This window comes from Micromonospora sp. NPDC049175, assembly GCF_043197345.1.
Taxonomy (GTDB): Bacteria; Actinomycetota; Actinomycetes; order Mycobacteriales; family Micromonosporaceae; genus Micromonospora.
Genome location: NZ_JBICSY010000002.1, coordinates 523,047 through 635,604 on the forward strand (window position 1 = coordinate 523,047; position 112,558 = coordinate 635,604).

A 112,558-nucleotide genomic window follows, 5' to 3' on the forward strand; every position below is an offset into this window, starting at 1 on the left:
GTGGACGCGCGGGGCGAGATCCTGGAGCTGAAGTCGACTGTCAACACGATGGTGGATCAGCTCTCGTCGTTCGCCGACGAGGTGACCCGGGTGGCGCGCGAGGTGGGCACCGAGGGCAAGCTCGGCGGTCAGGCGCAGGTGCGTGGCGTCGCCGGCACCTGGCGCGACCTGACCGACAACGTCAACTCGATGGCGTCGAACCTGACCGCCCAGGTCCGCAACATCGCCCAGGTCTCCACCGCCGTGGCGAAGGGTGACCTGTCGCAGAAGATCACTGTGGACGCGCGGGGCGAGATCCTGGAGCTGAAGTCGACTGTCAACACGATGGTGGATCAGCTCTCGTCGTTCGCCGACGAGGTGACCCGGGTGGCCCGCGAGGTGGGCACCGAGGGCAAGCTCGGCGGTCAGGCCCAGGTCAAGGGCGTCAGCGGTACGTGGCGGGATCTCACCGACAACGTCAACTCGATGGCGTCGAACCTGACCAGCCAGGTCCGCAACATCGCCTCGGTGACCACCGCCGTGGCGAAGGGCGACCTGAGCCAGAAGATCACCGTGGACGCCCAGGGCGAGATCCTGGAGCTGAAGTCGACTGTCAACACGATGGTGGATCAGCTCTCGTCGTTCGCCGACGAGGTGACCCGGGTGGCCCGCGAGGTCGGCATCGAGGGCAAGCTGGGCGGTCAGGCGCAGGTGAAGGGCGTGTCCGGCACCTGGCGCGACCTGACCGAGAACGTCAACCAGCTCGCCTCGACGCTGACCACGCAGCTACGGGCCATCGCCCAGGTGTCCACCTCGGTGACCCGGGGCGACCTGACCCAGCGGATCGCCGTCAAGGCGCAGGGCGAGGTCGCCGAGCTGAAGGACAACATCAACCAGATGATCGTCACCCTCCGGGAGACGACGAAGAAGAACGCCGAGCAGGGCTGGTTGGACTCCAACCTGGCGCGGATCGGCGGCCTGTTGCAGGGTCAGCGCGATCTCGGCGAGGTCTGCCGCATGATCATGATGGAGGTGACCCCGCTCGTCGACGCCCAGCTCGGCGCCTTCTTCCTGGCCGACGACACCGACGGCAGCATGCGGCTGCGGCTGACCTCCTCGTACGGGTACGTGGCGCGGGGCAACGACGTCACCTTCGGTCCGGGTGAGGGGTTGGTCGGGCAGACCGCGCTGTCCCGCCGCACGATCCGGGTCAGCGCCTCCCCGGACAGCCGGCTCACCCTGCGGTCCGGTCTGGCCGAGACACCTCCGTCGGACCTGGTGGTGCTCCCCGTGCTGTTCGAGGGTGAGCTGCTCGGTGTGATCGAGTTCGCGAGCGTGTCGGCCTTCTCCGAGTTGCACCTCGCGTTCCTGGAGCGGCTGGTGCTCACCATCGGCATCGCGGTCAACACCATCCAGGCCAACCGTCGTACGGAGGAGTTGCTGGCCCAGTCGCAGCGGCTGGCGCACGAGATGCAGGAGCAGTCGGCGGAGTTGCAGCGCACGAACGCCGAGTTGGAGGAGAAGGCGACTCTGCTCTCCGAGCAGAAGGGCAACATCGAGACGAAGAACCGGGAGATCGAGCTGGCTCGGCTGGGCCTGGAGGAGAAGGCGCAGCAGCTGACCCGGGCCTCGGCCTACAAGTCGGAGTTCCTGGCCAACATGAGCCACGAGCTGCGTACGCCGCTGAACTCGTTGCTGCTGCTGGCTCGCCTGCTGGCGGAGAACTCGGAGCAGAACCTCAGCCCGAAGCAGATCGAGTTCGCCAAGACCATCCACGGGTCCGGCTCCGACCTGCTGCGCCTGATCGACGACATCCTCGACCTGTCCAAGATCGAGGCGGGCCGGATGGACGTCGAGCCCACCGAGATCCGCTTCGCCGAGCTGCGCGGCTACGTCGAGCAGGCGTTCGCGCCGCAGGCCGAGGAGAAGAACCTGGACTTCCAGGTACGGGTCAGCAAGGATCTGCCGCCAGCGCTGGTGACCGACGCGCAGCGGTTGCAGCAGATCCTGCGCAACCTGCTCTCCAACGCGGTGAAGTTCACCGACAACGGCGCGGTGACGTTGCGGATCGCCCCGGCGGCGGACAACGCGGTCTTCGACGTGCCGGCGTTGACGAACGCCCAGCAGGTGATCGCGTTCACCGTGATCGACACCGGGATCGGCATCTCCGACGACAAGTTGTCGATCATCTTCGAGGCGTTCCAGCAGGCGGACGGCACGACCAGCCGCCGTTACGGCGGCACCGGCCTGGGCCTGTCGATCAGCCGTGATCTGGCCCGGCTGATCGGCGGCACGATCACCGTGTCGTCCGCTCCCGGTCAGGGCTCGACCTTCACCCTGTTCGTGCCGCAGGTGTTGGCCCCGGATGCCGTGGTCGCGCCCCAGCTTCCGTCTCCGCAGCGCGCCGGCCTGCCGTCGTCGCTGCTAATGCCGCCGCTGGAGCTGTTGCCGGAGCGGCCGGAGGCGCCGGCCACCCGTCAGCTCGATGGCGCCACGGTGCTGATCGTGGACGACGACGTCCGCAACGTCTTCGCCTTGACCAGCGCATTGGAGCTGCACGGGATGACCGTGCTGTACTCGGACAACGGGGCGGACGGTGTCCGCCTGCTGGCCGAGCATCCGGAGGTGGACATCGTGCTGATGGACGCCATGATGCCGGACCAGGACGGCTACGAGACCACCCGCCAGATTCGCCGCAACCATCGGTTCGCTGATCTGCCGGTGGTCTTCCTGACCGCGAAGGCCATGCCGGGCGACCGGGAGTCGGCGCTCGCGGCCGGCGGCAGCGACTACATCACCAAGCCGGTCGACCTGGATGACCTGATCGAGTTGATGTCGTCCTGGATCAACGGCAGCCGGACCGAGGAGACTTCGTGACCCAGATCGCCAAGGCGCTGCTCGTGGACGACCGGCGGCAGAATCTGACGGCCCTGGAGGCGATCCTCCAGGGCCTGCCGGTGCAGTCGGTGGCGGTGGAGAGCGGTGAGGCGGCGCTCAAGCAGCTCCTCGTGGACGACTTCGCGGTGATCCTGCTGGACGCGCAGATGCCGGACATGGACGGGTTCGAGACGGCGAGCCACATCAAGCGCCGGGAGCGGACTCGGCACGTGCCGATCATCTTCCTCACCGCCGCGGACCGGGACGCCCAGCTCGCCCTCCGGGGCTACCAGGTGGGGGCGGTGGACTACCTGACCAAGCCGTTCGACCCATGGGTGCTGCGGGCCAAGGTGTCGGTCTTCGTCGAGCTGTGGGTGAAGACCCGGCAGTTGGCCACCCAGTCGGATCTGGTCCGGGAGCGCGACACGCAGTGGCGGCGGCTCACCGACGCGGTGGACGAGGCGACGACCCTGCTTCGATCCGACGACGTGGAGGCCCACGACCGGGCGGTACGCATGCTCGAGCAGGCCCGCTGGGGCAACACCGCCTGACGCTCAGATCTCGCCGGGCCTGAGGTGGCCGGTGGCGGCCCGCCGGGCGCGCCACCGCTCGCCCAGCGAGTCGATTTCCTCCTGCACGAAGATGAAGAAGTCGCGCATCTCGGCCACGCGCTCGCCGGCCGGCGTCTCCGGGCCGTCGAGGGCGACCACGCCGCCCTCGGCCACGTCGATGAACGTCTTGTAGAGCATGGTCTTGGTGATTGTCGCCTCGTACCAGGGGTTGTCCGGCATCCGGTAGCGATCCCGGCGGGACCGGGGGACCGGCTCGCGGATCAGCATGCCGAACTGGGTGAGGTAGCGGACCGCGCCGCTGACCGCCGCCGCGCTCACCCCGAGCCGCTCGCCGATCTCGGCGGCGGTGAGGGGGTCGTCCGCGGTCATCACCGTGAAGAGCACCCGGGCTGCCATTCGCGGGAAGCCGACCTCGGCGAAGGTCAGGGCCATCCGCTCGACGAAGAGGTGCACCGGGTCGTGGCTGTCGCCGGTTGCCATGGTGGTCCCCTTCCACGTGCTGGTGTGACCCTCGATGCTGCCCAGGTCTCACAGTCTTCACAACTTTATGAAACGAGTGTAGCTTCCGATACATGGAAACTCCCATTGCGGTGTCCGGTCTGGTCAAGACCTTTGGCCGGACGCGGGCACTCGACGGTCTGGATCTGACCGTTCGCACCGGCGAGGTGCACGGCTTCCTCGGCCCGAACGGCGCCGGCAAGTCGACGACCATCCGGGCACTGCTCGGCCTGCTGCGGACGGACGCGGGGGCCGTCCGCCTGCTCGGTGGCGATCCGTGGCGCGACGCGGTGGCCCTGCACCGCCGGCTGGCGTACGTGCCGGGCGACGTGACGCTCTGGCCCAACCTCTCCGGCGGCGAGGTCATCGACCTGCTCGGTCGGATGCGCGGCGGGCTGGACCCGGCCCGCCGGGCCGAGCTGCTGGACTCCTTCGAGCTGGACCCGCGCAAGAAGGGGCGGGCCTACTCCAAGGGCAACCGGCAGAAGGTGGGCCTGGTGGCGGCCCTCGCCTCGGACGCCGAACTGCTCATCCTGGACGAGCCGACCTCCGGGCTGGACCCGCTGATGGAGGAGGTGTTCCAGCAGTGGGTCCGCCGCGCCAAGGCCGACGGTCGCACCGTGCTGCTCTCCAGCCACATCCTGGCCGAGGTGGAGGCGCTCTGCGACCGGGTGACGATCATCCGCAACGGACGGGACGTGGAGACCGGCACCCTGACCGAGCTGCGCCACCTGCGCCGCACCTCGATCGACGCCGAGCTGACCGGTCCGGCGGACGCGCTGGGCCAGCTCGCCGGCGTCCACGACCTGCGGGTGGACGGGGACCGGGTGCGCTTCGACGTGGACAACGCCGCGCTGGCCACCGCGCTGCGCCAGCTCACCGAGATCGGCGTACGGAGTTTGGTCAGCCAGCCACCGACACTTGAGGAACTGTTCCTGCGGCACTACCAGGCCGAGCAGGTGCGGTCATGACGGCCCTCACCGGGACGCGGCACCTGGTGCGCCTCATCCTGCGCCGGGACCGGGTGTTGCTACCGGTCTGGATCCTGCTGCTGGCGGTGCTTCCGGCGAGCTACGCCAGCGCGTACGCCGAGCTGTACCCGACCGCCGCCGAGCGCGCCGCGTACCTCGCCGGCACGGCGAGCAACCCGTCGATCGTCGCCCTGCTCGGCCCGGTCTACGGCGACAGCACCGGCGCGCTCACCGTCCAGCGCGCCGGGCTGCTGGCATTGATCGCCGCGCTGGTCAGCGTGCTCACCGTCGTCCGGCACACCCGGACCGAGGAGGAGGCCGGTCGCCGGGAGCTGCTCGGCGCGACAGTGCTGGGCCGGTACGCGGGGCTGACCGCCGCGCTGCTGGTGACGTACGCCGCGAATGTGCTGCTCGGCCTGCTCGCCGCCGGCGGTCTGGTCGCGGCCGGCCTGCCCGGCGCGGGTTCGGTGCTCTTCGGTGCTGGCGTGGCGCTCACCGGTGTGGCCTTCGCCACGGTCGGCGGGCTGGCCGCGCAGCTCACCGAGGGTGCGGGTGGGGCGCGTGGGATCGGCCTGGGCGCGCTCGGGCTGGCCTTCGTGCTGCGGCTGGCCGGCGACGCCGAAGGGTCCGGCGGCACCGGTGGGGACGCCGAGTGGCTGAGCTGGCTCTCACCGCTGGGCTGGGCGGCTCGGAGTCGCGCCTACGCCGACGAGCGCCCGTGGGTGCTGCTGCTGCCGGTGCTGTTCAGCGTGGTGGTCGCGCTCGTCGCGTACCCCGTCTCGGTCCGCCGTGACCTCGGCGCGGGGGTGTTTCCGTCCCGGCTCGGCCCGGCCGCCGCCGCTGCCGGCCTGGCCGGCCCGTTCGGCCTGGCCTGGCGGCTGCACCGGACCCAACTGCTCGGTTGGACCGTCGGCTTCGGGCTGCTCGGTCTGGTGCTCGGCGGGGCGGCGGACGCCGCGGGCGAGGCGGTGCGGGGCAACCCGCAGGTGGCCGAGATCCTGTCCCGGCTGGGCGGCAGCTCCGCGCTCGCCGAGGCGTACCTCGGTGGGACGTTGAGCCTGACCGCGCCGGCCGCCGCCGGGTACGGCATTCAGGCCGCGCTGCGGGCCCGGGCGGAGGAGACCGCCGGGCGGGCCGAACCGCTGCTGGCGACGGCGGTGAGCCGGACTCGCTGGCTGGCGGCGCATCTGGTCTTCGCGCTGCTCGGCCCGGCGGTCGTGCTGAGCGTCGCCGGGCTCGCCACCGGGCTGGCCTACGGGCTCAGCGTCTCCGACGTGGGCGGCGAACTGCCGCGGCTGCTCGGTGCCGGGCTGGCCCAGGTGCCCGCGGCCTGGGTGCTGTCCGGGCTGGCGGCGCTGCTGGTCGGCTGGCTGCCCCGCTTCTCCGCGGCTGCCTGGGCGGCGCTCGCCGGCTGTCTGCTGCTCGGTCAGCTCGGCGCGGTGCTGGGGTTGGACCAGTGGGCGCTAAATGTCTCCCCGTTCACCCACACCCCCCAGGTCCTCAGCGGGAACTGGCAGGTAGCCCCACTGGCCGCCCTGACGGCGACAGCGGCGGCCCTACTGATCGCATCCGTCGCAACCTTCCGCACCCGCGACATCCCCACCCAGTAACCGGGCCCCCTGACCCACCCCCTGACCCACCCCCTGACCCGCGTTGATCATGAGGTTGACGGGCGATCTGGTGCCCGAATGACCCGTCAACCTCATGATCAACCCGGAGAGGGGGCGGGGCGGGGTGGGGGCCGGGCGGGGCGGGGTTAGCCGGTGGGTTGGTCGTTGCGGATCATCAGGGCGCTGCGGAGGCCGGTGATGTCCAGGACGCGGATCAGGAAGTCGCCCACGTGGGTCAGCATCAACAGGCTCTGCGCGTGGCTGGCCTTGCGGCTGAGCACGACAAGGGTGCCCAGGCCCTGCGAGTCGCAGAAGGTCACTCCACCCAGATCGAGCACGATCCGCGGGGGTGGGTCCGCCAGCACCTCGTTGACCACCGTGGAGAGCTGGGCGGCCGTGAGCATGTCGATCTCACCGGCCAGGCGCAGCACTGCTTCGTCGCCCGTCCGGTGTAGCGTGATGGACAGTTCGGCACGATCCACCCGGTCAGCCTAGCGCGATCCGCCCGGCCCGGCCTGTTGAGCCCGCGAGCCGCCGCCCGCCGAGGTCACGAGCCGTCGCCGCTCACCGGCCCGGCCAGGGGTGAGCCCGGTAACCCTGCCGCGGGGTGGCTGCTGGCAGACCGTGCGGCGCTGACACAATGGCGGCATCGTGACCGACATCTTTCCCGCCGGATCCGGCCGCTACCCAGCCGTCGCGCCGGCCTCCGAGGCCCTGTTCGCCCGCGCCCGCGCCATCGTGCCGGGCGGGGTGAACTCCCCTGTGCGCGCCTTCCAGGCGGTCGGTGGCACCCCGCGTTTCATGGTCCGTGGCGAGGGTCCGTGGCTGTACGACGCCGACGGCCGCCGCTACGTCGACCTGGTCTGCTCGTGGGGTCCGCTGATCCTCGGGCACGCCCACCCGGAGGTGGTGGCCGCCGTGCAGGCCGCCGCCGCCCTGGGCACCAGCTTCGGCACCCCCACCCCTGGTGAGGTGGAGTTGGCCGCCGAGCTTGTCGACCGCACCCCGATGGAGCAGGTCCGGCTGGTCAACTCCGGCACCGAGGCAACCATGTCGGCGATCCGGCTGGCGCGCGGCTTCACCGGCCGGTCCAAGATCATTAAGTTCGCGGGCTGCTACCACGGTCACGTGGACGCGCTGCTCGCCGCCGCCGGGTCCGGCGTGGCCACCCTGGGCCTGCCCGACTCGCCAGGAGTGACAGGGGCGGCGGCCAGCGAGACGATAGTTCTCCCGTACAACGACATCCGGGCCGTCGAGGAGGCCTTCGCCGCCGAGGGCCCGCACATCGCCGCGGTGATCACCGAGGCCGCCGCCGGCAACATGGGCGTGGTCGCCCCCCGCGACGGCTTCAACCAGCAGCTCGCGCGGATCGCGCACGCGCACGGCGCCCTGCTGGTGGTGGACGAGGTGATGACCGGGTTCCGGGTCTCCCGCGCCGGCTGGCACGGCCTCGACCCCTCCGACGCCGACCTGTGGACGTACGGCAAGGTCATGGGTGGTGGCCTGCCCGCCGCGGCGTTCGGCGGGCGGGCGGACATCATGGCGCGGCTCGCGCCGGCCGGCCCGGTCTACCAGGCCGGCACGCTCTCCGGTAACCCGCTGGCCTGCGCCGCCGGCCTGGCCACGCTGCGACTCGCCGACGAGGCGCTGTACCGCCGCCTCGACGAGACGGCCGCCGTCGTGGGCAAGCTGGCGTCCGACGCGCTGGCCGCCGCCGGGGTCCCGCACCGACTGTCGTACGCGGGCAGCATGTTCTCGATCTTCTTCACCGACGCCGACGTGGTCGACTACGACAGCGCCCGCACCCAGCAGGTGCCGGCGTTCAAGGCGTTCTTCCACGCGATGCTCGCCGCCGGCGTCTACCTGCCGCCGAGCGCGTTCGAGTCGTGGTTCGTGTCGGCGGCGATCGACGACGCCGCTCTGGAGCACATCGCCGCAGCGCTGCCGACGGCGGCGAACGCGGCGGCAGCGGCTGGTCACGGGGGGTAGAAAACTTGAGCAAGACGGTGGTCCACGTGCTGCGGCACGGCGAGGTGCACAACCCCGACCAGATCCTCTACGGTCGGCTGCCCGGTTTCCGCCTCTCCGAGCTGGGTGTGCAGATGGCCAAGGCCGCCGCGCAGGGCCTGGCCGAGCGGGAGATCGTGCACGTGGTGGCCAGCCCGCTGGAGCGCGCCCAGCAGACCGCCGAGCCGATCGCCGCCCAGTTCGGGCTGCCGGTCGGCGTGGACGAGCGGCTGATCGAGAGCGCCAACTGGTTCGAGGGCAAGAAGGTGTCCCCGGGTGACGGGTCGTTCCGCGACCCGCGCAACTGGTGGGTGCTGCGCGATCCGGTGACCCCGTCCTGGGGTGAGGCGTACCGGGTGATCGCCGAGCGCATGTTCGCCGCCGTGCAGGCCGCCCGGGTCGCCGCCGAGGGGCGCGAGGCGGTGCTGGTGTCGCACCAACTCCCGATCTGGACGCTGCGTCGCCACGTCGAGCGCAAGCGTCTCTGGCACGACCCGCGCAAGCGGCAGTGTGGGCTGGCGAGCCTCACCTCGTTCCACTTCGAGGGCGCGAAGGTGGCGGGCATCGGCTACAGCGAGCCGGCCGCGCACCTGATCGCTCTCTCCGCGACAGCCCGGACGGCCAAGGGGGCCTGATGAACGCCCGGAGGTGGACCGCCGGCCTGCTCGCCGTCGTCGCCGCGGTGGCGCTCGTCGGCTGCACGTCGTCGAAGGGGCGGGAGAAGACCTGCACGACCACCACCGACGGGATCTTCGAGTGCGCACCGGACCAGCGCTCGGCACCTCCAAAGCTCGCCGGTGAGCTGCTGGACGGCGGCGGTTACGACGTCAGCCAGGCTCGCGGCCAGGTGGTGGTGCTCAACTTCTGGGGCTCCTGGTGCGCGCCGTGTCGTGCCGAGGCCGACGACCTGGAAGCGACCTACCAGGCCACCAAGGGTTCCGGGGTGACCTTCCTCGGCGCCAACGTCTCCGACGAGCGGGACAAGGCCAAGGCGTTCGAGAAGGGTCGGGTCACCTATCCGAGCCTGTTCGACCCGTCCAGCCGGCTGGCGCTCGCCCTGGACATCCCGCCGAACTTCGTCCCGGCGACAGTGGTGCTGGACCGGGAGGGTCGGATCGCCGTGGTGATCCGGGCCGCGGTCAAGCAGGAGGGCCTGCAACCGATCGTCGAGCGGATCGCGGCCGAGAAGCCGGCGTCGGGCTGATGGGCGAGACCTTCAAGGAGTTGGCCCTCAACGGGCCGCTGCTGCTCGCCATCGGCGCGGCGGCGCTCGCCGGCCTGGTCAGCTTCCTCTCCCCGTGTGTGCTCCCACTCGTCCCCGGCTACCTGTCGTACGTCACCGGTCTGGCCGGCGCCGACCTGGAGGGCCGCCGACCGGCGGCCGATCCCGCACCGGTCACCGGCGGTGTCGCCGTGAAGCAGCGGGTCGCGCGGGTGGGCGCGGTCAAGGGGCGGGTGCTCGCGGGCACGCTGCTCTTCATCGCCGGCTTCACGGTCGTCTTCGTCGCCAGCGCGGTCCTCTTCGCCAGCATCGGCCGGGTCTTCTTCGACTACGAGCGGCAGTTGGAGATCGTCGCCGGCGCGCTGATCATCGTGCTCGGCATCGCCTACCTCGGGATGATCCCGGCTCTGCAACGGGAGTTCCGGATCTCCCGGCTGCCCGCCGCCGGCCTGCTCGGCGCACCCGTCTTCGGAGCGGTGTTCGCCCTCAGTTGGGTGCCCTGCACCGGCCCCACCCTCGGCGCGGTGATGATGATGGCCACCGCCAGCGGCCAGACCGACCGCGCCATGGTGCTCGCCGTGGCGTACTGCCTCGGGTTGGGGATACCGTTCGTGGTCTTCGGGCTGGGCTTCGAACGCCTGCTCGGGGTCTTCCGCGCCGTCCGGCGCAACAGCCGCTGGGTCACCCGGGTCGGCGGCGCCCTGCTCATCCTGATCGGCCTGGCGCTCGTCACCGGCGGATGGCAGAGCTTCGTGATCTGGTTGCAGACCACCGTCGGGGTGGGCGAGGTGAGCATCTGATGACGGTCGTCGACGACCGACCGGAGACCGTGGCCCCGGCGCCACGGCGTCGGCCCAACCGGCTGCTGGCCCTGCTGCGCAACTCGTGGCGACAGCTCACCAGCATGCGTACGGCGCTGATCCTGCTCTTCCTGCTCGCGGTCGCCGCGATCCCCGGCTCGGTGCTGCCGCAGCGCGGGATCAGCCCGGAGAAGGTCAACCAGTACTTCGTCGACCACCCGGACTGGGCCCCCCGCCTGGACCGGATCGGCGCGTTCGAGGTCTTCGGCTCGGTCTGGTTCTCCGCGATCTACCTGCTGCTGTTCACCTCCCTGATCGGCTGCATCACGCCCCGGTTGCGCGACCATGTCCGCGCGTTGCGGGCCCGGCCGCCAGCCGCGCCGAAGCGGATGGCGCGGCTGCCGCAGCACACAGTGCTGCCCGCACCGGCCGGTGGCACCGCGGCGATCGCCGAGGTGCTGCGCAAGCGCCGCTGGCGGGTGCAGGTGCGCGGCAACGAGGTCTCCGCCGAGAAGGGTTACCTCAAGGAGACCGGCAACCTGCTGTTCCACATGTCGCTGATCGCGGTGTTGATCGGCGTCGCGCTCGGCTCGTGGTACGGCTGGAGCGGCAACCGGCTGCTGGTGGCCGGCGCGGACAACACGTTCTGCAACACCCGCCAGCAGTTCGCCGAGGCCAAGCTCGGCCCCCGGGTGGACAGCGCGGACCTGCCGCGCTTCTGCCTGCGGCTGGACGACTTCCAGGCCCGCTTCCTGCCCTCCGGCCAGCCGGAGTTCTTCAACGCCACGGTCACCGTCGACGGCCCGGACGAGCCCACCCGCAGCGCGGACTTCTCGGTGAACTCGCCGCTGCGGTTGAAGGACGCCAGCGTCTACCTGCTCGGCCACGGGTACGCCCCGGTGATCCGCTACACCGACCGGTTCGGCAACAGCCAGCTCAGCGACGACCCATTCCTCACTACCGGTGACATGGGTCTGACGAGCGAGGGGCTGGCGGCCTTCCCGGACGCGAACGTCGACCCGGCCACCGGACAGCGCGCACCGGATCAGCAGATGGCGTTCACGGGCATCTACCTGCCCACGGCACCCGGGCAGGGGCCGTTCGTGCGCTCGCAGTATCCGGCCGAGCGCAACCCGGTGCTGAACCTGGTCGCGTACCGGGGCAACCTCGGCCGGGACGCCGGCATCCCCGGCTCGATCTACCAACTCGACCAGCGGCAGGTGCGGACCGGCAAGGTCAAGGAGGTCGGCACCAAACTGCTGCGCAAGGGCGAGACCTGGACGCTCGACGACGGCTCGACCGTCGAGTTCCTGGACACCAAGCGGTACGTCACCCTCTCCGTCCGGCACGATCCCGGCGCGACCCCGCTGCTGATCAGCTGCGGTGTTCTGCTTGTCGGGTTGATGGGATCGCTGTTCGGGCGGCGTCGCCGGGTGTTCTTCCGGGTGGTGCCGGCCGACCCGGGGGAAGGATCTCCGACGAGCGGTAGTAGCTTGATGGAGGTCGGTGGGTTGCCGCGTACCGACTACCCAGGGTTCGCCGACGAGTTCACCCAGCTCGTCGCCGCGGTCAACGGTGCCGAACGGCCCGCAGGTGACTCCACCGACCGGGCCGGCGTGCGAGAAGGAGCCGAGTGATGTCCGCACTCTCCGACAATCTGGTGACCTTCGCGATCCTCGCGTACCTGGTCGCGATGATTGGTCACGCCGTGGAGTACGCGCTGGGCAACGCGCGTACCCGAATCGCCGCGGCGGCTCCGGTCCGTGAGCTGGTGGGCGCCGGTGGCGGCACCCTGCCCCCGCCGCCCGCGCCGGTCCCGCCGTCGGCCGCGGCCGACCGGTCGGCGCGACGTGCCCGCCTCGCGGGTCTCATCGGGGTGGGCGCCACCGCGGTCGCCGCCGTGCTGCACCTGGCGGCGCTCGTCACGCGCGGCCTCGCCGCGGACCGCATGCCGTGGGGCAACATGTACGAGTTCGTGCTCACGGTGACGTTCATCGGTGTCGCCGCCTGGCTGGTGGTGCTCCGGAAGCGGCCGTCGCTGCGCAAACTCGGGCTGTTCCTGACCCTGGTGATGGTGCTGCTGGTCGCCACCGCCGAGCTGGTGCTGTACGTGCCGATCGTGCCGCTGGTGCCGGCCCTGAACTCGTACTGGTTCGTCATCCACGTCTCGACAATCGTCTTTGCGTCCGGCATCTTCCTGCTCGGTGTGGTGCCGGCGGTCGGCTTCCTGATGCGCAACGGATACGAGCAGGGCAAGCGGAGCTTCCCGTACACGCTGGCCAAGCGCCTGCCCGGCGCGGTGGGCCTGGAGCGGCTGACCTTCGCGCTGCACGCGTTCGCGTTCCCGATCTTCACCTTCGCGGTGATCGCCGGCGCGATCTGGGCCGAGGCGGCGTGGGGTCGGCCGTGGGGCTGGGACCCGAAGGAGACCTGGGCCTTCATCTCCTGGGTGGTGTACGCCGGTTACCTGCACGCCCGCGCCACGCCCAGCGTCAAGCGCAACGTGGCCACCTGGCTGGCGGTGCTCGGCTTCCTCACCATGCTGATGAACCTGTTCGGCGTGAACATCTTCTTCACCGGCCTGCACTCGTACGGCGGGCTGGACTGAACCTGGCAACGCGGTGCGGGCCGGTCACGGATTCGTCCGTGACCGGCCCGCGTCGTTCTACGTGCCTCGGTCAGCTCACCGTGACCGGGGCGATGTCGTTGCTCGGGTTGTCGTCCACCCGGGGATAGCGCTGGGACGGCTGGACCTCGCCGGGGACCCCGGTGTGGCTGTCGATCCGCAGGTCGAACCCGACCGTGTGAGTCTTGCCGGCAGGGAAGACCGACCCCGGCCCGTTGCAGTACCAGGTTGCCGGGACAGTCTCGGGCTCCTCCTCATCACCGCTGAGCCAGCAACCCGGCGGCGTGGCCAGCACGGTGACCCCGGTGGGTGGGGTGAACTGGAAGGCCCCGACACCATCGCCGGAGAGGGTGCCATCCGGCACGCCCGGACCCTTGTTGCGCAGACCCACGGTGACTCGCACGGTGTCGCCGACGGCTCCGGTGACGGCCGCGCCCTTGGCGACGATGTCGAAGGCGCCGTGCACCGCACGCAGGTAGGTCTGGCCGTCGGCTCCGGTCGCCTCGACCGGGATCGCGTCGAGCGCTGCGCCCACCGGCCGTAGCCGCAGCGCCTGGTCGGCGTCGCGCCTCTTGAGCTTTACCCCGGTCGGGAGCGGCCCGGCACTGGCCAGCGGCTCTACGACCTGGGTGATCCGCTTGCTGCCGAGCGTCGCCGGGCCGACAGTGGTGCCGAGCCCACCCCGTAGGTCGTGGCGTTGGCCGGGCGCGAACGTGCCCCGTACGGTGCAGACCACCACGGTGGCGAGCGACTGGTTGGTGCCGTACCGACAGTTGCGGTAGCTGGGCGGGACCAGGCCCACCGGGAAGCGGAGCGTGAGTCGCAGGTCCACCGCCGGCTGGTCACCGGCGTTGACCACGGACACCGGCACGGCGAGGTTGTCACCCACCTCGACGCCGGTCAGGTGCTCGTCGACCGTGTCGAGCAGGTCGGGCCCGGACCGCACGGTGACAGTCGCCTGCTGGGTGTACGCCTCGGTCTGCTCGCCGAGCGCCGTGTAGTCGAGGGTGCCGGTCGCGCCGTCGACCGCGCCGGGCGCGGGCCGGAACACCACAGGCACGGTGCCGGTGAGCGTGCCGAACTCGTCGATGGCCGTCGGCGGCATCGGGCAGGTGACCGAGGTGCCCTGGGTGGCGCAGTAGTCGGGGAAGCTGGCAGTCGCCAGGCCGGCCAGGCCGGTCAGGTCGATGGTCACCCGGGGTTGGCTGGCGCCGGTGCTGGTCAGGGTCAGCGGCACCGTGCGGCCGGGAGCGCCGGGGCCGCCAACCGTGACGTCACCCAGCCAGCCGTCGACCCAGCCGGGGTCGTCCTCGGCGGCGGCCGGGCCGGCCGCCACGGCGACCCCTGCGGTGCCCACGACGAGCGCGGTCAGGCCGCGCAAGAGCCTGCCACGCGTAACGTGCACAGATCTCATGGATCTCCTTGGTGGGGGATGAGCCGATCGGAAGAAGCCGGGTTTGCAGCACCCCGACCCGACCGGCGTCCATGATCTTAGAGATCACCTGTGGCAGTTTTCGATCGGTCGATCAGGTCGCGATCTTCGTCGAAACCGGACCCGGTAGGTGTCCGCCGCGCCGGCCGCCAGGCCCGCAACGCCCGCTCGACCTGGACGGTGACCTGGTAGGACACCTCGGGTAGATCGGCCAACTCGATCACCTCGCCGCGCATCGCGAGTTGGGCGTGCAGCTCCCGGGCGACGGCATCACGAAGCTCGACCAGCAGGGGCGACATCCCGTCCGGGTCGCCGACAACGTACGCGTCCGACATGAACTCACTCTGCGCCCGCGTCCCGCCGTTCGGCCATGCACGGTGAGAAATGTCTGCCGGGCTTGACCGGTCCTGGGCGGCAATGTGACCGTGCCCCGTGCCCCGTGCCCCGTGCCCCGTGCCCCGTGCCCCGTGCCCCGTGCCTGGTTGCCGTTGATCCACTCGGCTTTCAGGAACTAGGGCTGTCCTGCGCCCCGGGACGCAGCGCCTTCCTGAAGCCCGAGTGAATCTTGTGGTGGCGGCGGCCGGCCGGTCGGCCTGTCACGCGGACCGGTCGGCCGCCTGGAGGAAGTCGCGCAGCAGGGCGAGCATCTCGTCCGGCCGCTCCTCGTACAGCCAGTGCCCGCAGTCCTCGATCACCTCGCCGCGGACCGTGTCGGCGTACCGGCGAACCTGCTCGGCCACCTGCCCGCCGAGGCTGGCCGCCGCGCCGACCGCCAGCACCGGCATCTCCAGCTTCATCTCCCGGTACGCCGCGTTGTCCGCGCTGTCCTGGTCGAACGCCCGGAAATAGGCGAAGCTGGCCCGCAGATGCGCCGGGTCGCGCAGGTGGTTGGCGAACTCCTCGATGTCGGGCGCGGCGATGCTGCCCTTGCGCACCATCAGCGCGTCGGTGAACCGGTCCACCCAGAGCGACTCGCGCCCGCTGACCAACGCCTCCGGAAGGCCGTTGCCGATCGAGAAGAAGCCGAAGTTCCACACCCCCGGCCCGGCCGGGGTGAGCGCGGGAAACGTGTAGATGCTCTCGTCGGGGATCGGCGCCTCGGTGAGCACCAGCCGGCTCACCCGCTGCGGATGGGCGGCGGCGTACGCGTACGCCACCATCGTCCCCAGGTCGTGCCCGACCACCCGGAGATCGCTTGTCAGGCCGAGTTGATCGAGTAGACCGTGCAGGTCGGCTGCTGCCGTCTTCTTGTCGTAGCCGCCGGCCGGGGCGTCGCTGTCCCCGAAGCCGCGCAGGTCGGGTGCGACGACGTCGAAGGAGCGTCCCAGGTCGGGCAGCAGGTGCCGCCACATGTACCAGCACTGCGGGTACCCGTGCAGCAGCACCAGTGGCGGGCCACTGCCGCCCCGGACGTAGTTCATGGTGATCTGGCCGACCCGCGCCCGCTGCTCGGTGAACCCCGCCGGAACCCGCTCGCCGCTCATTGCCGCCTCCGTCCGCCGGCTGCCCGCCGGCTGCCCGGCTACCCGCTGTGCCGCCCGCCATGCCTTCGGGAGCGGAAGCGGGGCCGGGGGTCATCGCGAGTGTCACAGCACCCGGCTTGGGCCGTGTGGCACCCGGTGCGGGAGACTGGCGACATGGCGGCTCGTGGCTTCCCGTACACCGATCTCAAGGACTTCCTCGCGGCGCTTGAGCGCGCGGGGGAGTTGCGCCGGGTCGACGTCCCGGTCGACCCCACCCTGGAGATCAGCGAGGTGGTCACCCGCACGGTGCGGGCCGGCGGCCCGGCGCTGCTCTTCGAGCGCCCGACCCGGGGCGAGATGCCGTTGGCGATCAACCTGTTCGGCACCGAGAAGCGGATGGCGATGGCGTTCGGCGTCGAGTCACTTGACGAGATCGGCGCCCGGATTGGCGCGCTGATCAAGCCGGAGCTGCCGGTCGGCTGGTCCGGCATCCGGGAGGGCCTCGGCAAGGTCATGCAGCTCAAGTCGGTGCCGCCGCGCAAGGTGAAGACCGCGCCCTGCCAGGAGGTCGTCTACCGGGGCGAGGACGTCGACCTCAACCGGCTGCCGGGGCTACAGGTCTGGCCCGACGACGGTGGGATCTTCCACAACTACGGGCTGACCCACACCAAGCACCCGGAGACCGGCAAGCGCAACCTGGGCCTGTACCGACTCCAGCAGCACGGCCGCAACACCCTGGGCATGCACTGGCAGATCCACAAGGACTCGACGGCCCACCACGCGGTCGCCGAGCGGCTCGGGCAGCGCCTGCCGGTCGCGGTCGCGATCGGTTGCGACCCGGTCGTCTCGTACGCGGCAAGCGCCCCGCTGCCCGGCGACATCGACGAGTACCTGTTCGCCGGGTTCCTGCGCGGCGAACGGGTGGAGATGGTCGACTGCCTCACCGTGCCGTTGCAGGTGCCGGCGCACGCACAGATCGTGCTGGAGGGCTACCTGGAGCCCGGTGAGCGGCTGCCCGAGGGCCCGTTCGGCGACCACACCGGCTTCTACACCCCGGTCGAGCCGTTCCCGGTGCTGCACATCGAGGCGATGACCATGCAGCGCAAGCCGGTCTACCACTCGATCGTCACGTCCAAGCCGCCGCAGGAGGACCACGGCCTCGGCAAGGCCACCGAGCGGATCTTCCAGCCGCTGCTCAAGCTCATGATCCCGGACATCGTCGACTACGACCTGCCGGCGGCCGGTGTCTTCCACAACTGCGCGATCGTCTCGATCCGTAAGCGCTACCCGAAGCACGCGCAGAAGGTGATGAACGCGATCTGGGGCGCCCACCTGATGTCGCTGACCAAGCTGATCGTGATCGTCGACGAGGACTGCGACGTGCACGACTACAACGAGGTCGCCTTCCGGGCCTTCGGCAACGTCGACTACGCACGCGACCTGCTGCTCACCGAGGGTCCGGTGGACCACCTCGACCACTCGTCGTACCAGCAGTTCTGGGGCGGCAAGGCGGGTGTCGACGCGACGCGCAAGCTGCCCACCGAGGGCTACACCCGCGGCTGGCCGGAGGGGATGAGCATGGCCCCGGAGGTCACCGCACTGGTCGACAAGCGCTGGAAGGAATACGGCATCTGATGGCCCCCGCCGACAACACCCGCGATCTTGCACTTTCGGTCCCCGATTCGCCCCCTTCCTCCCCTTCTGCCCCGACAGAAAGTGCAAGATCGCGGGAGCCGGGGCGGGTGCGGGCCTTCCTGGACCTCGTCAAGATCGAGCACTCCGTGTTCGCCCTGCCGTTCGCCTTCCTGTCCGCACTGACCGCCATGCAGGTGAACGGCGGGCACGTGCGCTGGTGGGACCTGCTGCTGATCACGGTGGCCATGGTCGGGGCACGGACGTTCGCGATGGCCGCCAACCGGATCCTCGACCGGCGGATCGACGCGCGGAACCCGCGTACCGCCGGTCGGGAACTGGTGACCGGCGCGGTGAGCGTGCGGACGGCCTGGACCGGCGCGGCCGTCGCGTTGGTGGTCTTCCTCGTCACCGCCGCCCTGCTCAACCCGCTCTGTCTGGTGCTGGCGCCGCTCGCCGTGGTGCCGCTCGTCGTCTACCCCTACGCCAAGCGGTTCACCAACTGGCCGCACGCCATCCTCGGGATCGCCCAGGCGGTCGGCCCGGTCGGCGCGTGGCTGGCGGTCACCGGCACCCTGGACGGCTCGGGGCCGGCCTGGCTGCTCGGCGCGGCGGTGGGGTTGTGGATCGGCGGCTTCGACCTGATCTACGCCTGCCAGGATTCCGAGATCGACCGGGAGATCGGCGTGCACAGCGTGCCCGCGCGCTACGGTCGTCGCTTCGCGTTGCACGCCTCCACGGTCGCGCACGTGGTGACCTTCGCACTGTTCATCTGGTTCGGTGGGCTGATCGGCCTCGGCTGGCTCTGGTGGATCGGGCTCGCCCTGACTGCTGTGGCGTTCGGCTACCAGCACCTGGTGGTGACCCCCACCGACCTCAGCAAGGTCAACCGCGCGTTCTTCACGGCCAACGGGTTCGTCGGCATCGCGCTGTTCGTCTTCGCCCTGCTCGACCTGGTGATCCGGCTCGGCCTACGCCCCTGAGGCGGCCCGGCCGGACGATCTCGGGGGTGCGCACCAGCGCACCAGCCGGACCAGGCAGGCTGGGGGCATGCGGGAACCATGGGTGGTCGGGGTCTCCGGGGCCTCCGGCACGCCGTACGCGGCGGCAGTCATCGGCGGCCTGCTCGACGCGGGTGAGTCGGTGGACCTGATCGTGTCCCGAGCGGCCCGACTCACCGTGCTCGACGAGACCGGCCGACCGTTCCGCGACGGGCACTGGGCCGAGGACCTCGCGGGTTGGCTCGGCCGGGACCTGACCGGAGCGGACGTGCGGTACTGGCCGGCCGGCGACCTGGCCGCCGGGCCGAGCAGCGGCTCCTACCGGGTACGCGGCATGGCCGTGGTCCCGGCCAGCACGGCGGCCTGCGCGGGCATCGCGATCGGGCTGTCCAAGGACCTGTTGCAACGTGCCGCCGAGGTCAACCTCAAGGAACGGCGGCCCGTGGTGGTGGTCCCCCGGGAGACGCCGGTGACCCGCAGCCACCTAGAGCACCTGATCGCGCTGCACGACGCCGGCGCGGTGGTGCTGCCGGCCAGCCCCGGCTTCTACGGGGCCGGCGCCGAGGCCAGCGCCCAGCAGTTGGTCGACTTCGTGGCCGGCAAGGTGCTGGACGTGCTCGGCGTCCCGCACACCCTGTTCCGCAGGTGGTCCGGCCAGCTCGGTGCGGCCCGGGGCTGAGCTGTCGGCTCAGCGCGTGTCGTCGTGCCGTCCGACCGGATTCGGCCGAAGCGGTACGCGGACCGGACTGGTGTCCGGTCCGCGTGGCGTAGTCCGCACCAGTTCAGTACATGCCGGCGTTGGCCGGACCCGGCCCCGTGGATGCGGCCGGTCCCACATTGCGTGGCTTACCGACCTCGTCCACTTCGTCCAGCATGCCCTCCCCCTCAAGCAGGGCTCGCACCTCGGATTCCCGAAACCGGCGATGCCCGCCTGGAGTCCGGATGCTTCCTATCCGGCCGGCCGCCGCCCATCTCGTCACAGTCTTCGGGTCCACCCGAAACAGCGCGGCGACCTCACCCGGTGTCAGCAGGCGATCTCCAGTGTCCACAGCCCCCTCCTCGCGTCGACGAAGCCCCTGGCTGAACACACTGCCCCCGGCTGGTGCGAGCCCAGAGCCGTCATGAGGGACGTATGGCAATTACAGCACCAGGGACCTGGCCTGTCCGCCAAACGCGAAAAATGCACTGAGTGGGAAGTTAGTAAATGGTACTGGTGCAACCCCTGCCTTGACTGACGGTTCGTGAACAGTTACTCACTGTTCGGTCCAACGGATGCTGAAGGCGTCGCGTTACGCGTAACCGGCTAAGGTCACTCTCCGTGGACGCCATCGACCTGAGCCTCGTCGACCTGCTGCGCGGCAACGCCCGCCTGTCGTACGCCGAGCTGGCCCGGCAGGTGGGCCTCTCCGCCCCGGCCGTGCACGAGCGGGTCGGCAAGCTGGAGAGCAGCGGCGTGGTCCGCGGTTACCGCGCCGACGTGGAACCGGAGGCGATCGGGCTGGGAGTCACCGCGCTGATCGGCATCGTCGAAGACTCCGGCGCGGACAGCGACGACATGCTCGAGTCCCTGCGGGTGCTGCCCGAGATCGAGTCCTGCTACTTCATGGCCGGGGTGGAGTCGTTCCTGCTGAAGGCGCGGGTCGGCACGATCGCCGAGTTGGAGCAGTTGATCGTGCGGTTGAACCGGACCCCCGGGGTCGCCTCCACCCGCACCGCCATCGCGCTCTCCACCAAGTGGGAGAACCGCCCCCAGCCGGTCGGCCCGCCCCCGGCCTGACCCTCGCGTACCCCTGGTGTCGCCGGATCGGCCGGCGGTAGCGTGCGCCGATGACCCCGCAGGGACGCCGAGTGGCGGTGGTGACGGGTGCTGCCGGCGGTCTGGGCCGCGCCATCGCCGCCGCGCTACACGCCGACGGCTGGTCGGTGCTGCTCACCGACCTCGACGCCCGGGCGGTCGACGTCGCCGCGGCACCGCTCGGCGGGTGGTCGGCCGTCCTGGACGTCCGGGACGAGGACGCCTGCGCCGGCATCGCCGCGACCGCGGCCGACCAGGGCGACCTCGCCCTCTGGGTGAACAACGCCGGCATCCTGAGCACCGGGCCGTCGTGGGAGCACGACGGCGCGACCCGCCGCCGGATGCTCGAGGTCAACGCCCACGGCGCCATGAACGGCACCCTCGCCGCGCTGGCGATCATGTGCGGGCAGGGCCACGGCCACGTGCTCAACGTCGTCTCCCTGGCCGGGCTGGTCGCCGCGCCGGGCGAGACGGTGTACGCGGCCAGCAAGCACGCGCTGCTGGCGTTCAGCCTCGGCACCCTGGCCGACCTGCGGATGGCCGGCTACCGCCGGGTGCACGTCTCCTGCCTCTGCCCGGACGGCATCTGGACCCCGATGCTGCACGACCGGCTGGACGACCCGGGGGCGGTGGCCTCGTTCACCGGGTCGATGCTGACCGCGCAGCGGGTGGCCGCCCGGGCGGTCCGACTGGCCCGCCGGCCACGCCCGGTGGTCAGCCTGCCCCGCTGGCGGGGAGCACAGGTGCGCCTGCTGGACGCGCTGCCCCGACTGGCCGTCGCGCTCACCCCGCTCGTCCGGGCCGCCGGCCGGGCCGGCCAACGCCGGCAACGCCGCCGGACCGGCGCCGACCACAGCTGACCTGCTTGCTACGTTTCCGAGCGTGACTCATCTCGACCGCTGCGACGAGGCCAGCCGGACCTGGGTGACGGAGGCGATCGCCACCGTCGAGGCGGACGCGAACCGCTCGGCCGACACGCACCTGCTGCCGTTCCCCCTGCCCCGGGCCTGGGGGATCGACCTCTACCTCAAGGACGAGTCGTCCCACCCCACCGGCTCACTGAAGCACCGCCTGGCCCGCTCGCTGTTCCTCTACGGGCTCTGCAACGGCTGGATCGGGCCGAGCACCACGATCGTCGAGGCGTCGTCGGGGTCCACGGCGGTCTCCGAGGCGTACTTCGCCCGGATGCTCGGTCTGCCGTTCATCGCGGTGATGCCCTCCTCCACCTCGCCCGAGAAGATCGCGCAGATCGAGTTCCAGGGCGGCCGGTGCCACCTGGTGGAGGACCCCGCGACAGTGGTGGTCGAGGCGCGCTGGCTCGCCGAGGACTCCGGCGGGCACTTCATGGACCAGTTCACCTACGCCGAGCGGGCGACCGACTGGCGGGGCAACAACAACATCGCCGAGTCGATCTACGCACAGTTGGAGCTGGAGCGACACCCGATCCCGAGCTGGGTGGTGGTGGGCGCCGGCACCGGGGGCACCAGCGCGACGATCGGCAGGTACGCCCGATACCGCCGGCTCGCCACCAAGCTCTGCGTGGTCGACCCGGAGAACTCGGCGTTCTACCCGGCCTGGCTGGCCGCCGACTGGTCGGTGCGGACCGGGAAGGGCTCCCGGATCGAGGGGATCGGCCGCCCCGCCGTGGAGGCGTCCTTCCTGCCCTCGGTGGTGGACCGGATGGTCCAGGTGCCGGACGCGGCGTCCCTGGCCGCGATGCGCGCCGGATCGGCGCTCCTCGGGCGCCGCGTGGGCGGCTCCACCGGCACCAACCTGTGGGGTGCGTTCGGCCTGATCGCCGGGATGCTCGCGGAGGGCCGGACCGGCTCGGTGGTCACCCTGATCTGCGACCCAGGCGACCGGTACGCCGACACCTACTATTCCGACGACTGGGTGGCCGCCCAGGGCCTCGACCTGACGCCGCACCTGGCCTCGATCGACCGCTTCCTGGCCAGCGGCACCTGGCCCGTCTGAGCCTGTCCGCGCCGGTCAGCGTGGGTCGATCCGTTCGGCCAGCCCCGGGTAGCGCACCACGTAGCCGCTGTCGTCCAGATCGATCTCCGCGGTGAAGGTGCCGCTGCCGAAACGCACCCGACCCGGCCCGAGCCCGGTGTAGATCTGCTCGGCCGACACCACCTCCAGACCCGGCAGCAGCACCCACGCGACGGTGATCCGGTGGGCCACGTCCGCCGGCTCGGCGGTCAACCCGAGCCGGTGGACCGGCAGGGTGTTGAACAGCGGCGAGCCGCTCAGGTCGACGTCGAGCGCGTCGGCCAGCCGGTCCGGATCATCAGTGCCCGGCAGGCCAGCCCGAGGATGACCGGCCGCGACCAGCGCCGCGTCCAGGTCGCCCTGCTCGGCGGTGGTCACCCGCCACCGGTCCGAGGCCCGCTCCAGCTTCACCCTGCGCAGCCAGCCCAGCCCCTCGGCCTCGACCTCGACCCGGGTGGTGGTCCAGTCCGGCGCGGTGGTCAGCTGGTAACGGGCGGTCCAGGGGATCGGGTCCACGGCGAGCAGGGTGCCCCGGGCCGTCAACCCGTGACCGTCGTCGAGCAGCACCTGCTCGCTGCCGGCGGTGTCCGTCCGGGACCAGAAGATCGACTTCGGCATGGTCGGCATGAGCCGGACGTTACGCGACCCATCCGACATCGGCAGGGCATGCGCGAACGCCGCCGCGGATGGGATCCGCGACGGCGTTCGAAAAACAGTCAGATCAGTGGGTACGCGCCGGCGGTCGCCCGCCGAAACCGCGCCGGTCGTCACGCGGACGGTCGTCGCGGGGCCGGTCGTCGCGGGGACGGTCGTCCCGGCCACGGCTCTCCGGGCGGAAGCCACCCCGAGTGTCGCGGTCGCCGAAGCGACGCTCACCGGTCGGGCGGTCCCCGTACTGACGGTCACCCTGCGGACGCTCGCCGAAGCGGCGCTCGCCGGTCGGACGGCCGTCCCGGTCGCCGAACTGCGGCCGGTCGCTGGAACCCCGGCTGTCCCGATCGGCGTACCGCCGCTCACCCTGCGGGCGGTCGCCGAAGCCCCGCTCGCCGGTGGGCCGGTCGCCGTACCGCCGCTCGCCGGCCGGGCGGTCGCCGTGCTGCCGGTCGCTGTGCTGCCGGTCGCCGTACCGCCGCTCGCCCTGCGGGCGGTCGCTGTACTGGCGGTCACCCTGCGGGCGGTCGCCGAAGCGCCGCTCACCGGTGGGCCGGTCGCTGTACTGGCGGTCACCCTGCGGGCGGTCGCCGTACCGCCGCTCACCGGTGGGCCGGTCGCTGTACTGGCGGTCACCCTGCGGGCGGTCGCCGAAGCGGCGCTCGCCGGTCGGGCGGTCGCCGTAGCGGCGCTCGCCGCCGGTGCGGTCGCCGAACCGGCGCGGGCCGCCGGAGCGGTCGTCGAAGCGACGCGAGCCGCCGGAACGGTCGCCGTAGCCACGGGGCTCCGCCTCGACCCGAACCGGGACGCCGCTGGGCTCGCGGGCACCGACCAGCTCGGCCAGGGCCTGGTCACCGACCCGCACCCGGGTCTCGGCCGGCGCGACACCGGCCTTCTCCATCATCGCCAGGGTGGTGCGGCGCTGCTTGGGCAGCACCAGGGTGGCGACCGCGCCCGACTCGCCCGCCCGGGCCGTGCGCCCCGCGCGGTGCAGGTAGTCCTTGGGGTCCTTCGGCGGGTCGACGTGCAGCACCAGGGTGACGCCGTCGACGTGGATGCCCCGAGCCGCCACATCCGTGGCGACAAGCACGTTCATCCGGCCCTCACGGAACTCGGCCAACGTCTTGGTACGCATCCGCTGGGTCTTGCCACCGTGCAGCCCACCGGCGCGTACGCCGACGGCCGCGAGTTGCTCGACCAGCCGGTCCACCCCGAGCTGGGTGCGGGCGAAGACCATCGTCCGGCCGTCGCGGGCGGCGATCGAGGCCGCCACCGGGAACTTCTCGTGCGGCGGGATCAACAGCATGTGGTGATCCATGGTGGACACCGACGCGGTGGAAGGCGCCGTCGAGTGCGTCACCGGATCGGTCATGAACCGCTTGACCAACGCGTCGACGTCACCGTCGAGAGTGGCCGAGAAGAGCAGCCGCTGACTGTTCGCGGGGGTCTTCGACAGCAGGTCGGTCACCTCGGGCAGGAAGCCCATGTCGGCCATCTGGTCGGCCTCGTCGAGCACCGTGACCTCGACGTCGTCGAGCTGGCAGATGCCCCGCTCGATCAGGTCGCCGAGCCGGCCCGGGGTGGCCACGATGATCTCCACGCCGCGCCGCAGCGCGTCGATCTGACGGTCGTACGGGACACCGCCGACGGCGGTCTTGAGGAAGATGCCGACGGACTTGCCCAGCGGCACCAGCGCGTCGTTGACCTGCATGGCCAACTCACGGGTGGGAACCAGGACCAGGGCGCGCGGGCGCATCGGCCGGGCCCGGTTACGGCTGGCCAGCCGGGCGATCATCGGCAGACCGAAGGCCAGCGTCTTGCCCGAACCGGTCTGCCCGCGGCCCAGCACGTCACGGCCGGCCAGCGCGTCCGGAACGGTGGCCCGCTGGATCTCGAACGGGCTGGTGATGCCCTGCTGGGCCAGCGCGCGGACCAGCGGCTCGGGCAGGCCGAGGGAGGCGAAGGTGATCGGATCGGCGGTCGCGGCCGGGGCGGGCTCGGCCGCCGGGGCGGCGGTCGCGGTGCCGGTCTCGCTCGGGGAGGCGTCGAGCAGCTCCCGGGCGGTGTCGGTCGTCGCAGCGAGGTTGGAAACGGACGTAACAGTGCTGGGGTCAGCAGAGGTGGTCAACAAAAGCCTTTCGAGCGGGGCGCATCTTCGCGATGGCCTGCCGCGGCTGTGCCGCCGGATCGCCCGCAAGATCGCCCAGGGGCGCACACCACGCGCGCCGGGTCAGTGATCTCAGCCAGTGTACGGCGATCCGGCGAAGCCGCCAGCCGGTTGCCGGACGGTAGTGGGCGGACTCACCATCGTTCCGCTCGGTGACTCACCCATTGAGCACGCCGCCCACGAGACCGTCAAGCGCGTCACCAGCGAGGAGTACGACCATGACGCTGATCGCCACCAGCAGCCCGAGAGCCGCGGCCAGGACGATCATCACGCGGGTGTTCCGGGATCGTTCGGTCGGCGTGTCCGCCCAGCCCTGGGCCAGGATGTGCCCGGTCAGCGAGCCGGAATTCTCCACCGCGTTGGCGGGTATCGCGATCGTGGCGAAGCCCGGCCCCTCGCCGCTGCCGTAGACGGTGCCGGCCAGGTCAGAGCCGCCGTCGTGCCGACCCCCGCCGCCGACCGCGCTCTGGACGGCGGGGCCACCCGAAGGCTTCCCGGTCGACGCGGCCACCCGTGAGTTTCCGCTGTCAGCGCCGGCCGACCGGGAGGCGCTGGCGGCCCCGCGTGGGTTTCCGCTGTCGGCGCCGGCCGCTCGGGAGGCGCTGGCGGCCCCGCGTGGGCTTCCGCCGTCAGTCCCCGCCGCTCGGGAAGCGCTGGCGGCGGACGGCGGCCAACTCGGCAGGGCGGGCGCGGGCACCACCGGCGGCGCGGAGGCGGGTGCGTCGGCCCATCCGTCGCCGGATGCCGGGCGTGTCGTCCCGGCGGTGGACGGCCATCCGGCCGGCGGTGCGGAACCCGCCGCGCTGGCCCGTACGCCGGGCGTGTCGATCATGGCCGGCGGCGGCGGGAACGGTGGGGCGGGCATCGGACCGGGCGGGCCGGGTGGCGCGGGCACCGGCGGACCGGGTGGCGGCATGGGCGGGCTCGGGATGGGCGGTGCCGGCGGGCCCGGGATGGGCGGCATCGGCGAGGGTGGCGGGACGGGTGGACCCGGAACCGGCGGAACCGGGCCGGGTGACGGCGTGGGGCGAGGCCCGGGCGTCGGCATCGGGCCGGGCGGGTACGGCCCCGGGGTGGGCGCCGGCTCCGGTTCGGCTGGCGACGGCTGGGTCGGTCCGGGACCGGGCGGCGTGGGTGTCGGCTCCGGTGCCGGCGGCGGGCCGGGCTCGGGTGCCTGCCCCGGGTCGGCCGGCTCGGGGCGCACCGGTCCGGCGCGATAGACGGCCGGCGTGCTGCCCCGGGCGTCCGGAGTGCCCAGGTCACCGGGCGTGGCCCGACTGCTGCCGGGGACCGTGGCGCTGGCCCGCGCCGGTGCCGCGGAGTCCTTCCGCTGCGCCGGCAACGAGACATCGCTGGGGCTGGGCGAGCCGGCGGGGCTGGGCGAACCGGCGGGGCTGGGCGAGCCGACGGTGCCGGGCGAGCCGACGGTGCCGGGCGAGCCGACGGTGCCGGGCGAGCCGGCTGAGCCGGTGGTGCGGTAGGTGGTCGGGGTGACCGGGGCGCTGACCGGCAGGTCACTGCGGAGAGCCCCGGCGGTCGCGACGCTGGCTCGGGCTCGTACCGGTGCGGCGGGCTGGTCCGGGTGATCGTCGGCGGCCGCTGGCTGGCCCGCGCCGGTGACTACCGGCTGCCCGGCGTCCGGGCCGGGACCGTCCGCGCCGACGCTGCCGGCGGGAGCAGCGTCGACGGAGGCGTCGTCACCGGCGGCGGCGGAAACGGGGCCGGCGTTCGAGACCGCCGGGTTTGCGGCGGCAAGCGGGTCGGCGTTCGGGGCCGCTGGGTCGGCGGCACTGCTGGCCGGGCTGGCGTTCGAGGCCCCCGGGTCCGCGTCGGCGCTGGCCGGGCCCGTGTCGGAGGCCTCCGGGTCGGCGTCGGCGCTGGCCGGGCCGGTGGCCGGGACCGCCGCGGAGGCGTCGGTGGACACCGGGTCGACGGTGCCCGACCCGGACGGGTCGGCTTGGTCGACCACGGGGTCGACAGTCTCCGCCGGATCACTCTGCTCGGCCATCTCCGCCCTCCGCGCCATGCTCGCACCCGTACCCGAGACGTCGGGTCGGATGTGCCTGGTTGTCACCGTGCCACAGATCTTCCCGAGCGGACAGCCGGAGCCGGTCGTGGCGGATCAACCAGTGGCGCTGGGGCTGCCCGCCGAACTGCCGCTGCCCGTCACGCTCGTGCTGGCCTTCGGTGTGGTCGTCGGGGCGGTGCTGCCCGGTGCGCTGGTGGGCGCCGAGGGCAGCGTCGTCGGCGTGTTGTCCGGGGTGGGTGGCGGGGTTGTCGGCGAGGCGCTCTCGGTAGGTGTGGGCGTCGGTGTGGGCGTCGCGGTGTCGGTGGGCGTCGGGGTGGCCGGCCCGGTCGGCGTCGGGGACGGCGTCGGCTTCGTGGTCTGCGTGGGCTTCGGCGTGAGCGTCGGCTTCGGGGTGGGCTTGACGGGGGGCGGCGCGACCGGCGGGGTCGGAATGGTCACGATCGGCGCCGGCACCGCGCCGATCACCCGGGTCGCGGCGTACAACCGGGACCAACCGACCACCGAGATCTTGACGACGTCGCCGGTGGTGGGCGCCTGCACCATCTTGCCGTTGCCGATGTACATGGCGACGTGGTGGATCGTCGTCCAGCTGCTGCCGGAGGCGAAGAAGAGCAGGTCGCCGGGGAGCAGCGCGCTCTGCGGCACGGTCCGGCTACGGGTGGCGGCGTACTGGTCGCGGGAAACCCGTGGCAGGTCGAAGTAGTCGGCGCCCGGGGACCGGTACGCCGCCCACATCAGACCGGAGCAGTCGAACCGGTCCGGCCCCTCCTCGGACCACTTGTACGGGTCGCCGAGCTGGGCCAGCGCGTAACGGACCGCGGCCATTGCCCGGGGGTGCGCGGCCATCCCGCTGACGTTCTGGTTGGTGACGTAGCCGGCGCCGAACTGCTGCTCGGCGGCTTCCTGCTGACGCTCGATCTCGATCAGCTGGGTGGCGTTGTTCCGGCGCAGCGTGAGCAGGCTCGCCTCGGCCGCGCGGAGCGCCGTCTCGCCCCTCGTGTACTCCGTCTGGGCGGAGGTGAGCAGAGTCTTGGCTTCGGTGTGCTTCTGGTAGGCGGCCTGCTCATCAGCGTGGGCCCGGGCCAACGCCCCGGCCACTCCGGTGGTGCCGCCGTCGACCTTCTCACCGCGGGTGATCTGTTGCAGGCGGCTCAGCCCACGCAGGTCCTGGGCGAACTCGCCGGGCGGCAGCGCGGCGTCCGCCTTGACGGCTTCCGCGGCGGCCGCGTCGGCGTCCTGCTGGGCCCGGAGCAGGGCGTCCTGCGCGGTCGCGAGCACCTTGCCGGCGGCGTCGAGCTGGGCCTGGGCGTCGGTGCGTTTCTGCCGACTCTTCAGGAGATCCTCGCCGAGCGTGCCGACCTGGGTCTCGGCGGTGTAGATCTGCGCGGCGAGCGGGCCGGTGCCGATGGTGCCCACCGGAGACGACGGGACACCGCCGAAGGGCGGAACGCCGGGCGGTTGGAGCGCGCCGACCGCGGGCGGGCGGGCGCCGGTGTCCGGCACCGTCGTGGGCACTGCCGGATCCGCGTACGCGGGAGTGGCCAGCACGGCGGCGGCGATCGCGCCGAGCAGGGCGGCCCAGAGCTTCGGACGCAGAACCGGCGAGATCACCGGGCTCCGTCGTCGCTGCTGTCGCCCGCGCCCGCTGTAGACCATTCCGCTCCCCGTTCGACAACTCGTCGCCGCGCTCGGTGGGCGCGACCGCCGGGACGGTACCAGTGTGTGTGTTCCGCCCCACCTTGTTACTACCGCACCTCGCCACTCATGTCGATGCGTTGCAGGGTTACGGGAGGCTGAGAGTCTGGTGAAGTGGGTCGCTGTCGCCGACCGTGCCGCCGGGGTGTTCGGCTGCTCGACGTACGCTCGATCGGACCGCAGGTGGAAGGGACGTGCCATGGACGCCGGACTCAAGCGTGAGCTCGAAGCGAAGGTGTACGCCGGTGAGCGGCTGACCCGCGAGGACGGGATCGCGCTCTACGAGAGCGACGACCTGACCTGGCTGGGGCGGCTGGCGCACCACAAGCGCACCGAGCTGAACGGCGAGCGGGTGATGTTCAACGTCAACCGGCACCTCAACCTGACGAACGTCTGCTCGGCGTCCTGCGCGTACTGCTCGTTCCAGCGCAAGCCGGGCGAGAAGGACGCGTACACGATGCGCATCGACGAGGCGGTCCGCAAGGCCAAGGAGATGGAGGACGAGCAGCTCACCGAGCTGCACATCGTCAACGGCCTGCACCCCACGCTGCCCTGGCGTTACTACCCGAAGGTGCTGCGCGAGCTGAAGGCGGCGCTGCCGAACGTCAAGCTCAAGTGCTTCACGGCGACCGAGGTGCAGTGGTTCGAGAAGATCAGCGGCCTGAGCGCCGACGAGATCCTCGACGAGCTGATGGATGCCGGCCTGGAGTCGCTGACCGGCGGCGGCGCGGAGATCTTCGACTGGGAGGTCCGCCAGCACATCGTGGACCACGCCTGCCACTGGGAAGACTGGTCGCGCATCCACGCCCTGGCGCACCGCAAGGGCATGAAGACCCCGGCCACCATGCTGTACGGCCACATCGAGGAGCCCCGGCACCGGGTCGACCACGTGCTGCGGCTGCGGGAGTTGCAGGACGAGACGGGCGGCTTCGCGGTCTTCATCCCGCTGCGTTACCAGCACGACTTCGTGGACTCGGCGGACGGCAAGATCCGTAACCGGATCCAGGCGCGCACCACGATGGCCTCGCCGGCCGAGTCGCTGAAGACGTTCGCCGTCTCCCGACTGCTCTTCGACAACGTGCCGCATCTGAAGAACTTCTGGGTGATGCACGGGCTGTCGGTGGCCCAGCTCTCGCTGAACTTCGGCGTGGACGACCTGGACGGCTCGGTGGTCGAATACAAGATCACGCACGACGCCGACTCGTACGGCACCCCGAACACCATGCACCGCGACGACCTGCTGCACCTGATCTGGGACGCCGGTTTCCAGCCGGTCGAGCGGGACACCCGCTACAACGTGGTACGCGAGTACGACAAGGCTCCGTCGCTGGCCGAGCGCCGCGCCGAGCCGCAGCAGGTCTGGGCCTGAGCCGCCACGTACCCTCGCAGTCGATGACCGAGCAGAGTGGTTCCGAGCAGCAGGGCGGGTTCCCCCGGCGGGACGCACAGGGGCGCGTTCGTACCCTTGGCGATCTGCTCGGGGTCTGCCTGGCCGGTCTGGTGATCGGTGCGCTGGCGTTGGTGCTGTTCGACTGGGCGTTCGCCTCGATCGGCGCCGGCGATTTCGGGCACACGAACGGCTGGTTGGCCGTGATCCTGCCGGCCTGGCTGTTCTGGGACGACTTTCGGGCCTGGGAGTTCGGGGCGGCCCGGGTGATGGCGGCGGTGGCCGCCGCCGCCATCGGGGTGTTCGTCGGGCTGCTGGTCGCCGGTCTGGCCGCCGCCGGCCTGCCGACGCTGTTCTCCGGGACGTTGGCGGCGGGGGCGTTCACTGTGGTGTACGCGATGATCTGGTTCCCGGGCGTCCGCTGGCTGTCCCGCCGGACCGGCTGACCGGACCGCCCGCGGGGCGGATCGACAGTCCCGTCGGCACCGGCGGGCGACGAAGAGAACGGAGTGGTGCGGGTGAGCGCCGCGCTCAAGTACACCCTGGGCCGGATCGGGCTGTTCGTCGCCGTGCTGGCGCCCCTCTGGCTGGTCGACATGAACGTGTTCCTGAAGCTGATGTTGGCGCTGGCCTTCTCCGCCGCGCTCTCCTTCTTCCTGCTCCGCGGTTGGCGTGACGAGATGGCCGGAGAGGTCGCCGAAGCCACCGAGCGCCGCCGTGCCGAAAAGGAACGCCTCCGCTCCGCCCTGGCCGGCGAAGACCAAACCCCAACCCCAACCCCCGACCCCCCCACCCAGGCCCCCGACTCCCAGCGTTGATCATGAGGTTATCGCCACGACACGCCGAGTGATCGGGCTATAACCTCATGATCAACGGTGCTTAGCCTGGGTGGGGGCTGGGTGGGTGGGCTGCGGGGTTACCAGTTGGTGGAACTGGGGACCTTGGGCCAGGGCTTTGCGGTGGGCTTGATCAGGTACGCGATGCCGCCGGAGCCACCGGAGACCCCACCGCTGGCGTTTGTGCGCTTGGTCCGCAGCCAGATCTGCTCGAACTGCGCGCGCTTGTAGACGTTGCGCACCACGTCGTTGCTCGACGACGCGGGGTCGTTGACGATCACGTCACCCTCGGCGGTGAAGCCGACCACCACGAAGAGGTGCCCGGAGGTGCCGTAGTTCGCCCCGTCCAGCTCGCTGGCGAGGAAGGACTGGCTGGTCACCACGGGTATGCCGGCGGCGATGAAGCGCTCCAGCTCGTCCAGTGAGTGCAGTCGGGTCACCCGCCCCTCCAGGCCGGGGAAGCTGGCCGCGTACGCGGTGTTGAACGGCCAGTTGCCGGCCCCGTCGTACGCGTAGTCGAAGGTCATCCGGGCCGCGTGGTTGACGGTGGGGTCCGGGTAGGTCGGGTCCACCCAGGAGGTGTCGGCCGCCGACGGCTTGCGACCCCAGTACTCGACCACCATCTCCGTGGAGGTGGGTGAGCACCACGCCTCGCCGCCGCCGTCGTACTCGGGGTAGTGCCCGGCGTGCACGTTCTGCGAGTAGCGCGGCACCGGCAGCTCGACGCCCCAGGCGATGTGCCCGGCGCTCGGCGGCACGGTGAAGCGGTCCGGCACTGTCGAACTCATCGCGCCGAGCATCCGGACCACCGGCGCGGCGGTCTGCCCGGGTGCCCGGTAGAGGGTCAACCGCAGTTGGTACGACCGCAGCAGCACCCCGGCGTCGGCGTCGTCGATGCTGAAGGTGTCGGTCCAGATCGTCGACCAGGGATCGCCCTGCGGCTCGACGCTTGTCCGCCTGATGTCGGTGTCGCCGGACGCCCAGCGACCCATGACGTACCACGGGGTCTGGTCGCCGCTCGTGTAGCTGCCCTGCATCTCCACCTGGATCCAGGTGCCGGCGGGGGTCTCGGCGTTCCACGAGGCGATCAGTTCGGTGGCGTCGAACCCGATCCGGGTCACCGGTGAGGTCCAGGTGCCGTACTCCCAGGTGCGGGTGGTGCCGGTGTGCGGGTCGGCGTACTCGGTGGTGCCGGCTGGGCGGGCCAGGGTGAGGCCCGCGCGGGCGCCGGGCACGACGCGCGTGCCGGCCCGGTTGCCCCGGTGCCAGTCGGCGGGTCCGGACCAGTCCTGGAAGGTGATCTGCTCGTCGTGGCCGGCGGTGGGTGGGCGGCCTGCCATCGCGGGCGCGGTGGTGGCGAGCAGGGTGAGCGCGGTGACGCCGGCGAGGGCGCCCGCGCGCATGCGGGATCTGGCCATGAGTGCTCCGCGGGTGTCGAGAGGGGCATCGTCGCTGGTCAGTTTTCCGCTCGGAGGGAAGTTTCGCCAGATGTTGGCGCATGGAAAATCATTGCCGCCGCGATGATCCGCCTGGGATGGACCAGGCAACGATCAATATTGATATGACCATGTGACAGGTGGTGAAGTGTCCTTCACCGAGCGGGATCTCCCGCCCATCGAGGAGGTAGTCCATGGCCCTCCGCACGCCCATCCCTCTCCGCCGCGTCCTGGTGCTCGCCGTCGTCACCGGGCTGGGCATCGTCACCGTCGCCGCCGGTCCGGTCGCCGCCCGACCGGCACCGGACCGCGGCACCGAGCCGGCCGCCGCCAGCTACCGGGTGCTCGGGCCCCGGACCCTCGCCGACCGCAACGCGGTGGCCCGCACCGGAGCCGCCATCGACTACTCCGAACACGGGGTCCTGCACATCTCGGCCACCGCCGGTGAGGCCGCCGCGATCGGCAAGCTCGGCTTCCGGCTGGAACCGCTGGCCCCGCCGCCGAACGCCGAGCGGGGCGCCGGCGAGATCGGCACCTTGGCCTTCCCGCCCGCCGACTCCAACTACCACGACTACGCCGAACTGACCGCCGTCGTGAACCAGGTCGTCGCCGACCATCCGGCGATCGCCCGCAAGATCAGCATCGGTTCGTCGTACGAGGGCCGCGACCTGATGGCGGTGAAGATCTCCGACAACGTCGGCACCGACGAGAACGAGCCGGAGATCCTGTTCAACTCCCAGCAGCACGCCCGCGAGCACCTGACCGTCGAGATGGCGATCTACCTGCTCAACCTCTTCACCGACAGCTACGGCAACGACTCCCGGATCACCAACATCGTCAACGGCCGTGAGATCTGGATCGTGCCGACGGTCAACCCGGACGGCAGCGAGTACGACATCGCCACCGGGTCGTACCGGTCCTGGCGCAAGAACCGGCAACCCAACAGCGGCTCGTCGAACGTCGGCACCGACCTGAACCGCAACTGGGGCTACAACTGGGGCTGCTGCGGCGGCTCGTCCGGCACCACCTCGTCGGAGACCTACCGCGGGCCGTCGGCGTTCTCCGCCCCCGAGACGCAGGCGCTGCGCAACTTCGTCAACGGCCGGGTGGTCGGCGGCGTGCAGCAGATCAAGGCGAACATCGACTTCCACACGTACTCGCAGTTGGTGCTCTGGCCGTACGGCTACACCACCGCGAACACCGCGACCGGGATGAGCGCGGACCAGTACAACACCTTCGCCACCATCGGTCAGCAGATGGCCGCCACCAACAGCTACACCCCGGAGCAGTCCAGCGACCTCTACATCACCGACGGGGACAGCCTCGACTGGATGTGGGCCACCCACAACATCTGGGCGTACACCTTCGAGATGTACCCCGGCTCGTCCGGCGGTGGCGGCTTCTACCCGCCCGACGAGGTGATCACCGCGCAGACCACCCGCAACCGCGAGGCCGTGCTGCTGCTCAGCGAGTACGCCGACTGCCCGTACCGGGCCATCGGCAAGCAGGCGCAGTACTGCGGCGGTGGTGGCGGCACCACGGTCTGGTCGGACACCTTCGAGACCGCCACCGGGTGGACCATCAACCCGGCCGGCACCGACACCGCCACCCTCGGCGCCTGGGAACGGGGCGCCGCCCAGGCGACCACGTCCTCCGGCGCCAAGCAGCTCACCCCGTACGCCGGGTCCAACGACCTGGTGACCGGCCGGCTCGCCGGCTCGGCCGCCGGTGACTACGACGTCGACGGCGGCGTGACGAGCGCCAGGTCCCCGGCGGTGACCCTGCCGTCGTCCGGCACGCTGACCCTCTCGCTGGCCTGGTACCTGGCGCACGGGTCGAACGCCTCGTCCGCGGACTACCTGCGGGTGAGCGTGGTGCACAACGGCGGCACGACCGCGCTGCTCACCCAGGCCGGCGCGGCCAGCAACCGCAACGGGAGCTGGGCGGTGGCCAACCTCAACCTCACCCCGTACGCCGGTCAGTCGGTCCGCATCCTCGTCGAGGCGGCGGACACTTCCGGAGCCAGCCTCGTGGAGGCCGCTGTGGACAACGTCACCATCACGTCCTCCTGATCGGGTGGGGCCCCGTCCCGCCCCCGACGGGGCCCCACCACCCGTTCCCGAGCCCTCAGATCCGGGACATATGCCTCCCCACGCCTGCCGGGCCGATCAACGAGCGACGATCGGTCCTTGATCGATCCGGCACGTCCCGGCGGTGCGCTACCGTCTTAGCGACCAGTCCGCAGCGAAGCCGGTCCGAAACCCGGCGCTGTCCCGCAACTGTGAAGCCCCACCGGCCGGTGGGGACGAGCCAGGTCGCCTACGGATCGGTCGCGATACGCGCTCTCGAGGAAGGGCGCCTCGTGGGCGGGCGTACGAAAGTCCCTGTCGGCGAAGCACCACACTCCTCGACCGACAGGAGGCCCCCATGAACAGACGTACCCCCCGGCTCTTCGCCGCGACCCTCGCGGTCGCCGCGCTCGCCCTCGGCGCCTGCGCCGAGAAGACCGACGACAAGCCCAGTGCCGGCACCGCGGCCGCCGCGTACCCGGTGACGGTCGGCGCGCTCACTCTCGACAAGCGCCCCGAGAAGATCGTCGCGCTGTCGCCCACCGCCACCGAGATGCTCTTCGCGATCGGTGCCGGCCCGCAGGTGACCGCCGTCGACGACCAGTCGAACTACCCGGCCGACGTGCCGAAGACCGACCTCTCCGCGTTCCAGCCCAACGCCGAGGCGATCGCCGGCAAGAACCCCGACCTCGTGGTGCTCTCCGACGACCGCAACAAGATCGTCGAGCAGCTCGGCAAACTGAAGATCCCGGTCTACCTGACGCCGGCGGCGACCACGCTCGACGACTCGTACCGGCAGATCACCGAGCTGGGCACGCTGACCGGGCACGCCGACCAGGCCGCCGACGTCGCCACCCGGATGAAGGACGACATCGCCAAGCTGGTCAAGGACCTGCCGCAGCGCGCCGAGAAGCTCACCTACTTCCACGAGCTGGGCCCGGAGCTGTACAGCGCGACGAGCAAGACCTTCATCGGCTCGCTCTACAGCCAGGCCGGTCTGACGAACATCGCCGACCCGGCCGACGCGGACGGCAAGAGCGCCGGCTACCCGCAGCTGTCCCAGGAGTTCATCGTCAAGGCCGACCCGGACTTCGTCTTCCTGGCCGACGCCAAGTGCTGCCAGCAGAGCGCCGACACGGTCAAGGCTCGCAGCGGCTGGGCCGGCCTCACCGCGGTGAAGAGCAACCAGGTGGTCGCACTTGACGACGACATCGCCTCCCGCTGGGGGCCGCGCGTCGTGGACCTGCTCCGGGTGATCATCGACGCGGTCGCCAAGGTGCCCGCGTGACCGTCGTGAGTCAGTGACCGGGTCGCGACAGGTGTCCGAACCGGTACCCACCCGGCCGGCCGAGACCCCGCCGGCGAGCGCGCCCGCCGGGCAGCCGTCGGGGGGCTCGCCCGCCGGGGCGTCGTCCGCGGCCCGGCCCGCCGGGCAGCCGTCGGGGGGCTCGCTCGCTGGGGCGTCGTCCGCGGCCCGGCCCGGCGGGCGGGAGTCCGCGGCCCGGCCGGCCGGGCTGCGGGTGCGCTGGCTGGTCGCCGGGGTGTTCGCGGTGCTCGTCGCGCTCGTCGTCGGGGTGTCGCTCGGCCCGGTGAGCCTGCCTCCGGGCAGCGTCGCCGCCGAACTGCTCAACCTGATCCCGGGGGTGCACCTCGACAGCGGGCTGACCGAGCGGGAGATCGCGATCGTCACCGAGCTGCGGCTGCCCCGGGTGGTGCTGGGCCTGCTCGTCGGCGGCCTGCTCGCCATGGCCGGCGGGTGCTATCAGGGTGTGTTCCGCAACCCGCTGGCCGACCCGTACCTGCTGGGTGTGGCCGCGGGCGCCGGCCTCGCGGTCACCGCGGCGATCGCCCTCGGCGGCGCCGGCCGGGAGGGTGCGATCTCCGGGCTGCCGATGACCATTCCGCTGGCCGCGTTCGCCGGATCGCTGCTGGCCGTCACGATGACCTACGTGCTCGGGGCGGCCGGCGGGCGACGCGGCTCGCCCGCGATGCTGATCCTGGCCGGGGTGGCGGTCTCCGCGTTCCTCTCCGCCGGGCAGACGTACCTGCTGCAACGACACTCCGACAGCATCCAGCCGGTCTACTCCTGGCTGCTCGGTCGGCTGGCCACCGCCGGGTGGCACGACGTGCTGCTGGTGTTGCCGTACGCCGCCCTGACCACTGTGGTGGTGCTGCTGCACCGCCGAGAGCTGGACGTCCTCGCGGTCGGTGACGACGAGGCGAGGAGTCTGGGCCTGCACCCGCAACGCACCCGGTACCTGCTGATCGCCGCCGCCTCCCTGGGCACCGCGGCGGCGGTCTCCGCGACCGGGCTGATCGGCTTCGTCGGCATCATCGTGCCGCACACCGTGCGGCTGCTCGCCGGGTCGAGCTACCGGGTGATCCTGCCGATGTCGCTGCTGTTCGGCGGCGCGTTCCTGGCGCTTACCGACGTGGTGGCCCGCACCGCCGCCGCTCCCTCCGAGGTGCCGATCGGAGTGGTGACCGCACTGCTGGGCGGCCCGTTCTTCGTGCTGGTGCTGCGAACCGCCCGCCGGGTGCTCACATGAGGCCCGAAGCCACCGCCGGCCCGCCCGTTGGCGCTCGGTCGGTCGACGGCGGCGTGCCGGCCGTCGAGGTGCGCGGGCTGCACGTGAGCCTGGACGGCACGCCGATCCTGACCGGCGTCGACCTCACCGTCGCCGTCGGCGAGTGGGTCACCGTGATCGGCCCGAACGGCGCCGGCAAGTCGACCCTGTTGCGCGCCGTCGGCGGCCTGCTGCCCGCGCCGGGGTCGATCACCCTGTTCGGTACGGCGAGCGCCGCGCTGCGCCGCCGGGACCGCGCCCGGGTGGTGGCCACGGTGGCGCAGTCCCCGGTGGTACCGCCCGGCATGTCGGTGCTGGACTACGTGCTGCTCGGACGTACCCCGTACATCCCGGCGTTGGGCCGGGAGTCGACAGCCGACGTCGACGCCGCGTACGACGTGCTGGGGCGGTTGAACCTCACCGGCTTCCAGCGCCGCGAACTGGCCACCCTCTCCGGGGGCGAACGGCAACGGGTGTTCCTCGCCCGGGCGCTCGCCCAGGGCGCGACCCTGCTGCTGCTCGACGAGCCGACGAGCGCGCTCGACATCGGTCACCAGCAGGAGGTGCTGGAGCTTGTCGACCAGCTACGCCGCGAGCACGGCCTGACCGTCCTCGCCACGATGCACGACCTCTCCCTGGCCGGCGAGTACGCCGACCGGATGGTCATGCTCGACGGCGGTGAGGTGGTGGCCGCCGGAACTCCGGCCGAGGTGCTCACCGAGCACCTGCTCGCCACCCACTATCGGGCCAGTGTGCGGGTCGTCCCCGGCGCCCACGGCCCCCTGGTGGTCCCGGTCCGCCCCACCCGCCCCTGAGCCCCACCCGCCCGCGCCGGGCCCCGACTCCCGCCCGCGCCGGGCAAGATCGGGACGCGCGAGGGGCGCGGGGTCGGTCAGGGGCCCAGGTCGATGACGGAGAAGAGGGCGCCCTGGGGGTCGCGGAGAGCGGCGAACCGGCCCGCCGGGATGTCGCGGGGTGGGACGAGGATCGTTCCGCCCAGCTCGGCGGCGCGGGCCGCGGCGGCGTCCGCGTCGGTCACCGCGAAGTACACGGTCCAGTACGCCGGCAGGTCGGCCGGGAAGTCGTCGGCCAGCGGGGGCATCATCCCGGCGACGATCTGCGTCCCGAGCCGCCACCCGGTGTACGTCATCGGGCCCACCGCCTGGTCGTCGGGCTGCCAACCGAACACCAGCTCGTAGAAGACCTTCGCGCCCTCGGGGTCGGGGGTGACAAGCTCGTTCCAGCTCATCGCGCCCGGCACGTTGAACACCTCGGCGCCGGCCATCGCCAGTGGCTGCCAGACGCTGAACGTGGCGCCCGCCGGGTCGGCGAAGACCGCCATCCAGCCTCGGTCGAAGACCTCGAACGGCGGCACCACCACCTGCCCGCCGGCCCGTTCGACTCGACCGGCGACCAGTTCGGCGTCGTCGGTGGCGAGGTACGTCGACCAGATGGGCACCTGGTCCGGGATCGCCGGCGGCCCGGCCCCGGCCACCGGTCTGCCGTCGAGCAGGAAGACCGTGTAGCCGCCCGCCTCGGGTTCCGGGGTGACCCGACCGGTCCAACCGAACAGCTCGGGGTAGAAGCGCCGCGCGTCGGTCAGGTCCGGGGTGGCCAGGTCGGCCCAGCAGGGCGTGCCCGGCGGGACGGTGCTCACGGTCAAAGACCCCTCTCGGCCCGGGCGGCCACGGCGACCCCCTGCCGGAATCCTGGCACCGTCCCGCCGCGGCGCGGGGCGGAAACGGACGAATCGTCAGCTGAACCGGCGACCCTCGTCCCGTCGGTAGGCCCACGTGGCGAGCGCCGCGAGCAGCACCACCCAGACGCCCAGCATGATCAGTGCCAGCGGCTCGACGGGGTAGTCACCGACCGCCGACCACATCAGTTCGGCCACCCCCCGGGTGGGCAGGAACGGCGCGATCGTCTCGATGAAGCCGGGCGCCTCTCCCGGCGCGGAGAGCAGCCCGCCGCCGAACGCGAGCGGCAGGAAGACCACCTGGGCCACCACGATCGCGGCCTTGCTCGGCAGCGAGTAGCCGATGGCGAGGCCCATCAGCGTGAACGGCACCGAGATGACGGCCACCGTGACGGCGGTCAGCAGGAACGCCGCCGGGGTGACCCGGGCCGGGGTGAGCGTCGCGCCGATGACCACGACCGGGATCAGGGACAGGTACGTCAGCGCCAGGCCGGCCAGCACCCGGCCCGCGAAGCGGGGCGCCGACCCGGCCGGCAGGGTCCGGGTGTACGGGTTCCACGGCTGGTCGCGGTCCTCCGCGACGCCGACGCCGTACTGGAAGATGTTGGCGCTCATCACCGAGAAGGTGACCATCGACGCGGTGGCGAAGGTGGCGCCGACCGCGTCGTCGCGGGCGAACGGCACCACGAAGAAGATCATGGCGGCGGCTGGGAAGAAGGCGCTGCCGACGACGGCCACCGGGATTCGGATGATCTCCAGGAGCTGGTAGCGGGCGTGGACCAGGGCGAGCTGCACGGTGGCCTCCTCAGGCGGTGGTGGACCGACCGCCGGCAGCGGTGGTGGCGGGCCGGTCTCCGCTGGCGCGCTGACCCCCGACGGGCACGTCCCCGCTGGTGATGGCGAGGAACGCCTCCTCCAGCGAGGTCGGCCGTACCTCCAGGTCGCTGAAGGGGGTCCGGGCCGTGACCAACGCGCGGACCAGTTCGTCGGCGTCGGTGGTGAGCAGGTGCAGCCGCCCGTCGATCCGTTCACTGCGAACAACCCCGGGCAGGTCGGGGAGGTCGTCGGCGACCAGGCTGACCCGGCGTACGCCGACGATGCCGCGCACCGCGTCCACCGTGTCGTCGGCGAGCACCCGCCCCTGCCCGATGACGACCACCCGCTGTGCCAGCGCCTCCACCTCCTCCAGGTAGTGGCTGCTCAACAGCACGGTGCCGCCGTCGGCGTGGAACGCGCGGATCGCCTCCCACAGGCTGTGCCGGGCGGTCACGTCCAGGCCGGTGGTCGGTTCGTCGAGCAGCACCAGGCGGGGCCGGCCGACGAACGCCAGCGCCACCGCCAACCGGCGGCGCTGCCCACCGGAGAGCCCGCCACACTGCCGTCGGACGAGATCGCCCAGACCGAAGCGGTCGAGCAATTCTCCGCGGGGCACCGGGTCCGGATAGTGCGCCGAGACGAAGTCGACGACCTCACCGACGCGCAGCGTGCCCGGCAGGCCGGTCTCCTGCGGAGTGACCCCGATCTGCCGGCGGCTCGCCGGGTCGCGGGGGTCGCCGCCGTTCAGCTCGACCCGCCCGGACGTGGGGCGGCGCAGGCCCACCAGCAGGTTCATCAGGGTGCTCTTGCCGGCGCCGTTCGGCCCGAGCAGGCCGACCAGCTCACCGGCCCGGACTTCCAGGTCGACGCGGTCGAGGGCGAGGACGTCGCCGTACCGGCGGCTGGCCTGGTCGGCGCGGACGAGGGTCATGTCAGCTCCTCGGGCATTCACACTGCCCCCGCGGCGGCGTCGTGGGGAAGCAGGTCGTGGCGGGTTACCCCAGCACGAACCCTAGGACGCGGAGTCAAAGTGCGGTGCCCCCGACGTCGCGGGCGGGGTCACCCGGTCGCGGGGGCAGTGCCTATGGTGGCAGCGGCGGCGGCTGACCCGTCGCACAGGACACTGAGGAGGGTCCGTGTCGAGCCCGCACAGCGAGCTGAACGCCCAGCCGGGGCGCCGATGATCGTCGACGAGAGTCACGCACGGTACGTCGAAGGGCTCACCCGACTGCTCCCCACCGGCGAACGGGTGCGTGCCGTGGCCCGCGTCCACGTGGGCGGTGGTCTGACCCCGGCGGCACCCCCGCAGCCGGCGACGCCACCTGCCTCCGGCGGGGCGGGCCTACTGGGCGCCCTGTTCATTGTGCTCTCGCCGAACATCACCTTCGGCCGGGCCGACGACGCCGTCGACTGGCTCTTCTTCGGTGTCGGAGGTCGAGGCGAACCGGGTTCGCAGGCCTCTCTGCTGCACCATGCCCTGACCGTGGCGACGAAGGGCCCCGGCCTCCGCGACGTCGTGCTGGGGGTCACCGACGAGCGGTTGCTGCTCGGCGCGACAGCGCCGGTCGGGCTGTTCTCCAGTTCGGGAGCGGGCGAACGGGCGCAGGCCGACGTCGAACTGCTCGGGTCGGCGCCGCGCACGACGGTGGCCGCCCGGGTCGGCTGGTACCGGTTGAACTGGAAGCGGTTGCGGCTCGACTTCGCCGACGGTTCGTGGCTGTCGTTCCACGTGCCGCTGGCTGACTCCGGCCGCCCCCTGCGCGAGATAGCGACGGCCGTGTCAGCCGGCTGAGCCGCCCCCGAGCGGGGTGGGTAGCGGCTCGCGGTGCAGCACCGCCAACCGGGACACCGCTCGGGTGAGCACCACGTACAGCCGGTGCAGCCCGCGCGGCTCGGCCGCGACAATCGCGGCCGGCTCGACCACCACCACATGGTCGTACTCCAGGCCCTTGACAAGCGTCGCGGGGACCACGGTGACCCGCTCCGCGGTCGCCACGTCGTCGGCGGTCGCGGTCGCGACACCGGCGGCTGCCAGCGCCGCGCGCAGTTCGTCGATCGCGTCGTCGGCCGCGATCACACCCACCGAGCCGTCGTGCGCGAGCGCCGCGCGCACCTCGGCCACCGTCTCCGCGACCAGATCGGTCACGGTACGCACGTCCAGGCCGCCGTCGTGGCGCAGCGACTCGGCCGGCGGTACGTCCACCGCGAGTGCCGGGAGCAGCAGGTTCGCGAATGCGACAACCGCGGCGGGCACCCGGAAACCGACTGTCAACGGGACCACCACGGCGTCCGGCTTGCCCAGGTGGGCGAGGGACTCCCGCCAGTCCGTCGCCGCCCACGGCGCGGTGCCCTGGGCGAGGTCACCGAGAAGGGTGACCGAGCCGTGCTCGCTGCGCCGGGCAATGGCCCGACATTGCATCGGGGAAAGGTCCTGCGCCTCGTCCACCACCACGTGCCCGAACCCGGAGGGCCGTTCCAGCAGCCCGGCCGCCTCGTCGAGCAACACCACGTCGGCGGCCGTCCAGCGGGTCGCCTTCGCGGTGCGGGCCGGCTTCACCCAGCTGAGCAGCGCCTGCTCGGTGTCGGTGAGCAGGCCGTCCGACGCGGCGGCGAGCCGTACCGGGTCGGAGAGCAGGCCGAACAGAAGCCCTTCCGGGGTGAGCGCCGGCCAGACCGCGTCCAGGAAGTCGAGCACCGGACGGCAGCGGCCCATCCGACGTAACCAGGCATCGCTCGGCGACTCCGCCCGCCGCGCCTCGGCCTGTCGTTGCAGCAGGCTCACCACCCGCGCGCGGACCCGCTCCCGGCCCGTGCCGTACGGCAGCCCTTCCCGGCGGGTCTCCTCCACGATCCGGTGCAACGGCTCCAGCCCGATCCGCCACCGGAACGAACCGTCCGACACGGTGATCGGTTCGGTGGCCGAGCCGATCTGTGCCTGCACCGCGCGGTGCAACACACGCGCCATGCGTACGTCGTGCTTGAGTACGGCGACCTCCGGCGCCTCGACCGCCCGAACCGGCACCCGGGCAATCAACTCCTCCACCGTGGCCTGCTCGACCTCGACCTCACCCAGCGCCGGCAACACCGCCGCGATGTAGGACAGGAACGCCCTGTTCGGCCCGACGATCAGCACACCCGCCCGCCGCAGCCGCTCCCGGTGTAGATAGAGCAGGTACGCGGCCCGGTGCAGGCCGACAGCCGTCTTTCCCGTGCCCGGCGCCCCCTGCACACAGATCGAGTCGGCGAGGTCGGCCCGGACCAGCTCGTCCTGCTCGGGCTGAATCGTGGCGACGATGTCCCGCATCGGCCCGACACGCGGCCGCTCGATCTCGGCGGTGAGGATCCGACTGGTCGTGCCGAGCTCTTCGCCCCGATCGAGACGCTCATCCTCGAAACTGGTCAGCACCCCGTTGCTGAACCCGAACCGTCGCCGGACCGCCACGCCCTGCGGATCCCGCGCGCTGGCCTGGTAGAACGACCGAGAGACCGGCGCCCGCCAGTCCAGCACCAACGGCTCGCCGCGGTCGTCGGCGACATGCCGCCGCCCCACGTGATACCGCCGACCCTCATGATCCGAGCTGCGCACACCCACGCCAGGATCCCCGTCACTGGTCCTGCCCCCGGTGCGGCCGGCGTCGGTGGTGCCGTGCGGGGTGCTGCCGTGCGTGGTGCGGCTGCCGCCGCCGGTGCTGTCGGTGTCGGTGTCCGTGCCGTCGGGGTCGGTGGACTCGGTGAAGTCCAGGCGGCCGAAGAACAGGGGCGTTGTCGGGTCGTCGGCCAGCTCGGCCACCCGGCGGGCCAGGGTGCGGCCGAGTGTCTCCGCCGCGTACGCGTCGCCGGCCACCTGGTCACCGGTGGCGAAGAGGGCTTCGGCCCGGTCCCGCATTCGCCGCAGCGCGTTCCGCGATGCTGCCAGGTGTGCCTGTTCGGCGGACAGATCGGTGTCGAGGTCAAGTGCGGGCATGCTGACGTCCCATCGCTCACATCTGCTGCGCGCTCGCGTGTCCGGGGGCGGATGGCCGGCCGCCCGGCGCGAAGACGTCCGTTCCGGTGCAGCTCACCTCGGCCGTCAAGCGGGCTGCAACCCTACGCTCCCAAGCCCGTCCGTTCCACCGAATTACCCACGCAACCATCCGTAGGAGAGGGCGTGTCGCCGAGCGCGGCGCACGAAGGTGGGCGTGTCGTCGGGCAGTAACGCCGCAGGCGTCGCACCGGGCGCGTTGGTGCGGTGCAGTGGCTGCCCGAGGCGGTGCGCGGCGTGTTACCAGGCGGTCGGCATGCCCGGGCAGGGAGGCTGCTGGCCGTGGAGGCACCTCCGGTATCAGCAGCGCCGGTGGTAGAGGTTGCGGCGTGGTGCGCGCAGGGGGTCGAGCCAGCGAGGCGGAAGGAACTCGGGTCGGCCGTCGGCCCCGATGCGGACCGTCCAGTCGCCGCGATGGACGAACCGGTGGTGGTAGCCGCAGAGCAGCACGGCATTGCCCAGCGCGGTGGCTCCGCCGTCGGCCCAGTGTCGGACGTGGTGACCGTCGCACCATCGCGGCGGCCGATCACAGTCAGGGAAGGCGCAACCGCCGTCGCGCAGCACGAGCGCACGCCTCAGCGGACCGGTGAAGAGCCGGCGCTGGCGGCCGACGTCCAGGACCTGGCTGTCGCCGCCCAGCACCGCGGGCAGCACGCCCGCATCGCAGGCGAGACGGCGGACCGCGCCCGGCGTGAGACGAACTCCGGTCTCCACGGTGCCGGCACGTACGCCGTTGACCAGATCGTCGAGCGACACGATAACCACGAGCTGCGGCCGGTCTCCGCCGTTGTCGGGCAGTTGCCCGGTGCGCAGCGCCAGCCGACAGACGTCGCCCAGCGCGTCGGCTCGGCGCTGGCCTGGACTGCGGTCGTCGTGCTCACTGCCCGGGGCGCAGAGCGGGTCGGTCGCCTCACGTAGCAGGCTCGCGGTTTCGGTGTCGAGGTTTCCGCTGAGGCGTACCTGACCGTTCTGCTGCTCGGAGAGCGTGACGTGCCGGCGGGCCTCGGCCCGCTCGGTGGCCCGTTGGAGAGCCTTCAGCTCAGCCTGGTCGGCGAGATCCGGTGCGACGTGCGTGAGGACGCGCTCTCCGAGCCGGCTCAGGATGGTCGGATCGAACCGGTCGGCCCAGGCGACCAGGAGGTGGGTGGCCTTGTCCGCCACCTCCGGGCCGGCCTCCACCGGGAGCGCGGCGATCGTCTCGGCCACCACTCGACCCTGCTCGACGGTGATGGTGCCGCTGAGCAGCGCGTCGCGCACCGCCGCCGGCGCGGCATCGACGGTGGTGGCGAGCTGGACCAGATGGCGCGCGGAACGACCGGAGAGCCGCAGCCGCTCTCGCAGCCAGACGGCGGTGGACGAGGCGCCCTGGGCGACCGCCAGGCCGCGGCCGTCCACCTCGCGGACCAGGCCGAGCTGAACGGTCGCCAGCCGCTGCGCCAACACGTGGGTCGCGTCGAGAGAGGCGAGCAGCTCGTCGTGGGAAAGCCCTCAGAGCGCGGTGCCGGCGCAGTCGTCGACCGCGCCTCCGGCCTGCGTCAACGCCCCCAACATGAAGACAGAATGGAACAGGTGTACGACACTTTCGGTGCACGTGGACCGCGGCGCTGACGCTGAATGTCGCATCGGCCGGCCACGCTCTCGGCCGGCTGTTCGCAGAAGTCGGACGGCCAGTGTCGGACCAGGCCCACCAACATCCCCGGGTGGAGGGCGCGGATGCGGGGTTGGCCACTCCGGGCCGACCCGCCGAGCCGGCCCCGAAGGCCGGGGATACGGTCGGGTCATGGCTGAGCGCATCGCACGACCGCGGGTCGGGCACATCCAGTTCCTGAACTGCCTGCCGATCTACTGGGGTCTGATGCGCTCCGGTGCCCTGCTCGACGTCGACCTGCAGAAGGACTCGCCGGACCGGCTGAGCGCGGCGCTTGTCGCCGGCGACCTCGACATCGGCCCGATCACGCTCTTGGAATACCTGAAGCACGCCGACGAGCTGCTCCTCCTGCCGGACCTGGCGGTGGGCAGCGACGGACCGGTGCTCTCGGTCAACATGGTCTCCACCCGCCCTCTCGCCGAGCTGGACGGCGCGCGGGTGGCGCTCGGCTCGACCTCGCGGACCGGGGTGATGCTGGCCCAGTTGCTGCTCGCCGAGCGGTACAACGTGCGGCCCGAATACTTCCGCTGCCCGCCGGACCTGACCCAGATGCTGCTCGAAGCCGACGCCGGGGTGCTGATCGGGGACGTGGCGCTGCGGGCGTACTACGAGGCGCCGCAGCGGGGGCTGATCGTCACCGACCTCGGGCAGGCGTGGCGGGAGTGGACAGGCCTGCCGATGGTCTTCGCCGTCTGGGCGGTCCGCCGCGACTTCGCCGCCGCCCATCCGGGCCTGGTCAAGGAGGTGCACGAGGCGTTCCTGCGCTCGCGGGACCTCTGCCTGGCCGAGCTGGACCAGGTCGCGGAGGCCGCGGCCCGTTGGGAGACGTTCGACGCGGCGACGCTCGCCACGTACTTCCGTACCCTGGATTTCTCGCTCGGTGACCGGCAGGTCGCCGGGCTGCGCGAGTGGGCCCGGCGGGCCGCCGCGATCGGTGCGGCCCCGGAGCTGCCGGAAGGCGGCCCCGAGTTCTTCGCCGGCTGACCGGCTGGTCGGCCCGTAGCGCCGCGAGGCCGCAGCCCGCAGCGTCGGCGGAGCGGCCCGCAGCGCCGCAGCGCGCGGACCGGCGGATCGGCCCCGCGGCGTGCCGCGGGGCCGCCGCTCAGATGCCGGGGCGCAGGAGCGCCTCGGTGATCTTCTCGCAGTTCTTCATGCCGTAGTCGTAGCCCATGTTGATCGGGTACCTGACCATCACGCCCATCGTCCAGGTGTCAGCGATGGCCATGCAGTTGATGTGCATCTCCTGCACCTCGGTCCGGTCGATCCACCCGTTCTTGATGGCGATCTGCTTCTGCTCGGCGGCGGGGAAGGCCTTGCGGATGCCGAAGTCACCGGCGCCGCGAACCAGCTTCATCTCGTTGAGCAGCCACTTGGTCCACTTCGGGCCGGCGGCGACGCCGGTGGCGATGCAGTTGCCCATGCGGGCGGCGTCCCGGGGGGAGACTGCCGTCTCGCTCCAGCCGCGGTCGGGGGCGACCTTGCTGTCGGTCAGCTTGCACATCGAGATCAGGCGCTTGATCGAGGCGGCCCCGCCGACCTGGTTGTAGAACTGCTGGGCCCGGGCGTTGTCGCTGTCCCGGATGATCAGCGTCGCTTCGGCGAGCTTCGCGCTGCTCGGGGTCTGGCCGTCGTCGGCCGCGCGACGGAGGTAGTCGGCGACGACCCAGGCCTTGATCATCGAAGCGGTCGTGCTGGTCTCGTTCATGTTCTTGGAGCCGATGATCTCCCCGGTGCGGCGGTCCAACACGCTCCAGGCGTACCAGCCCTCGATGTCCAGGTTGAGGTCCTTGGCGACGAACGGCAGCGGCTCCAGCGGCGGGCTGGGGCTCGGTGACGGCGAGGGCCGCTCGCGGGCACTGCGGTTGGCGCCCGCGCCGGTGGGGCGGTCGCTCGTGCCGGAGCCGGCGTCGCCCCACTTGGCGGCCGCCGCCGACTCGAACGGTGACCCGGGCAGGAGCCGCAGCGACACCAGCACCAACCCGAGCAGGATGACGGCGATGGCGACCAGCCGCAGCGGAGACGTCTCACCGCCGCCGCGCCGGTCGGCCCGCCGACTGCCGGCCATCAGAGCTTCCCGACCGGCTGCTGCGGCACCTTGAGCGCCGCGCCGGGCTGGGGGGTGACCAGTTGGGTGGCCACGCTGGCGCAGACCTTCGCGCCGTAGTCGAGACTGCTTTTGGCCGGGTAGCGCAACATCACTGCGAGACTCCACTTGCTGGTGACGGCGAGGCAGTTGACGTGCCAGTTGCGGTCGTAGTAGATCCGCGTCCATCCGTTCTTGATGCTGACCGGGCCCTGCGCGGTGATCGACTTCGGCAGGCCGTCGATGATCCCCCAGCGGCCGCCGCCGGACTTCTCCCTCTGGTCCTTCGCCGCGGTGGTGCCCCGGACCTTGCTCATCTGATCCAGCACCCACGGGGTCCACTTCGGGCCGGCGGCCTTACCGTCGGCGATGCAGTCGCCGAGCCGGACCGCGTCCCGCGGAGACATCTGGGTGAAGCTCCAGTAGCCGGAGAACGGCTTGATCGCGCCGCGCTTGGTGTCGGTCAGCCCGCAGATCGTGATCGCCCGCTGGATCACCGCGTCGGGCGTGCTGCTCGTGGACGGCCGGTACGAACCGCCAGCGGCAGCGTGGACCTTGTCGGCCGCGCCGTCGTTGCTGTCGATGATGGCGAGCTGGGCTGCCGTCTTCAACGCTGCGGGCGGCTCCTTGCCCTTGAGCTGCCGCAGGTAGTCCGAGACGATCCACGCCTTGATCATCGACTCGGTGGAGCTGGTCGCGGCCATGTTCGGCGATCCGGAGATCGTGCCGGTCTGCCGATCGAGCAGTGCCCAGGAGAAGAAGTCGCCCTGGAAGTCCACCGAAACCGGGCCGGCCGCCAGCGTGGGTGGCGGCGGTGGAAGTGGAGCGGGTGCGGGCGCGGCGATCTTCGGGACTGTGCCGGCGGCGACGATGCCTCCTCCGCCTCCGCTGCTGTCGCCACTGGAGAGACGGGCGTACGCGGCGGGGCCCAGGAGGACTCCGCCGAGCAGGACCGCCGCGAGGGCGAGCACCAGGGTCACGCGGGAACGCATGAGTGGGTGAACTCCAGGTGTCAGGGCCGGGGGGACCGGCTTGGTGTCCGGACGGATCGGCCGATCGCCGAGGCCGGGGGAGGTGGCCTCTGTCTGGCGGCGATCTTCTGGAGCCGATCGGTGTGCCGGCGGAAAGTCTACGTCCGGTTTGCGGACCCGCCAGGGTCCGACACCAGGCAACAGGAGATAAAGGCCGGATATGGAGACGGTATGCGGCAGTTGTACCAATTCGTCTTCGCATCGTGGCCCAGGTCACGGTGACATCGCCCGGTCCAGGTAGCGCAAAGCACTCATTCCGTTACGGATCGGATCCACGGATTCCTGTTACACGCTCTGGTTTCTTGGGTCGCAAGCTGTAACACTTGTCCCATGTATGGCAACGACTTCCCGACCCCGACCGACACGTCGGACGCCGCTGCGGGCGACGCGCCCGCTGCCGGCCTGCTGGGCGAGGTCGAGGCCGCCGAGGCGGAGCTCCGCGCGGCGGCGGCACGCGGCCGACGTGGCGGACCCGCGCCCGACGAGGACCTCGCGGCGTACTTCGCCGAGGTGGTCGACGCCGAGCAGAAGATCGAGCCCCGTGACTGGATGCCCGACGCGTACCGCCGGACGTTGATCCGGCAGATCGCCCAGCACGCCCACTCCGAGATCATCGGCATGCAGCCGGAGGGCAACTGGATCAGTCGGGCGCCGTCGCTCAAACGCAAGGCGATCCTGCTGGCCAAGGTGCAGGACGAGGCGGGTCACGGCCTCTACCTCTACGCCGCCGCCGAGACCCTCGGCATCAGCCGCGACGAGCTGGTCCAACTGCTGCTCGACGGCCGCCAGAAGTACAGCTCGATCTTCAACTACCCCACCCTGAGCTGGGCCGACGTGGGCGCCATCGGGTGGCTGGTGGACGGCGCGGCGATCGTCAACCAGGTGCCGCTGTGCCGCTGCTCGTACGGCCCCTACGCCCGGGCGATGATCCGGGTCTGCAAGGAGGAGTCGTTCCACCAGCGGCAGGGCTACGAGATCCTGCACACCCTCGCGCACGGCACACCGGCGCAGCAGGCGATGGCCCAGGACGCGGTGGACCGCTGGTGGTACCCGTCGCTGGCGATGTTCGGCCCGCCGGACGGCGACTCCACGCACTCGGCGCAGTCGATGTCCTGGAAGATCAAGCGTTTCTCCAACGACGATCTGCGGCAGCGTTTCGTCGACATGTGCGTCCAGCAGGCCGAGATCCTCGGCGTCCGCCTCCCCGACCCGGACCTGCGCTGGAACGAGGAGCGGCAGGCGTACGACTACACCCAGCCGGACTACGACGAGCTAATGCAGGTCATCAAGGGCAACGGCCCGTGCAACCGGGAGCGGATGGCCCACCGCCGGGCGGCGCACGCCGAGGGCGCCTGGGTCCGCGACGCCGCCACGGCGTACGCCGCGAAGCGGGCGCAACAGAAGGAGAAGGTGGCCGCGTGACTACCGAACACTCGCCGCTCTGGGAGGTCTTCGTGCGGGCGCGACGTGGGCTGTCGCACACCCACGTCGGCAGCCTGCACGCCCCCGACGCGGAGCTGGCCCTGCGCAACGCCCGGGACCTGTACACCCGCCGTCAGGAGGGGGTGTCGATCTGGGTGGTGCCGGCCGGCGCGATCACCGCGTCCAGCCCGGACGAGAAGGACGCCTTCTTCGACCCGGCCGCCGACAAGGTCTACCGCCACCCCACCTTCTACGAGGTGCCGGACGGGGTGGCCCACCTGTGAGCGCGCGAAGCAACAGGCCCAGCAATGGAGTGGCGGCGTGAACGGGCCGTACGACTTCACACTCGCCCTCGGCGACGACGCGTTGGTCGCGGCGCAACGACTGGCCGAGTGGACGACCCGCGCGCCGGAGATGGAAGAGGACATCGCGCTCGCCAACATCGCCCTCGACCAGCTCGGCGCGGCCCGGCTGCTGCTGTCGTACGCGGGCGAGCTGGAGGGCGCGGGCCGGGACGAGGACGCGTTGGCGTTCCTGCGCGACGACCGCGAGTTCCGCAACGCGCTCCTGGTCGAGCTGCCCAACGGCGACTTCGCGGTGACCATGGCGAAGCTGTTCTTCCTGGCGGCCTACCAGCTACCGCTGTACACGGCGCTTGCCGGTTGCGCCGACCAGCGCCTGGCCGCGATCGGTGCGAAGGCGCGCAAGGAGTCGGCGTACCACCTGGACCACGGCGCGCTGTGGGTGCGGCGGCTCGGCGACGGCACCGACGAGTCGCACGGTCGCATGCAGGCCGCCGTCGACCAGGTGTGGCCGTACACCCACGAGTTGTTCGCCGCGGACCCGGCGGCGCCGGTCGACCCGGCCACCCTGCGGCCCGCTTTCGACGAGACCGTCGGCGCGGTGCTGGCCGAGGCGACGCTCACCCGACCGGAGAGCGGCTGGGCCCCGGCCGGCGGGCGGGACGGCGTGCACACCGAACACCTGGCCTACCTGCTCGCCGAGATGCAGGTGCTGCACCGCGCCCATCCCGGAGCGACCTGGTGAGCGCGGTGGCAGCGGGGCCGAGCCCCGCGGTCGCGAACGGCGGCACGGTGAGCGCGCGGGAGGCGGCCGCCAGCGTCGTGGACCCGGAGATCCGGGTGATCACCATCGACGAGCTGGGCATCCTGCGGGCCGTCGAGCAGGATCCGACGAACGGTCGGGTCACCGTCACCATCACCCCGACCTACACCGGTTGCCCGGCGATGGACGTGATCCGCACCGACATCCGCCGCGCGCTGGCGGTCGCCGGCCACCCCGACGCCGAGGTCCGCACCGTCTACAGCCCACCGTGGAGCACCGACTGGATCTCCGCGGGTGGGCGGGCCAAGCTCGCCGCCGCCGGGATCGCCCCGCCGGCCCCGGTGCCCGCCGCCGGCGTCGTCCCGCTGACCCTCGCGGTCCGCTGCCCGCAGTGCGGCTCACCGGAGACCGAGCAGGTCAGCCGGTTCGGCTCCACCGCGTGCAAGGCGCTGTGGCGGTGCCGATCCTGCTCCGAACCCTTCGACCACCTGAAGGCGCTGTGACTGTCACCATCACCCGCCCGGTCCGCCGCCGGCCGGTCTTCCACCCGCTGTCGGTCGCCGCCGTCGACAGGCTCACCGACGACGCGGTCGCGGTGACCTTCGCCGTACCCGAGGATCTGCGGGAGACCTTCGCGTTCCGCGCGGGCCAGCACCTCACCGTGCGTCTTCCCGGCGGCGCCGGGGGCACCAGCACCGCCGGTGCGGACGGCACGGACGTGCGCCGGTCGTACTCGATCTGCTCGACCCCCGACGACCTGGCCCGGCACGGCCGGTTGCGGATCGGGGTACGGGAGATCCCCGGCGGCGCCTTCTCGGCGTTCGCCTGCGGGGCGTTGCGGGGCGGCGACACGGTCGAGGTGCTGCCGCCGTTGGGCACCTTCACCACGGCGTTCGCGCCGGACCGGGTGCGGCACTACGGCGCGGTCGTCGCCGGCTCCGGCATCACGCCGGTGCTCGCGCTCGTCGCGACCGCGCTGGCCGTCGAGCCGGCCAGCACCTTCACCCTGGTGTACGGCAACCGCACGGCGAACACGGTGATGTTCGCCGAGGAGCTGGCCGATCTGAAGGACCGCTATCCCACCCGGCTGCACCTGGTGCACGTGCTCTCCCGGGAGCAGGGCGAGTCGGCGCTGCTCTCCGGGCGGATCGACACCGAACGGCTGGGCCGGTTGCTGGGCACCATCGTGCCGGGCGACGTGATCGAGGAGTGGTTCCTCTGCGGCCCGTACGCCATGGTGGTCGACGTCCGGGACGTGCTGACCGCACGCGGCCTGCCCGAGTCGGCGGTGCACACCGAGCTGTTCCACGTCGACGCGCCGCCGGAGCCGGTGCGCCGTCCGGCGGACCAGGCGGGCGCCGGCGCGGAGGTCACCATCGTGCTGGACGGCCGGTCGTCGAGCTTCACGATGGGTCGCGAGGAGCGGGTGCTGGACGCCGCGTTGAAGGTGCGCGGCGAACTGCCGTACGCCTGCAAGGGCGGTGTCTGCTCGACCTGTAAGGCGAAGGTCGTCGACGGGTCGGTCTCGATGGCCCGCAACTACGCCCTGGAGCCGGACGAGCTGGCCGCCGGCTACGTCCTCACCTGCCAGTCCAGCCCGACCACCGATCGGCTCACCGTCGACTACGACGCCTGACAACGCCAAACGACAGGTTCGCCCTGCGCAGATCTTGGACACTTTCCGTTAGCGCGAACGGAAACTGTCCAAGATCTCGGCCTGCGGACAGGTGGCAGGCGCTGGGGTGCGCGTCACGGGAGGCGGAGCGGAGTGCCAGGCGCGAAGCGGTCGACGTAGGCTCGGGGCGTGACGGTGAGCCGGGAGATCGACGACATCCTGCAGCGTGGCGCGGACGGCGGGCGGATCACGCCCGAGGAAGCCCTCCTGCTCTACACCGAGGCGCCCTTCCACGGGTTGGGCGAGGCGGCGGACGCGGTGCGTCGGCGGCGCTACCCGGACAACGTCGTCACGTACCTGATCGACCGCAACATCAACTACACGAACGTCTGCGTGACGGCGTGCAAGTTCTGCGCGTTCTACCGCGCGCCGAAGCACTCGGAAGGGTGGACCCACCCGACCGAGGAGATCCTGCGCCGGTGTGGCGAGGCGGTCGAGCTGGGCGCGACCCAGGTGATGCTCCAGGGCGGGCACCACCCGGACTACGGCGTGGAGTACTACGAGGAGCTGTTCTCCTCGGTCAAGCAGGCGTACCCGCAGTTGGTCATCCACTCGATCGGCCCCAGCGAGATCCTGCACATGGCGAAGGTCTCCGGGGTGAGCCTGGACGAGGCCATCGCCCGGATCAAGACCGCCGGTCTGGACTCGATCGCGGGCGCCGGCGCGGAGATGCTGCCGGAGCGTCCGCGTAGGGCGATCGCGCCACTCAAGGAGTCGGGCGAGCGCTGGCTGGAGGTCATGGAGCTGGCGCACCGGCAGGGCATCGAGTCGACCGCCACCATGATGATGGGCACCGGCGAGACGCACGCCGAGCGGATCGAGCACCTGCGCATGATCCGGGACGTGCAGGACCGCACCCGTGGGTTCCGGTCCTTCATCCCGTGGACGTACCAGCCGGAGAACAACCACCTCAAGGGCCGCACCCAGGCGACCACCCTGGAATACCTGCGCCTCGTCGCGGTGGCCCGGCTCTTCTTCGAGACCGTGCCGCACCTGCAGGCGTCCTGGCTGACCACCGGCAAGGACGTCGGGCAGCTCTCGCTGCACATGGGTGTGGACGACCTCGGCTCGATCATGCTGGAGGAGAACGTGATCTCCTCTGCCGGCGCGCGGCACCGTTCCAACCTGCACGAGCTGATCGGCATGATCCGCTCGGCGGACCGGATCCCCGCGCAGCGCGACACCCTCTACAACCGGCTCGCCGTGCACCACACGCCTGCCGACGACCCGACCGACGATCGGGTGGTCTCGCACTTCTCCTCGATCGCGCTCCCCGGCGGTGGCGCGGGCCGATCCCTGCCGCTCGTCGAGGTCAACTGACGCGGCTCGACGCCCGGCCGTTCGGTTGATCGAGGCTCATGCTCCCGCCGGCTCGCCCCGGCGGTACGGGTGGTCCCGGTCGCCGCAGCGTCAGGCTGTCCGCTTCGGGGTGGTGAAGGTGATCGTCGGCGGCTAGCGTCCCGGCTCGTATCCCTCACCACCGTCGACCGGTGAGTCAGCGCGATCGTGCTGGTGGCGGGTGGTCTGATTGGCGTTCGTCGGCTGTCCTCCATCGGCCCGTTGCGGGTCGTTCATATAACGCACGGCGGTACGGGCGGGATGGGTGACCATCCCGCCCGTACCGTCTGCGGACCCCGGGCCGGACGGATGAAAAGGGCCGCGGGCGCTGGCGTGCGTGATCGACCTCCGATAGCGTCCGCTCGTTCCGCAATCAATTCTTCTATCCCTATCCCTCGGGGGACCGATGACAGCGTTCCACCGCACGGCCCTGGCCCGCGCTGGCGTGGTGGCCCTGCTCGCGGCCGGTGGCCTGGCCACCGTGGCCGCCCCGGCACAGGCCGCCGATCAGGCCGATCTGGCACTGGTGCCGCTCAGCACCGAGTTGGCCATGGGCGTCAAGGCGGCCAAGGCGAAGCCGTTCAAGTTCCTGGTGGACAACACCCGGAGCACGGTCGCCGCCAAGGGCGTCAGCTACACCGTGGACACCAGCAACCTGCTGAAGAGCGTGGTCGGGGTCGTCGTGCCCAACGGCTGCCAGGTGAAGGGCAAGACGTTCACCTGCCCGCTCGGCGACGTGCCGGCCGGCACCAGCGAGGACTTCGGCATTCCGCTGTTCTCCACGGGCGCGCGCGGCGAGGCCGGCACGCTCGTGGTCACCATCACCTCGGCCACCGCCGACCCCAAGAAGAAGGACAACCGGGTCGAGCACGACATCACCGTCGGCAAGCGCGGCTACGACCTGACCAGCTGGGTGCAGGACGTCTACGCGAACGTCGTGGTGAACGGCGTCCAGGGCGACGACCCCAACCTCCGGCCGGTCAAGCGCGGCGAGACGGTGCCGCTGGACTGGGCGGTCTACAACGACGGCAGCCGCAAGGCCACCGGCCTGTCCTACGTGCTCACGCTCCCGGCCGGCGTCACCTTCGCCACGCTTCCGGACACCTGCACGTCGCAGACCTTCGGTGGCGTCGCCCAGGCGCTCTGCCAGGACGACGGCGCGGTGATCAAGCCCGGTGAGTACTACACGGCGGACGTCAAGGTGACGGTCGGCGCGAACGTCACCGAGCCGGTGCTGCGGGTCGGCGAGCTGGTCGCGCAGGGTCTCGACGCCGCGACGGGTCAGGCCGAGGAGCAGCCCGAGCCGGCGACCAGCGCCCAGCGGAAGGCCTTCACCGAGGTCGACGAGGGCGACAACCAGGCGGTCTTCGACGTCTTCGTCGACCTGACCGCGCAGCCGACCCCGACGCCGACGCCGAGCGCCACGGCCACCCCGACGCCCACCGCCACGCCCACCCCGGGTGGGACGGCCACCCCGACGCCGGGCGGTACGCCCAGTCCGGGCGCGACGCCGACGCCGGGCACGAGCACGTCGCCGGGCGCCGGCGGTGGCGGTTCCGGTGGTGGTGGCCTGCCGGTCACCGGTGTGCAGGTCGGCCTGATCGGTGGCATCGGCGCCGTCATCCTGCTGGTGGGCGGCGCGCTGCTGGTGCTCTCCCGCCGGCGCAAGGTCGTCCTGGTCGCCCCGAGCGACGAGAAGTCGACCGACTGACGGCGGCGCTGGCAGTCGGCGTTCGGAAGCCGGCATGACGTGCGGGCGGGGTGGGCGACCACCCCGCCCCTTCGCGTACCCGGGGTGCCGCACCACCCCATGGACGCCGGTTGGCGGGCGGCTGGCAGAGTGGAGGGGTGAGCCGTTCCCCGCAGGGCCAGCGCGCCAGTCTGGACAAGCAGCCGCACGAGGTCGCCGCGATGTTCGACGGCGTGGCGGAGCGCTACGACCTGACCAACACGGTGATTTCCTTCGGCCAGGACCGGTCCTGGCGTCGGGCCACCCGGGCGGCGCTCGGGCTGCGACCGGGCGAGCGCGTGCTGGACGTGGGCGCGGGCACCGGCGTCTCGACCCGGGAGCTGGCGCAGTCCGGGGCGTACGCGGTGGGGGCCGACCTGTCGTTGGGCATGCTGTACGCCGGCAAGCGGGTCCGTCCCGAGGTGCCGCTGCTGGCCGGCGACGCGCTGCGGCTGCCGTTCGCCGACGCCAGTTTCGACGCGGTGACCATCTCCTTCGCACTGCGCAACGTCAGCGACACCGACGCGGCCCTGCGAGAGCTGGCCCGGGTCACCCGGCCGGGTGGGCGGTTGGCGATCTGCGAGTTCAGCACCCCGGTCAACCCGGTCTTCCGGACGGTCTACCTGTCGTACCTGATGCGGTCGCTGCCGGTGGTCGCCCGGACGGTGTCGAGCAACCCCGACGCGTACGTCTACCTCGCCGAGTCGGTGCGGGCCTGGCCGGCGCAGGCCGCGCTTGCCGGCCGGGTCGCCGCGGCCGGGTGGGGTCGGGTGGCGTGGCGCAACCTGACCGGTGGCGTGGTGGCCCTGCACCGGGGGATCCGCGAGTAGTCGACGAGACCGACGCGGACATCGCTCAGATTTCGTGAATATCGGTCTTTAGTCCACTTTGCCCCGTACGCTCGTCCGCATGACCGGAGCAGACCCGGCGGACCCGGTGGCCGCCACCGACGACGACGCGGCCGAACTCGTCGCGCAGCTGCGCGCGTTGGCGGGAGCCGATCCGGTGGAGGTCCGGCAGGTGGTCGCCGAGGTGTTGGCGGCGCTGGACCGGGCGGCGGGCGGCGCGCTCCGGGAGCATCTGCCGGAAGCCATCCGGGTCGATGCGGGTCTGGACGCCTCCAGCCCGGCCTGACACCCGACCGCTGTGGACGGTCGGGGCTGTCACATCGGCGAGTTAGGTACCCCTGATCCTGCGCAGGTATGACGCCGGTCATACACTCGTCCCGTCTGGCTTGTGAAGCATTTCACGAGCGTGCGGGAGGAGGCGCGAATGACCCCGGTGGAACACGACGCCGACGTCATTGTCGTGGGCGCCGGTCCCGGTGGATCAGCTACTGCGTACCACCTGGCCCGGCACGGCGTACGGGTGCTGTTGTTGGAGAAGACCGAGTTCCCCCGGGAGAAGGTCTGCGGCGACGGGTTGACCCCACGCGCGGTGCGCCAGCTCATCCGGATGGGTGTGGACACCTCGCCCGAGGCCGGCTGGCTGCACAACCGGGGCCTGCGGGTCATCGGCGGCGGCGTGCGCCTCGAACTGGACTGGCCCGAGTTGGCCAGCTTCCCCAACTACGGCCTGGTGCGCACGAGACTCGACTTCGACGACCTGCTCGCCCAGCGGGCGGTGGCCGCCGGCGCCAAGCTGCGCACGAACGTCAACGTGCTGGGCCCGGTGCTCGACGGCGACGGCCGGGTCACCGGCGTCGAGGCGGAGGTCGGTCCGGGCAAGGAGCCGACCACGTTCCACGCCCCGCTCGTCGTCGCGGCGGACGGCGTCTCCGGCCGCTTCCCGCTCGCGCTCGGGCTGGCCAAGCGGGAGGACCGGCCGATCGGCGTGGCCGTCCGCCGCTACTACCGCTCGCCGGCCAAGCACGAGGACAATTACCTGGAGTCCTGGCTGGAGCTGCGCAGCAAGGACAGCGGCGACAACCTGCTGCCCGGGTACGGCTGGATCTTCGGCCTCGGTGACGGCCGGGTAAACGTCGGCCTCGGCGTGCTCAACTCGTCCTCCGCGTTCGGCAAGACCAACTACCGCCGGCTGCTCACCGACTGGCTCGCCAACACCCCGGAAGACTGGGGGATGACCGACGAGACGAACGCCGACGGTCCGATCCTCGGCGCCGCGCTGCCGATGGGCTTCAACCGCGTGCCCCACTACACCCGAGGGGTGCTGCTGGTCGGCGACTCGGGCGGCATGGTCAACCCGTTCAACGGTGAGGGCATCGCGTACGCGATGGAGTCCGGCGAGCTGGCCGCCGAGGTCATGGTCCAGGCCCTCGCCCGGCCGGCCGGCCCGGAGCGGGAGCGGGCGCTGCTGGCGTACCCGAACGAGCTGAAGGCCCGCCTCGGCGGTTACTACCGGCTGGGCGGCATCTTCGTGAAGCTGATCGGCCGCCCGGAGATCATGCGGATCGCCACCAAACACGGCATGCCGCACCCGACGCTGATGCGTTTCGTCCTCAAGCTGTTGGCCAACCTGACCGACCCGCGCGGCGGGGACGCGATGGACCGGGTCATCAACGCGATGACGAAGGCCGCTCCGGCTGTCTGAGTAGGACGGCATCGGTGCTGGTCACAGCCCCGACGCCGACAAAGATCGACCCCCGCCGACTGCCACCGCGAGGGACGTGAATAGTGTGATTTTCGTCAAGCACCGAGGGCAGGGAAGGACGAGCAGGAGAAAACGATGACGCTCTCGCCTTACGCACCGATCATCGGGCTGTTCGCCCTCGCCGCGGCGTTCTCGCTGTTTTCCGTCGGCGCCGCCCGCTTCGCCGGTCCCCGTCGCTACAACAAGGCCAAACTCGAGGCTTACGAGTGCGGCATCGAGCCCAGCCCGCAGCCGGTCGGCGGCGGCCGGTTCCCGATCAAGTTCTACCTGACGGCGATGCTCTTCATCGTCTTCGACATCGAGATCATCTTCCTCTACCCCTGGGCGGTCTCGTTCGACGCCCTGCCGATCTTCGGCTTCGTGGAGATGGTCCTGTTCATCGTCGCGGTCTTCGTTGCGTACGCCTACGTGTGGCGGCGCGGCGGCCTGGACTGGGACTGAGGAAGGAACGTCAGATGGGCATCGAGGAGAAGCTTCCCGCCGGCGTCCTGCTCACCTCGGTGGAGAAGCTGGTCAACTGGTCCCGGAAGTCGTCCGTGTGGGGCGCCACCTTCGGCCTGGCCTGCTGCGCCATCGAGATGATGGCCGCCGGTGGTCCGCACTACGACATGGGCCGCTGGGGCATGGAGGTCTTCCGGGCGTCCCCCCGGCAGGCCGACCTGATGATCGTGGCCGGCCGGGTGAGTCAGAAGATGGCTCCGGTGCTGCGCCAGATCTACGACCAGATGGCCGAGCCCCGCTGGGTGCTGTCCATGGGCGTCTGCGCCAGCAGCGGCGGCATGTTCAACAACTACGCGATCGTGCAGGGCGTCGACCACGTGGTGCCGGTCGACATGTACCTTCCTGGCTGCCCGCCCCGGCCGGAGATGCTCATCGACGCGATCCTCAAGCTCCGCGAGAAGATCATGTATGAGCCGCTGGGCCCGAACGGCCGCAAGATGCTGGCCGCCCGCCAGGAGCGCGGCGACGTTCCGGTCGTGCCCTACGGCTCCATGCCCTCCTCGTACCGCAGCGACAAGGCCCGCCGGGCCGAGTGGACCCGAGCGGTCCGCGAGGGCCGCGAGGAGCAGTTGCGGATCGAGAACTGGATGAACGCTCAGAACCACCTCCACCCGCAGGCAGGTCCCAAATGACGTCACCCACGGACAAGCCCACCGACGGCGGGGTGCCGGTGCCGGTCACGCCGGCCGGCGCCACAAGTGGTGCCCCCGCCGAGCTTCCGCCGGCCAGCCCGGCCGGTCGCGGCATGTTCGGCAACCAGGGCACCGGCGACGTGTCCGGCTACGGCGGCCTGGTCCGCCAGCGCCAGCCCGTCGAGGAGGCGTCCCGGCCGTACGGGGGCTACTTCGACGAGGTCCGCGACGCGTTGGAGGAGGCGTACCCGGCCTTCGCCGACGCGATCGAGAAGGTCGTGGTCGACCGGGGCGAGCTGACCCTGCACGTCCGCCCGGAGCGGATCGCCGAGGTCTGCCAGGTGCTGCGGGACGACCTGGCGCTGCGGTTCGAGCTGTGCTCCTCGGTGTCCGGCGTGGACTACCTGGGCGCCGACGAACGCCGGTTGCACGTGGTCTACCTGCTCACCTCGATGACGTACCGGCGTCGGGTCCGACTGGAGGCCGCGGTCTCCGTGGCGGCCCCGCACCTGCCCAGCGTGACCGCCATCTACCCGACGGCGGACTGGCAGGAGCGCGAGGCGTACGACATGTTCGGCATCGTCTTCGACGGCCACCCCAACCTGACCCGGATCCTCATGCCGGACGACTGGGAGGGCCACCCGCAGCGCAAGGACTACCCGCTCGGCGGTGTCCCCGTCGAGTACAAGGGCGCGGAGATCCAGCCGCCGAACGAGCGGAGGTCGTACCAGTGACGACGTCGAACTACGCGAGTGAGCGCGAGACCGACGAGGGTCGGGTCTTCACCGTCACCGGTGGGGACTGGGACACCATCGTCTCGGGCACCGACCCGATCAACGACGAGCGGATCGTCGTCAACATGGGTCCACAGCACCCGTCCACGCACGGGGTGCTGCGGCTGGTCCTGGAGCTGGAGGGCGAGACGGTCCGCGAGGCCCGCTCCGTCATCGGCTACCTGCACACCGGCATCGAGAAGAACCTCGAATACCGCAACTGGGTTCAGGGCTCGACGTTCGTGACCCGGATGGACTACCTCGCCCCGATCTTCAACGAGACGGCGTACGCCCTCGCGGTCGAGAAGCTGCTCGGCATCACCGACGACATCACCGAGCGGGCCACCACCATCCGCGTGCTGATGATGGAGCTCAACCGGATCTCGTCGCACCTGGTCTGGCTGGCCACCACCGGCATGGAGCTGGGCGCGATCTCGATCATGCTGTACGGCTTCCGTGAGCGGGAGTACATCCTCGACATCTTCGAGACCATCACCGGCCTGCGGATGAACCACGCGTACGTCCGGCCGGGCGGTGTGGCGCAGGACGTGCCGGACGACGCGATCGTCAAGATCCGCGAGTTCCTCAAGATGATGCCGAAGAAGCTCAAGGAGTACGAGGACCTGCTCTCCGGCCAGCCGATCTGGACCGAGCGGACGAAGAACGTCGCGGTGCTGGACGTGACCGGCTGCGTGGCGCTCGGCATCACCGGCCCGGTGCTGCGCTCCGCCGGCCTCGCCTGGGACCTGCGCAAGACCATGCCCTACTGCGGCTACGAGAACTACGAGTTCGACGTGCCGACCCACCCCGACGGTGACGTGTGGGGTCGCTACCAGGTCCGGCTCGCCGAGATCCGCGAGTCGATGAAGCTTGTCGAGCAGGCCCTGGACCGGCTCCGTCCGGGTCCGGTGATGGTCGCCGACCGCAAGATCGCCTGGCCGGCGCAGCTCGCCATCGGCGTGGACGGCATGGGCAACTCGCTGGAGCACGTCGCGAAGATCATGGGTCAGTCGATGGAGTCGCTGATCCACCACTTCAAGCTGGTGACCGAGGGCTTCCGGGTCCCGCCCGGCCAGGTGTACGTCGCGATCGAGGCGCCCCGCGGCGAGCTGGGCGTGCACGCGGTCTCCGACGGTGGCACCCGGCCGTACCGGGTGCACTACCGGGAGCCGAGCTTCGTCAACCTGCAGGCCCTCCCGGCGATGGCCGAGGGTGGTCTGATCGCCGACGTGATCGCCGGCGGCGCCTCGTTGGACCCGGTGATGGGTGGTTGTGACCGATGAGTGTTTTCACTGAAGAGACCCGGGAGCGGGCGCGCGAGATCATCTCCCGCTACCCGGCGGACCGGTCCCGCTCGGCGTTGCTGCCGCTGCTGCACCTGGTGCAGGCCCAGGAGGGGTACGTCTCCCCGGCCGGTGTCGCGTTCTGCGCCGAGGTGCTGGGGCTGAACAAGGCCCAGGTCGGCGCGGTCGCCACCTTCTACACGATGTACAAGCGCAAGCCGACAGGTGACTTCCTGGTCAGCGTCTGCACCAACACCATGTGCAACGTGCTCGGTGGCCAGGAGGTCTACGACACCCTCTCCGCGCACCTGGGCGTCGGGCACGACGAGACCACCGCCGACGGCACGATCACGCTTGAGCACGCCGAGTGCCTGGCGGCGTGCGACTACGGCCCGGTGATGACCGTCAACTACGACTTCTTCGACGGCGTGGACGCCTCCACCGCGGTCGGTGTCGTCGACGAGCTGCGGGCGGGCGGGCGGCCGATGCCGACCCGGGGCGCCCGGCTGTGCACGCTCAAGGAGATGGCGGTGCAGCTCGCCGGTTTCGCCGACGAGCGCGACGGCGCGGTCGCCGACGGCGGGCCGGGCGAGCCGACCCTGCGGGGGCTGCGGCTGGCCCAGCAGCACGGCGTCTCGGTGCCGGGCTTCGACCCGAACACCCCGATCCGGAGCAAGGCGGAGGCGGACAAGGCCGCCGCCGAGGCGAAGGCGAAGGCCGAGGCCGCCAAGCCGGCTCCGGTCGAGGCCAGCGCGGCCCCGGTCAAGGGCGGGGACGGCGCCTCCGCGCCGACGCCCGGCAACGCCGGTGCCGGCGAGCCGGCTTCCGCCGCCGCCGCGAGCGGCAGCACCGCCCCGGACGTGAAGGCACCGGACGACAAGTCGCCGCAGGTGCGTACCGCCGAGACCCGGCAGCCGGACGCGGGCACCGCGGTGCCGGACGCCCCCGGCACCAAGGTCCCGACGGACAGCACCGCGCCCGAGCCGCGCGACGCGCGGTCGGCCGAGGCCGCCGGAGTGGCGGCCAACCGGCCGGCCGGCGACGGCAAGCCCGCCGGCGACGAGGCCGGGGCGCAGGAGCGCAACCTCACCGAAGCGAAGGCTGGCACGGACGCCGACGGCGCCGGACCGGCGGACGCGAACGAAACGGGGGCCCAGAAGTGACCACTCCCCGCCCGGAGACCGTGGCCAAGCTGACTCCGGTGCTGACCAAGCGCTGGCTGTCGCCGGACGCCTGGCGCATCGGCACGTACGAGCAGCTCGACGGCTACGCCGCACTGCGCAAGGCGCTCAAGGCCCACCCCGACGACCTGATCCAGCTGATCAAGGACTCGGGGCTGCGCGGCCGGGGTGGCGCCGGCTTCCCGACCGGCCTCAAGTGGGGCTTCATCCCGCAGGGCGACGGCAAGCCGCACTACCTGGTGGTCAACGCCGACGAGGGCGAGCCGGGCACCTGCAAGGACCTGCCGCTGATGACCCACGACCCGCACGCGCTGGTCGAGGGCGTGATCATCGCGTCGTACGCGATCCGGGCCAGCCGCGCCTACATCTACATCCGGGGCGAGGCGGTGCACGCCGCGCGCCGGCTGCGCAACGCGGTCCAGGAGGCGTACGACAAGGGCTACCTCGGCCGCAACATCCTGCGCAGCGGCTACGACCTGGAGCTGGTGGTGCACTCCGGCGCCGGGGCGTACATCTGCGGCGAGGAGACGGCGCTGCTGGACTCGCTGGAGGGGTTCCGGGGTCAGCCCCGACTGCGCCCGCCGTTCCCGGCCACCCACGGCCTGTACGCGAGCCCGACGGTGGTCAACAACGTCGGCACCATCGCCAGCGTGCCGCCGATCGTGCTCGGTGGGGCCGACTGGTGGAAGTCCATGGGCACCGAGAAGTCCTCCGGGCCGATGATCTACTCGCTGTCCGGCCGGATCGTCGACCCGGGCCAGTACGAGTGCTCGATGGGCGTCACGCTGCGCGAGCTGCTGGAGTTGGCCGGCGGGATGCAGCCCGGCCACAACCTGCGGTTCTGGACTCCGGGCGGCTCGTCGACCCCGCTGCTCGCCGCCGAGCACCTGGACGTGCCGCTGGACTTCGAGGGCGTGGCCGCGGCCGGCTCGATCCTCGGCACCACCGCCACCCAGATCTTCTCCGACCAGGACTGCCCGGTCTACGCGACGTACCGGTGGCTGGAGTTCTACCACCACGAGTCGTGCGGCAAGTGCACCCCGTGCCGGGAGGGCAACTACTGGATGGTCCGGGTCTACCGGCGGATCCTCGCCGGCCAGGGCACCCACGAGGACCTGGACACCCTGCTGGACACCTGCGACAACATCCTGGGCCGCTCGTTCTGCGGTCTCGGTGACGGCGCGACCAGCTCGGTGACCTCGTCACTGAAGTACTTCAAGCAGGACTACCTCGACTACATCGAGGGACGTACCGCACCCAAGCTGTCGGAGAAGACCCTGGTAGGGGCGCACTGATGACCGACGTAGCCAAGCAGACCGAGACCGTCACGCTCACCATCGACGGCGTCGAGGTCACCGCCCCCAAGGGGACGCTGCTGATCCGGGCCGCCGAGCAGATGGGCACCGAGATCCCCCGGTTCTGCGACCACCCGCTGCTGGCCCCGGCCGGCGCGTGCCGGCAGTGCCTGGTCGAGGTGGAGGGGCAGCGCAAGCCGGTCGCCTCCTGCACCCAGACCGTCGCCGACGGCATGGTGGTCCGCACCCAGCTCACCTCGCCGGTTGCCAAGAAGGCGCAGGAGGGGGTGATGGAGCTGCTGCTGCTCAACCACCCGCTGGACTGCCCGATGTGTGACAAGGGCGGCGAGTGCCCGCTGCAGAACCAGGCGATGTCCACCGGCCGCACCGACTCGCGCTTCCACGAGCACAAGCGGGAGTACGAGAAGCCGATGGCGATCAGCAGCCAGGTGCTGCTGGACCGCGAGCGCTGTGTCCTCTGTCAGCGGTGCACCCGGTTCTCGGAGGAGATCGCCGGCGACAAGTTCATCGACCTGATGGGCCGGTCGTCCGCCGAAGAGATCAACATCTACCGGGACGACGCGTACGGCGAGGACGGCGACGCCGGCGACGTGCCGTTCAACTCCTACTTCTCCGGCAACACCGTGCAGATCTGCCCGGTGGGGGCGCTGACCGGCGCCCAGTACCGGTTCCGGGCCCGCCCGTTCGACCTGGTCTCCAGCCCGAGCGTCTGCGAGCACTGCTCGGCCGGCTGCGGGCAGCGCACCGACTGGCGGCGCGGCAAGGTGCTGCGCCGGCTGGCCGGCGACGAGCCGCAGGTCAACGAGGAGTGGAACTGCGACAAGGGCCGGTGGGGCTTCCAGTACACCCGGGCCACCGACCGGCTGACCACCCCGCTGGTCCGCGACGAGCGCACCGGTGAGCTGCGCGAGGCGTCCTGGAGTGAGGCGCTCACCGTGGCCGCCGAAGGGCTGCACGCCGCCCGGGAGGGCGGGCAGGGCACGGCGGTGCTCACCGGCGGCCGGCTGACCGTCGAGGACGCGTACGCGTACGCGAAGTTCGCCCGCGTCGCGTTGAACACGAACGACATCGACTTCCGGGCCCGGCCGGTCTCCCGCGAGGAGGCCGACTTCCTGGCCAGCTCGGTCGCCGGGGTCACCGACGTCACCTACACCGACGTGGAGAACGCGCCGGCGGTGGTGCTCGTCGGCCTGGAGCCGGAGGAGGAGTGCCCGATCCTCTTCCTGCGGCTGCGCAAGGCGTACCTGAAGAAGACCCTGACGGTGTACGCGCTGGCGCCGTTCGCCACCCGCGGCCTGGAGAAGCTCGGTGCCAAGCTGGCCCGGGTCGTGCCGGGCGAGGAGGCCAGCGTGCTCGCCGAGCACGCCACGGTCGCCGAGGCGCTGAGCGCGCCGGGCGCGATCCTGATCGTCGGCGAGCGGTTGGCGAGTGTGCCGGGCGGGCTCTCCGCGGCGGCGGACGTGGCCCGGCGTACCGGCGCGAAGTTGGCCTGGGTGCCGCGGCGCGCGGGTGACCGCGGCGCGGTCGACGCGGGCTGCCTGCCCAACCTGCTCCCCGGTGGACGTCTGGTCAACGAACCGGCCGCCCGCGCCGAGCTGGGCGAGGCGTGGGACATCCCGGCCGGGGTGATCCCGAGCCAGGCCGGTCGGGACACCGACGGCATCCTCAACGCCGCCGCCAACGGGCAGCTCGGTGCGCTCCTCGTCGGCGGGGTCGACCCGGCCGACCTGGCCGACCCGCGACTGGCCGAGGCCGCCCTGGACGCGGTGCCGTTCCTGGTCAGCCTGGAGCTGCGCCCCACCGCGGTGACCCGGCGGGCGAACGTGGTGCTGCCGATCGCCCCGGTGGCCGAGAAGGCCGGCAGCTTCCTGGACTGGGAGGGTCGGCTGCGCCCGTTCGAGGCGGTGCTGACCACCGCCGCGATGACCGACGGTCGGGTGCTCGACGCGCTCGCCGCGCTGCTCGACGTGCGGCTCGGCACCGCTGACGTGCCGAGCGTGCGTCGCGAGTTGGGCGCGCTGCCGGCGACGCGTACGTCGCGGCCGTCCTCGCCGTCGGTGGCGCCGGCCCGGGTGCCGCAGCCGGGCGCCGGGGAGGCCGTGCTGGCCACCTGGCACCAACTTGTGGACCTCGGCAGCCTGACCGAGGGCGACGAGAACCTCGCCGGCACCGCTCGCCCGCCGGTGGTCCGGTTGGGCAAGGGCACCGCCGACGCTCTCGGTGTCGCCGACGGCGACGCGGTCACGGTCGGCACCGACCGGGGGGCGCTGACCCTGCCGGCCGAGCTGACCGAGATGCCGGACGGCGTTGTCTGGCTGCCGACCAACTCACCCGGCTCGACCGTGCGACGCAGCCTCGGGGCGACGTCCGGCGCGGTCGTCCGGATCTCCGTCCCCGCGACGGGAACGGCCATCCCGGCCGGACGCGTGGCGGCCGACGAGACCGGTCTCCCGCTCCTCAACTCCGGGGGTAACCAGTGACTCCGTCACTCCTGGCCCAGGATCCGACGCTTGCCGACTTCGGCCGGGATCCGTGGTGGCTGGTTCTCGGCAAGATCGTCTTCGCGTTCGCCTTCGGCCTGCTGGCCACCCTGCTGGGTGTCTGGTTCGAGCGGCGCGTGGTCGGCTACATGCAGGTGCGGCCCGGCCCCAACCAGGTCGGCCCGTTCGGTCTGCTGCAGACCCTCGCCGACGGCCTGAAGATGGCCTTCAAGGAGGACATCCTGCCGAAGGCGGCCGACAAGGTCGTCTACTTCTTCGCGCCGACCATCTCGGTGATCTGCGCGGTCACCGCCCTGTCGGTGGTGCCGTTCGGCCCGATGGTGAGCATCTTCGGCCACCACACGCCGTTGCAGGTCACCGACGTGCCGGTGGCGGTGCTGCTGCTGCTGGCCTGCTCGTCGATGGGCGTCTACGGCATCGTGCTGGGCGGCTGGGCCTCCGGTTCGACGTACCCGCTCCTCGGCGGCCTGCGGTCGAGCGCCCAGATGATCTCCTACGAGGTCGCCATGGGGCTCTCCATCGTGGCGGTCTTCATGACCGCCGGCACGATGAGCACCAGCGGGATCGTCGCGAAGCAGGCGCACGGCACCGAGCTGAGCGTCTTCGGTCAGACGATCCCGGCGCCGGGCTGGTACGCGATCCTGCTGCTGCCCAGCTTCGTCATCTTCTTCATCGCCACCGTGGGTGAGACCAACCGGGCGCCGTTCGACCTGCCCGAGGCCGAGTCCGAGCTGGTCGCGGGCTTCATGACGGAATACAGCTCGCTGAAGTTCGCGCTCTTCATGCTCAGCGAGTACGTCGCGATGGTGACCATGTCCGCGGTCACCACCACGCTGTTCCTCGGCGGCTGGCGTGCGCCCTGGCCGATCACCCTGTGGGAGGGCGCCAACTCCGGTTGGTGGCCGATGCTCTGGTTCTTCGGCAAGGTGATCGCGCTGGTCTTCGTGTTCGTGTGGCTGCGCGGCACGCTGCCCCGGCTGCGTTACGACCAGTTCATGCGCCTCGGTTGGAAGGTGCTGCTGCCGATCAACCTGGTCTGGATCCTGGTCCTGTCGGGCCTGCGGTCCATCGAGGACTGGGACTCGCGCGGCAAGTTGATCGCCGTCGGCATTCCGGCCGGCATCCTGCTGCTCGTCACGATCCTCTGGCCCAGCCGGCGTCCGAAGTCGAAGCCGACGACGCAGGAGCAGGTCGACAACCGGCCGTACGGGAGCTTCCCGCTGCCACCGATGGATCTTCAGGTACCACCGAGCCCGCGCATCACGCGCGTGGTCGCCGAGCGGGAGCCGGCCAACATCGTTGCCGGCTCGGACTCCAGGGAGGTGTGACGTGGGCGCGATCACCGGAACGTTCAAGGGATTCGGTGTCACCTTCTCGCACATGTTCAGGAAGGTCGTCACCACCGACTACCCGTTCAAGCCGCCGGTGTCGGCGCCGCGCTACCACGGGCGGCACATCCTCAACCGGCACCCGGACGGCCTGGAGAAGTGCATCGGCTGCGAGCTGTGCGCCTGGGCCTGCCCGGCGGACGCGATCTACGTCGAGGGTGGCGACAACACCGACGAGCAGCGCTTCTCGCCGGGTGAGCGGTACGCCAGCATCTACCAGATCAACTACGCCCGGTGCATCTTCTGCGGGTTGTGCATCGAGGCCTGCCCGACCCGTTCGCTCACCATGAGCAACGAGTACGAGTTGGCCCGGGACAACCGGCAGGACCTGATCTTCACCAAGGAGCAGTTGCTCGCGCCGTTGCTGGAGGGCATGGAGCAGCCTCCGCACCCGATGCGCCTCGGTGACAGCGAGAAGGACTACTACGTCGGCGCGTTGGACAACCCGGGCACCTCCGCCGGTGCGGAGACGTCTCCGATGGGTCCGGGCCGCTACCAGGTCGAGGAGCACCCCGGCGTGACGTTCCCGGGCGCCGAGCAGGCCGCCCAGCGGGCCGCGGCCGGCAAGGGAGAGGGAGCATGACCACGTCTACCGTGCTCGCCGCCGCCGGTTCGGTGTCCGGCGGCGAGGCGGTCACCTTCTGGATCCTCGCGCCGCTCGCGCTGATCGGCGGGATCGGGATGGTGGCCGCGCGCAACGCCGTGCACTCGGCGCTGTGGCTGGTGCTGACCATGCTCTGTCTGGGCGTGTTCTACGTGCTCCAGGCCGGTCCGTTCATCGGCATGGTGCAGATCATCGTCTACACCGGCGCGATCATGATGCTGTTCCTCTTCGTGCTGATGCTGGTCGGTCGGGACTCCACCGACTCGCTGATCGAGACGTTGCGGGGCCAGCGGGTCGCCGCGATCGTGCTCGGCCTGGGCTTCGCCGGCCTGGTCGCCACCGGCCTCTACCAGGCGCTGGACGGGACCACCGCGGTCGGCCTCGAGCAGGCCAACACGGAGGGGAACGTGCAAGGCATCGCCCGGCTGCTCTTCACCAAGTACGTCTTCGCGTTCGAGCTGACCTCGGCACTGCTGATCACCGCGGCGGTCGGCGCGATGGTGCTGGCCCACGTCGAGCGGCGGAAGCAGGACAAGGTCGACCAGGTGTCGACCATGAAGGCGCGCTTCGCCCCGGGCAACTACCCCGGTCCGAAGCCGGGCCCCGGCGTCTTCGCGACCTCCTCGTCGGTGGCCACCCCGGCCCGGCTGCCCGACGGCCGCCTGACCGACCGCAGCACCCCGGCGATCCTTCCGCAGCGCGAGCTGACCGCCGAGGAGACCTCGCTGAAGGGTACGGACCGGTGAGCGCGAGGAGTGCAGCGGAGCGGAGCCCCGCAGTCGCGAACGGAAGGCAAACCACGTAATGGGATCGTTCTTCTCGGTCGAGCCGACCTACTACCTCGTGCTCGCCGCGGTGCTCTTCACCATCGGCGCCGCCGGGGTGCTGATCCGGCGCAACGCGATCGTGCTGTTCATGTGCGTGGAGCTGATGCTCAACGCGGCCAACCTGACGCTGGTCACCTTCAGCCGGATCAACGGTGACCTCAACGGTCAGATCATGGCGTTCTTCGTGATGGTGGTGGCGGCGGCCGAGGTCGTGGTCGGACTCGCGATCATCATGTCCATCTTCCGGACGCGACGCTCGGCGAGTGTCGACGACGCCAACCTGCTCAAGTACTAGAGGGGTCCACCGGTGGAAGAGACTGTGGAATACGCCCAGGCCACGGGGCTGCTCGGGAGCGTCTGGCTGCTGGTGGCGATCCCGCTGCTCAGCGCGGCCGTCCTGCTGCTGCTCGGCCGCCGGGCCGACCGCTGGGGGCACTGGTTGGGCGTCGCCGCCATCGGTGCCGCGTTCGTGCTCGGCCTGACGTTCTTCTTCCAGCTTCGCGGCCTGGAGAACAAGTCGGTCGAGCTGAGCCTCTGGGACTTCATCGCGGTCGGTGACCTGCGGGTCGACTTCGGCCTGCTGTTCGACCCGCTGGCCGCCGTCTTCGTGCTGCTGATCACCGGGGTGGGCTTCCTGATCCACCTGTACGCGGTGGAGTACATGGCGCACGACGCGGGCCGCCGCCGGTTCTTCGCGTACTTCAACCTGTTCGTCGCGGCGATGCTGCTGCTGGTGCTGGGCAACAACTACGTGATGTTGTACTTCGGCTGGGAGGGCGTCGGTCTGGCGTCGTACCTGCTGATCTCCTTCTGGTACGGGCGGCCGAGCGCGGCCACCGCCGGCAAGAAGGCGTTCCTGATGAACCGGGTCGGCGACGCCGGCCTGGCCATCGGCATCTTCATCATGTTCGCCACCCTGGGCACCACCCAGTACGACGAGGTGTTCAACGGCGTCGGCGCGATGACGAGCACCACGGTGCTGGTGCTCGGCCTGCTGCTCCTGCTCGGCGCGGCCGGCAAGTCCGGTCAGTTCCCGCTGCAGGCGTGGTTGCCGGACGCGATGGAAGGCCCCACCCCGGTGTCGGCGCTCATTCACGCCGCCACCATGGTCACCGCGGGCGTCTACCTGATCGCCCGGTCCAACCCGGTCTTCTCCGCCAACTCGACGCTCCAGCTCGTGGTGGTCAGCGTCGGCGCGCTCACCCTGCTGATGGGCTGCATCATCGGCGCGGCCAAGGACGACATCAAGCGGGTGCTCGCCTGGTCGACGGTGAGCCAGATCGGCTACATGTTCCTCGGTGTCGGCCTGGGCGGCGGGGCGTACGCGCTGGCCATCGTGCACCTGCTGGCGCACGGGTTCTTCAAGGCCAACATGTTCCTGGGCGCCGGCTCGGTGATGCACGGGATGAAGGACCAGGTCGACATCCGCCGCTTCGGCGGGCTGTCGACGTACATGAAGGTCACCTGGTTGACCTTCATGATGGGTTGGCTCGCCATCATCGGCATGTTCCCGTTCTCCGGCTTCTTCTCCAAGGAGCCGATCATCGTGGCCGCCTTCGAGCGGGAGGACTGGACCGCCTGGCTCTTCGGCGGGGCGGCGCTGCTCGGCGCGGGGCTCACCGCGTTCTACATGACCCGGCTGTTCGTGCTCACCTTCCACGGTCCGAAGCGCTGGACCGAGGACATCGAGCACCCGCACGAGTCGCCGAAGCTGATGACCATCCCGCTGATCCTGCTGGCGGCCGGTTCGGTCGGCGCCGGTTTCCTGCTCTCCACCTCGGTGCCGGACTGGCTGACGGCGACCGCCGGCCTGGGCGGCGAGCACGCCGAGCACGAGGCGGTCCTCTCGCACGCCGTGATCACCACGCTTTCGCTGCTGGTGACCGTGCTCGGCGCGGGGCTGGCCTGGTTCCTGTTCCGGGCCGGTACGGCCACCGCACCGCAGCCGGCCGGGGTGCTGGTCACCGCGGCACGGCGCAACCTGTACGCGGACGCGGTGAACGAGGCGGTCTTCGAGAAGCCGGGCATCTTTCTCACCCGGGCGCTCGTCTACCTCGACAACCGGGGTATCGACGGTCTGGTCAACGGGCTCGCCGCCGCGGTCGGCGGTGGCTCGGGTCGACTCCGGCGGATGCAGACCGGCTTCGTCCGCTCGTACGCCACCTCGATCCTGGCCGGCGCGCTGCTGGTGATGGCGGCGTTCCTGGCGGTGCAGGCGGGGTGGTTGGCGTGATCGACCTGTTCCCGGCCGCCCCCGCCGGCGGACCACGCAGTGACGACGGAGGTAAGGCCGCATAATGTCCAACTTCCCGTTCCTCTCGGTGCTCACCGTGGCGCCACTGGTGGGCGCCCTGGTGGTGGCCTTCCTGCCGCGCCATCGGCCGGAGCTGGCCAAGCAGGTGGCGTTCGTCTGGTCGCTGCTGGTGCTGGCGCTCTCGGTGGCGATGTGGGTCAGCTTCAACGCCGGTGGCAACCGGTTCCAGTTCCGCGAGTCGTACTCGTGGATCCCGGACTGGGGCGTCAGCTTCACCTTCGCCGCGGACGGCATCGCGTTGGTGATGCTGATGCTGATCGCGGTGCTGGTGCCGCTGGTGATCCTGGCCTCCTGGCACGACGCCGAGTCCTCCAAGCGGTCGGTGCCCGTCTACTTCGCGCTGCTGCTGGTCCTCGAATGCACGATGATCGGTGTCTTCGCGGCCGCCGACGTCTTCCTGTTCTACGTGTTCTTCGAGGTCATGCTCGTGCCGATGTACTTCCTGATCGGCAGCTACGGCGGCCACCAGCGGCAGTACGCGGCGGTGAAGTTCTTCCTCTACTCGCTCGTCGGCGGTCTGTTCATGCTGGCCGCCGTGATCGGGCTGTGGGTGGTCGGCGGCAAGACCTTCGACTGGCAGAAGCTGTCGGAGGTCGACATCAGCACCGGCACCGGGCGGTGGCTGTTCCTCGGCTTCTTCCTCGCGTTCGCCATCAAGGCGCCGTTCTTCCCGTTCCACACCTGGTTGCCGGACGCCGGTGGCGCGGCCCCCGCCGGCGCCGCGGCCCTGCTCGTCGGTGTGCTGGACAAGGTCGGCACGTTCGGCATCCTGCGCTACTGCCTGCCGCTGTTCCCCGAGGCGTCGAGGTGGTTCGCGCCGTGGGCGCTGGCGTTGGGCGTGATCGGCATCGTCTACGCCGCGCTGCTGGCAGTCGGTCAGAACGACCTCAAGCGGCTGGTGTCGTACACCTCGATCGCGCACTTCGGCTTCATCGGGGTGGGCATCTTCGCCTTCACCACCCAGGCCGGCACCGGTGCGGTGCTCTACATGCTCAACCACGGTCTGGCCACCGGCCTGCTGTTCCTGGTGGTGGGCATGCTGATCTCCCGTCGTGGCTCGTCGCTGATCAGCGACTTCGGTGGCGCCGGCAAGCTGGTCCCGGTGCTCGCCGGGGTGCTCTTCTTCGCCGGTCTCGCCTCGCTCGCGCTGCCCGGTACGGCGCCGTTCATCTCCGAGTTCCTGGTGCTGATCGGCACCTTCACGGTGAACAAGCCGGTCGCGATCATCGCCACGCTCGGCATCATCCTGGCCGCCGCGTACGTGCTGTGGATGGTGCAGCGCACCACCCAGGGCACTCTCAACCCGACGCTCACCGAGGTCGACGGCATGCGCCGGGACCTCAACCTGCGCGAGAAGGTCGTGGTCGCTCCGCTGATCGCCCTGATCGTGCTGCTCGGCTTCTTCCCCAAGCCGGTCACTGACGTGATCAACCCGGCCGTCCAGGCGACCATGGACGACATCGGCAGAACCGACCCGGCCCCGTCGGTCGGCACCGTCCAGGAGGCGGCAAAGTGACCGATTTCAAACTGCCGTCGATCGACTACGCGGCGCTCTCCCCGATCCTGATCATGTTGGGCACCGCCCTGCTCGGCGTGCTCGTCGAGGCCTTCGTGCCCCGGCGCTGGCGGCACGTCGTGCAGTTGACGTTGGCGCTGTTGGCGGTGCTCGCGGCGCTGACCATGGTGGTGCTCAATGCCGACGAGCGGATGATCACCGCCGGCCAGGCCCTCGCGATCGACGGCCCGACGCTGTTCCTCCAGGGCGCGATCCTGGTGCTGGCCGCGATGGCGTTGCTGCTGATCGGTGACCGCTCGGTCGAGCTGGGTGGGGCGTTCGTCGCCCAGGCCGCGGTGACCGCCGAGTCGGCCGACGACCGGCGGCAGGCCGAGGGGCGCAACGGCCTCACCGAGGTCTACCCGCTGACCACGTTCGCGATCGGCGGCATGCTGATCTTCGTGGCGGCGAACGACCTGCTGACCATGTTCATCGCGCTGGAAGTCTTCTCGCTGCCGCTCTACCTGCTCTGCGCGCTGGCCCGTCGCCGCCGCCTGCTGAGCCAGGAGGCCGCGATGAAGTACTTCCTGCTCGGCGCGTACGCCTCCGCCTTCTTCCTGTTCGGCGTGGCCCTGATCTACGGCTTCACCGCCGGGATGCCGGGCCGGGTGGCGGGCGTCGACTTCGCCACCATCAACGCGGCGGTGAGCGAGTCGCCGGCCAGCCGGGTGCTGCTCTTCGCCGGCATGGCGCTGCTCGCCATCGGCCTGCTCTTCAAGGCCGCGGCGGCGCCGTTCCACGTCTGGACCCCGGACGTCTACCAGGGCGCGCCGACCCCGGTCACCGGCTTCATGGCGGCCTGCACCAAGGTCGCCGCGTTCGGTGCCCTGCTGCGTGTCTTCCACGTCGCGTTCGCCGACGCCAACTGGGACTTCACCCCGATCCTCGGTGTGGTGGCGGTGCTGACCATGCTCGTCGGCGCGGTGCTCGCGGTCACCCAGACCGACATCAAGCGGCTGCTCGCGTACTCCTCGATCGCCAACGCCGGCTACCTGCTGGTCGGTGTGCTGGCGCCGAGCCGCGACGGGTTGGCCGGCACGATGTTCTACCTGGTCGCGTACGGCTTCTCGGTGCTGGCCGCGTTCGCGGTGGTGACCCTGGTGCGCGACGCCGACGGGGAGGCCACCCACCTGTCCCGGTGGGCCGGGCTGGGCCGCCGCTCGCCGTTCTTCGCCGCCCTGTTCACCTTCATCCTGCTGGCCTTCGCGGGTATCCCGCTGACCAGCGGCTTCATGAGCAAGTTCGCGGTCTTCGGGCCGGCGTTGGAGGGTGGTCAGACCTGGCTGGTGATCGCCGGCGTGCTGACCAGCATGGTGCTGGCGTTCCCGTACCTGCGGGTCGTGGTGATGATGTGGCTGTCCGAGCCGGGCGAGTCCACTCCGACCGTCACCGTGCCCGGTGGGCTGACCTCCGCCGCGTTGATGATCGGTGTGCTGGCGACCCTGGTGCTGGGTGTCGCACCGGCGCCGCTGCTCGATCTGGCGACCGGAGCTGCCGAATTCGTTCGATGACCGAGGGATCGATCACCGGGGGTTGGCGCGTGTTGACGCGTCGGCCCCCGGTGCGTATCCCCGGCCCGGAGCAGGTAGAACGGGTGTGGCATGGTTGATGGCGTGGTGAATCCGGCGGGCGAGCGTTCAGGTTCCACCGGCTCCGGCGGTCGGCGGGGTCGGGCGAGCACGAGTCAGTTCGGCGCGCTCGGCCTCCATCTCGCCGATCCCCGCGTCGAGGCGTCGGTGCTGGGTGTGCTGGACACGGTCGAGGTCGAGTTGCGGGCCAGTGTGGCAAGCGCCGACCCGTTCGTCACCGAGGCTGCCCGGCACCTGCTGGAGGCCGGCGGGAAGCGCTTCCGGCCGCTGCTGGTGGCGCTCGGCGCCCAGTTCGGTGACCCCAGTGGCGCGCAGGTGGTCCCGGCCGCCGTGGTGATGGAGCTCACTCACCTCGCCACGCTCTACCACGACGACGTGATGGACGAGGCCGCCGTCCGCCGGGGTGCGCCGAGTGCGAACTCCCGCTGGACCAACTCGGTCGCCATCCTGGTCGGCGACTATCTCTTCGCCCGGGCGGCGGACATCGCCGCCGATCTGGGCCCGGAGGCGGTCCGGTTGCAGGCCCGCACCTTCGCCCGGCTGGTGCACGGTCAGATCGCGGAGACCGTCGGTCCACGGGTCGACGACGATCCGGTGATCCACTACCTGCACGTGATCGCCGAGAAGACCGGCTCGCTCATCGCCACGTCGGCCCGGTTCGGCGGGATGTTCGGTGGTGCCCCCGCCGAGCACGTGGATGCCCTCGCCGGTTACGGCGAGACGATCGGCGTCGCCTTCCAGCTCTCCGACGACCTGCTGGACATCGCCTCCGAGTCGGGTCAGTCGGGCAAGACGCCCGGCACGGACCTGCGCGAGGGTGTCCCGACGTTGCCGGTGCTCTACGCGCGCGCGGCGGACGACACCGACGCGTCCTCGGTGCGGCTGCGGGAGATCCTGGCGACCGGCCCACTGACCGACGACGCGCTGCACGCGGAGGCGTTGGGCCTGCTGCGGGAGAGCCCGGCGCTCAAGCGCGCACGGGAGACCGTTCGCAGCTACGCCGAGGACGCCCGCGCGCGCCTGGCCCCGCTCCCGCAGGGCCCATCCCGCCAGGCCCTCGAGTCCCTCTGCGACTACATCGCCGACCGCACCGGCTGACGCCCGCACCCCCTCCGCACCTCCGCACCCCCGCACCTCAGCGTTGATCATGAGGTTATCGCCACGACACGCCGTGTGATCAGACGATAACCCCATGATCACCGCGAGGCGGGGCGGGCGGAGGCGGGGTGGGCCGCGGCGGGGTGGGTGTGGGTCAACAGGCGACCGCCGGCGAGCATGAGGGCGGCGGCGAGCACCATCGCCACCGCAGCCGTGGTCCACATGACGGAGTAGCCGAGGTGGGCGGCGAGCGGTCCGAGGCTCAGCGGGCCGAGACAGCCGCCCGCGTACACCCCGGTCTGGGTGATCGACGTGGCGGTGGCCGGCGACTGCGGGTGGAGCCGGACCACCGCGAAGTTCATCAGGCCGGGCCAGGCCCAACCCAGGCCGAAGCCGAGCACCACGCCGGCCACCAGCGGCACCGAGCCGGCCGACGCGAGCAGTGCCAACCCGGCCGCGCCGACGACGAGCATCGCGGCGATGAGGGCGACGTGACCGCTGCCGCGCCGATCGGCGAACCAACCGGCCCCCACCCGGGCCACCATGCAGACCGCGCCGCCCAGGGTCAGGGTGAGGCCGGCGAGGCCGGGCGAGAGGCCCCGCGCCGCGCTGGAGTCCACCAGGAAGGTGCCGAGCGTGTTCGCGGCGGCGGCGGCCAACGTCGCCGCCGCGCCGATCACCACGAGCGCCGCCGTCGCCCGGCCCGCGCGTGCCGCGCCGGCCCGCCGTGCCGCGCCGGGCAACTGCCGGGGTACGGCGGGCAGCGTCGTCAGCGCGACCGCGGCGGCGGCCACGAACGCCCAGCGCCAGCCGATGGTGAGCGCGAAGGTGGGCACCGCCGCCCCGGCCAGCAAAGTGGAGGCGGGGATGGCGGCCTGCTTGACACCGAACGACAACCCTTGCCGTCGGGCCGGCACGTGCTGGGCCAACGCCGCGTTGCTGGCCAGCTGGCCGAGGGCGTTCGCGGCGGCGCTGAGCGCCAGCAGGCCGACAAGTATCGGGTACGACCGGGCGAGGGCCGCCACGGCCAGCATCGACCCGGCGGCCAGCACGATGCCGCAGCGGGCCACCAGGGTCGGCCCGTACCGCTCGACCAGCCGGCCGGAGGGTACCGAGGCCAGCGCGCTGACCCCGAAGTAGACGGCCACGGCCAGGCCAAGACCGGCCGGGGAGAAGCCGAGGTCCGCGCCCATCTGCACGGCGAGGCCGCCGAGCAGGAAGACGGGCAGGACGCAGGCCACTGTGGTGACGACCGCGCCGGCGCTGGCCCGGACCGGGTGGGGTCGGGCGATGGTCTGGTGGGGGGTGGAGACGGTGTTGGTCATCGTCCGGCAAAAATACGTGAACCCAGCTCGGGCCACTCATGGTGACCACCGGGGTACACGCTGTGGGTGATGATCTGGCATCCTCCACCCGAACAGGCATTTCGCAGTGGGCCTGTATTTCATATGGTGTAAGTCCCCGGCGGCGGAGGTGGTTGTGCGCGACCCCTTGGCAGAACCTTCGGACCTGATTCGCAGCGTGTCCCGAGCGCTGCGGGTGCTGGAGTCGGTCGGTCGTGCCCCGAAAGGCCTGACCGTCAAGCAGATCGCCCGGCGGTGCGAGCTGACCGTGGCCACCACCTACCACCTGGTCCGCACGCTCGCCTACGAGGGTTACGTGATCCGTCGCGAGGACGGCACGTACATCGTGGGGTTGGAGGTGGCCGACCGCTACCGGGAGTTGGTGACGGCGTTCCGGGGTCCCCCGGTGGTCGGTGAGACGCTACGGCGGGCCGCTCTGGACACCGGCTACAGCCACTTCCTGGGTCGTTTCGTCGGTGGGCAGGTGGCCCTCACGGCGGTCGCCGAGGGGCACCGCTCGCCCTACCTGGAGGATCTGGTCCCCGGCTTCGACGAGGGGGCGCACGCGACGGCTCTCGGCAAGTCACTGCTGGCCACCCTGACCGCCGATCAGCGCTACCGCTACCTGCGGGAGTACGGCATGCGCCCGTTCACAAGCGCCACGCTCACCACCACCGAGGCGTTCGAGGCCGACCTGGCAGCCGGTGACCGGCGCGGCATGCAGTTGGAGATGGGGCAGTTCCGCCAGGGGGTGGCGTGCGCGGCGGTGCTCGTCGCGCCGGACAAGGACATGGAACGCCGCGTCGTGCTGGCCTGTGCGATGCCGGCCAGCGAGATGATGACCTCCGCCCGGGTGGTCCGCGCCAAGCTGCTCACCGTGGCCCGCAGCGTCGCCGACGGCATCGCCGCCGACGCCTGACCCCCGAGAGACGGCGAGAGGCCCTCTCCCGGGCTGGGAGAGGGCCTCTCGGGGCGGTCCAGCGCCGGACCCGCCCTGAGGTGAGGTTCAGCGGTCCACCGACGGTGGCGGCTCCGTCAGCTGCCCACCGGGCCGCCGTCGAGACGCCAGGTGACCACCACTCCCGGCTTGGCGTAGTCGCCGTCGGGCCAGTTCGAGGCCGGGTTCTCCACCGAGGCGCCGGTGATCTCACCCGGGTGCTGAACGGCGACGAAGACCGAGCGGTTGTCGCCGGTGATGAACGGCCCGCAGGTCTCCGCGCCGAGCGGCACGGTCAGGAACTGCTTGAGGTGACCCCGCTCCGGGCCCTCGACGGCGGTGGCGAACAGACCGTCGTTGCTGCCCAGCGCGTTGCCGTCGGTGGAGATCCACAGGTTGCCGGTGGCGTCGAAGGCGACGTTGTCCGGGCAGGAGATCGGGGAGACCCTGGTCCTGTCGTACCCGGCGAAGTAGGTCGACGGGTCGGTCGGGTCGCCGCAGACGATCGGCAGCGACCAGGCGAAGGTCTCCGCGGTGTTGTCGTTACGGTCCTCGACCAGCTCCAGGATCTGCCCGTGCTTGTTGGCGTTACGCGGGTTGGCCTCGTCCGCCGCGGCCTTGCCGGCCTTGCCGCGGTCGGTGTTGTTGGTGAGCGCCACGTACACCTTGCCGGTGAGCTGGCTCGGCTCCACGTCCTCGGGGCGGTCCATCTTGGTCGCGCCGACCTTGTCGCCGGCGAGCCGGGTGAAGGTGAGCACGTCCGCGGCGGTCATCCCGTCGACGAACGACCGGTTGCCGCTGACCAGCTTGATCCAGCGCCCCCGGCCGTTGAACGCGCCGTCGGTGGGGAGCTGGCCCGAGCCGTCGATCTCGGCGGCGCTGGTCTGGTCGAGCTTCGCCACGTAGAGCGTGCCCGACTCCAGCAGGGTCAGGTTGTGCTTGCGGGCAGCCCAGGAGTTGCCCTTCAGGAACTTCTGGTCCGAGACGAACTTGTAGAGGTAGTCGAACCTCTCGTCGTCGCCCATGTACGCGACCACGTGGCCGTCCTTCGCGACGATCACGTTCGCGCCCTCGTGCTTGAACCGGCCCATCGCGGTGTGCTTGCGCGGGCGGCTCTCCGGGTCGAACGGGTCGATCTCGACGATCCAGCCGAACCGGTGTGCCTCGTTGGGGTGCTTGGCCAGGTCGAAGCGCTCGTCGGCGCGCTCCCACTTGCGGCTGCCACTGGGGTAGCGGCTGGCGGTGCCGATGCCGTAGCGGTCCAGCTTCGGCTTCAGCTCGGCCGGCGCGGCGTCGGCGCCCACGAAGTACTGGTTGAAGTTCTCCTCGCCGGACAGCACCGTGCCCCACGGGGTCACGCCACCTGCGCAGTTGTTGAGCGTGCCGACGACCGTACGACCCTTGGGGTCGGCGGCGGTCCTCAGCCAGGCCGAGCCGGCGGCCGGGCCGGTCAGGTCGAACCTGGTGCCCAGCGCGGTGACCCGCCGGTTGTACGGCCGGCGGCCGGCGTCGACCGGCTTCCACTGCCCGGTGCCCGCGACCCGCTCCACCTCCACCACCGACATGCCGTGCGCGGCCATCGCGGTGCGGAGCTGCTCGACGGAGAGCCCGTCCAGGCCGGGGAAGCCCGGGAACATCAGGTCCTCGTTCGTGTACTCGTGGTTGACCACGAGCAGGGCGCGCCGGCCCTGCTTGTCCAGCGGCAGCACGCCCACGAAGTCGTTGTTGTAACCGAACTGCCGGGACTGCGCCGCGGCGGTCTGGTGGTGCACGTCGAACTCCGGCGCGCCCGGCAGCACCGGGTCACCCCACTTGATCACCACCGCGTGGTCGTAGCCGTTCGGTACGACAAGGGTGTCCAGCTTGTTCGGTGGGATCGGCTTGAAGGTCAGCGCGCCGTTGCCGACCCCGGTGCTGGGACGGCCGAAACCGAAGGCCTCCGGGACGTCCGGGGTGGCGGGGGCCGCCAGGGCCGGGGCCGCGCCGACAGCCGCGCCGCCGAAGCCGAGGACCAGCGCGCCGATCGCACCGGCCCGGACCACGCCGCGCCGCGAGACCTCCGCGTTCACCACGTCCCCGAAGTACGCGTTGTCGGAGGTGTTCGGTACCGGGTGGTCACAGGCGTTTCCGCAGCGGTACAGGCAGGTCATGGCGTCACGCGTGCCATGGCGGTTGCCGGTCAGCAGTGGGAGCAGCCGGGGACTGTCGCTCATGGGGGAGCCTCCAGGGAAGTCGGTGGCACGGCAGGCGGCGTACCAGGCGGACGCTAGGAGGACGTGGTGAGCACGCGTCGGCCACGATGTGAACCCGTCGTGAACACCTGCCGGGGCGGCTACCGCACGTAACCGGTCTGACCTCGGGCTGAACCGATCGGCGTGACCGCACGTATTCCCGAGCGAACGCAACGCCGGACGCGCGCCGGAAGCGAGGGAGACCGCCATCAGCGACCACGACGCCCAACTGCTGCGCGCGCTGCACGACGAGCACGCGGAGGCGCTGTACGCGCATGCCCTGCGGCTTGTCAACGGCGACCGGCAGCGAGCCGAGGACCTCGTGCAGGAGACGCTGCTGCGGGCCTGGCGACATCCGGAGTCGCTCGACCCGCAGCGCGGTTCGGTGCGGTCCTGGCTCTTCACCACCGCCCGCAACCTGGCCATCGACGCCTGGCGGCGGCGTTCCACGCGGGTCGGTGAGGTCTTCACCGACGACGTTCCCGAACCGCCAGAGGTGATCGACGAGGCCGAGCGGGCGGTGGAGGCGTGGACCGTCGCCGAGGCGCTCAACCGGCTCAGCCCGACCCACCGGGAAGTGCTTGTCGAGTGCTTCTACCAGGGACGGTCGGTGGCCGAGGCGGCATCCCGACTCGGCGTGCCACCGGGGACCGTGAAGTCCCGCACCCACTACGCGCTGCGGTCCCTACGGTTGGTCCTGGCTGAGATGGGAGTGACGGGATGACCCGGTGCGAGTTCGCGCACGACGATGGCGCGTACGTGCTGGGTGCCCTGGCCCCCGCCGAGCGGGCGGCCTACGAGCGGCACCTTGGCGGCTGCGCGTCCTGCCGGGAGGCGGTCGCCGAGATCGCCGTCCTGCCCGGGTTGCTCGGGCGGCTCGACCCGGTGGGGTTGGAGCAGATCCTGCCGCCACCGGCCCCGCCCCGGGTGCCCGCGTTGCTGGAGGAGGCCCGGCGTCGCCGGCGTCGGGAGCGCGCCACGGACCGGCGACGCTACGCGTTGACCACCCTGGCCGCCGCCGGGCTGGCCCTGCTCGTCGGTGTGGGCACCGCCGTGGTGCTGCCCCGCCCCGCCCCGCCGGGACCGCCGGTCGCCCAGGGCAGCACGCCGGCGCCGCAGGTGTCGATGGTCGCGATGCGTCCGGTGGCCAGCACCGGGCCGGTGCACGCCGACATCGGGCTTCTCGGCACCAAGTGGGGCACGCAGGTGACCATGCGCTGCGGGTACGACGCGCGGACGAGCTACGGCAAGGCGTACCCGTTCCGGCTCGTGGCGCGCGGTCCGAGTGGCGCCAGCGAACAGATCGGCTCCTGGCTGGCCGCGCCGGGAGACGACCTCCAGTTCACGGGTGCCACCAGGTTCACCGATGCCGAGCTGATAAGCGTGGAACTCCAGAAGGCCGACGGCACGCCCCTGCTCACCTACGCGGTCCCCTGACCAGCCCACCCCTCTCCTCGGCGATCTTGCACTTTCTGTCCTTCCACAAGGGGCATCGCGGACGTCTCGACAACCGAAACTGCAAGATCGCGGGGGAGGGTGTCGGCGCTGGCGCGGGTGCGGCGGGAGGATTGGACCGCGTCGGCGGTGAAGACGATCAGGGCCAGCCAGACCAGTGCGAAACCGGCTAGGCGGGCTGGCGGCATCGGCTCGTGGAAGATCAGCACGCCGCAGCCGAGCTGGAGGATCGGCGCCACATACTGGATCATGCCGAGACCGCTCAGGGGCAGCCGGTTGGTCGCCCCGGCGAACAGGAGCAGCGGGATCGCCGTGGCCGCGCCGGCCAGCACCAGCAGCGCGGTGTGCCCGGCCGAGACGTGGCCGAACGTGGACTGTGCGCGGCTGGTGAGCCAGGCCAGGTAACCCAAGGCCGGCAGCGCGAGCACCGCCGACTCGACGAAGAGACCCTCCGCCGGCGGCAGCCCGAGCCGCTTCTTGACCAGGCCGTAGCCGCCGAAACTGAACGCCAGCGTCAGTGCCAACCAGGGCAGCCGGCCGTAGTCCACGGTGAGCACCACGACCGCCGACGCGCCGATTCCCAGCGCCAACCACTGTGCCGGGCGTAGCCGCTCCCGCAGCACGGTCACCCCGAGCAGCACCACGACCAGCGGATTGATGAAGTAGCCGAGCGCGGTCTCGACCACCCGGTCGGAGTTGACCCCGTAGATGTAGGTGCCCCAGTTGACGGCGATCAACGCGGCGGCGGCGACGATCCCGGCCATCGCCCAGGGGCGTCGCACCAGCGCCCGCAGGAAGCCGATGTTGCGCAGCGCCGCCAGCAGCAGGGCCACGAAGACCACCGACCAGACGACCCGGTGGGCCAGGACCTCCAGCGGCCCGGCGGGCCGCAGCAGCTTGAAGTAGAGCGGAAAGAAGCCCCAGAGCAGGTACGCGCCGAAGCCGTAGAGGTATCCCAGGCGGAGTGGCGTCACCCCTCCACCGTAAGGGGCGTACTGTCGCTTTGCTCCTTTCCGGTGACGGGGGTCACCGGCGTGCGCCGGTCGAGCTGCATCCACCGCTCCGGCACGTCCAGCGGCGTGAAGCCCGCCCGCGCGTACACCTCGTGCGCGTCCTTCGTGATCAGCAGGATCCGGCGTACGCCGAGGTCGTCCAGGTGGTCGCGGATCGCGCCGGCCATCCAGCCGCCCAACCCGCGGGCGCGGGCGGCGCGGTCGACGTACACGTCGCAGAGCCACGCGAAGGTGGCGCCATCGGTGACCACCCGGGCAACCGCCACCTGCTGGCCGTCCTCGGGTCGGTAGACGCCGAACGGCAGCGAGCCGGCGAACGCCCGTGCCGTGGTCTCCCGGTCCCGACCGAGCGCCCAGTACGCGTCGGTGGACAACCAGAGATGCACGCGGGCCAGATCAAGTCGGTCGGGGTCGGTGCTGAGCAGGTAACCATCGGTGCGAGTCAACGAGAACACGCATCGACGCTAGCCGCCGGGATGGGCGGCCAGACCGGCCAATTCCCAGATCCTGGTCATTGGCCGGCCGTGGTCGCAGCCCTCGGGGCGCGGATCGGTGCTGGCCCGTGGACTGTCAGTCCCGGTCGAGGACGGCGCCGAGGATCCAGGTCACGATGCTCACGAACAGCGCGCCGAGCACCGCGGCCGGCCAGAAACCGTCCACCGTGAACGGCAGCCCGGCCTGGTCGGCGATCCAACTGGTGAGCAGGAACAGCAGCCCGTTCACCACGAGCGCGATGAGACCCAGGGTCAGCAGGTAGAAGCCACACCCGACGGTCTTGATGACCGGCTGGAGGACCGCGTTGACCACGCCGAAGATCACCGCCACCAGGAGCAGCGTGGTGACCGTCTCGACGGCGGAGTCCGACTCCAGCGAGATGCCCGGGATGAGAAGTGTGGCCAGCCAGAATGCCAGCGCTGTGCTGGCCAGCCGAATCAGCAGACCTTTCAGAAAACCCATGGCGGGGATCGTGCCACGGACCTCGCACCGGCGTAACCCGCCAGTTGACCATGCGGGCGGATCAGCCGCGCCCCGGCCGACCGATCAGCTGCGCCTCGATCGGCGTGGGGGAGAGCAGTGCCCAGCGCAGCGCCCGCCGGTTGACCACGGCGATCATGTCGTCCCGGATCCGGGTCAGCCACTCGGCCGAGCCGCCCAGCCCCAGGGCGGCGCCGGCCAGCGCGGCCTCGCCGTCGTCGAGCGGCTGCAGCAAAGCGAGATCGGCCCGGCTCAACGCGTCGACGTCGGCCGGGGTCAACTCGTCCCGTACGACGAGCGTGGCCCGCCACGGCGGACCCGGCTCGGCCTCGGCCGGCACCGGCCCGGCATCGACGACAAGCAGCAACGGACGCAGGGCGGACCCCACCCCGTCGGCGATCTGTCGACCGGGTGGGAGCAGCGGAATCGTCCCACCCGGCGCGCCCACTCCCCGGACGAACGGCTCCCAGGCGCGTGGCCGTGCGGTCTGCACCACCACCAGCGCGCCGAGTGCCAGTGCGCGCAGCGTCACCAACTGGGCCGCCCGCACCCCGCCGACCAGCAGCACCCGGGTGCTCTCCGGCCGGAAGAGCCGCACGGTGACGGCCCTGCCGTGCCGGTTCGTGCCGAGCATCATCCCCGCGTCGCCCAGGGTCAGCTCCCAGTCGTCCATCGCGATGCGTGTCCGCGCCCCGGGTGCGGTGAGCGCCAGCGGCAGCGTGGCGGCCAGTCCGGGCAGGTGTGCGCCGTCGAGGCGTCGCAGCTCCCCGCCCAGGTCGGTCACCAGACGATGCAGCGCCCCGGTGGCCGCGGTCAGCTCGGTCGCCGTCGTGGCGGCCAGCCGCACGGTCAGCTCGGTCGGCGCCGGGCCCGTGCCGGTGCTCGGTAGCGGTCCCGCGGTGATCGACACTGTCGTCGCGGTCGCCGGCAGCGCGAGCAGCCGGGGCACCAGCCGCAACCCACCCGTGCTGCCCGCCTCCGGCCACCGGACCAGCCGGAAGGTGGCCTGCACCAGGGTGCCGCAGCGCAGTGCCGGCCAGGACTCCCGCACCGGCTGGCCGTCGTGGTGGGCCAACTCGGCCAGGACGCGCAGGGCCGCCGGTACGCCGAGCGGTCGCGCGGTCAGCGATCCGAGCCGGCGGACGACGCGCCGTACCGTGCCGGCGAGCACCCGGCGCAGGTCTTCCTCCGACCACCCGTCCACCCGCAGCACCCGGATCGCCACCACCGCCCGCTCCCGTCCGCCGAGCCGCCCGTCGGTGAGCTGCCGGTACGACGTGCCGGCCGTGCCGCCGGCGGCCGGCACCGGTGCCGGCGCACCGGCGAGCAGCAGTTGCACCCGCAGCGGGGGCACGTCCGGACCGGCCGGGGGCAGCAACGCGGCGGGCGTGGGGATCGCCCGGGACACGTCGCCCAGCAGGTCGCCGGGGTCGCCGAGTTCCAGGAGCGCCACCATGCCCGCCGTGTCCTCCAGGACGGCGGCCGGGCCGCCGGTCAGCTCCGTCGCGCGGACGACGGTGCCGGGAGCGACCAGGTCGAGCAGTTCGGCCGCTCCGGCCGGACCGGCGAGCGCCCGACGGCGGGTCAGGTGCCCGACCGCCGTGCCCAGCCACTCGAAGAGCCACCGGCCCCGGAACCGGGCCCCGGCGACCGCCAGCAGCAGTACGGCCACCAGCGCGGCCGCGACGACGACGGGTGCGGGCCGGCCCAGGGCGGTGAGGACGAGCGCCGCCGCGACCTGCGCGGTGACCAGCTGACCAGCCCGTACGCCGGCGCCGCTCCGCCGACCGGACCAGGCCCGGTGATCCAGGGATGACCGGCGACGGAGCGCGCGCGGACCGGTGGGGTCCGGGCCGACCTCGGCGGGTCGACCCGACCTGGCCCGCTCACCCGGCCCGACCGCTTGCGGGGCGGCGCTCGGCCCGGACCCGACCGGGATCGCCGGGTGCGGTCCTCCGGTGGTGATCGCCGGCACCGTGCCTCCTCGACCAGTGGGGGACCGTGTCGGGCGGCCCGCCCGCCCTCCGGCGGCCCGTCACGCGCCGCGACGTGGCTGCGGCACATCGTAAGCGACCGATGGCTCACGCGGTTGTCCACAGGGGAGACGAAGGGGGTAGCAGAACCGCAACGAGGCCGCTACCGTCAGCCACGAAGTCATCGCTGACCCGCGTCTCAGTGCTCGACGACCGGGCCAAGCGAACGACGCGTTCACAGGGCGGGCGCGTCGACGGCCAAGGCGCGATCAGGGAGACGAGGTGACGTCCGGGTGTCCCAGACCCAGGCAGAAGCCGCGGTGATGCAGCAGACCGCCGCGAAGTTCGAGCAGGTAGACCAGTCGTTGCAGACCATGCTGACCGGCCTGCTGGCCGAGCTGCAGGTGTTGCAGCAGGCCTGGCGCGGTGCTGGCGGCCGGTCGTTCGAGCAGGTCAAGCAGCAGTGGTCACAGGACCAGGCGGCGCTGCACCGGGCGCTGCGGGAGACCGCCGGGGCGATCCGCACCGCCGGCCGACAGTACGACGCCTCCGACGACGAGGTGGCCAGCCGGGTTGCCGGCACCAATCGCGGCGGCATCCAGCTGCCGCTCTGATCCCACTGGGGAGGGAAATCCGATGGACCATGGTGTGCTGGTCGTCAACTTCGCCGCGCTTCAGCAGGCCGGCGGCGACATCCAGAAGGCGCTGAACACGCTCGACTCCCAGCTGGGTCAACTCGAACGAGACGCCGCCCCGCTGGTGGCGAGTTGGACCGGCGAGGCCCGTGAGGCCTACGAGCAGCGGCAGGCGCGGTGGCGGTCCGCCTCGCAGGATCTCCAGGCGATGCTGCGGGACATCAAGGTGGCGGTGCACGACTCGGCCACCGACTACCTGGACACCGAGAAGAAGAACACCGGGCTGTTCCAGTGAACGCGGTGGGTCGGGAGCGCTGACCGTGTCCCGGTCAGCCGCCCGGCCGCCGCAGGTCGGCGGTCCAGGTGGTCGACTGTCGCAGGTTGTCGGCGGTCCGGGTGGTCGACTGTCGGGATCAGGCCGGGTCGGCCGGGCGCCAGCGTCGCCGGGCACCCCGGGGCACCACCAGGGCGAGCAGCGCCACGGTGGCCGCCATCGTGCCGACCGCCGCGCCGACCAGCAGGGCGCGCTTCTGCGCCCTCGCCCGGCGGGCCTGGCGGGCCAGCAGTGCCGGATCGGCCCGGTCGTCGGCGAGCACGGCGACCGGTCGAGGGTCGGCCGCGCGGCTGCCGCTGGTCTCGGTGACCGCCCGGTACGGGTTCAGCACGCCGGCCCCGTACCCGCCGCCGTGGCCCGCGTCGGGAGCCGGATCCGCGGTGGCGATGATCCGTTCCGCGACCTGGGCGGCGGTCAACTCGGGCCGATACTCGCGCAGCAACGCGGCGGTGGCGGCCACGAACGGCGCGGCGTAGCTGGTGCCCTCGACCTGATGATGGCCCGACCCGGGGGCGGCGGTCAGCACCGCGCTGCCCGGTGCGACCAGGTCGACGTACGCGCCGGTCTGCGAAAAGGTGGCCCGTGCGCCGTCCGCGCCGATCGCTCCCACGCCGAGCACCCCGTCGTAGGCGGCGGGAAACGGTCGGGGATTCCCGCTGTCGCGCAGGTTGCCGGCGGCGGCCACCAGCACCACGTCCCGGTCGACCGCGTACCGCACTGCCGAACGGACTTCCGGGTCGTCCGCGTACAACACGACCGACAGGTTCACCACGTCGGCGTCGTGGTCGACGGCCCACCGGATGGCCTGGGCGAACTCGGCGACGCTGACCGTACGCCCCGACTCGCGTCCCTGCACCACCTGCTGCTCGCTCACCCGCACCGGCATGATCCGGGCACCCGGCGCCAGGCCACGGAAGGCGACTCCGGGTTGGGGTCCCGCCGCGATGATGCTCGCCACACCGGTGCCGTGCCCGGCGCAGTCCCGACTGCCGTCACCGCCGAGGTCGAGCAGGTCGGTGCCGGCCAGCACGCGCCCGGCCAGCTGGGGGTGCGCCCGGTCCACCCCCGAGTCGACAACCGCGACGGTCACCCCGGCGCCGGTGGCCAACGACGCGAGCCGGGTCGGGTCGTACCGTTGCTGTGGCCACGGGGTGGCCGGGACCGGCCGGACCGGGGCGAGTGGCCTCGCGCACGCCGGTGCCGTCCGGAGCCTGGCGGTGGCGGTGGTGCTCGGGAGGACCGGTACGGTCAGCAGGCTTGCGGCCAGGCCTGCGAGGACCGGGCGCGTGATCGATCGGGACATCGACAGCCTCCGTATCGTGTCGGCTCCGGGACGGGATGTTATCGCCTCACCCACGCCCCGGTTGGCCGCCGACGGTCAGCCATTGTGATCTTGATACCACCTTGTAGGTTGTACGCGATACCTGTGGCCTGTTCTCGGAAGGGGAGGTGGCCGTGACCGCATGGGAGCCGGCCACGGAGGCCGAGGTGGCGATGCGCGACGCGCTGCGCGCCAACGACCAGGAGCTCTACTTCCGACTCCTGTCCCGCACCGATCTGTTGCTGCCGGTCTCCGCGCCTGCGCAGCCCGGCCAGGCGCCACCCGGCTGGGGCACCTGGACCACAGGTGGCCGGACGCATGTGCTGGCCTTCACGTCCGCCGCCGCACTGCGGGTCTGCCTCGGTGAGCACTCCGGCACCAACCGACGCGTTCCCTTCGCCGACCTCGCGGTCGGCTGGCCCAACCAGGAGTGGTGGCTCGCCGTCAACCCGGGTCTGCCGGTCGAGGGATATCTGCCGGCCTGGTTCGTGGCCCAACTCTCCCGGGGCGACGTGCGCCTGCCCGGCCGCGCCCTGGGTGCCCGCGCTCGGCTGGAGCGGGCCGAGTCCCTGGCCCGCACCCGCACCGGCACGCCCGGTCGGGACGCCGCGCCGGCCGCCGGATCGCCTCCCCCGACGGGTGCGACGCCGGCTGGCCCCGCCCCGGTCCCGCCCGCCCCGACCGCGCCCGCCCCGATCCCGCCGCGGAGGGCCGCGTGGGGTCCAGCACCCCGGTCGACCGGCGCCCCGTCGGTGCCCGCCCCGTCGGTGCCCGCCCCCTCAGTGCCCGCCCCCTCAGTGCCCGCCCCCTCAGTGCCCGCCCCGTCGGTGCCTGCCCCCTCAGTGCCTGCCCCGTCGGTGCCTGCCCCCTCAGTGCCTGCCCCGTCGGTGCCCGGCCCGCCGATGCCCGGTCCGGCGTCGCGCACGCCCGGCCCCGTTGGGCCGTCCCGCCGGCCCGGGGAGGAAGACCTGCCCGCCGCCGGTCAGCGGTACCCGAGCGACGCGCCCCAACCCGGCGCGCCGGCCAGCGGCGGCCTGCCCCGCAGCGGCCGGCCGTCCCGGTTCACGCCGTTGGCGCCCGCCGACCGTCCCGGTGTCGGGCCGACCGATGCCCCCGGACCGGGCGTGGGCTGGCCAGCAGCGAATCGGCCGAGCGAGGCCGACGGCCCGGCGGCGGGTAACGGCAGCGGCGGTCCCCAGGCCGCTCGGCGTTCCTTCTTCGAACCCACCACCTCCCGGGAACGGGCGTCCGACCCGCCGCCGGGCGGTGGGCGCTCCGCCGACCGGGCGGCCCCACCGACCCGATTCGGCCGCGGCAGCCAACCCTTCCCGCGCCGCCGTCCGGCCGACGCGCCGGCCGAGGAGGCCGCGACCCGGGCCTTTCCGATGACTGACCCGGACGCCACCCGGCCGCTGCGGCCGCCGGCCGGCGGTCTCGGCACTTCCCGAGGGGTACGCGCACCGGCACCCGGCGAGGAGATCACCCAGCCGCTGCCACCGCGCCGACCCGACCCGGTGGCCGAGGAGCCGACCCGCGCCTTTCGGGTGACCGGTGAGCCACCGCTGACCCGGGCGCCGCAGCGGCCCAGCCCGTCGGCGGACCGGACCCAGGCGATCCCGCACGACCGGCCGAGCCGATTCGGGCTGGCGGAGGAGTTGTCGGCGTCCGTCGCGGAACCGGTCTCCGGCCCGCCCGCGCCGCGCCGCGGCTTCACGCCCATCGTCATCGAGGGCACCATCATCGAGTCCCGCGATCTCACCGACCCGGTCGAGACCAGCGGCCCGTTCGACGCGGCCCGGCAGCCCCGCCCCGCCGAGGCCGCCCCGCGACCGTTCGACCCCGCGCCCTCCGGTCCAGACCTGTTCAGCCCGTCGTCCTCCAACCCCAGCCCGTCCGGTCCCGCGTCGTCCGACCCCGGTCCGAGCCCGTCGGCGCCGGCCGCCGGCGGGCCGGTGGACGCCGGCCACGCCGCAGGCGGCCCGAGCGGTGCCGGCACGGGCGGCGGGCTCACCGCTGACCGCGCTGGCGACCCGATCACTGGCGGGCTCAGCAGTGACCGCGATGGCGTCCCGGTCAGTGGCGGGCTCAGCAGTGACCGCGATGGCGTCCCGGTCAGTGGCGGGCTCAGCAGTGACCGCGATGGCGTCCCGGTCAGTGGCGGTCGCACCGACGGCGACGGCTCGTCGGCAGGTGTGACCGGCGCGGACCGGGTCGGCAGCGGCGAGAGCGCGACCGCGGACGGCGATGGGCTGCCGTCGCCCGTCGACGAACCGGCCCCGGTCGAGTTCGAGCCGGCCAACACCGTCGAGGAAGACCTTCTCGGTGCCGCGGGCGCCGGCAGCACTGACACGTTCCTGTCCACCCTGCTGCTGGCCCGGGTGCTGCTACCGGCGGCCCCGGATTCGCTGCCGGGCAGCCGTCCCGGTGATCCGGGCTTCGTCTGGCGGACGGCGCAGCTCGACGGCGAGACGTACGTGGTGGTCTACACGTCACCGAAGCGTCTCGCCGACCACGTCGAGGGCGACGTAGTCACCGTCGGTGTGAAGTTCGCCCAACTGATCCGGCGGTGGCCGGACGAGGACTGGTCGTTCGCCGTCAACCCGGGCACGCCGGTCGGCGCGAAGCTGCCCGGTGAGCAGATCGTCGCGTTGGCCAACTGGGCCGCCGAGGTGGGGCTCGGTGACGACCTGGAGGTGGACCCGGAGGAGGCGCCGGCCGTGGCGGAGCCCACCGCCCGCCCCCGGTACGCCCCGGCGGTGGTCGACCCGACCCGGCCGACGGTGATGCAGAAGGCGGTCGCGCCCAGCCAACTCGCCTACTACCTGGACCGCGGGTACGACCGGGTCTCCGGCTTCGTGCACCGGGCCGGTGAGCTGGCCCACCTGACCACGCCCGCGCAGGTGCACGACGCGCTCGGCCTCAGCTACCCCGGTTCGCCGTTCGCCCGCGACGCCGAGGAGATCTACGTGTTGCGCTGGCCGGCGCACCGGCCGAGCCTCTACCGGATCCCCTACGGCGGTCAGAACGAGCCCGCGATGCGGGCCATGGAGGGTTGGGTCATCGAGCGTCCCCCGTTCCGGGGCAACGGGTTCGCCCCGGGCGAGAGCAGCGACGTGGTGGCGGAGTTCAAGGTGGACAGCGCGCGCCTCCCGCACGGCGCACAGCTGTGGCGGATCGGCGCGGACGGCACCGAGCGGGTGATCGCCGAGTTGGATACCGACACGGTGGTCTGGCGACGGGTCGGTGAGGCGTGATGCGCGACGGTTACGTGGCCCGGTGGCAGGGCCGGGAATACCAGGCCAGCCCGGATGGTGACAACATCCGCCTCTACCAACGCGAGCCGGGCGAGGGCTTCGAGGAGGTCCGCGCGGGCCGGTACGTCCGGGTGCTTCGGGCGAACGAGATCGAGGACCTGGCGTACGTGCGAACCACCTGCACCTGGCAGGGGCAGCCGTTCATCGTGCTCGGCGAGCACGACGCCTGGTTGCGGGTGGAATACACGGGTGGCCGCTGGCCGGTGGCCGAGGCGATGCGGCTGGAGGTCTTCGACTTCGGCGTCTACCAGGGTTGGGCACCGGCGTCCGAGGTCACCGACCTGCGGGAGCAGCGGGTCTGAGCGGTCAGCTCTTCGCCCAGCGCAGGATTTCGCCGAGCACCAACTCCGGTGCCTCCAGGTGCGGAAAGTGCCCCACCCCGTCGAGCAGCCGCCACTCGTACGGGGCGACGACGTAGCGGCCGGAGCCCAGGGCGGTACGGGGCAGGGAGGCGGGGTCCAGCGCGCCGTGCAGTTGCAGGGTCGGGGTGGCCAACGGCTTCTGCATGAGGCGTACGAACCGGTAGCCGTGCAGCCGCAGCAGCGAGCGGAACGCCCAGCGGTAGCCCTCCAGCGCGCAGAACGCCGCCTGCGGGATGCACATCGCCTCCCGGCACCGCTCGGCGTACGCCTCGAAGTCCGGCCCGGCGACCCAGCGTGGCCCGCCCCAGCGGCGCAGGATCTCCGCGACCGCCGCCGCGCCGTCGCGGGTCAGCACGTGCTCGTAGCGGGGTAGTTGGAACTTCAGCGCGGGGGTGGACGCGGCGAACTGACCCCGTGGGTCGGCGAAGATGCCGGCGCGCAGTCGCAGCGGGTGTGGCGCCCCCAACACCACGAGCCGGCGGACCAGGGGTGGGTGGAAGGAGGCCACCGTCCAGCCCACCATGCCGCCGACGCCACTGCCGACGATCGTCGCCGAGCGTTCGCCGAGCGCCCGGATCAAACCGGCGATGTCGGCGGCGAGGGTGTAGCCGTCGTACCCCCGGGGTGGTTTGTCGCTGGCGCCGTAGCCGCGCAGGTCGACGGCGACCGCCCGGAAGCCGGCGTCGGCGACCGCCGGCAGCATCTGGTGCCACGCCCACCAGTGCTCCGGGAAGCCGTGCAGGAAGAGCACCATCGGGCCGGTGCCGGCCTCGACCACATGGAACCGGGTGCCGTTGGCGCCGACGAAGCGGTGCGTCCACGGCCCCTCGGTGAGGACACAGGACTCGTCGACGACTCCGCCGCGCTGGTCGGTCATGGCAGACAGCCTAGGACCCGGTTGCCGCAGCACACCCTGGTGGTCGCGTTGAACAGGGAGAAGCCCGGGTTGTCCCCTACCGGAACGAGGGTTCGGGTCAGCGGGCGACGATGCTGGCGCGTAACCCCGGCCCGCAGCCGGCGTCGGACGGGCGCATGACGATCCGTAGCGAGACGAAGCTGCCCTCGGTCAGGGTGCCGTAACCGACGCCGTGCAGGGCGTACTCGATGCCGTCCTCGGAGACGAGCCCGTAGCAGGGGCCGCGCCCGCCGCGGGTGATGTGGCCGGAGACCAGCGCGGAGGCCCGCAGGTCGGTCGGGCCTGTCGGCTTGGGTGGCTTCGGCAGGGCGGGGACCGTCGGCGGGACCGTACGCGACAGTGGTGGCGCGGTGGTGCGGCCGGGCGGGGACGCGGGGACGGCCGGGCTGGTGCCGGCCGACGTCGGGGCGCCGGACGCCGGGGCGGTGGTGTCGGCGGCCGAGGTTGTGCTGCCGGACGCCGGGGCGGTGCTGCCGGCGGCTGGGGCGGTGGTGTCGGTGCGTTGCGGTCCGGCGCACGCGCTCAGAGGCAGCAGGACGAGCGCGGCGAGACCGGCAGCCGCCCGGGTGAGGCACGGGGCAAGGGGCACGGTGGTGGGACGTTCCGGCAGGTCGGCTGGTTCCCGGTGCCGACTGGACAAAGGGCGGCGCCCGGGCAGACAAGCTGCCCGGGCGCCGCTGGGTGGTGCGGGATCGTCGGTCAGAAGATCCGGATCTTCATCGAGGTGCCGGCCTGCTCCAGAACCTTGATCTTGACACCGGTTGCCGGGAGCTTGACGCCGTGGTTCGGCAGCTCGTCGTAGAAGTACTTCTTGGTGTCGTCGAACAGGGGCTGGGCAGCCTCACCGCGGATGTACTGCGGCTGGCTGTTGAGACGCAGGGTGAACGAGTCGGCCTTCTTGAGGCTGAACGGCGCGTCGTAGACCTGGATCCGGGCCCGCCACGGAGCACCGGACAGGTTGTAGATCGGCTCCGGGTGCGCGTCGATGTACAGGTTGCGACCCTCACCCGGGTGACCACCCGGGTTGGCCTCGGACGCCGGCGCGGTGTTGTTGTCCGACCAGCGGGTGTTCCAGTACGAGATGAGCAGGCCCTCCTGGTACGCGTAGTGGTCCACCCAGTCGGGGCGGGTGTTCGCGTAGCCGAAGAAGTACGGGCCGGTCTTCAGGTACTTGTCGTACGAGACGTACGACCGGTTGCCGGCGATGTAGAAGTTGTCGAACAGCCGGGTGTAGGTCGCACCGACCACCTGGAAGTCCTCCAGGGCCCAGCCGGCGTCGGTCTCGGCGCCGTCGCTGAACACGGTCTGACCGTCGGCGGTCACGGTGATCGCGTCACCGAAGAAACCACCCTCGGAGACACCACCGTCGGTGACGTAGTGCAGGCGAACCTGCGCCGCCTTGCCGGCGACCGCGGTCAGCGGGATGTTGATGTCGGCCCAGGTGCCCTTGCTGCTGCCGGACAGGGCCGGGCGGCCGGCGCCGTCGACGCCGATCGGCTGACCGTTGACCGTGCCGTTCAGATCGATCCAGCTCTGGCCGCCATCGGTCGACGCCTCGAAGTAGAGGTAGTCGTAGTTGGCTTCGATGCTGTACTTGCCCTTGAGCGACAGCGCCGCGGAGGACTTGCCGGTGAGGTCGAACGTCCTCGTCATCGAGCTGTCGAGGTTGTCCTCGTTACCGGAGAAATACTGTTTGGCGCCTTCGACAGGTGCGCCGTAGTTGAAGGTGTATTCCCGCTGGGGCAGCACCACCACGGCGGCCTGCGCCTTGTCCGAGTTGTATTCCTGTGGACCGAGGTCCAGCTTCTTGTCCTGGCCCGCGACGAACACCTTGTAGTCGAGCCAGCCGAGCTGGAGCTTGTTCCACGCGCCGAGGTCGCCGCCCCGGTCGCCGATGGCCGGGTCGTTCTTGGCGCCGAGCCGGCTCTGGGCCATCAGGGTCCAGTGCTCGTTGTTGTTGTCCGCGGGTCCGTAGTCGTCCGGCAGGCCCAGGTCGTGGCCGTACTCGTGGTAGAAGACGCTGCGGCCGCCGTTTTCCGGCTGGATCGTGTAGTCGCGGATCCAGACGCCGGTGTTGCCGATCTGGGTGCCGCCGATCGGGAAGTTCGGCGGGCCGACCGGCGAGCTGTTGAACGCCGACCAGCGGTGGCTCCAGATGGCGTCCTCACCCTGCTGCGGGTCACCGTCGGCCTGGTCGCCGCCGGAGTGGACGATCTGGAAGTGGTCGATGTAACCATCGGACTCGTTGAAGTCGCCGTCACCGTCGTAGTCGAACCGGTCCCACTGGTCGAAGGACCGCATCTCCTCGGCGATCTGCGCGTCCGTCTTGCCCTTGGCCTTCTGGTCGACGACCCACTGGTTGGCGGCGTCGCGGACCAGCGCCCAGGTGTTCGAGCAGACGTTGTCGGCGCAGACGGCCGGGTCGTCGCGCGGGTCCACCGGCTGGCCGGGCTCCGGGTCCGGGATCGGGTCGTCGGAGCGCCCGTAGCGGGCCTCGTTGTACCGGACCTTGACCCAGTCGGTCACCTCACCGTCGACGGTGTAGCGACCCGAGGACTGCGCCTCGTAGTACTGCTTGAGCGACTCGTCGCCCGGATTGGTGCCGAAGTAGACCTGGCGGTAGTGCTCCGGGCTGAAGTCCGGCTGCCAGATGGTGGAGTTGTCCACGGCCCGGTTGGGCTCGGGGATCTTGTTGTGCAGCGGCCCCTGGAACGTCGTCGGCCCGGCGATGTTCGGGTCGGTGTCCTTGTCCGGGTAGGACGGGTGCCGCTCGTCACCGAACTCGGCCAGGATCACGAAGATCTTGTCGGTCCGCTCCCGCTCAAGCTCGACGTACTGGTCCTGGGTGGCCTGAGCGCCAGCGGCGGACCGGGCGTTGCCCTTGGTGGCGGCCTTGCCGACCTCGCCGACCTTGACGACAGTGCTGCCGTTGCGCTCGATCGGCTTGCTACGACCGCTCAGCACGTCGCTGAGACCCTGCTCGCGCAGGGCGCGGCGCTTCTCCTCGAGCGTGTCGGGGAGCTCATCCTTCAGTGCCTGCGGTTCGGCAGCGGCGGGTGCTGCTACCGGCAGTTTGGGCTGAGGCGCCGCCGAGGCGGACGGGCCGAAAGCCAGGCCTGTCGCCGTCAGTGAGAGCCCGAGCAGACCCACTGCGACTTTGCGCACGTGGTACCTCCGGTGTGAGGGAACCGGCCCCACGGGGGTGCGGGCCGGTGGGAGATCGATCCCACGAGCGGGACCATTGGTGAACATAGTTACTGCTGGGACGGGTGGGAAGATGAACGCGTCGATTTGTTGCAAGATTTTGTGGGGAATGCTTTCCACCGTCACATCTCGGGCGCATCGTCAGCCACGGTGACCAGCGGGCGGACCGGCCACCCCGGTTTGCAACGACACATCTCGATAGATGTGATCAATGTACGACAGTGGGGCCGGAGGCGTTTCCGCCACCGGCCCCACCAACCACTGTTATCGGCTAACGCTCAGCAGAGCGTCACTTCTTCACCGGGGTGACGAAGATCGTCGCGGACGAGTTGTCCTTCGCGGCCTTCTTGATGGTGAGCGACACGCCGTAGTTCACGCCCGCGTCACCGGGGTTGCCGGTGCCCAGCACGATCGCGCCGCCGCCCAGGGTCACGCCGTAGAACTCCGGCGCCGGGCTGCCGTCCGGGTGGGTGACCCGGGTGGTGTACGGCGCGTTGTTCCGCGACGGCACGACCACCGAGGCGTCGTTGTCCCGCGCGTACGGAGACCCGTCGCGCATCTCGATGCCCGGGTACCAGGTCTTGGCGTCGGTGAAGGACTTCACCGGCGCCTGCGCCTTGAACTTGGTGCAGTACGCGCTGTACGGCTCGTCCGCCGCCTCCAGGCACTCCGTGAAGGGGTACGTCTTCTGGAGCGTGAACGCGGCGTTCGCCGACTGCGGGCGGCTGGGCAGGTTGTCCGTCACCGACGGGTCCTTCTCGGCCGCCACGCCCGTGCGGCGGTACGGGTCGAAGTGCGAGTCGACGATGAGCAGCCCGCCCTTCGCGCCGTAGCTGGGCAGGGAGGTCATCTGCCCGGTGACGTGGTTGACGTCGCCGAGCGCGCTGTCCCGGTACCACACCAGCATGCCCGGCGCGTTGTACGAGATCCGGTCGACCTTCCACGCCTCGTGCGAGTAGATCGTGTCGTACGCGTACTTCAGGCCCTTGTCGAAGCCGTCGAAGTTGCGCCACTCGGCCAGGTAGAACTGCGCGTGCACCTCGGTGCCGCTGGAGACCTTCCAGCCGCCGCCGTTGGTGTCGACGAAGGTGCCGCCGGTGGCCGTCCAGCCGTTGGCGCCGCCCTCGACGTCGTCGCTCCACGTGGTGGCGCCGCCGCCGGTCACCGAGAAGTCGTCGACGAACCAGTTGCGCTCCTCGAACGCCTCGTCGGTGGCCTGGCGCAGACGCAGCTGCACGGTGGTCCCCGCGTACGCCGACAGGTCGACGTAGTCGTGGCGCCAGCCGTCGGTGCTGCCGGTCAGGCCGTACTTCTTGCCGCCGAAGTCGTTCATCCGGCCGTTCGGGTCCGGGTAGCCGTCGGGAGTGGTGACGACAGTGCCGCCCTCGTCGTACACCTTCTGCTCGGTCCAGGACGCGCCACCGTCGGTCGACAGCTCGACGAAGCCGTAGTCCCAGTCCTCCTCGATGATGTAGTTGTTCCACATCCAGAACTTCGCGTCCGCCGCGGCGGGCACGTCGACCGAGCGGCTCAGCTTGACGTCGGCCCAGCTCTGGTCGTTGTTGCTGTGCCACATCTTCGTGCCGCTGTGCGGCGTGGCAAGCGTCGTCACCTTGTCCGGCAGGTCGACCTTGATGCCGTCCTCGGAGTCGATGGGCGTACGTGAGGTCTGCCCGAGCTTCACCTCACGCGGGTTCGATCCGGGGCGGATGGTCAGCGGGTCGGCCCAGCCGAGCACCCACTTGTCCCAGATGCCCATGTGCGTGGGCAGCGCCTGGAAGATCTCGCCGGAGTGCGAGCCGGACGCCATCAGGTCCCAGAAGTCCACGTCGGAGTCGGCGTTGCCGGACGTGTCGTAGAGGTCCGGAAGGCCCAGGTCGTGGCCGAACTCGTGGGCGAAGACACCGACGCCGGCGTCCTCCGGCTGCACGATGTAGTTCGACGCCTTGAGGTTGGTGCCCGGGATCGTGTAACCACCGGCGACCGTGGAGGAGTGCGCCCAGACGGCGTACACGCCCTCGGCGCCACCGCCACGGGACTTGCCCTGGCCGGCGTGCACCAGCACGAGGTGGTCGATCACGCCGTCCGGCTCGAAGACGTTGCCGTCACCGTCGCGGTCGGCCTGGTCCTCGATGTCGTAGTCGGCCCACGGGAAGGTCGGGTCCTTCGCGACGAGCGCGTCGATCGCGTCGGTCGCCAGGCGGCCCGCGCCGGCCGGGTTGTCCGGGTGGCCGTTCATCGACTGCTCACGGCCGGGAACCCAGGCGCCGGTCTCGTCCTGGAAGCAGCGGTTGGCCGCGTACCAGCCCTCGGAGTGCGGCACGGTGATCCAGGGGCTGGACTGCCCCTCCACCGTGTACGCGTTCTTGGACATCTCCAGGTACATGTTGTGCATGGTGCGACCGGACAGGTCGATGCCCTTCTTGCCGTCCGGGCCCTTCAGGTCCTTGCGGACCCGCTCGGTGATGCCCTGCTTGCTGTAGAGCATCTTGTTGTAGTGCGACGGCGAGAAGTCCGGCACCCACATCGAGTTGTTGTCCTCGTGGGGCAGCCGCGACGGGTCCGGGATCTTGTTGTGCTTCGGCCCGTTCTGCACGGTGCCGGGCACGCAGGTGCGGTCCTCGAACACCGTCTTCGGGACCATCACGTCGGTGAAGTCGTCGTTGGCCTTGTCGTTGAACTCGACAAGCAGCGTCAACAGCTTCGCCGTCTGCGTGGTCGGCGCCTTCTTGAACTTGCGGGGGTTCTGGCCGGTCTTCAGCGACTTGGCCTCGTCCTTGGCCAGTTGCCGGGCGGTCACCGGGTTGCCCCGAGCGTGCTTCTGGTCGAACTCGCGCGCGGACTCCACGGCAGGGGTGTAGACGCCACCCTTGCCCTTCACCTCGCGGCCTGTGGTGTCCGGCTGCACCTCGGGCTCGGCGTAGTTGATGTAGTGCTCATCCGCGCCGATCACCGCCTGAGGCGTCGGGGACGACGACTGGGCCGCCGCGCTGCCCGTCACGGTCAGTGACGTGGCCGCGAGGGCGATGGCGGGCAACGCGACGAGTAGTCGTCGTCGCGCCCCGGACTGCGGTTTGTGGTTCATGCCGCTCCATTTCTCGGGCATGGGGAGGAGGAGGTGGAGTCGTCCGACCATCGATGTGACGAGTGTCGAATTCTTCCAACCTGCGTGAACCTAAATCACAACCGGCCGAAAGGACAGCGGGGGCCCACCGTCTGTGGCCGTTTAGCCGCTATCGGGTCAGCCGACCGACCGATGTGACAGCGGCGGGACGCTGCGGGCCGTACCCGTAAGAAATGACGGAGGGTGGCGGTCCGCACGGACCGCCACCCTCCGCTGTGTACACCTGCCGTCAGTCCTCGTCGGACTTGGCTCCGCTCATCCCCGAGGAGATCAGCTCCATCACCGACGAGTCCTGCAACGTGGTCACGTCACCGAGCGACCGGTTCTCCGCGACATCGCGCAGCAACCGGCGCATGATCTTGCCCGAGCGGGTCTTCGGCAACTCCGCCACCAGCATGATCTGCCGCGGCTTGGCGATCGGCCCGAGCGTCTTCGACACGTGGTTGCGCAGCTCGGCGATGAGCTGCTCACCCGCGTCGCCAGCGATGTCGGTGCTGCCGCGCGGGATGGCGAACGCGACGATGGCCTGCCCGGTGGTCGGGTCGGTCGCGCCCACCACCGCCGCCTCGGCCACCGACGGGTGCGACACGAGCGCCGACTCCACCTCGGTGGTCGAGATGTTGTGACCGGACACCAGCATCACGTCGTCGACCCGGCCGAGCAGCCAGATGTGCCCGTCGTCGTCCTTCTTGGCCCCGTCGCCGGCGAAGTACATGCCCTCGAACCGGCTCCAGTATGTCTCGATGAACCTGTTGTCGTCACCCCAGATGGTGCGCAGCATCGACGGCCACGGCTCGCGCAGCACCAGGTAACCGCCGCCACCGTTCGGCACCGACTGGCCCTGGTCGTCCACCACGTCGGCCACGATGCCCGGCAGCGGGGCCATCGCCGACCCGGGCTTGGTCGCGGTCACCCCCGGCAACGGGGAGATCATGATCGCGCCCGTCTCGGTCTGCCACCAGGTGTCGACGATGGGCAGCGCTCCGCCACCGATGAACTCCCTGTACCACATCCAGGCCTCGGGGTTGATCGGCTCGCCGACGCTGCCGAGCAGCCGCAGCGACGACAGGTCGTGGCCGGCGGGGATGTCCTCGCCCCACTTCATCATCGTGCGGATCAGCGTCGGAGCGGTGTACAGGATGCTGACCTTGTACTTCTCGACGATGTCCCAGAACCGGCCCTTGTGCGGGGTGTCCGGGGTGCCCTCGTACATCACCTGGGTGGCGCCGTTGGAGAGCGGGCCGTACACGATGTAGGAGTGCCCGGTGACCCAGCCGATGTCGGCGGTGCACCAGTAGACGTCCGTCTCCGGCTTGAGGTCGAAGACCGCGTGCGTCGTGTACGACGCCTGGGTGAGGTAGCCGCCGGTGGTGTGCAGGATGCCCTTCGGGCGGGCCGTGGTGCCGCTTGTGTAGAGGATGAACAGCGGGTGCTCGGCGTCGAACGGCTGCGCGGTGTGCTCGGCCGACGCGGTCTCCACCGTCTCGTGCCACCAGTGGTCCTTCGCCGACCACGCCACGTCCTCGCCGGTGCGGCGGACCACGAGCACGTGCTCCACCGACGGGCAGCTCGCCACCGCCTCGTCCACGGTCGGCTTCAGCGCCGACGGCTTGCCCCGCCGGTAGCCGCCATCCGCGGTGATCACCACCTTGGCGCTGGCGTCCTGGATCCGGTTGCTCAGCGAGTCGGCGGAGAAGCCGCCGAAGACCACGCTGTGCGCCGCGCCGATCCGGGCGCAGGCCAGCATCGCGACCGCCGCCTCCGGGATCATCGGCAGGTAGATCGCCACCCGGTCGCCGGCCGTGACACCCAGCTCGGTGAGCGTGTTCGCCGCCCGGCAGGTCAGCTCGTGCAGGTCGGCGTACGTGATGGTCCGGGTGTCGCCCGGCTCGCCCTCCCAGTGGATGGCGACCTTGTCGCCCCGGCCCGCCTCGACGTGCCGGTCCAGGCAGTTGTACGCCACGTTGAGCTGCCCACCGACGAACCACTTCGCGAACGGCGGGTTCGACCAGTCGAGTACCTCGTCCCACTTCTTCGACCAGGCCAGTCGGTCGGCCTGCTTCGCCCAGAACGCGAGGCGATCGGTCTCGGCCTCCGCGTACGCGTCAACCGTGACATTGGCGTGCGCGGCGAGTTCGGCCGGCGGGGGGAACTGGCGCGTCTCGTTCAGCAGATTGGCCAATGCCTCGCTCATGCCGTGACTCCTTCGTCCTCGGGTGACCTGCGTCTCGCTGGGCACGAGGGTAGTCCCGGGCCCTGCGGCAGGCGACCGCTGCCCGCCGCGTCGCGCCGAGCGGCCCTCACCACGCGCCCGACGGACCGGGTCGCCGCCAGTGGCACCTTGATCGACACGGGTTCCTTGAAATCGCGGTGTCCAGGCCAGGGGGACACCCCGACTTCAAGGAACCCGTGTTGACCTTGCCCGCGACGGGTGTCGGCCCGAACGGGGGCGCCTGGGCGGGTGGTGCGGGTCGCGCTGCGGCCGGGTGCGACCCGCCTGGCCGGGCCGGGTCGCTAGCGTGGCGGGGTGACCACCGACCCGCTCGCACCCCTGCTCGCGCTCGCCGACATCGCCGCCGCCGTCGAGCAGGCCCGCGAGCGGTTCGACCAGGCGCTCGGGCACCGTGCGCTGCGCCGGCACGGCGGGCAGGTCGCCGCCGAGGTGAGCCTGCGCTCGGCGGTGGCCAGCGCCGCCCTCGAAGGCGCCGTGCACGACCGCGAGGCGGTCCGCGCCGGCACCGTCACCGACCCGTTGCTGCAGGGGGCGCTGCGGGTCGCCGGGGCGCTGCCCGGCCTCAGTGAGCTCTGGCCGAAGGCCCCGCGACAGGCACTCGCGAAACTGCACGTGCTCGCCGCCCGCGACCTGGTGTCGGAGGCCGAGTTGGGCCGGCCGGTTGCCGATCCGGTGGTCGCCGCCCGACTGGACGGGCTGGCCGGGCTGGTCGCCGGCGGCAGCACTGTCTCACCGCTGGTGCTCGCCGCCGTCGTCCACGGTGAGTTGCTGAACCTGCGCCCGTTCGCCGGGCCGTCCGGCGTGGTGGCCCGTGGCGCCGCGCGGCTGGTGCTGCTTGCCAGCGGCCTCGACCCGCGCGGGCTGCTCGCCGTCGACGTCGGGCACCGGGAGCGGGAACCCGAGTACGTCGGCTCGGCCGGCGCCTTCGCCACCGGCACGCCGGACGGTCTGCGCTCCTGGCTGCGCCACTACCTGGCGGCGGTCGAGGTCGGCGCCGACCAGCTCACCGCCATCGGCGACGAGATCCTCGCCGCCGCCTGAGTGGCTGTCACTCCCGCCGTACCGCGCGGTTGACCTTGGCTTGCAGCGCTCGGCGGGCGATCGGCCCGAGGTCATCGACGATCTCCAGCAGCAGCGCGAGCTGGTCGAGCGCGGCCAACGCCTGGTCGGCGCCCGCCCGGTCCACCCCCTCGTAGAGTTCCAGCCCGATGAACGCGGCCGACACCGCGCGGGCCAGCCCGGGCACGTCGGCCACCTCGGCGAACGGTGACCCGGCGAGCAGCCTGCGCAGGACCGCCTCGATCTCGTCCACCCAGAGCTGGAGCGCCGCGGCCGTCGGCGCGGCCATCCGCTGGTCCGCCTGTGCCCCGGCCAGCATCTGGGCCAGGAAGCTGACGTTGCCGAGTTGGCGTTCCTCGTCGTGCAACGCCCGCCCGACGGCGAGCAGATCCCGCAGCGAGCCGGCCGAGGCCAACCGTGCCGACCAGTGCCGGACCCGCTCGGCCGTGCCGGTCCGGCAGGCCGCCGCGAGCAGGTCGTCGACGGTGCCGAAGTGGTAGAAGACGAGCGCCTGGTTCACCCCGGCGGCGGCCGCGATGGTACGGGCGGAGACGCCGGCGATGCCGTGCTCCCGGATGGCGGCGATGGTGCCGTCGAGGAGGCGTTGTTTGGTGTCGGACATGGCTCTCCTCGCGGGCGGGCCGGGTGCGGCGGTGCGATCATCGCATCGGTGACCAGTTGGGCGAGCCAGGCGACCCCGGGCAGTCGTAGGGTCCAGCCCAGCACCGCCCAGCCGAGGTGGACGTGTTCGAGTCCGCGGGCGACGGCGGCCACCCCCCGTTCCACGTGACCGTCGCCGCCCACGTACTCCGCCCGCCACAGCACGTGCTCGTGCTCCCGAGCGGGCCGGATCCGCAGCCCGACCGGGTGCCGGCGGGCCAGCATCCGCCAGGTGGCCGCGCAGGGCCCGCAGTCGTCGTCCAGCCAGAGCACCGCCGGTGGCCCGGCCCAGCACGGCCGCCAGCGGGGCCACCAGTCGCGCACCTGCTCCCGGTACGACCGCCAGGAGTCGCCGTACCGCGCCCGTAGATCGTGGTGCTCGTGCGGCCCGGCCACCGCCGCCCCGAACGCTCCCGTCGACAGCGCCGTGAGGGCCAGGGTGACGCTCCGGGTGGCCACGGCGGTGCACAGCAGCACCACCACCGCGCTGAGCTGCATCGGGTTGGCCAGGTAGGCGTACGGGCCGGTGGTGACCAGACGACGCGGCGGGTCCCACGGGTACGGCGTGCCACCGCCCCGGGCGGCGAACTCGGCGACGGCAGCCAACGCCGGCGTGGCGGCCAGCAGGGCCAGTTGCGCCACCACCAGCAGCCCGGTGCGGTTCAGCCCGGTCAGCCCCGCCCACGACCCGTCGCCGAACTCGAAGGCCAGGGTCGGCACGAACCAGAGCAGCAGGGCGGCGAACACGCCGACCTGGAGGAGCGTCCGCGTGCCCAGGTGCCGGCGGTCGGCGCAGAATCGACCGAGCAGTTGGGCGGGTAGGGCCACCACGAGCAGCCCGACCACCTCCCCGACGAGCCAGTGCGGCCCGAGGCGGACCAGCGGGTGCATTGCCGGCATCGCGACCGCGTCGACCCAGAGCAGCAGACCCAGCGCGACCGGCAGCGGCAGCACCCGGCGCAGCAGCACCGGCAGCGGACCCCAGAGGACGGCCCAGCCGATCCACAGGTCCACCGGCATCCCCCGGAACGCGCCGTCGACAGGCGTGAACGCGTACCACCCGGTCCGGCGGGCGACCTCGTGCAGCGCGGCGATGCCGATCCCGGCGGCCACGAACGCCAACAGCCCCGCGGCCCGGGAGGCCCGGTCCCGCACCCGGCCACCGACGGCGAGCACGGCGACAAGCGGCAGCGCCAGGCTCAGCCAGCGGGCGACTGTCACTCCAACGCCAGCATGTCGAGCAGGTGCCCGGCCCCGGCGCCGAGCAGCACCTGCTGCACCGGCCCGAAGTACCAGGACGGGTCCAGGCCCCGGGCGTAGTCGACCCGGACCCGGACCTCGGTGTGCCCCGGATCGATCGCCCGCCAGCTCAGCTCCGCGTGCCGCCAGGTGAACCAGCGCGCGGTGATGGAGCTGTCCTCGACGAAGCGGAAGCCGATCCGCCCCGGTGCGACGTCGTCCACCTCGGCGAGCAGGTGGCCCCCCGGACCGTGCGCGCTGCCGTGGTAGCCGAACATCCACCTGTCGCCGAGGCTGAGCCCGTCGCCACTGACCTGCCCCGGTGTGGGTACGCCCAGCAGCCGCAGCGGCGCGGAACGGACGGCGGTCGGGCGGGGGCCGGCGGCGAGGTGCTCGGCCACCCGGTCGACGGGGAGCCCGACGACCCTGGTCACCTCGACCGTCTGCTCGGGGTCGACCCGGCCGGCGATGCCGCTGCCCTCCAGACCGGGCAGGAGCAGCAGCGGCACGGCCGCGAACACGTACGGCCGATTGGCTTTCCGGAGGGCGTGGATCAGCGCGGTGGTGCCGTGCGCCACGGCGTAGACGAGCGGGGCGGCCAGGACGACGCAGATCGCGCCCTCGTGCAGCAGCACCCCCGCCAGCAGCAGGGCCATCGTGGTGGCCGTGAAGACCCTGCCGTGGGTCGTCTGGCGGGGGGTGAGCGCGAGGGCGGCGGCCAGCAGCACCGGGAGCGCCACGAAGAGCGCGGCGCTGTCGGCCCGGCCCTGATTGACCACCCCGACGAAGACGACCAGCCCGAAGAGCGTGATCAGGCCGGCCAGCACCCAGTTGGCGGCCGTCCGCTCGGCCGGCTGTTCCTCGTCGTCATGCGGCTGTTCCTCGTGGACCATGTGTGACCTCCCCGTTTGAGCGACCGCTCAAACGGAGCATACGACTGTTTGAGCGATCGCTCAAACGGGTTGTCGGCACGAGTGGGCACGGTGCGGGTGACGAGGGCGGCACCCACCGTCACGTCGGCGACACGTGCCGAGGCGAGGGAACCGCAGGAATGGTCGCGCAGCCCGGACCGGTCAGGCGGTGGCGGCGGCGCGGGTCCGGCGATGCCGGCCGTACCAGGCGATACCGATGGCCACCCCAACCCCGACCCCCAGGGCCGCGGCGGCCACCGGGACAGCGGGTCGTTCCCGCAGGCGACGGCCCAGCGGGATCGGGTGCCGGAACTCCAGCACCGGCCAGGCATTCTCCGAGGCCAGCTTGCGCAACTGCCGGTCCGGATTGACCACACTCGGGTGACCGACACACTCCAAGAGCGGACGATCGCTGTACGAGTCGGAGTAGGCGTACGAGTCGGCCAGGTCGTAACCCCGAACCGCCGCCAACTCGCCGACCGCCTCGACCTTGCTCGGGCCAGCCGCGTAGAACTCGACCTCGCCGCTGTACCTGCCGTCCCGAACCGTCATCCGGGTGGCGATCACGTCGGTGACCCCGAGCAGCTCGCCGATCGGCCGGACCATCTCCTCGCCGGACGCCGACACCAGCACCACGTCCCGCCCGGCGGCCTGGTGCTCCGCGATCAGGACAGCGGCTTCGGCGTACACATAGGGGTTGATCAGCTCATGCAGCGTCTCCGCGACGATCTGGCGGACCTGCTCCACCTGCCAGCCCTTGCAGAGCGCGGCCAGGTAGTCCCGTGTTCGGGCCATGGTCTGCTCGTCGGTGCCGCCCAGCCGGAACATCAGCTGCGCGTACGCCGACTTGACCACGTCACGCCGGGTGATCAGCCCGTCCCGGTAGAACGGCCGACCGAACGCCAGGGCGCTCGACTTGGCGATGACGGTCTTGTCCAGATCGAAGAAAGCGGCACTTCGGCCCACGGCGCGAAAGTCTAGCCGGATGGTCTATCGTCGGCGGGTGCCCGGGGTCAGGCCACCCTTCAGACCTGCGGGCTGGCACCGCAAATCCCGCTTCGCGTGATCACGGTCACACTCCGCGAGGAGATTTTCGCAGTGAGTGGGGTCGGCACCACTCGACGTGACGGGTCCGCTCAGGCAGACTTGTCCGTACGACGCGCTTTCACATCCCCGAAACAGACAAAGACCCTCAGCGGTTGCACCCCCCGTGGCCGCTGAGTGGTTCGGCTCGACCCCCCCGGAGCCGAACCTTCGACGACCCCCGTCTCCCCCCGACGGGGGTCGTCCCTTGTCCGGGAGCGCTTCCGACCAGGCGAAGGCCTGCCGCGCGGGCCGGCCGGTCGAGGCGAAAGCTGCCGCCCCGGATCCAGTGGCGCCGCGACCGCTCGCACCCTCCTCATCGCGGGGCTGCTCGCCCAGACCGGATCGACAACAAACCTGGCCACTCAACCGCGGTAGCCGCGTCCACCCGGCTGAGATTCCCGCCGCTCTTCGACGATCAGCCCGCCGAAGACCGTCACCGGCGGCACCGAGCTGCCGACGATCAGCACGAGTCCGAGTCCGGCAAGGACCCACGCCCGCCCCACGATTGGCTGCCTTCTGGCGCGCAGCCACAGCCACACCGCAACGGGGTAGGCGATCAGCGCCGGCGCTCCGATCGCGAGGCTGGGAGCAAGGTCTGAGCCTCCTATGGTGCCAGTGAGCACGAACAGTGCCGCGGACGGCAGGGCGCAGATGCCGAGCACGCACATGGCGATGAACAGCAGTGTGCTGGGCATCCGCAATGGCCGGGCATCTTCCATCCGGCGACCGTACCGAATTGATGCCTCCTGAACCGCGCGCGATCACCGCCGCTGATTCCAGGTCGGGGGCTCGCTCGCCTCACCCGCTAGTGCCGTCCCTGTCCACCTGGACACCGCTGCGCAGCAGCCCGACGAGCCGTTGGGCGTGTGCCGCATTGGTGCCGGTGAGAGCGGCACCGCTGCCGATGGCCAGCAGATCGGTCACGGTGAGATCGGGTCGTACGGCGCCGGCGTCCTGTGCGCGCCGCAGCAGGTTGGTCGCCGTGGAGCGCATCGACTCATGCCACTTGTCGAACATTCCGGTCCGGCGGGCGCCGGGGCCTTCGGTGGCGGCGAGGGCGAGCGCGCGTTTCGTCGCGACGTGGATGACGAACGCGTCCAGCCAGGTGAAGAGTGCGTCTGCGGGCGACGGGTCGCCGAGCAGGTCGGCGCCCTGTCGGCACAGCGCCGCTACCTCGTCGGCATAGACGGCGACGAGCAGGTCGCCCCGGGTCGGGAAGTGCCGGTAGAGGGTCGCATTGCCGACGCCGGCCCGCCGCGCCACCTCGTCGAGGGCGACCTCGGACCCGGACTCGTCGACCAGTTCGCGCGCCGCGGCGAGCAGCCGCTCGGCGTTGCGTGTGGCGTCCGCCCTGCGCCCATGCCCGGGAATCGCCGGCTTGTCCGCGTTCGACGCCATCCGCAACTCCAGGTTTGCCAAGTGGGGAAATCCCCGCTTAGAGTACCAAGCCTAAGTGGGGAGCTTTCCGGTTAGAGCCAGTGGAGGACGCCATGACGCTGACCGCCGAGGACCGCGCGGCCATCACGGACCTGATCAACCGGCACGGCCACCTGACCGACAGCGGCGAGTTCGACCGGATGCACGAGCTGTTCACCGCGGACGTGGCCTATGACGTCACCGACCTTGGCGGCGGGGTGCTCACCGGGCTGGCAATGCTGAAGGACGCCGCGCTGGCCCTGGGTGAGGGGAACCCCGTCGCTCACCACGTCACAAACATCGTGCTCACCGAACTAGCCGACGACCGCGTGCACGCACTGTCGAAGGGCATCGGCATCAACGCGGACGGCACCATCGGCAGCGTGACCTATGAGGACACGATCGTGCGCGGCGACAGCGGGTGGCGCATCAGCCACCGCACGGTCCGTGCCCGGCGAGTCCCCCTGACGCGCTGACTGCTCTCCCCCGGACGTTCCTCTGGGCTTGGTCAGGTCCGGGAAGGAGCCGACGTCAGCCGGTGGGTGAGTTCGTCGAGGCACGCGGTGAGGTCGGCGGCGGTCGACATGTCGTAGTGGGTGCTGATGGCGGTGCCTGCGGAAAGATAGGCGAGGTCAAGTTCGGCTTCGGCGAAGTCATCAAGGTCTAGTTCCATCACGGCGCTGATGCTGGAGCGGCAGCGGCCGGCTCTGGCTAGTCCGTGAGGAAGATGCCGGTCATGCCCACGGCGGCGAGGACGACTGCGGCGGCGAGCACGAAGCGCCTCGGCCGCGGTTCTCGCATGACGTACGTGGCCAGGCCGAACGCGCCACCCAGGATCGAGATCGCGTACCAGGGGAACGTCGTCGGCGTGGGTTGGTCGATGAAGATCATCCAGGTGGCCATGACCGCGACGAAGATCGTGGCGTACGCGATGCTCTGCCGCAGGTTCCGATACGCGCTGTGCTGTAAACGGGCGACCGAAACGCGGTAAGCCTCCACCGCCGCGGCGCGTTCCTCCTCGCTGACCGGTCGTTGCTGGCACCAACTGCCATTCCTACGGCCCTGGCTCATGGCCGCGAAGGTACAACGGCTGTCACAGGTCCCGGCCGGCAGCGACCGTGTCGCTCCTGAAGAACGCTTACCGCTCTGGCTACCGCTCGCTGTCGCCGACGCCGCACACGGCACATCGTTCGCGGCGGCGAAGGTGATAGGCGTAGGCGGCGACCCCGAGCGCGGCGGCCCATATCGGCCACAGCACGTGAATGCCGACCAACCACGGCTGCGCCCCGAGTTCGCCGAAGAAGATGTCGGTGTTGCTGACCAGACCCAGCCCGGCCGACATGACGAGCGCGGCAACCACAATGGCCGGGATCACGGCCAGGCGCACCGGCACCGGCCTCCCGCCGAGCCGTACGACCCACCGAGGGAACACCTCTCCCCACCGCTGCACAAGCCCCAACGTCAGCCCCGCCCCCACCACGGCGAAGGTGGCCAGGGCACCACCACGCCACCGTCCGTCGGTCTCCAGCAGGTGCCGCATCGCGGCGTCACTGATACCAAGGGGAACACCGACCATCCACGCGTACCGGGTAGCCGCGAACAGCAACGGCACGGTGACCGCGACGCCGGTCGCCCATCGACCCACGGCGGCCGCGTCAAAAGATGATCCGGTACGGGTGTGTGCCCGGCCGCACGAGACGCAGGCGCCCCGACTGTCGCGCTGTCAGCGCACCAACCGGATGGCCACCAGCAGTCCCGCGGAGACGCTGACGCCCTGCCAGGCGATCGTCGTGGTCACGATCGAGCTGTAGTCGACGTCCGGCCAGCCGAAGGGCGCGCCCAGTACGAGCATCGGCAGGTAGGCGACCAGGGCCAGGAGCCGAATGTCGGGCACCACGAACAGCATGACGACCACCGCCCCATACCCCGTTACGAGAATGGCGGCCCGAGCGACACCACCTGGACGCGCGGCGCGACGCCCCGCCGTCGCGAGCATGATCAGCATCGCGCCGATCAGGATGCCTGCCAGTAGTGCCGCACCGACTCCCGGCGGAACGGCCCGGATCAGCGACATGTCGTCGACCGGGTCGTTCGGTCCGAACGGGTAGCCCTTCCCGGTTGCCGCGCAGATGAGCGTCAGCACGGCCAGACCACCGGTGGCGATCACGGCGGCTTCGCCGTACCGGTCCCGGTTCCGGACCCGGTCGGAGCGGTTCGCCGCCGTCACAGCGTGGCCCCGGCGATCGCGGGGTGCTGGCCGCCGGGTCGACGTTCCAGGAGATGCAGGACGGCGGTGATCGCCAGGGCCGCTCCGGCGAGCAGCGCGCCCAACTGGGTGAGCCCGTTCAGTGCGGTGACGTTGTCCGACTCCGGCGCGCCGAGGACCACCGCCAGGAGGGTCAGCATCGCGTACCCGAACATCGCGCCCGTGCCGACCCAGGTGAGCGCCAACCCCACGCGCGCCGCCGTGCGACTACCGGCGGTCGGCTGGCGCAGCATGAGCAGCACGCCGGCGGCAGCGGACGCCGCCATCACCGCGTTCACCACCTCACCCGACCGAGCCGTGTACTCCCAACCCTCCTGGTAGGCGCCCACGAACGCGCCCTCCGCGCCGAACGCCATCACCAGGTGCGCGACAGCGATAGCCGCAGCGGCCGCGCCACCTGCGCGGGCAAGCACCACCTGTAGGCCACGGGTCGCGCCGGACCCGCTGGCCGACGGCCGGTCGAACAGGTACGACCAGCGCGACCCCGCGTACCCGAGGAAGGCGGCAGACAACAGCACGCCCTGCAACGCGAACGACGTGTAGACCACCACATAGGTCCAGGGGGCCACGAGGCCACCGGTGAGACTCACCTCGCGGCCACCTGTCACCGTGCCGGCCAGCGCGCCGTTGACCACCTCGATCACTGCTGGGGTCAGCAGCCCGATGCCGACCCAGACCGGCGCCAGCACCAGCCACGCCGGCAGCCGCAGCCCCCAGCGGTGCGTGAACGCCACCGCGACAAGGATCGCCACGACGTCCATCACCGCGGTGACGATGTTCGGTGCGACGAAGTCCGCGCCACGCGCCGGGGAACCCTCCGGCACACCGACCATCACCCCGCCAATCCACAACACCTTCAGAACCAGGTACGGCAGCACCGCGACGACCACCCCGTAGCCGATCACCATCCGGGTCACCCGCGCACGCCGCGCTCGGTCGACGACCAGCCCGTCCGGACCGGGGCCACGCGACACCACATCGACAGTCATAGGCCGATGGTCCGGGCCGACGGGGCGCCGCTCCTCCCCAGTAGAGGCCAGTGCCTTCCCTCAAGCGGGGGAGCGTCGACTGCCGGCATCCCGCGCTGATGCCCTGCCAGTCGATCGCCGTGGTCACGATCGAGCGGTATCCGACGCCCGCAATCCACGTGATCGAACATGACCTCGCTTCGGAAAGCGGTCCGGAGTGGAGCTACGCGCTGCCACCGTCTCGCTGAATCATGACGAATATCCACTTTCGGCAAACGGGTATATGTGGCTAAACAGACTTCAAGGTTTTAATCGGTCGAATACGCTGCACTTCGCCGTGAAGTATCGGTAAGTCACTGCCAAGTAGCTCTGGGTGTGTCCGGAGTGGCTCTCTGGAGGGGTCATGAACAACGACCGACGGCTGCAGCGCGCCCTCAAGCATGGCCGCGCCGCGTCAGGGCTGAGTTCTGCCCTGCTGATAGTCGGGATGACGGGCGGGCCCGCAGCCGCAGCGCAACCCGAGGAAGTGACGTCCTCCGCCCGGGGCGCGCACATCGGTACGCCCGGTCCGCTCGGCCAGTACGGCGGGTGGCCGTTGTCCTGGTCGACCGTCCGCCTGGACGCCGATGGACCTGACTCGTCGGACCAGCACCCTGACACGCCAACGGACTGTGGCCCGCAGGGCTGGCAGGGCCCGTGGGGTGGAAAGGACGGGGGCAAGCACCCGTACGACTCGCATGGCGGCAAGGGCACTCAAGGCCCCCAGGGCGACACCGGTGCTCAGGGCCCGCAGGGTGACGTGGGCGCACAAGGTTTCCAGGGTGCTCGGGGCAACACCGGCGCTCAAGGCGAGACCGGCGCCTCAGGTGCGCAGGGCGATGCGGGTGCTCAAGGCGCGCAGGGCAACGTCGGTGCTCAAGGTGCGCAGGGCGATGCGGGTGCTCAAGGCGCGCAGGGCAACGTCGGTGCTCAAGGCGCCCAAGGCGATGCCGGTGCTCAGGGCGTGCAGGGTGTGGCCGGTACTCAGGGCGCTCAGGGTTTCCAGGGTGCGAACGGTGATGTAGGCGCTCGGGGTGCTGTTGGGGCGCAGGGTGAGGCCGGTGTTCAGGGTGCTCAAGGGGCACAGGGCGACGCCGGTGTTCAAGGTGCTCAGGGTGATGCTGGCGTTCAGGGTGCCCAAGGTTTCCAGGGTGCCGTAGGTGCTCAAGGCGAGGCGGGGGTTCAGGGCGCTCAAGGTGCTCAGGGCGTGCAGGGCGAGGCCGGCGTTCAGGGTGCGCAGGGTTTCCAGGGTGTGCAAGGCGATGCTGGCGCGCAGGGAGCGCAGGGCGAGGCCGGCGCTCAGGGCGCACAGGGTGCTGAAGGTCTACAGGGCGCGCAGGGCGCTGAAGGTCTACAGGGTGCGCAGGGCGCTGCAGGTCTCCAGGGTGCGCAGGGCGATGCTGGCGCTCAGGGCTCTCAAGGTGCGCAGGGCGAGGTCGGGGTTCAGGGTGCTCAAGGTTTTCAGGGCGACGTAGGCGCTCAAGGTGCTCAGGGCGTACAGGGCGAGGTCGGCGTTCAGGGCGCGCAAGGCGCT

The 112,558-nt window shown here is 71.3% G+C and carries 102 protein-coding genes; 59 read left to right on the forward strand and 43 right to left on the reverse strand.

The window, feature by feature from the left end:
- Both ACGFH8_RS09360 and ACGFH8_RS09365 read left to right on the forward strand, forming a co-directional pair.
- A partial coding sequence (locus tag ACGFH8_RS09360) for a HAMP domain-containing protein (protein WP_393365526.1) occupies positions 1 to 2,856 on the forward strand: 2,856 nt, incomplete at its 5' end.
- Entirely contained in the window at positions 2,853 to 3,407 is a 555-nt protein-coding gene (locus ACGFH8_RS09365; RefSeq protein ID WP_393365528.1) for a two-component system response regulator, read from the forward strand. The genes ACGFH8_RS09360 and ACGFH8_RS09365, both read left to right, overlap by 4 nt.
- 3 nt (positions 3,408 to 3,410) lie before the next feature.
- On the opposite strand, the gene ACGFH8_RS09370 is transcribed toward ACGFH8_RS09365, so the two are convergent.
- Entirely contained in the window at positions 3,411 to 3,908 is a 498-nt protein-coding gene (locus tag ACGFH8_RS09370; RefSeq protein WP_393365529.1) for a GbsR/MarR family transcriptional regulator, read from the reverse strand.
- Between the two features lie 92 nt (positions 3,909 to 4,000).
- Between ACGFH8_RS09370 and ACGFH8_RS09375 the strand changes: the two genes are divergently transcribed.
- Complete coding sequence (locus tag ACGFH8_RS09375; protein ID WP_393365531.1) at positions 4,001 to 4,897, forward strand: ATP-binding cassette domain-containing protein; 897 nt, start codon at positions 4,001 to 4,003, stop codon at positions 4,895 to 4,897.
- Positions 4,894 to 6,507 (forward strand): ABC transporter permease, encoded by a 1,614-nt coding sequence (locus ACGFH8_RS09380; protein WP_393365533.1) that lies wholly within the window; start codon positions 4,894 to 4,896, stop codon positions 6,505 to 6,507. The genes ACGFH8_RS09375 and ACGFH8_RS09380 overlap by 4 nt, the downstream gene beginning before the upstream one ends.
- Before the next feature lie 146 nt (positions 6,508 to 6,653).
- Here the strand turns inward: ACGFH8_RS09380 and ACGFH8_RS09385 are convergent, their stop codons facing one another.
- Entirely contained in the window at positions 6,654 to 6,989 is a 336-nt protein-coding gene (locus ACGFH8_RS09385) for an STAS domain-containing protein (protein ID WP_007454492.1), read from the reverse strand.
- A 169-nt stretch (positions 6,990 to 7,158) separates the two neighbouring features.
- On the opposite strand from ACGFH8_RS09385, the gene hemL reads away from it, so the two are divergent.
- Genes hemL through ccsB form a run of 6 tightly spaced genes read left to right on the forward strand, consistent with a single transcriptional unit; the run spans position 7,159 to position 13,144 of the window.
- A complete protein-coding gene (gene hemL, locus ACGFH8_RS09390) occupies positions 7,159 to 8,496 on the forward strand; it encodes a glutamate-1-semialdehyde 2,1-aminomutase (RefSeq protein WP_393365535.1) in 1,338 nt (445 codons plus the stop codon).
- A gap of 5 nt (positions 8,497 to 8,501) precedes the next feature.
- Complete coding sequence (locus ACGFH8_RS09395; RefSeq protein ID WP_393365537.1) at positions 8,502 to 9,149, forward strand: histidine phosphatase family protein; 648 nt, start codon at positions 8,502 to 8,504, stop codon at positions 9,147 to 9,149.
- Positions 9,149 to 9,718, forward strand: coding sequence for a TlpA family protein disulfide reductase (locus tag ACGFH8_RS09400; RefSeq protein ID WP_393365539.1), 570 nt, complete (start codon positions 9,149 to 9,151; stop codon positions 9,716 to 9,718). Before ACGFH8_RS09395 ends, ACGFH8_RS09400 begins: the two co-directional genes overlap by 1 nt.
- On the forward strand, positions 9,718 to 10,536 hold the full coding sequence (locus ACGFH8_RS09405; RefSeq protein ID WP_393365541.1) for a cytochrome c biogenesis CcdA family protein: 819 nt from the start codon (positions 9,718 to 9,720) through the stop codon (positions 10,534 to 10,536). Before ACGFH8_RS09400 ends, ACGFH8_RS09405 begins: the two co-directional genes overlap by 1 nt.
- Positions 10,536 to 12,173, forward strand: a complete 1,638-nt coding sequence (locus ACGFH8_RS09410) for a cytochrome c biogenesis protein ResB (RefSeq protein WP_393365542.1) — start codon at positions 10,536 to 10,538, stop codon at positions 12,171 to 12,173. The genes ACGFH8_RS09405 and ACGFH8_RS09410 overlap by 1 nt, the downstream gene beginning before the upstream one ends.
- On the forward strand, positions 12,173 to 13,144 hold the full coding sequence (gene ccsB / locus ACGFH8_RS09415; protein WP_393365544.1) for a c-type cytochrome biogenesis protein CcsB: 972 nt from the start codon (positions 12,173 to 12,175) through the stop codon (positions 13,142 to 13,144). Before ACGFH8_RS09410 ends, ccsB begins: the two co-directional genes overlap by 1 nt.
- Before the next feature lie 70 nt (positions 13,145 to 13,214).
- Here the strand turns inward: ccsB and ACGFH8_RS09420 are convergent, their stop codons facing one another.
- The 3 genes from ACGFH8_RS09420 to ACGFH8_RS09430 all read right to left on the reverse strand — a co-directional run bounded on the left by ACGFH8_RS09420 (position 13,215) and on the right by ACGFH8_RS09430 (position 16,078).
- Positions 13,215 to 14,576, reverse strand: coding sequence for a hypothetical protein (locus ACGFH8_RS09420; RefSeq protein ID WP_393365546.1), 1,362 nt, complete (start codon positions 14,574 to 14,576; stop codon positions 13,215 to 13,217).
- 77 nt (positions 14,577 to 14,653) lie between these two features.
- Positions 14,654 to 14,929 (reverse strand): hypothetical protein, encoded by a 276-nt coding sequence (locus ACGFH8_RS09425; RefSeq protein ID WP_393365548.1) that lies wholly within the window; start codon positions 14,927 to 14,929, stop codon positions 14,654 to 14,656.
- 261 nt (positions 14,930 to 15,190) lie between these two features.
- Complete coding sequence (locus ACGFH8_RS09430; protein WP_393365550.1) at positions 15,191 to 16,078, reverse strand: alpha/beta fold hydrolase; 888 nt, start codon at positions 16,076 to 16,078, stop codon at positions 15,191 to 15,193.
- A 153-nt stretch (positions 16,079 to 16,231) separates the two neighbouring features.
- Between ACGFH8_RS09430 and ACGFH8_RS09435 the strand changes: the two genes are divergently transcribed.
- The 3 genes from ACGFH8_RS09435 (at position 16,232) to ACGFH8_RS09445 (ending at position 19,369) form a co-directional block, all read left to right on the forward strand.
- The gene (locus ACGFH8_RS09435; protein WP_393365552.1) at positions 16,232 to 17,692 is read left to right on the forward strand and encodes a menaquinone biosynthesis decarboxylase; all 1,461 of its coding nucleotides are present in this window, start codon (positions 16,232 to 16,234) and stop codon (positions 17,690 to 17,692) included.
- Positions 17,692 to 18,672 carry a menaquinone biosynthesis prenyltransferase MqnP gene (gene mqnP, locus ACGFH8_RS09440; RefSeq protein WP_393365553.1) on the forward strand — a complete coding sequence of 327 codons (981 nt, stop codon included), beginning with the start codon at positions 17,692 to 17,694 and terminating at the stop codon, positions 18,670 to 18,672. Before ACGFH8_RS09435 ends, mqnP begins: the two co-directional genes overlap by 1 nt.
- Before the next feature lie 67 nt (positions 18,673 to 18,739).
- The gene (locus tag ACGFH8_RS09445; RefSeq protein WP_393365555.1) at positions 18,740 to 19,369 is read left to right on the forward strand and encodes a UbiX family flavin prenyltransferase; all 630 of its coding nucleotides are present in this window, start codon (positions 18,740 to 18,742) and stop codon (positions 19,367 to 19,369) included.
- A 103-nt stretch (positions 19,370 to 19,472) separates the two neighbouring features.
- Here the strand turns inward: ACGFH8_RS09445 and ACGFH8_RS09450 are convergent, their stop codons facing one another.
- Positions 19,473 to 19,739, reverse strand: coding sequence for a BldC family transcriptional regulator (locus ACGFH8_RS09450; RefSeq protein WP_007454516.1), 267 nt, complete (start codon positions 19,737 to 19,739; stop codon positions 19,473 to 19,475).
- Between the two features lie 269 nt (positions 19,740 to 20,008).
- On the opposite strand from ACGFH8_RS09450, the gene ACGFH8_RS09455 reads away from it, so the two are divergent.
- The 3 genes from ACGFH8_RS09455 to ACGFH8_RS09465 are packed head-to-tail and all read left to right on the forward strand — an operon-like array spanning position 20,009 to position 22,459.
- Positions 20,009 to 20,467 (forward strand): Lrp/AsnC family transcriptional regulator, encoded by a 459-nt coding sequence (locus ACGFH8_RS09455; RefSeq protein ID WP_393365557.1) that lies wholly within the window; start codon positions 20,009 to 20,011, stop codon positions 20,465 to 20,467.
- Positions 20,468 to 20,517: 50 nt separating this feature from the next.
- Positions 20,518 to 21,345, forward strand: a complete 828-nt coding sequence (locus ACGFH8_RS09460; RefSeq protein ID WP_393365558.1) for an SDR family NAD(P)-dependent oxidoreductase — start codon at positions 20,518 to 20,520, stop codon at positions 21,343 to 21,345.
- Positions 21,346 to 21,367: 22 nt separating this feature from the next.
- The gene (locus ACGFH8_RS09465) at positions 21,368 to 22,459 is read left to right on the forward strand and encodes a PLP-dependent cysteine synthase family protein (RefSeq protein ID WP_393365560.1); all 1,092 of its coding nucleotides are present in this window, start codon (positions 21,368 to 21,370) and stop codon (positions 22,457 to 22,459) included.
- A 15-nt stretch (positions 22,460 to 22,474) separates the two neighbouring features.
- On the opposite strand, the gene ACGFH8_RS09470 is transcribed toward ACGFH8_RS09465, so the two are convergent.
- From ACGFH8_RS09470 to ACGFH8_RS09485, 4 genes are all read right to left on the reverse strand, one after another.
- Positions 22,475 to 23,095 carry a putative glycolipid-binding domain-containing protein gene (locus tag ACGFH8_RS09470; RefSeq protein WP_393367042.1) on the reverse strand — a complete coding sequence of 207 codons (621 nt, stop codon included), beginning with the start codon at positions 23,093 to 23,095 and terminating at the stop codon, positions 22,475 to 22,477.
- A gap of 103 nt (positions 23,096 to 23,198) precedes the next feature.
- Complete coding sequence (locus ACGFH8_RS09475; protein ID WP_393367043.1) at positions 23,199 to 25,181, reverse strand: DEAD/DEAH box helicase; 1,983 nt, start codon at positions 25,179 to 25,181, stop codon at positions 23,199 to 23,201.
- 271 nt (positions 25,182 to 25,452) lie between these two features.
- The gene (locus ACGFH8_RS09480; RefSeq protein ID WP_393365562.1) at positions 25,453 to 27,321 is read right to left on the reverse strand and encodes a hypothetical protein; all 1,869 of its coding nucleotides are present in this window, start codon (positions 27,319 to 27,321) and stop codon (positions 25,453 to 25,455) included.
- 96 nt (positions 27,322 to 27,417) lie between these two features.
- Complete coding sequence (locus ACGFH8_RS09485; protein WP_393365563.1) at positions 27,418 to 28,980, reverse strand: NlpC/P60 family protein; 1,563 nt, start codon at positions 28,978 to 28,980, stop codon at positions 27,418 to 27,420.
- Positions 28,981 to 29,218: 238 nt separating this feature from the next.
- Between ACGFH8_RS09485 and mqnE the strand changes: the two genes are divergently transcribed.
- From mqnE to ACGFH8_RS09500, 3 genes are all read left to right on the forward strand, one after another.
- On the forward strand, positions 29,219 to 30,388 hold the full coding sequence (mqnE, locus tag ACGFH8_RS09490) for an aminofutalosine synthase MqnE (protein ID WP_393365565.1): 1,170 nt from the start codon (positions 29,219 to 29,221) through the stop codon (positions 30,386 to 30,388).
- Between the two features lie 23 nt (positions 30,389 to 30,411).
- Positions 30,412 to 30,852, forward strand: coding sequence for a hypothetical protein (locus tag ACGFH8_RS09495; protein WP_393365567.1), 441 nt, complete (start codon positions 30,412 to 30,414; stop codon positions 30,850 to 30,852).
- Positions 30,853 to 30,924: 72 nt separating this feature from the next.
- Positions 30,925 to 31,224 carry a DUF4229 domain-containing protein gene (locus tag ACGFH8_RS09500; RefSeq protein ID WP_393365569.1) on the forward strand — a complete coding sequence of 100 codons (300 nt, stop codon included), beginning with the start codon at positions 30,925 to 30,927 and terminating at the stop codon, positions 31,222 to 31,224.
- Between the two features lie 98 nt (positions 31,225 to 31,322).
- On the opposite strand, the gene ACGFH8_RS09505 is transcribed toward ACGFH8_RS09500, so the two are convergent.
- Positions 31,323 to 32,660 (reverse strand): C39 family peptidase, encoded by a 1,338-nt coding sequence (locus ACGFH8_RS09505; protein WP_393365570.1) that lies wholly within the window; start codon positions 32,658 to 32,660, stop codon positions 31,323 to 31,325.
- 212 nt (positions 32,661 to 32,872) lie between these two features.
- Between ACGFH8_RS09505 and ACGFH8_RS09510 the strand changes: the two genes are divergently transcribed.
- The 4 genes from ACGFH8_RS09510 to ACGFH8_RS09525 all read left to right on the forward strand — a co-directional run bounded on the left by ACGFH8_RS09510 (position 32,873) and on the right by ACGFH8_RS09525 (position 38,129).
- Positions 32,873 to 34,750, forward strand: a complete 1,878-nt coding sequence (locus ACGFH8_RS09510) for a M14 family zinc carboxypeptidase (RefSeq protein WP_393365572.1) — start codon at positions 32,873 to 32,875, stop codon at positions 34,748 to 34,750.
- Between the two features lie 355 nt (positions 34,751 to 35,105).
- Positions 35,106 to 36,035, forward strand: coding sequence for an ABC transporter substrate-binding protein (locus tag ACGFH8_RS09515; protein WP_393365573.1), 930 nt, complete (start codon positions 35,106 to 35,108; stop codon positions 36,033 to 36,035).
- Positions 36,036 to 36,261: 226 nt separating this feature from the next.
- Positions 36,262 to 37,296, forward strand: coding sequence for a FecCD family ABC transporter permease (locus ACGFH8_RS09520; protein WP_393367045.1), 1,035 nt, complete (start codon positions 36,262 to 36,264; stop codon positions 37,294 to 37,296).
- The gene (locus tag ACGFH8_RS09525) at positions 37,293 to 38,129 is read left to right on the forward strand and encodes an ABC transporter ATP-binding protein (RefSeq protein ID WP_393365575.1); all 837 of its coding nucleotides are present in this window, start codon (positions 37,293 to 37,295) and stop codon (positions 38,127 to 38,129) included. The genes ACGFH8_RS09520 and ACGFH8_RS09525 overlap by 4 nt, the downstream gene beginning before the upstream one ends.
- A 77-nt stretch (positions 38,130 to 38,206) precedes the next feature.
- Here the strand turns inward: ACGFH8_RS09525 and ACGFH8_RS09530 are convergent, their stop codons facing one another.
- The 3 genes from ACGFH8_RS09530 to ACGFH8_RS09540 form a co-directional block, all read right to left on the reverse strand.
- Positions 38,207 to 38,971 carry a VOC family protein gene (locus ACGFH8_RS09530; protein ID WP_357244012.1) on the reverse strand — a complete coding sequence of 255 codons (765 nt, stop codon included), beginning with the start codon at positions 38,969 to 38,971 and terminating at the stop codon, positions 38,207 to 38,209.
- A 96-nt stretch (positions 38,972 to 39,067) separates the two neighbouring features.
- Complete coding sequence (locus tag ACGFH8_RS09535) at positions 39,068 to 39,805, reverse strand: ABC transporter permease (RefSeq protein WP_393365577.1); 738 nt, start codon at positions 39,803 to 39,805, stop codon at positions 39,068 to 39,070.
- A gap of 10 nt (positions 39,806 to 39,815) precedes the next feature.
- Entirely contained in the window at positions 39,816 to 40,757 is a 942-nt protein-coding gene (locus ACGFH8_RS09540) for an ABC transporter ATP-binding protein (protein WP_393365578.1), read from the reverse strand.
- Between the two features lie 249 nt (positions 40,758 to 41,006).
- Between ACGFH8_RS09540 and ACGFH8_RS09545 the strand changes: the two genes are divergently transcribed.
- Positions 41,007 to 41,618, forward strand: coding sequence for a hypothetical protein (locus tag ACGFH8_RS09545; protein ID WP_393365580.1), 612 nt, complete (start codon positions 41,007 to 41,009; stop codon positions 41,616 to 41,618).
- Here ACGFH8_RS09545 and ACGFH8_RS09550 read toward each other — a convergent pair.
- Together ACGFH8_RS09550 and ACGFH8_RS09555 are read right to left on the reverse strand one after the other, a co-directional pair.
- Entirely contained in the window at positions 41,607 to 43,790 is a 2,184-nt protein-coding gene (locus ACGFH8_RS09550; protein WP_393365582.1) for a HelD family protein, read from the reverse strand. The two genes, ACGFH8_RS09545 and ACGFH8_RS09550, sit on opposite strands and share 12 nt — an antisense overlap.
- 357 nt (positions 43,791 to 44,147) lie before the next feature.
- Complete coding sequence (locus ACGFH8_RS09555) at positions 44,148 to 45,317, reverse strand: DUF222 domain-containing protein (protein ID WP_393367047.1); 1,170 nt, start codon at positions 45,315 to 45,317, stop codon at positions 44,148 to 44,150.
- 310 nt (positions 45,318 to 45,627) lie between these two features.
- On the opposite strand from ACGFH8_RS09555, the gene ACGFH8_RS09560 reads away from it, so the two are divergent.
- Positions 45,628 to 46,479, forward strand: coding sequence for a menaquinone biosynthetic enzyme MqnA/MqnD family protein (locus ACGFH8_RS09560; protein WP_393365584.1), 852 nt, complete (start codon positions 45,628 to 45,630; stop codon positions 46,477 to 46,479).
- A gap of 118 nt (positions 46,480 to 46,597) precedes the next feature.
- Here ACGFH8_RS09560 and ACGFH8_RS09565 read toward each other — a convergent pair whose 3' ends face one another.
- On the reverse strand, positions 46,598 to 47,560 hold the full coding sequence (locus ACGFH8_RS09565; protein ID WP_393365585.1) for a hypothetical protein: 963 nt from the start codon (positions 47,558 to 47,560) through the stop codon (positions 46,598 to 46,600).
- Positions 47,560 to 48,570 (reverse strand): hypothetical protein, encoded by a 1,011-nt coding sequence (locus ACGFH8_RS09570; RefSeq protein WP_393365586.1) that lies wholly within the window; start codon positions 48,568 to 48,570, stop codon positions 47,560 to 47,562. The genes ACGFH8_RS09565 and ACGFH8_RS09570 overlap by 1 nt, the downstream gene beginning before the upstream one ends.
- A gap of 369 nt (positions 48,571 to 48,939) precedes the next feature.
- On the opposite strand from ACGFH8_RS09570, the gene paaA reads away from it, so the two are divergent.
- From paaA to ACGFH8_RS09695, 25 genes are all read left to right on the forward strand, one after another.
- Positions 48,940 to 50,031: a 1,2-phenylacetyl-CoA epoxidase subunit PaaA gene (gene paaA, locus ACGFH8_RS09575; RefSeq protein ID WP_393365588.1), complete on the forward strand. Its 1,092-nt coding sequence runs from the start codon at positions 48,940 to 48,942 to the stop codon at positions 50,029 to 50,031.
- On the forward strand, positions 50,028 to 50,315 hold the full coding sequence (paaB, locus tag ACGFH8_RS09580) for a 1,2-phenylacetyl-CoA epoxidase subunit PaaB (RefSeq protein ID WP_355027413.1): 288 nt from the start codon (positions 50,028 to 50,030) through the stop codon (positions 50,313 to 50,315). Before paaA ends, paaB begins: the two co-directional genes overlap by 4 nt.
- A 37-nt stretch (positions 50,316 to 50,352) precedes the next feature.
- Positions 50,353 to 51,078, forward strand: coding sequence for a 1,2-phenylacetyl-CoA epoxidase subunit PaaC (gene paaC, locus ACGFH8_RS09585; protein ID WP_393365589.1), 726 nt, complete (start codon positions 50,353 to 50,355; stop codon positions 51,076 to 51,078).
- Between the two features lie 47 nt (positions 51,079 to 51,125).
- Entirely contained in the window at positions 51,126 to 51,599 is a 474-nt protein-coding gene (gene paaD, locus ACGFH8_RS09590) for a 1,2-phenylacetyl-CoA epoxidase subunit PaaD (protein ID WP_393367048.1), read from the forward strand.
- On the forward strand, positions 51,596 to 52,732 hold the full coding sequence (gene paaE, locus ACGFH8_RS09595; RefSeq protein ID WP_393365591.1) for a 1,2-phenylacetyl-CoA epoxidase subunit PaaE: 1,137 nt from the start codon (positions 51,596 to 51,598) through the stop codon (positions 52,730 to 52,732). The genes paaD and paaE overlap by 4 nt, the downstream gene beginning before the upstream one ends.
- 168 nt (positions 52,733 to 52,900) lie before the next feature.
- On the forward strand, positions 52,901 to 54,091 hold the full coding sequence (gene mqnC / locus ACGFH8_RS09600; RefSeq protein WP_393365593.1) for a cyclic dehypoxanthinyl futalosine synthase: 1,191 nt from the start codon (positions 52,901 to 52,903) through the stop codon (positions 54,089 to 54,091).
- Positions 54,092 to 54,515: 424 nt separating this feature from the next.
- Positions 54,516 to 55,820 carry a cell wall anchor protein gene (locus ACGFH8_RS09605; RefSeq protein WP_393365594.1) on the forward strand — a complete coding sequence of 435 codons (1,305 nt, stop codon included), beginning with the start codon at positions 54,516 to 54,518 and terminating at the stop codon, positions 55,818 to 55,820.
- A gap of 137 nt (positions 55,821 to 55,957) precedes the next feature.
- Complete coding sequence (locus ACGFH8_RS09610; RefSeq protein WP_393365595.1) at positions 55,958 to 56,668, forward strand: demethylmenaquinone methyltransferase; 711 nt, start codon at positions 55,958 to 55,960, stop codon at positions 56,666 to 56,668.
- Positions 56,669 to 56,747: 79 nt separating this feature from the next.
- Positions 56,748 to 56,972, forward strand: a complete 225-nt coding sequence (locus tag ACGFH8_RS09615; RefSeq protein ID WP_393365596.1) for a hypothetical protein — start codon at positions 56,748 to 56,750, stop codon at positions 56,970 to 56,972.
- Between the two features lie 138 nt (positions 56,973 to 57,110).
- Entirely contained in the window at positions 57,111 to 58,388 is a 1,278-nt protein-coding gene (locus ACGFH8_RS09620; protein WP_393365598.1) for a geranylgeranyl reductase family protein, read from the forward strand.
- Positions 58,389 to 58,523: 135 nt separating this feature from the next.
- Entirely contained in the window at positions 58,524 to 58,889 is a 366-nt protein-coding gene (locus tag ACGFH8_RS09625; protein ID WP_074316036.1) for an NADH-quinone oxidoreductase subunit A, read from the forward strand.
- 14 nt (positions 58,890 to 58,903) lie between these two features.
- The gene (locus ACGFH8_RS09630) at positions 58,904 to 59,581 is read left to right on the forward strand and encodes an NADH-quinone oxidoreductase subunit B family protein (protein WP_030486262.1); all 678 of its coding nucleotides are present in this window, start codon (positions 58,904 to 58,906) and stop codon (positions 59,579 to 59,581) included.
- A complete protein-coding gene (locus tag ACGFH8_RS09635; RefSeq protein ID WP_393365600.1) occupies positions 59,578 to 60,315 on the forward strand; it encodes an NADH-quinone oxidoreductase subunit C in 738 nt (245 codons plus the stop codon). The genes ACGFH8_RS09630 and ACGFH8_RS09635 overlap by 4 nt, the downstream gene beginning before the upstream one ends.
- Positions 60,312 to 61,637, forward strand: coding sequence for an NADH-quinone oxidoreductase subunit D (locus tag ACGFH8_RS09640; protein WP_393365602.1), 1,326 nt, complete (start codon positions 60,312 to 60,314; stop codon positions 61,635 to 61,637). The genes ACGFH8_RS09635 and ACGFH8_RS09640 overlap by 4 nt, the downstream gene beginning before the upstream one ends.
- A complete protein-coding gene (gene nuoE / locus ACGFH8_RS09645) occupies positions 61,634 to 62,800 on the forward strand; it encodes an NADH-quinone oxidoreductase subunit NuoE (protein WP_393365604.1) in 1,167 nt (388 codons plus the stop codon). Before ACGFH8_RS09640 ends, nuoE begins: the two co-directional genes overlap by 4 nt.
- Positions 62,797 to 64,113: an NADH-quinone oxidoreductase subunit NuoF gene (gene nuoF, locus ACGFH8_RS09650; protein ID WP_357372903.1), complete on the forward strand. Its 1,317-nt coding sequence runs from the start codon at positions 62,797 to 62,799 to the stop codon at positions 64,111 to 64,113. Before nuoE ends, nuoF begins: the two co-directional genes overlap by 4 nt.
- Positions 64,113 to 66,614: an NADH-quinone oxidoreductase subunit G gene (locus ACGFH8_RS09655; protein ID WP_393365606.1), complete on the forward strand. Its 2,502-nt coding sequence runs from the start codon at positions 64,113 to 64,115 to the stop codon at positions 66,612 to 66,614. Before nuoF ends, ACGFH8_RS09655 begins: the two co-directional genes overlap by 1 nt.
- A complete protein-coding gene (nuoH, locus tag ACGFH8_RS09660) occupies positions 66,611 to 67,963 on the forward strand; it encodes an NADH-quinone oxidoreductase subunit NuoH (protein WP_393365607.1) in 1,353 nt (450 codons plus the stop codon). The genes ACGFH8_RS09655 and nuoH overlap by 4 nt, the downstream gene beginning before the upstream one ends.
- A 1-nt stretch (position 67,964) precedes the next feature.
- Positions 67,965 to 68,606 carry an NADH-quinone oxidoreductase subunit NuoI gene (nuoI, locus tag ACGFH8_RS09665; protein WP_357484594.1) on the forward strand — a complete coding sequence of 214 codons (642 nt, stop codon included), beginning with the start codon at positions 67,965 to 67,967 and terminating at the stop codon, positions 68,604 to 68,606.
- Positions 68,603 to 69,373: an NADH-quinone oxidoreductase subunit J gene (locus tag ACGFH8_RS09670; RefSeq protein WP_393365609.1), complete on the forward strand. Its 771-nt coding sequence runs from the start codon at positions 68,603 to 68,605 to the stop codon at positions 69,371 to 69,373. Before nuoI ends, ACGFH8_RS09670 begins: the two co-directional genes overlap by 4 nt.
- 58 nt (positions 69,374 to 69,431) lie before the next feature.
- Entirely contained in the window at positions 69,432 to 69,749 is a 318-nt protein-coding gene (nuoK, locus tag ACGFH8_RS09675) for an NADH-quinone oxidoreductase subunit NuoK (RefSeq protein ID WP_238684800.1), read from the forward strand.
- A gap of 12 nt (positions 69,750 to 69,761) precedes the next feature.
- On the forward strand, positions 69,762 to 71,687 hold the full coding sequence (gene nuoL / locus ACGFH8_RS09680) for an NADH-quinone oxidoreductase subunit L (RefSeq protein ID WP_393365611.1): 1,926 nt from the start codon (positions 69,762 to 69,764) through the stop codon (positions 71,685 to 71,687).
- Positions 71,688 to 71,751: 64 nt separating this feature from the next.
- Entirely contained in the window at positions 71,752 to 73,284 is a 1,533-nt protein-coding gene (locus ACGFH8_RS09685; RefSeq protein ID WP_393365613.1) for an NADH-quinone oxidoreductase subunit M, read from the forward strand.
- A complete protein-coding gene (nuoN, locus tag ACGFH8_RS09690; RefSeq protein ID WP_393365614.1) occupies positions 73,281 to 74,834 on the forward strand; it encodes an NADH-quinone oxidoreductase subunit NuoN in 1,554 nt (517 codons plus the stop codon). Before ACGFH8_RS09685 ends, nuoN begins: the two co-directional genes overlap by 4 nt.
- A gap of 90 nt (positions 74,835 to 74,924) precedes the next feature.
- Complete coding sequence (locus tag ACGFH8_RS09695; protein WP_393365615.1) at positions 74,925 to 76,010, forward strand: polyprenyl synthetase family protein; 1,086 nt, start codon at positions 74,925 to 74,927, stop codon at positions 76,008 to 76,010.
- Positions 76,011 to 76,108: 98 nt separating this feature from the next.
- Here ACGFH8_RS09695 and ACGFH8_RS09700 read toward each other — a convergent pair whose 3' ends face one another.
- A complete protein-coding gene (locus ACGFH8_RS09700) occupies positions 76,109 to 77,335 on the reverse strand; it encodes an MFS transporter (protein ID WP_393365617.1) in 1,227 nt (408 codons plus the stop codon).
- 154 nt (positions 77,336 to 77,489) lie between these two features.
- Between ACGFH8_RS09700 and ACGFH8_RS09705 the strand changes: the two genes are divergently transcribed.
- A complete protein-coding gene (locus ACGFH8_RS09705) occupies positions 77,490 to 78,272 on the forward strand; it encodes an IclR family transcriptional regulator (RefSeq protein WP_393365618.1) in 783 nt (260 codons plus the stop codon).
- A gap of 116 nt (positions 78,273 to 78,388) precedes the next feature.
- Here the strand turns inward: ACGFH8_RS09705 and ACGFH8_RS09710 are convergent, their stop codons facing one another.
- Entirely contained in the window at positions 78,389 to 80,503 is a 2,115-nt protein-coding gene (locus ACGFH8_RS09710) for a PhoX family protein (protein ID WP_393365620.1), read from the reverse strand.
- Positions 80,504 to 80,750: 247 nt separating this feature from the next.
- Here ACGFH8_RS09710 and ACGFH8_RS09715 point away from each other — a divergent pair, with 247 nt between their 5' ends.
- Together ACGFH8_RS09715 and ACGFH8_RS09720 are read left to right on the forward strand one after the other, a co-directional pair.
- A complete protein-coding gene (locus ACGFH8_RS09715; protein WP_393367050.1) occupies positions 80,751 to 81,245 on the forward strand; it encodes a sigma-70 family RNA polymerase sigma factor in 495 nt (164 codons plus the stop codon).
- The gene (locus ACGFH8_RS09720) at positions 81,242 to 81,958 is read left to right on the forward strand and encodes an anti-sigma factor family protein (RefSeq protein WP_393365622.1); all 717 of its coding nucleotides are present in this window, start codon (positions 81,242 to 81,244) and stop codon (positions 81,956 to 81,958) included. The genes ACGFH8_RS09715 and ACGFH8_RS09720 overlap by 4 nt, the downstream gene beginning before the upstream one ends.
- Here ACGFH8_RS09720 and rarD read toward each other — a convergent pair.
- From rarD to eccE, 4 genes are all read right to left on the reverse strand, one after another.
- Positions 81,943 to 82,950, reverse strand: coding sequence for an EamA family transporter RarD (gene rarD / locus ACGFH8_RS09725; RefSeq protein WP_393365624.1), 1,008 nt, complete (start codon positions 82,948 to 82,950; stop codon positions 81,943 to 81,945). The genes ACGFH8_RS09720 and rarD overlap by 16 nt on opposite strands.
- Positions 82,947 to 83,444 (reverse strand): GNAT family N-acetyltransferase, encoded by a 498-nt coding sequence (locus tag ACGFH8_RS09730; RefSeq protein ID WP_393365626.1) that lies wholly within the window; start codon positions 83,442 to 83,444, stop codon positions 82,947 to 82,949. The genes rarD and ACGFH8_RS09730 overlap by 4 nt, the downstream gene beginning before the upstream one ends.
- Before the next feature lie 115 nt (positions 83,445 to 83,559).
- Entirely contained in the window at positions 83,560 to 83,946 is a 387-nt protein-coding gene (locus ACGFH8_RS09735; RefSeq protein WP_355027384.1) for a phage holin family protein, read from the reverse strand.
- Between the two features lie 61 nt (positions 83,947 to 84,007).
- Positions 84,008 to 85,939: a type VII secretion protein EccE gene (gene eccE, locus ACGFH8_RS09740; RefSeq protein WP_393365628.1), complete on the reverse strand. Its 1,932-nt coding sequence runs from the start codon at positions 85,937 to 85,939 to the stop codon at positions 84,008 to 84,010.
- 291 nt (positions 85,940 to 86,230) lie between these two features.
- On the opposite strand from eccE, the gene ACGFH8_RS09745 reads away from it, so the two are divergent.
- Both ACGFH8_RS09745 and ACGFH8_RS09750 read left to right on the forward strand, forming a co-directional pair.
- The gene (locus ACGFH8_RS09745) at positions 86,231 to 86,551 is read left to right on the forward strand and encodes a WXG100 family type VII secretion target (RefSeq protein WP_393365630.1); all 321 of its coding nucleotides are present in this window, start codon (positions 86,231 to 86,233) and stop codon (positions 86,549 to 86,551) included.
- Between the two features lie 22 nt (positions 86,552 to 86,573).
- Entirely contained in the window at positions 86,574 to 86,867 is a 294-nt protein-coding gene (locus ACGFH8_RS09750) for a WXG100 family type VII secretion target (protein ID WP_393365632.1), read from the forward strand.
- Between the two features lie 118 nt (positions 86,868 to 86,985).
- Here the strand turns inward: ACGFH8_RS09750 and mycP are convergent, their stop codons facing one another.
- Complete coding sequence (gene mycP / locus ACGFH8_RS09755) at positions 86,986 to 88,209, reverse strand: type VII secretion-associated serine protease mycosin (RefSeq protein ID WP_393365634.1); 1,224 nt, start codon at positions 88,207 to 88,209, stop codon at positions 86,986 to 86,988.
- A 152-nt stretch (positions 88,210 to 88,361) separates the two neighbouring features.
- Between mycP and ACGFH8_RS09760 the strand changes: the two genes are divergently transcribed.
- Both ACGFH8_RS09760 and ACGFH8_RS09765 read left to right on the forward strand, forming a co-directional pair.
- Positions 88,362 to 91,481 (forward strand): SseB family protein, encoded by a 3,120-nt coding sequence (locus tag ACGFH8_RS09760; protein WP_393365636.1) that lies wholly within the window; start codon positions 88,362 to 88,364, stop codon positions 91,479 to 91,481.
- Positions 91,478 to 91,843, forward strand: coding sequence for a hypothetical protein (locus tag ACGFH8_RS09765; RefSeq protein WP_393365638.1), 366 nt, complete (start codon positions 91,478 to 91,480; stop codon positions 91,841 to 91,843). Before ACGFH8_RS09760 ends, ACGFH8_RS09765 begins: the two co-directional genes overlap by 4 nt.
- Before the next feature lie 4 nt (positions 91,844 to 91,847).
- Here the strand turns inward: ACGFH8_RS09765 and ACGFH8_RS09770 are convergent, their stop codons facing one another.
- The 5 genes from ACGFH8_RS09770 to acs form a co-directional block, all read right to left on the reverse strand.
- Positions 91,848 to 92,780 (reverse strand): alpha/beta fold hydrolase, encoded by a 933-nt coding sequence (locus ACGFH8_RS09770; RefSeq protein ID WP_393365639.1) that lies wholly within the window; start codon positions 92,778 to 92,780, stop codon positions 91,848 to 91,850.
- Between the two features lie 97 nt (positions 92,781 to 92,877).
- Positions 92,878 to 93,408, reverse strand: coding sequence for a hypothetical protein (locus ACGFH8_RS09775; protein ID WP_393365641.1), 531 nt, complete (start codon positions 93,406 to 93,408; stop codon positions 92,878 to 92,880).
- A 110-nt stretch (positions 93,409 to 93,518) separates the two neighbouring features.
- The gene (locus ACGFH8_RS09780) at positions 93,519 to 95,969 is read right to left on the reverse strand and encodes an immune inhibitor A domain-containing protein (protein ID WP_393367052.1); all 2,451 of its coding nucleotides are present in this window, start codon (positions 95,967 to 95,969) and stop codon (positions 93,519 to 93,521) included.
- A 343-nt stretch (positions 95,970 to 96,312) separates the two neighbouring features.
- Positions 96,313 to 99,108: an immune inhibitor A domain-containing protein gene (locus ACGFH8_RS09785; protein WP_393365643.1), complete on the reverse strand. Its 2,796-nt coding sequence runs from the start codon at positions 99,106 to 99,108 to the stop codon at positions 96,313 to 96,315.
- Positions 99,109 to 99,376: 268 nt separating this feature from the next.
- Entirely contained in the window at positions 99,377 to 101,341 is a 1,965-nt protein-coding gene (gene acs / locus ACGFH8_RS09790; protein ID WP_393365645.1) for an acetate--CoA ligase, read from the reverse strand.
- A gap of 333 nt (positions 101,342 to 101,674) precedes the next feature.
- On the opposite strand from acs, the gene ACGFH8_RS09795 reads away from it, so the two are divergent.
- Complete coding sequence (locus ACGFH8_RS09795; protein ID WP_393365646.1) at positions 101,675 to 102,421, forward strand: oxidoreductase; 747 nt, start codon at positions 101,675 to 101,677, stop codon at positions 102,419 to 102,421.
- A gap of 7 nt (positions 102,422 to 102,428) precedes the next feature.
- Here the strand turns inward: ACGFH8_RS09795 and ACGFH8_RS09800 are convergent, their stop codons facing one another.
- The 6 genes from ACGFH8_RS09800 to ACGFH8_RS09825 all read right to left on the reverse strand — a co-directional run bounded on the left by ACGFH8_RS09800 (position 102,429) and on the right by ACGFH8_RS09825 (position 107,733).
- Complete coding sequence (locus ACGFH8_RS09800; RefSeq protein WP_393365648.1) at positions 102,429 to 103,061, reverse strand: TetR/AcrR family transcriptional regulator; 633 nt, start codon at positions 103,059 to 103,061, stop codon at positions 102,429 to 102,431.
- Positions 102,956 to 104,320 (reverse strand): methyltransferase, encoded by a 1,365-nt coding sequence (locus ACGFH8_RS09805; protein WP_393365650.1) that lies wholly within the window; start codon positions 104,318 to 104,320, stop codon positions 102,956 to 102,958. Before ACGFH8_RS09805 ends, ACGFH8_RS09800 begins: the two co-directional genes overlap by 106 nt.
- A complete protein-coding gene (locus ACGFH8_RS09810) occupies positions 104,317 to 105,231 on the reverse strand; it encodes a hypothetical protein (RefSeq protein ID WP_393365652.1) in 915 nt (304 codons plus the stop codon). The genes ACGFH8_RS09805 and ACGFH8_RS09810 overlap by 4 nt, the downstream gene beginning before the upstream one ends.
- Before the next feature lie 180 nt (positions 105,232 to 105,411).
- On the reverse strand, positions 105,412 to 106,215 hold the full coding sequence (locus ACGFH8_RS09815) for an HAD family hydrolase (protein ID WP_393365654.1): 804 nt from the start codon (positions 106,213 to 106,215) through the stop codon (positions 105,412 to 105,414).
- A gap of 482 nt (positions 106,216 to 106,697) precedes the next feature.
- The gene (locus tag ACGFH8_RS09820) at positions 106,698 to 107,054 is read right to left on the reverse strand and encodes a hypothetical protein (protein ID WP_393365656.1); all 357 of its coding nucleotides are present in this window, start codon (positions 107,052 to 107,054) and stop codon (positions 106,698 to 106,700) included.
- A gap of 79 nt (positions 107,055 to 107,133) precedes the next feature.
- A complete protein-coding gene (locus ACGFH8_RS09825) occupies positions 107,134 to 107,733 on the reverse strand; it encodes a TetR/AcrR family transcriptional regulator (RefSeq protein WP_393365657.1) in 600 nt (199 codons plus the stop codon).
- Between the two features lie 92 nt (positions 107,734 to 107,825).
- On the opposite strand from ACGFH8_RS09825, the gene ACGFH8_RS09830 reads away from it, so the two are divergent.
- The gene (locus tag ACGFH8_RS09830) at positions 107,826 to 108,227 is read left to right on the forward strand and encodes a nuclear transport factor 2 family protein (protein WP_393365659.1); all 402 of its coding nucleotides are present in this window, start codon (positions 107,826 to 107,828) and stop codon (positions 108,225 to 108,227) included.
- A gap of 32 nt (positions 108,228 to 108,259) precedes the next feature.
- Here the strand turns inward: ACGFH8_RS09830 and ACGFH8_RS09835 are convergent, their stop codons facing one another.
- From ACGFH8_RS09835 to ACGFH8_RS09865, 7 genes are all read right to left on the reverse strand, one after another.
- On the reverse strand, positions 108,260 to 108,427 hold the full coding sequence (locus ACGFH8_RS09835; protein ID WP_393367112.1) for a hypothetical protein: 168 nt from the start codon (positions 108,425 to 108,427) through the stop codon (positions 108,260 to 108,262).
- A 35-nt stretch (positions 108,428 to 108,462) separates the two neighbouring features.
- Entirely contained in the window at positions 108,463 to 108,822 is a 360-nt protein-coding gene (locus tag ACGFH8_RS09840) for a hypothetical protein (RefSeq protein ID WP_393365661.1), read from the reverse strand.
- A 79-nt stretch (positions 108,823 to 108,901) separates the two neighbouring features.
- Positions 108,902 to 109,396, reverse strand: a complete 495-nt coding sequence (locus ACGFH8_RS09845) for a hypothetical protein (RefSeq protein ID WP_393365663.1) — start codon at positions 109,394 to 109,396, stop codon at positions 108,902 to 108,904.
- Positions 109,397 to 109,474: 78 nt separating this feature from the next.
- Entirely contained in the window at positions 109,475 to 109,978 is a 504-nt protein-coding gene (locus tag ACGFH8_RS09850; protein WP_393365665.1) for a hypothetical protein, read from the reverse strand.
- Positions 109,975 to 111,006 (reverse strand): hypothetical protein, encoded by a 1,032-nt coding sequence (locus tag ACGFH8_RS09855; RefSeq protein ID WP_393365666.1) that lies wholly within the window; start codon positions 111,004 to 111,006, stop codon positions 109,975 to 109,977. The genes ACGFH8_RS09850 and ACGFH8_RS09855 overlap by 4 nt, the downstream gene beginning before the upstream one ends.
- Positions 111,007 to 111,847: 841 nt before the next feature.
- Positions 111,848 to 112,282, reverse strand: coding sequence for a hypothetical protein (locus tag ACGFH8_RS09860; RefSeq protein ID WP_393365668.1), 435 nt, complete (start codon positions 112,280 to 112,282; stop codon positions 111,848 to 111,850).
- Between the two features lie 93 nt (positions 112,283 to 112,375).
- Positions 112,376 to 112,558, reverse strand: a 183-nt coding sequence (locus tag ACGFH8_RS09865; RefSeq protein WP_393365669.1) for a hypothetical protein, incomplete at its 5' end; no start/stop codon positions are given.

What these genes read in the sequence shown, in the direction of transcription:
- ACGFH8_RS09370 (WP_393365529.1), bottom strand. Translation starts at nt 3,908, where the DNA reads ATGGCAACCGGCGACAGCCACGACCCGGTGCACCTCTTCGTCGAGCGG.
- ACGFH8_RS09375 (WP_393365531.1), top strand. Translation starts at nt 4,001, where the DNA reads ATGGAAACTCCCATTGCGGTGTCCGGTCTGGTCAAGACCTTTGGCCGG.
- ACGFH8_RS09380 (WP_393365533.1), top strand. Translation starts at nt 4,894, where the DNA reads ATGACGGCCCTCACCGGGACGCGGCACCTGGTGCGCCTCATCCTGCGC.
- ACGFH8_RS09400 (WP_393365539.1), top strand. Translation starts at nt 9,149, where the DNA reads ATGAACGCCCGGAGGTGGACCGCCGGCCTGCTCGCCGTCGTCGCCGCG.
- ACGFH8_RS09405 (WP_393365541.1), top strand. Translation starts at nt 9,718, where the DNA reads ATGGGCGAGACCTTCAAGGAGTTGGCCCTCAACGGGCCGCTGCTGCTC.
- ACGFH8_RS09410 (WP_393365542.1), top strand. Translation starts at nt 10,536, where the DNA reads ATGACGGTCGTCGACGACCGACCGGAGACCGTGGCCCCGGCGCCACGG.
- ccsB (WP_393365544.1), top strand. Translation starts at nt 12,173, where the DNA reads ATGTCCGCACTCTCCGACAATCTGGTGACCTTCGCGATCCTCGCGTAC.
- ACGFH8_RS09420 (WP_393365546.1), bottom strand. Translation starts at nt 14,576, where the DNA reads ATGAGATCTGTGCACGTTACGCGTGGCAGGCTCTTGCGCGGCCTGACC.
- ACGFH8_RS09425 (WP_393365548.1), bottom strand. Translation starts at nt 14,929, where the DNA reads ATGTCGGACGCGTACGTTGTCGGCGACCCGGACGGGATGTCGCCCCTG.
- ACGFH8_RS09430 (WP_393365550.1), bottom strand. Translation starts at nt 16,078, where the DNA reads ATGAGCGGCGAGCGGGTTCCGGCGGGGTTCACCGAGCAGCGGGCGCGG.
- ACGFH8_RS09435 (WP_393365552.1), top strand. Translation starts at nt 16,232, where the DNA reads ATGGCGGCTCGTGGCTTCCCGTACACCGATCTCAAGGACTTCCTCGCG.
- mqnP (WP_393365553.1), top strand. Translation starts at nt 17,692, where the DNA reads ATGGCCCCCGCCGACAACACCCGCGATCTTGCACTTTCGGTCCCCGAT.
- ACGFH8_RS09445 (WP_393365555.1), top strand. Translation starts at nt 18,740, where the DNA reads ATGCGGGAACCATGGGTGGTCGGGGTCTCCGGGGCCTCCGGCACGCCG.
- ACGFH8_RS09460 (WP_393365558.1), top strand. Translation starts at nt 20,518, where the DNA reads ATGACCCCGCAGGGACGCCGAGTGGCGGTGGTGACGGGTGCTGCCGGC.
- ACGFH8_RS09470 (WP_393367042.1), bottom strand. Translation starts at nt 23,095, where the DNA reads ATGCCGAAGTCGATCTTCTGGTCCCGGACGGACACCGCCGGCAGCGAG.
- ACGFH8_RS09480 (WP_393365562.1), bottom strand. Translation starts at nt 27,321, where the DNA reads ATGGCGCGGAGGGCGGAGATGGCCGAGCAGAGTGATCCGGCGGAGACT.
- ACGFH8_RS09485 (WP_393365563.1), bottom strand. Translation starts at nt 28,980, where the DNA reads ATGGTCTACAGCGGGCGCGGGCGACAGCAGCGACGACGGAGCCCGGTG.
- mqnE (WP_393365565.1), top strand. Translation starts at nt 29,219, where the DNA reads ATGGACGCCGGACTCAAGCGTGAGCTCGAAGCGAAGGTGTACGCCGGT.
- ACGFH8_RS09495 (WP_393365567.1), top strand. Translation starts at nt 30,412, where the DNA reads ATGACCGAGCAGAGTGGTTCCGAGCAGCAGGGCGGGTTCCCCCGGCGG.
- ACGFH8_RS09505 (WP_393365570.1), bottom strand. Translation starts at nt 32,660, where the DNA reads ATGGCCAGATCCCGCATGCGCGCGGGCGCCCTCGCCGGCGTCACCGCG.
- ACGFH8_RS09510 (WP_393365572.1), top strand. Translation starts at nt 32,873, where the DNA reads ATGGCCCTCCGCACGCCCATCCCTCTCCGCCGCGTCCTGGTGCTCGCC.
- ACGFH8_RS09515 (WP_393365573.1), top strand. Translation starts at nt 35,106, where the DNA reads ATGAACAGACGTACCCCCCGGCTCTTCGCCGCGACCCTCGCGGTCGCC.
- ACGFH8_RS09525 (WP_393365575.1), top strand. Translation starts at nt 37,293, where the DNA reads ATGAGGCCCGAAGCCACCGCCGGCCCGCCCGTTGGCGCTCGGTCGGTC.
- ACGFH8_RS09540 (WP_393365578.1), bottom strand. Translation starts at nt 40,757, where the DNA reads ATGACCCTCGTCCGCGCCGACCAGGCCAGCCGCCGGTACGGCGACGTC.
- ACGFH8_RS09545 (WP_393365580.1), top strand. Translation starts at nt 41,007, where the DNA reads ATGATCGTCGACGAGAGTCACGCACGGTACGTCGAAGGGCTCACCCGA.
- ACGFH8_RS09550 (WP_393365582.1), bottom strand. Translation starts at nt 43,790, where the DNA reads ATGCCCGCACTTGACCTCGACACCGATCTGTCCGCCGAACAGGCACAC.
- ACGFH8_RS09560 (WP_393365584.1), top strand. Translation starts at nt 45,628, where the DNA reads ATGGCTGAGCGCATCGCACGACCGCGGGTCGGGCACATCCAGTTCCTG.
- ACGFH8_RS09565 (WP_393365585.1), bottom strand. Translation starts at nt 47,560, where the DNA reads ATGGCCGGCAGTCGGCGGGCCGACCGGCGCGGCGGCGGTGAGACGTCT.
- ACGFH8_RS09570 (WP_393365586.1), bottom strand. Translation starts at nt 48,570, where the DNA reads ATGCGTTCCCGCGTGACCCTGGTGCTCGCCCTCGCGGCGGTCCTGCTC.
- paaA (WP_393365588.1), top strand. Translation starts at nt 48,940, where the DNA reads ATGTATGGCAACGACTTCCCGACCCCGACCGACACGTCGGACGCCGCT.
- ACGFH8_RS09605 (WP_393365594.1), top strand. Translation starts at nt 54,516, where the DNA reads ATGACAGCGTTCCACCGCACGGCCCTGGCCCGCGCTGGCGTGGTGGCC.
- ACGFH8_RS09615 (WP_393365596.1), top strand. Translation starts at nt 56,748, where the DNA reads ATGACCGGAGCAGACCCGGCGGACCCGGTGGCCGCCACCGACGACGAC.
- ACGFH8_RS09620 (WP_393365598.1), top strand. Translation starts at nt 57,111, where the DNA reads ATGACCCCGGTGGAACACGACGCCGACGTCATTGTCGTGGGCGCCGGT.
- ACGFH8_RS09625 (WP_074316036.1), top strand. Translation starts at nt 58,524, where the DNA reads ATGACGCTCTCGCCTTACGCACCGATCATCGGGCTGTTCGCCCTCGCC.
- ACGFH8_RS09630 (WP_030486262.1), top strand. Translation starts at nt 58,904, where the DNA reads ATGGGCATCGAGGAGAAGCTTCCCGCCGGCGTCCTGCTCACCTCGGTG.
- ACGFH8_RS09635 (WP_393365600.1), top strand. Translation starts at nt 59,578, where the DNA reads ATGACGTCACCCACGGACAAGCCCACCGACGGCGGGGTGCCGGTGCCG.
- nuoE (WP_393365604.1), top strand. Translation starts at nt 61,634, where the DNA reads ATGAGTGTTTTCACTGAAGAGACCCGGGAGCGGGCGCGCGAGATCATC.
- ACGFH8_RS09655 (WP_393365606.1), top strand. Translation starts at nt 64,113, where the DNA reads ATGACCGACGTAGCCAAGCAGACCGAGACCGTCACGCTCACCATCGAC.
- ACGFH8_RS09670 (WP_393365609.1), top strand. Translation starts at nt 68,603, where the DNA reads ATGACCACGTCTACCGTGCTCGCCGCCGCCGGTTCGGTGTCCGGCGGC.
- nuoK (WP_238684800.1), top strand. Translation starts at nt 69,432, where the DNA reads ATGGGATCGTTCTTCTCGGTCGAGCCGACCTACTACCTCGTGCTCGCC.
- ACGFH8_RS09685 (WP_393365613.1), top strand. Translation starts at nt 71,752, where the DNA reads ATGTCCAACTTCCCGTTCCTCTCGGTGCTCACCGTGGCGCCACTGGTG.
- ACGFH8_RS09695 (WP_393365615.1), top strand. Translation starts at nt 74,925, where the DNA reads ATGGTTGATGGCGTGGTGAATCCGGCGGGCGAGCGTTCAGGTTCCACC.
- ACGFH8_RS09700 (WP_393365617.1), bottom strand. Translation starts at nt 77,335, where the DNA reads ATGACCAACACCGTCTCCACCCCCCACCAGACCATCGCCCGACCCCAC.
- ACGFH8_RS09710 (WP_393365620.1), bottom strand. Translation starts at nt 80,503, where the DNA reads ATGAGCGACAGTCCCCGGCTGCTCCCACTGCTGACCGGCAACCGCCAT.
- ACGFH8_RS09720 (WP_393365622.1), top strand. Translation starts at nt 81,242, where the DNA reads ATGACCCGGTGCGAGTTCGCGCACGACGATGGCGCGTACGTGCTGGGT.
- ACGFH8_RS09735 (WP_355027384.1), bottom strand. Translation starts at nt 83,946, where the DNA reads ATGGGTTTTCTGAAAGGTCTGCTGATTCGGCTGGCCAGCACAGCGCTG.
- ACGFH8_RS09750 (WP_393365632.1), top strand. Translation starts at nt 86,574, where the DNA reads ATGGACCATGGTGTGCTGGTCGTCAACTTCGCCGCGCTTCAGCAGGCC.
- mycP (WP_393365634.1), bottom strand. Translation starts at nt 88,209, where the DNA reads ATGTCCCGATCGATCACGCGCCCGGTCCTCGCAGGCCTGGCCGCAAGC.
- ACGFH8_RS09770 (WP_393365639.1), bottom strand. Translation starts at nt 92,780, where the DNA reads ATGACCGACCAGCGCGGCGGAGTCGTCGACGAGTCCTGTGTCCTCACC.
- ACGFH8_RS09785 (WP_393365643.1), bottom strand. Translation starts at nt 99,108, where the DNA reads ATGAACCACAAACCGCAGTCCGGGGCGCGACGACGACTACTCGTCGCG.
- acs (WP_393365645.1), bottom strand. Translation starts at nt 101,341, where the DNA reads ATGAGCGAGGCATTGGCCAATCTGCTGAACGAGACGCGCCAGTTCCCC.
- ACGFH8_RS09800 (WP_393365648.1), bottom strand. Translation starts at nt 103,061, where the DNA reads ATGTCCGACACCAAACAACGCCTCCTCGACGGCACCATCGCCGCCATC.
- ACGFH8_RS09810 (WP_393365652.1), bottom strand. Translation starts at nt 105,231, where the DNA reads ATGGTCCACGAGGAACAGCCGCATGACGACGAGGAACAGCCGGCCGAG.
- ACGFH8_RS09820 (WP_393365656.1), bottom strand. Translation starts at nt 107,054, where the DNA reads ATGGAAGATGCCCGGCCATTGCGGATGCCCAGCACACTGCTGTTCATC.
- ACGFH8_RS09825 (WP_393365657.1), bottom strand. Translation starts at nt 107,733, where the DNA reads ATGGCGTCGAACGCGGACAAGCCGGCGATTCCCGGGCATGGGCGCAGG.
- ACGFH8_RS09830 (WP_393365659.1), top strand. Translation starts at nt 107,826, where the DNA reads ATGACGCTGACCGCCGAGGACCGCGCGGCCATCACGGACCTGATCAAC.
- ACGFH8_RS09840 (WP_393365661.1), bottom strand. Translation starts at nt 108,822, where the DNA reads ATGAGCCAGGGCCGTAGGAATGGCAGTTGGTGCCAGCAACGACCGGTC.
- ACGFH8_RS09855 (WP_393365666.1), bottom strand. Translation starts at nt 111,006, where the DNA reads ATGACTGTCGATGTGGTGTCGCGTGGCCCCGGTCCGGACGGGCTGGTC.